Source organism: Microbacterium oleivorans (genome assembly GCF_001644225.1).
Taxonomy (GTDB): Bacteria; Actinomycetota; Actinomycetes; order Actinomycetales; family Microbacteriaceae; genus Microbacterium; species Microbacterium gawkjiense.
In genome coordinates, this window is the sequence record NZ_LSTV01000002.1 from 56,175 (window position 1) to 170,687 (window position 114,513).

Annotated in this window: 102 protein-coding genes and 1 tRNA gene (2 of these 103 running past the window's edge); 62 read left to right on the forward strand and 41 right to left on the reverse strand. The window is 71.6% G+C overall.

The window, feature by feature from the left end; translation table 11 throughout:
* A protein-coding gene (locus tag AYL44_RS06870; RefSeq protein WP_064002550.1) for a hypothetical protein crosses the window boundary here: on the forward strand, positions 1-758 show its 3' portion. The gene continues 946 nt to the left of window position 1, outside the view; the window shows 758 of its 1,704 coding nt (coding positions 947-1,704); the start codon falls outside the window, past its left edge; the stop codon is at positions 756-758.
* Position 759: 1 nt separating this feature from the next.
* Here AYL44_RS06870 and AYL44_RS06875 read toward each other — a convergent pair whose 3' ends face one another.
* From AYL44_RS06875 to AYL44_RS06890, 4 genes are all read right to left on the reverse strand, one after another.
* The gene (locus AYL44_RS06875) at positions 760-1,416 is read right to left on the reverse strand and encodes a hypothetical protein (protein WP_064002551.1); all 657 of its coding nucleotides are present in this window, start codon (positions 1,414-1,416) and stop codon (positions 760-762) included.
* Between the two features lie 2 nt (positions 1,417-1,418).
* Entirely contained in the window at positions 1,419-2,351 is a 933-nt protein-coding gene (locus AYL44_RS06880) for a carbohydrate ABC transporter permease (protein WP_064002552.1), read from the reverse strand.
* Complete coding sequence (locus tag AYL44_RS06885; protein ID WP_064002553.1) at positions 2,348-3,340, reverse strand: carbohydrate ABC transporter permease; 993 nt, start codon at positions 3,338-3,340, stop codon at positions 2,348-2,350. Before AYL44_RS06885 ends, AYL44_RS06880 begins: the two co-directional genes overlap by 4 nt.
* 71 nt (positions 3,341-3,411) lie before the next feature.
* Positions 3,412-4,701: an ABC transporter substrate-binding protein gene (locus tag AYL44_RS06890; protein WP_064002554.1), complete on the reverse strand. Its 1,290-nt coding sequence runs from the start codon at positions 4,699-4,701 to the stop codon at positions 3,412-3,414.
* Positions 4,702-4,980: 279 nt separating this feature from the next.
* Here AYL44_RS06890 and AYL44_RS06895 point away from each other — a divergent pair, with 279 nt between their 5' ends.
* From AYL44_RS06895 to AYL44_RS06920, 6 genes are all read left to right on the forward strand, one after another.
* Positions 4,981-5,646 (forward strand): YesL family protein, encoded by a 666-nt coding sequence (locus tag AYL44_RS06895; RefSeq protein WP_064002555.1) that lies wholly within the window; start codon positions 4,981-4,983, stop codon positions 5,644-5,646.
* Positions 5,647-5,707: 61 nt separating this feature from the next.
* A complete protein-coding gene (locus AYL44_RS06900; RefSeq protein WP_064002556.1) occupies positions 5,708-7,234 on the forward strand; it encodes an extracellular solute-binding protein in 1,527 nt (508 codons plus the stop codon).
* Between the two features lie 54 nt (positions 7,235-7,288).
* Positions 7,289-8,257: an ABC transporter permease gene (locus tag AYL44_RS06905; RefSeq protein WP_082886136.1), complete on the forward strand. Its 969-nt coding sequence runs from the start codon at positions 7,289-7,291 to the stop codon at positions 8,255-8,257.
* The gene (locus AYL44_RS06910) at positions 8,257-9,138 is read left to right on the forward strand and encodes a carbohydrate ABC transporter permease (RefSeq protein ID WP_064002557.1); all 882 of its coding nucleotides are present in this window, start codon (positions 8,257-8,259) and stop codon (positions 9,136-9,138) included. Before AYL44_RS06905 ends, AYL44_RS06910 begins: the two co-directional genes overlap by 1 nt.
* Entirely contained in the window at positions 9,135-9,779 is a 645-nt protein-coding gene (locus tag AYL44_RS06915) for a DUF1961 family protein (protein WP_064002558.1), read from the forward strand. The genes AYL44_RS06910 and AYL44_RS06915 overlap by 4 nt, the downstream gene beginning before the upstream one ends.
* Entirely contained in the window at positions 9,776-12,391 is a 2,616-nt protein-coding gene (locus AYL44_RS06920) for a hypothetical protein (protein ID WP_064002559.1), read from the forward strand. Before AYL44_RS06915 ends, AYL44_RS06920 begins: the two co-directional genes overlap by 4 nt.
* Here AYL44_RS06920 and AYL44_RS06925 read toward each other — a convergent pair.
* Entirely contained in the window at positions 12,388-13,281 is an 894-nt protein-coding gene (locus tag AYL44_RS06925; protein ID WP_064002560.1) for a hypothetical protein, read from the reverse strand. The genes AYL44_RS06920 and AYL44_RS06925 overlap by 4 nt on opposite strands.
* Positions 13,278-15,053 (reverse strand): ABC transporter ATP-binding protein, encoded by a 1,776-nt coding sequence (locus AYL44_RS06930; RefSeq protein ID WP_064002561.1) that lies wholly within the window; start codon positions 15,051-15,053, stop codon positions 13,278-13,280. Before AYL44_RS06930 ends, AYL44_RS06925 begins: the two co-directional genes overlap by 4 nt.
* Positions 15,054-15,213: 160 nt before the next feature.
* Here AYL44_RS06930 and AYL44_RS06935 point away from each other — a divergent pair, with 160 nt between their 5' ends.
* The 3 genes from AYL44_RS06935 to AYL44_RS06945 all read left to right on the forward strand — a co-directional run bounded on the left by AYL44_RS06935 (position 15,214) and on the right by AYL44_RS06945 (position 18,042).
* Positions 15,214-15,624, forward strand: a complete 411-nt coding sequence (locus tag AYL44_RS06935) for a fluoride efflux transporter FluC (protein ID WP_064002892.1) — start codon at positions 15,214-15,216, stop codon at positions 15,622-15,624.
* Positions 15,621-16,004 (forward strand): fluoride efflux transporter CrcB, encoded by a 384-nt coding sequence (crcB, locus tag AYL44_RS06940; RefSeq protein ID WP_064002562.1) that lies wholly within the window; start codon positions 15,621-15,623, stop codon positions 16,002-16,004. The genes AYL44_RS06935 and crcB overlap by 4 nt, the downstream gene beginning before the upstream one ends.
* Before the next feature lie 79 nt (positions 16,005-16,083).
* The gene (locus AYL44_RS06945) at positions 16,084-18,042 is read left to right on the forward strand and encodes a DUF6807 family protein (protein ID WP_064002563.1); all 1,959 of its coding nucleotides are present in this window, start codon (positions 16,084-16,086) and stop codon (positions 18,040-18,042) included.
* Positions 18,043-18,398: 356 nt separating this feature from the next.
* Here the strand turns inward: AYL44_RS06945 and AYL44_RS06950 are convergent, their stop codons facing one another.
* Both AYL44_RS06950 and AYL44_RS06955 read right to left on the reverse strand, forming a co-directional pair.
* On the reverse strand, positions 18,399-19,316 hold the full coding sequence (locus AYL44_RS06950; protein ID WP_064002564.1) for a carbohydrate ABC transporter permease: 918 nt from the start codon (positions 19,314-19,316) through the stop codon (positions 18,399-18,401).
* Positions 19,306-20,241, reverse strand: coding sequence for a carbohydrate ABC transporter permease (locus tag AYL44_RS06955; protein WP_064002565.1), 936 nt, complete (start codon positions 20,239-20,241; stop codon positions 19,306-19,308). The genes AYL44_RS06950 and AYL44_RS06955 overlap by 11 nt, the downstream gene beginning before the upstream one ends.
* A gap of 126 nt (positions 20,242-20,367) precedes the next feature.
* Between AYL44_RS06955 and AYL44_RS06960 the strand changes: the two genes are divergently transcribed.
* The 3 genes from AYL44_RS06960 (at position 20,368) to AYL44_RS06970 (ending at position 23,776) form a co-directional block, all read left to right on the forward strand.
* Positions 20,368-21,498, forward strand: a complete 1,131-nt coding sequence (locus AYL44_RS06960) for a hypothetical protein (RefSeq protein WP_064002566.1) — start codon at positions 20,368-20,370, stop codon at positions 21,496-21,498.
* A 250-nt stretch (positions 21,499-21,748) separates the two neighbouring features.
* Positions 21,749-23,032: an ABC transporter substrate-binding protein gene (locus tag AYL44_RS06965; protein WP_064002567.1), complete on the forward strand. Its 1,284-nt coding sequence runs from the start codon at positions 21,749-21,751 to the stop codon at positions 23,030-23,032.
* A 69-nt stretch (positions 23,033-23,101) separates the two neighbouring features.
* Positions 23,102-23,776, forward strand: coding sequence for a rhamnogalacturonan acetylesterase (locus tag AYL44_RS06970; protein WP_064002568.1), 675 nt, complete (start codon positions 23,102-23,104; stop codon positions 23,774-23,776).
* Here AYL44_RS06970 and AYL44_RS06975 read toward each other — a convergent pair.
* The 3 genes from AYL44_RS06975 to AYL44_RS06985 all read right to left on the reverse strand — a co-directional run bounded on the left by AYL44_RS06975 (position 23,766) and on the right by AYL44_RS06985 (position 27,465).
* Positions 23,766-24,587, reverse strand: a complete 822-nt coding sequence (locus AYL44_RS06975) for a hypothetical protein (RefSeq protein ID WP_064002569.1) — start codon at positions 24,585-24,587, stop codon at positions 23,766-23,768. The genes AYL44_RS06970 and AYL44_RS06975 overlap by 11 nt on opposite strands.
* Before the next feature lie 201 nt (positions 24,588-24,788).
* Positions 24,789-26,156: an HNH endonuclease signature motif containing protein gene (locus tag AYL44_RS06980; protein WP_064002570.1), complete on the reverse strand. Its 1,368-nt coding sequence runs from the start codon at positions 26,154-26,156 to the stop codon at positions 24,789-24,791.
* Positions 26,157-26,508: 352 nt separating this feature from the next.
* Positions 26,509-27,465 (reverse strand): M24 family metallopeptidase, encoded by a 957-nt coding sequence (locus AYL44_RS06985; RefSeq protein ID WP_064002893.1) that lies wholly within the window; start codon positions 27,463-27,465, stop codon positions 26,509-26,511.
* Between the two features lie 171 nt (positions 27,466-27,636).
* Between AYL44_RS06985 and AYL44_RS06990 the strand changes: the two genes are divergently transcribed.
* From AYL44_RS06990 to AYL44_RS07030, 9 genes are all read left to right on the forward strand, one after another.
* Positions 27,637-28,629, forward strand: a complete 993-nt coding sequence (locus AYL44_RS06990; protein ID WP_064002571.1) for a LacI family DNA-binding transcriptional regulator — start codon at positions 27,637-27,639, stop codon at positions 28,627-28,629.
* Between the two features lie 109 nt (positions 28,630-28,738).
* A complete protein-coding gene (locus tag AYL44_RS06995; protein WP_064002572.1) occupies positions 28,739-30,070 on the forward strand; it encodes a Gfo/Idh/MocA family protein in 1,332 nt (443 codons plus the stop codon).
* Positions 30,067-31,005, forward strand: a complete 939-nt coding sequence (locus tag AYL44_RS07000; RefSeq protein ID WP_064002573.1) for an NAD-dependent epimerase/dehydratase family protein — start codon at positions 30,067-30,069, stop codon at positions 31,003-31,005. The genes AYL44_RS06995 and AYL44_RS07000 overlap by 4 nt, the downstream gene beginning before the upstream one ends.
* On the forward strand, positions 31,002-31,901 hold the full coding sequence (locus tag AYL44_RS07005) for a 5-dehydro-4-deoxyglucarate dehydratase (protein ID WP_064002574.1): 900 nt from the start codon (positions 31,002-31,004) through the stop codon (positions 31,899-31,901). The genes AYL44_RS07000 and AYL44_RS07005 overlap by 4 nt, the downstream gene beginning before the upstream one ends.
* Positions 31,898-32,983: a mandelate racemase/muconate lactonizing enzyme family protein gene (locus AYL44_RS07010; RefSeq protein WP_064002575.1), complete on the forward strand. Its 1,086-nt coding sequence runs from the start codon at positions 31,898-31,900 to the stop codon at positions 32,981-32,983. The genes AYL44_RS07005 and AYL44_RS07010 overlap by 4 nt, the downstream gene beginning before the upstream one ends.
* Before the next feature lies 1 nt (position 32,984).
* Positions 32,985-34,433 (forward strand): aldehyde dehydrogenase (NADP(+)), encoded by a 1,449-nt coding sequence (locus AYL44_RS07015; protein ID WP_064002576.1) that lies wholly within the window; start codon positions 32,985-32,987, stop codon positions 34,431-34,433.
* A complete protein-coding gene (locus AYL44_RS07020) occupies positions 34,430-35,389 on the forward strand; it encodes a serine hydrolase domain-containing protein (protein WP_064002577.1) in 960 nt (319 codons plus the stop codon). The genes AYL44_RS07015 and AYL44_RS07020 overlap by 4 nt, the downstream gene beginning before the upstream one ends.
* 320 nt (positions 35,390-35,709) lie before the next feature.
* Positions 35,710-36,009 carry a hypothetical protein gene (locus AYL44_RS07025; RefSeq protein ID WP_197471608.1) on the forward strand — a complete coding sequence of 100 codons (300 nt, stop codon included), beginning with the start codon at positions 35,710-35,712 and terminating at the stop codon, positions 36,007-36,009.
* 36 nt (positions 36,010-36,045) lie between these two features.
* Positions 36,046-36,477 (forward strand): hypothetical protein, encoded by a 432-nt coding sequence (locus AYL44_RS07030; protein WP_064002579.1) that lies wholly within the window; start codon positions 36,046-36,048, stop codon positions 36,475-36,477.
* Positions 36,478-36,483: 6 nt separating this feature from the next.
* On the opposite strand, the gene AYL44_RS07035 is transcribed toward AYL44_RS07030, so the two are convergent.
* Positions 36,484-37,347: an AraC family transcriptional regulator gene (locus AYL44_RS07035; protein ID WP_064002580.1), complete on the reverse strand. Its 864-nt coding sequence runs from the start codon at positions 37,345-37,347 to the stop codon at positions 36,484-36,486.
* A gap of 93 nt (positions 37,348-37,440) precedes the next feature.
* Between AYL44_RS07035 and AYL44_RS07040 the strand changes: the two genes are divergently transcribed.
* Both AYL44_RS07040 and AYL44_RS07045 read left to right on the forward strand, forming a co-directional pair.
* A complete protein-coding gene (locus AYL44_RS07040; RefSeq protein WP_064002581.1) occupies positions 37,441-40,680 on the forward strand; it encodes a DUF5107 domain-containing protein in 3,240 nt (1,079 codons plus the stop codon).
* Positions 40,677-41,981, forward strand: coding sequence for a cellulase-like family protein (locus tag AYL44_RS07045; protein WP_064002582.1), 1,305 nt, complete (start codon positions 40,677-40,679; stop codon positions 41,979-41,981). Before AYL44_RS07040 ends, AYL44_RS07045 begins: the two co-directional genes overlap by 4 nt.
* A gap of 167 nt (positions 41,982-42,148) precedes the next feature.
* On the opposite strand, the gene AYL44_RS07050 is transcribed toward AYL44_RS07045, so the two are convergent.
* Both AYL44_RS07050 and AYL44_RS07055 read right to left on the reverse strand, forming a co-directional pair.
* The gene (locus tag AYL44_RS07050; protein WP_064002583.1) at positions 42,149-44,452 is read right to left on the reverse strand and encodes a rhamnogalacturonan lyase; all 2,304 of its coding nucleotides are present in this window, start codon (positions 44,450-44,452) and stop codon (positions 42,149-42,151) included.
* Positions 44,453-44,883: 431 nt separating this feature from the next.
* Positions 44,884-45,885, reverse strand: a complete 1,002-nt coding sequence (locus AYL44_RS07055) for a LacI family DNA-binding transcriptional regulator (protein WP_197471609.1) — start codon at positions 45,883-45,885, stop codon at positions 44,884-44,886.
* Between the two features lie 106 nt (positions 45,886-45,991).
* Between AYL44_RS07055 and AYL44_RS07060 the strand changes: the two genes are divergently transcribed.
* From AYL44_RS07060 to AYL44_RS07095, 8 genes are all read left to right on the forward strand, one after another.
* A complete protein-coding gene (locus AYL44_RS07060; protein ID WP_064002584.1) occupies positions 45,992-46,357 on the forward strand; it encodes an L-rhamnose mutarotase in 366 nt (121 codons plus the stop codon).
* The gene (gene rhaI / locus AYL44_RS07065) at positions 46,354-47,520 is read left to right on the forward strand and encodes an L-rhamnose isomerase (protein WP_064002585.1); all 1,167 of its coding nucleotides are present in this window, start codon (positions 46,354-46,356) and stop codon (positions 47,518-47,520) included. Before AYL44_RS07060 ends, rhaI begins: the two co-directional genes overlap by 4 nt.
* Before the next feature lie 7 nt (positions 47,521-47,527).
* Positions 47,528-48,385, forward strand: coding sequence for an alpha/beta hydrolase fold domain-containing protein (locus AYL44_RS07070; protein ID WP_064002586.1), 858 nt, complete (start codon positions 47,528-47,530; stop codon positions 48,383-48,385).
* Positions 48,382-49,803 (forward strand): rhamnulokinase, encoded by a 1,422-nt coding sequence (locus AYL44_RS07075; RefSeq protein ID WP_064002587.1) that lies wholly within the window; start codon positions 48,382-48,384, stop codon positions 49,801-49,803. The genes AYL44_RS07070 and AYL44_RS07075 overlap by 4 nt, the downstream gene beginning before the upstream one ends.
* Positions 49,804-49,842: 39 nt before the next feature.
* On the forward strand, positions 49,843-51,162 hold the full coding sequence (locus tag AYL44_RS07080; RefSeq protein ID WP_064002588.1) for an MATE family efflux transporter: 1,320 nt from the start codon (positions 49,843-49,845) through the stop codon (positions 51,160-51,162).
* A 28-nt stretch (positions 51,163-51,190) separates the two neighbouring features.
* Positions 51,191-52,615 (forward strand): AAA family ATPase, encoded by a 1,425-nt coding sequence (locus AYL44_RS07085; RefSeq protein ID WP_064002589.1) that lies wholly within the window; start codon positions 51,191-51,193, stop codon positions 52,613-52,615.
* The gene (locus AYL44_RS07090; protein WP_064002590.1) at positions 52,615-53,022 is read left to right on the forward strand and encodes a hypothetical protein; all 408 of its coding nucleotides are present in this window, start codon (positions 52,615-52,617) and stop codon (positions 53,020-53,022) included. The genes AYL44_RS07085 and AYL44_RS07090 overlap by 1 nt, the downstream gene beginning before the upstream one ends.
* Before the next feature lie 105 nt (positions 53,023-53,127).
* Positions 53,128-53,556, forward strand: coding sequence for a hypothetical protein (locus AYL44_RS07095; protein ID WP_064002591.1), 429 nt, complete (start codon positions 53,128-53,130; stop codon positions 53,554-53,556).
* Between the two features lie 3 nt (positions 53,557-53,559).
* Here the strand turns inward: AYL44_RS07095 and AYL44_RS07100 are convergent, their stop codons facing one another.
* The gene (locus tag AYL44_RS07100) at positions 53,560-54,198 is read right to left on the reverse strand and encodes a TrmH family RNA methyltransferase (RefSeq protein WP_064002592.1); all 639 of its coding nucleotides are present in this window, start codon (positions 54,196-54,198) and stop codon (positions 53,560-53,562) included.
* 218 nt (positions 54,199-54,416) lie between these two features.
* On the opposite strand from AYL44_RS07100, the gene AYL44_RS07105 reads away from it, so the two are divergent.
* Entirely contained in the window at positions 54,417-55,703 is a 1,287-nt protein-coding gene (locus AYL44_RS07105; protein ID WP_064002593.1) for an Nramp family divalent metal transporter, read from the forward strand.
* Positions 55,704-55,713: 10 nt separating this feature from the next.
* Positions 55,714-56,358: a metal-dependent transcriptional regulator gene (locus AYL44_RS07110; RefSeq protein ID WP_064002594.1), complete on the forward strand. Its 645-nt coding sequence runs from the start codon at positions 55,714-55,716 to the stop codon at positions 56,356-56,358.
* Positions 56,359-56,430: 72 nt separating this feature from the next.
* Here the strand turns inward: AYL44_RS07110 and AYL44_RS07115 are convergent, their stop codons facing one another.
* Complete coding sequence (locus tag AYL44_RS07115) at positions 56,431-57,384, reverse strand: SDR family NAD(P)-dependent oxidoreductase (RefSeq protein WP_064002595.1); 954 nt, start codon at positions 57,382-57,384, stop codon at positions 56,431-56,433.
* A gap of 186 nt (positions 57,385-57,570) precedes the next feature.
* Between AYL44_RS07115 and AYL44_RS14680 the strand changes: the two genes are divergently transcribed.
* Positions 57,571-57,717, forward strand: a complete 147-nt coding sequence (locus AYL44_RS14680; RefSeq protein ID WP_197471610.1) for a hypothetical protein — start codon at positions 57,571-57,573, stop codon at positions 57,715-57,717.
* Here AYL44_RS14680 and pyrE read toward each other — a convergent pair whose 3' ends face one another.
* Entirely contained in the window at positions 57,718-58,296 is a 579-nt protein-coding gene (gene pyrE / locus AYL44_RS07120) for an orotate phosphoribosyltransferase (RefSeq protein WP_064002596.1), read from the reverse strand. It abuts the gene before it with no gap.
* Between the two features lie 52 nt (positions 58,297-58,348).
* Between pyrE and AYL44_RS07125 the strand changes: the two genes are divergently transcribed.
* From AYL44_RS07125 to AYL44_RS07135, 3 genes are all read left to right on the forward strand, one after another.
* A complete protein-coding gene (locus AYL44_RS07125; RefSeq protein ID WP_064002597.1) occupies positions 58,349-59,188 on the forward strand; it encodes an exodeoxyribonuclease III in 840 nt (279 codons plus the stop codon).
* Between the two features lie 63 nt (positions 59,189-59,251).
* Entirely contained in the window at positions 59,252-60,511 is a 1,260-nt protein-coding gene (locus AYL44_RS07130; RefSeq protein ID WP_064002598.1) for a sensor histidine kinase, read from the forward strand.
* Entirely contained in the window at positions 60,508-61,179 is a 672-nt protein-coding gene (locus AYL44_RS07135; protein ID WP_064002599.1) for a response regulator, read from the forward strand. Before AYL44_RS07130 ends, AYL44_RS07135 begins: the two co-directional genes overlap by 4 nt.
* A gap of 64 nt (positions 61,180-61,243) precedes the next feature.
* Here AYL44_RS07135 and AYL44_RS07140 read toward each other — a convergent pair whose 3' ends face one another.
* Positions 61,244-61,813 carry an NADPH-dependent FMN reductase gene (locus AYL44_RS07140; RefSeq protein WP_064002600.1) on the reverse strand — a complete coding sequence of 190 codons (570 nt, stop codon included), beginning with the start codon at positions 61,811-61,813 and terminating at the stop codon, positions 61,244-61,246.
* Positions 61,814-62,026: 213 nt separating this feature from the next.
* On the opposite strand from AYL44_RS07140, the gene AYL44_RS07145 reads away from it, so the two are divergent.
* Together AYL44_RS07145 and AYL44_RS07150 are read left to right on the forward strand one after the other, a co-directional pair.
* Positions 62,027-62,911, forward strand: a complete 885-nt coding sequence (locus AYL44_RS07145) for an ABC transporter ATP-binding protein (protein WP_064002601.1) — start codon at positions 62,027-62,029, stop codon at positions 62,909-62,911.
* Positions 62,908-63,993, forward strand: coding sequence for an ABC transporter permease (locus AYL44_RS07150; RefSeq protein WP_064002602.1), 1,086 nt, complete (start codon positions 62,908-62,910; stop codon positions 63,991-63,993). The genes AYL44_RS07145 and AYL44_RS07150 overlap by 4 nt, the downstream gene beginning before the upstream one ends.
* Positions 63,994-64,050: 57 nt before the next feature.
* On the opposite strand, the gene AYL44_RS07155 is transcribed toward AYL44_RS07150, so the two are convergent.
* Both AYL44_RS07155 and AYL44_RS07160 read right to left on the reverse strand, forming a co-directional pair.
* A complete protein-coding gene (locus AYL44_RS07155; protein ID WP_064002603.1) occupies positions 64,051-65,472 on the reverse strand; it encodes a serine/threonine-protein kinase in 1,422 nt (473 codons plus the stop codon).
* Positions 65,473-65,555: 83 nt separating this feature from the next.
* Positions 65,556-67,355, reverse strand: a complete 1,800-nt coding sequence (locus AYL44_RS07160) for a glycoside hydrolase family 15 protein (RefSeq protein WP_064002604.1) — start codon at positions 67,353-67,355, stop codon at positions 65,556-65,558.
* 79 nt (positions 67,356-67,434) lie between these two features.
* Here AYL44_RS07160 and AYL44_RS07165 point away from each other — a divergent pair, with 79 nt between their 5' ends.
* From AYL44_RS07165 to AYL44_RS07190, 6 genes are all read left to right on the forward strand, one after another.
* The gene (locus AYL44_RS07165; protein ID WP_064002605.1) at positions 67,435-68,799 is read left to right on the forward strand and encodes a glucose-6-phosphate dehydrogenase; all 1,365 of its coding nucleotides are present in this window, start codon (positions 67,435-67,437) and stop codon (positions 68,797-68,799) included.
* 43 nt (positions 68,800-68,842) lie between these two features.
* The gene (locus AYL44_RS07170) at positions 68,843-69,415 is read left to right on the forward strand and encodes a nitroreductase family protein (RefSeq protein ID WP_064002606.1); all 573 of its coding nucleotides are present in this window, start codon (positions 68,843-68,845) and stop codon (positions 69,413-69,415) included.
* A gap of 61 nt (positions 69,416-69,476) precedes the next feature.
* Positions 69,477-70,160, forward strand: coding sequence for a hypothetical protein (locus AYL44_RS14540; RefSeq protein WP_064002607.1), 684 nt, complete (start codon positions 69,477-69,479; stop codon positions 70,158-70,160).
* 77 nt (positions 70,161-70,237) lie between these two features.
* The gene (locus tag AYL44_RS07180; protein WP_064002608.1) at positions 70,238-71,356 is read left to right on the forward strand and encodes a type III polyketide synthase; all 1,119 of its coding nucleotides are present in this window, start codon (positions 70,238-70,240) and stop codon (positions 71,354-71,356) included.
* The gene (locus tag AYL44_RS07185) at positions 71,353-72,045 is read left to right on the forward strand and encodes a methyltransferase domain-containing protein (RefSeq protein WP_064002609.1); all 693 of its coding nucleotides are present in this window, start codon (positions 71,353-71,355) and stop codon (positions 72,043-72,045) included. The genes AYL44_RS07180 and AYL44_RS07185 overlap by 4 nt, the downstream gene beginning before the upstream one ends.
* A complete protein-coding gene (locus AYL44_RS07190; RefSeq protein ID WP_064002610.1) occupies positions 72,038-73,159 on the forward strand; it encodes an FAD-dependent oxidoreductase in 1,122 nt (373 codons plus the stop codon). The genes AYL44_RS07185 and AYL44_RS07190 overlap by 8 nt, the downstream gene beginning before the upstream one ends.
* Positions 73,160-73,195: 36 nt before the next feature.
* On the opposite strand, the gene AYL44_RS07195 is transcribed toward AYL44_RS07190, so the two are convergent.
* A complete protein-coding gene (locus AYL44_RS07195) occupies positions 73,196-74,026 on the reverse strand; it encodes a UbiA family prenyltransferase (RefSeq protein WP_064002611.1) in 831 nt (276 codons plus the stop codon).
* Between the two features lie 176 nt (positions 74,027-74,202).
* Between AYL44_RS07195 and AYL44_RS07200 the strand changes: the two genes are divergently transcribed.
* Positions 74,203-75,582, forward strand: a complete 1,380-nt coding sequence (locus AYL44_RS07200) for an HNH endonuclease (RefSeq protein WP_064002895.1) — start codon at positions 74,203-74,205, stop codon at positions 75,580-75,582.
* A gap of 249 nt (positions 75,583-75,831) precedes the next feature.
* Here AYL44_RS07200 and AYL44_RS07205 read toward each other — a convergent pair whose 3' ends face one another.
* The 3 genes from AYL44_RS07205 to AYL44_RS07215 are packed head-to-tail and all read right to left on the reverse strand — an operon-like array spanning position 75,832 to position 79,614.
* Positions 75,832-76,365 carry a GNAT family N-acetyltransferase gene (locus AYL44_RS07205; RefSeq protein ID WP_064002612.1) on the reverse strand — a complete coding sequence of 178 codons (534 nt, stop codon included), beginning with the start codon at positions 76,363-76,365 and terminating at the stop codon, positions 75,832-75,834.
* On the reverse strand, positions 76,362-78,575 hold the full coding sequence (locus AYL44_RS07210; protein ID WP_082886161.1) for an AAA family ATPase: 2,214 nt from the start codon (positions 78,573-78,575) through the stop codon (positions 76,362-76,364). Before AYL44_RS07210 ends, AYL44_RS07205 begins: the two co-directional genes overlap by 4 nt.
* A 52-nt stretch (positions 78,576-78,627) precedes the next feature.
* Positions 78,628-79,614 (reverse strand): GlxA family transcriptional regulator, encoded by a 987-nt coding sequence (locus AYL44_RS07215; RefSeq protein ID WP_064002613.1) that lies wholly within the window; start codon positions 79,612-79,614, stop codon positions 78,628-78,630.
* A gap of 93 nt (positions 79,615-79,707) precedes the next feature.
* On the opposite strand from AYL44_RS07215, the gene AYL44_RS14840 reads away from it, so the two are divergent.
* Genes AYL44_RS14840 through AYL44_RS07225 form a run of 3 tightly spaced genes read left to right on the forward strand, consistent with a single transcriptional unit; the run spans position 79,708 to position 80,462 of the window.
* Positions 79,708-79,839: a hypothetical protein gene (locus AYL44_RS14840; RefSeq protein WP_269454689.1), complete on the forward strand. Its 132-nt coding sequence runs from the start codon at positions 79,708-79,710 to the stop codon at positions 79,837-79,839.
* Positions 79,840-79,866: 27 nt separating this feature from the next.
* Complete coding sequence (locus tag AYL44_RS07220) at positions 79,867-80,235, forward strand: hypothetical protein (protein ID WP_064002614.1); 369 nt, start codon at positions 79,867-79,869, stop codon at positions 80,233-80,235.
* Between the two features lie 20 nt (positions 80,236-80,255).
* Positions 80,256-80,462: a hypothetical protein gene (locus tag AYL44_RS07225; RefSeq protein WP_064002615.1), complete on the forward strand. Its 207-nt coding sequence runs from the start codon at positions 80,256-80,258 to the stop codon at positions 80,460-80,462.
* Here the strand turns inward: AYL44_RS07225 and AYL44_RS07230 are convergent, their stop codons facing one another.
* Positions 80,463-81,557: a glycosyltransferase gene (locus AYL44_RS07230; RefSeq protein ID WP_064002616.1), complete on the reverse strand. Its 1,095-nt coding sequence runs from the start codon at positions 81,555-81,557 to the stop codon at positions 80,463-80,465.
* Position 81,558: 1 nt separating this feature from the next.
* Positions 81,559-82,758 (reverse strand): glycosyltransferase, encoded by a 1,200-nt coding sequence (locus AYL44_RS07235; RefSeq protein ID WP_064002617.1) that lies wholly within the window; start codon positions 82,756-82,758, stop codon positions 81,559-81,561.
* Positions 82,759-82,939: 181 nt separating this feature from the next.
* Here AYL44_RS07235 and AYL44_RS07240 point away from each other — a divergent pair, with 181 nt between their 5' ends.
* Entirely contained in the window at positions 82,940-83,530 is a 591-nt protein-coding gene (locus AYL44_RS07240; RefSeq protein ID WP_064002618.1) for a hypothetical protein, read from the forward strand.
* A 43-nt stretch (positions 83,531-83,573) separates the two neighbouring features.
* Here the strand turns inward: AYL44_RS07240 and AYL44_RS07245 are convergent, their stop codons facing one another.
* The 5 genes from AYL44_RS07245 to dnaK all read right to left on the reverse strand — a co-directional run bounded on the left by AYL44_RS07245 (position 83,574) and on the right by dnaK (position 88,573).
* Complete coding sequence (locus AYL44_RS07245) at positions 83,574-84,500, reverse strand: hypothetical protein (RefSeq protein WP_064002619.1); 927 nt, start codon at positions 84,498-84,500, stop codon at positions 83,574-83,576.
* A 164-nt stretch (positions 84,501-84,664) separates the two neighbouring features.
* A complete protein-coding gene (locus AYL44_RS07250; protein ID WP_064002620.1) occupies positions 84,665-85,105 on the reverse strand; it encodes a heat shock protein transcriptional repressor HspR in 441 nt (146 codons plus the stop codon).
* A gap of 10 nt (positions 85,106-85,115) precedes the next feature.
* On the reverse strand, positions 85,116-86,096 hold the full coding sequence (locus AYL44_RS07255; RefSeq protein ID WP_064002621.1) for a DnaJ C-terminal domain-containing protein: 981 nt from the start codon (positions 86,094-86,096) through the stop codon (positions 85,116-85,118).
* A gap of 15 nt (positions 86,097-86,111) precedes the next feature.
* Positions 86,112-86,711, reverse strand: coding sequence for a nucleotide exchange factor GrpE (locus tag AYL44_RS07260; protein ID WP_064002622.1), 600 nt, complete (start codon positions 86,709-86,711; stop codon positions 86,112-86,114).
* A 2-nt stretch (positions 86,712-86,713) separates the two neighbouring features.
* A complete protein-coding gene (gene dnaK, locus AYL44_RS07265) occupies positions 86,714-88,573 on the reverse strand; it encodes a molecular chaperone DnaK (RefSeq protein WP_064002623.1) in 1,860 nt (619 codons plus the stop codon).
* 181 nt (positions 88,574-88,754) lie between these two features.
* Here dnaK and AYL44_RS07270 point away from each other — a divergent pair, with 181 nt between their 5' ends.
* Complete coding sequence (locus tag AYL44_RS07270) at positions 88,755-89,306, forward strand: GNAT family N-acetyltransferase (RefSeq protein ID WP_064002624.1); 552 nt, start codon at positions 88,755-88,757, stop codon at positions 89,304-89,306.
* Between the two features lie 45 nt (positions 89,307-89,351).
* A complete protein-coding gene (locus tag AYL44_RS07275) occupies positions 89,352-90,728 on the forward strand; it encodes an MFS transporter (RefSeq protein WP_064002625.1) in 1,377 nt (458 codons plus the stop codon).
* Positions 90,729-90,809: 81 nt separating this feature from the next.
* Here AYL44_RS07275 and AYL44_RS07280 read toward each other — a convergent pair whose 3' ends face one another.
* Positions 90,810-91,445, reverse strand: coding sequence for an NADPH-dependent F420 reductase (locus AYL44_RS07280; protein WP_064002626.1), 636 nt, complete (start codon positions 91,443-91,445; stop codon positions 90,810-90,812).
* A 59-nt stretch (positions 91,446-91,504) separates the two neighbouring features.
* Positions 91,505-93,853 carry a glycosyl hydrolase family 95 catalytic domain-containing protein gene (locus AYL44_RS07285; protein WP_064002627.1) on the reverse strand — a complete coding sequence of 783 codons (2,349 nt, stop codon included), beginning with the start codon at positions 93,851-93,853 and terminating at the stop codon, positions 91,505-91,507.
* Between the two features lie 200 nt (positions 93,854-94,053).
* On the opposite strand from AYL44_RS07285, the gene AYL44_RS07290 reads away from it, so the two are divergent.
* From AYL44_RS07290 to AYL44_RS07305, 4 genes are read left to right on the forward strand one after another with little or no spacing between them, the layout of a single operon-like run.
* Positions 94,054-95,211: an ROK family transcriptional regulator gene (locus tag AYL44_RS07290; RefSeq protein ID WP_064002628.1), complete on the forward strand. Its 1,158-nt coding sequence runs from the start codon at positions 94,054-94,056 to the stop codon at positions 95,209-95,211.
* On the forward strand, positions 95,204-96,148 hold the full coding sequence (locus tag AYL44_RS07295; protein ID WP_064002629.1) for a BadF/BadG/BcrA/BcrD ATPase family protein: 945 nt from the start codon (positions 95,204-95,206) through the stop codon (positions 96,146-96,148). Before AYL44_RS07290 ends, AYL44_RS07295 begins: the two co-directional genes overlap by 8 nt.
* Positions 96,145-96,903, forward strand: coding sequence for a glucosamine-6-phosphate deaminase (locus tag AYL44_RS07300; protein ID WP_064002630.1), 759 nt, complete (start codon positions 96,145-96,147; stop codon positions 96,901-96,903). The genes AYL44_RS07295 and AYL44_RS07300 overlap by 4 nt, the downstream gene beginning before the upstream one ends.
* On the forward strand, positions 96,900-99,842 hold the full coding sequence (locus AYL44_RS07305; RefSeq protein ID WP_064002631.1) for a glycoside hydrolase family 2 TIM barrel-domain containing protein: 2,943 nt from the start codon (positions 96,900-96,902) through the stop codon (positions 99,840-99,842). The genes AYL44_RS07300 and AYL44_RS07305 overlap by 4 nt, the downstream gene beginning before the upstream one ends.
* Positions 99,843-99,891: 49 nt before the next feature.
* Here AYL44_RS07305 and AYL44_RS07310 read toward each other — a convergent pair whose 3' ends face one another.
* Positions 99,892-101,610, reverse strand: a complete 1,719-nt coding sequence (locus AYL44_RS07310) for a BCCT family transporter (protein ID WP_419865919.1) — start codon at positions 101,608-101,610, stop codon at positions 99,892-99,894.
* Positions 101,611-101,680: 70 nt separating this feature from the next.
* A complete protein-coding gene (locus AYL44_RS14400; RefSeq protein WP_082886142.1) occupies positions 101,681-102,202 on the reverse strand; it encodes a MarR family winged helix-turn-helix transcriptional regulator in 522 nt (173 codons plus the stop codon).
* A 144-nt stretch (positions 102,203-102,346) separates the two neighbouring features.
* Between AYL44_RS14400 and AYL44_RS07320 the strand changes: the two genes are divergently transcribed.
* Complete coding sequence (locus tag AYL44_RS07320; protein WP_064002632.1) at positions 102,347-102,862, forward strand: hypothetical protein; 516 nt, start codon at positions 102,347-102,349, stop codon at positions 102,860-102,862.
* Positions 102,863-102,868: 6 nt separating this feature from the next.
* Here the strand turns inward: AYL44_RS07320 and dcd are convergent, their stop codons facing one another.
* Positions 102,869-103,474 carry a dCTP deaminase gene (gene dcd / locus AYL44_RS07325; RefSeq protein WP_064002633.1) on the reverse strand — a complete coding sequence of 202 codons (606 nt, stop codon included), beginning with the start codon at positions 103,472-103,474 and terminating at the stop codon, positions 102,869-102,871.
* A gap of 28 nt (positions 103,475-103,502) precedes the next feature.
* Entirely contained in the window at positions 103,503-105,524 is a 2,022-nt protein-coding gene (locus tag AYL44_RS07330) for a beta-galactosidase (protein ID WP_064002634.1), read from the reverse strand.
* Positions 105,525-105,585: 61 nt separating this feature from the next.
* Here AYL44_RS07330 and AYL44_RS07335 point away from each other — a divergent pair, with 61 nt between their 5' ends.
* Positions 105,586-106,194 carry a TetR/AcrR family transcriptional regulator gene (locus AYL44_RS07335; RefSeq protein WP_064002635.1) on the forward strand — a complete coding sequence of 203 codons (609 nt, stop codon included), beginning with the start codon at positions 105,586-105,588 and terminating at the stop codon, positions 106,192-106,194.
* Here the strand turns inward: AYL44_RS07335 and AYL44_RS07340 are convergent.
* Entirely contained in the window at positions 106,175-107,212 is a 1,038-nt protein-coding gene (locus AYL44_RS07340; RefSeq protein WP_064002636.1) for a zinc-dependent alcohol dehydrogenase family protein, read from the reverse strand. The genes AYL44_RS07335 and AYL44_RS07340 overlap by 20 nt on opposite strands.
* Before the next feature lie 53 nt (positions 107,213-107,265).
* Entirely contained in the window at positions 107,266-108,138 is an 873-nt protein-coding gene (locus AYL44_RS07345; protein ID WP_064002637.1) for a LysR substrate-binding domain-containing protein, read from the reverse strand.
* A gap of 69 nt (positions 108,139-108,207) precedes the next feature.
* On the opposite strand from AYL44_RS07345, the gene AYL44_RS07350 reads away from it, so the two are divergent.
* The 3 genes from AYL44_RS07350 to AYL44_RS07360 all read left to right on the forward strand — a co-directional run bounded on the left by AYL44_RS07350 (position 108,208) and on the right by AYL44_RS07360 (position 109,851).
* The gene (locus AYL44_RS07350) at positions 108,208-109,380 is read left to right on the forward strand and encodes an MFS transporter (protein ID WP_064002638.1); all 1,173 of its coding nucleotides are present in this window, start codon (positions 108,208-108,210) and stop codon (positions 109,378-109,380) included.
* 27 nt (positions 109,381-109,407) lie between these two features.
* Positions 109,408-109,704 carry a hypothetical protein gene (locus tag AYL44_RS07355; RefSeq protein WP_064002639.1) on the forward strand — a complete coding sequence of 99 codons (297 nt, stop codon included), beginning with the start codon at positions 109,408-109,410 and terminating at the stop codon, positions 109,702-109,704.
* Between the two features lie 73 nt (positions 109,705-109,777).
* Positions 109,778-109,851 (forward strand) — tRNA-Gly (locus AYL44_RS07360).
* 689 nt (positions 109,852-110,540) lie between these two features.
* On the opposite strand, the gene AYL44_RS07365 is transcribed toward AYL44_RS07360, so the two are convergent.
* A complete protein-coding gene (locus AYL44_RS07365) occupies positions 110,541-113,723 on the reverse strand; it encodes a type I restriction endonuclease subunit R (protein ID WP_064002640.1) in 3,183 nt (1,060 codons plus the stop codon).
* On the reverse strand, positions 113,720-114,513 hold the 3' portion of the coding sequence (locus tag AYL44_RS07370) for a hypothetical protein (RefSeq protein ID WP_064002641.1). 373 nt of this gene lie beyond the right edge of the window; only the last 794 of its 1,167 coding nucleotides appear in the window; its start codon lies beyond the right edge, outside the window; its stop codon occupies positions 113,720-113,722. The genes AYL44_RS07365 and AYL44_RS07370 overlap by 4 nt, the downstream gene beginning before the upstream one ends.

A 114,513-nucleotide genomic window follows, 5' to 3' on the forward strand; every position in this document is an offset into this window, starting at 1 on the left:
CGCCGGCCGACCGGGCCCGGAACGTCTGGCCGGTCTCAGGACTCGTCATCGACCGCACCCCCGATCGCGAATTGACCGTCTTCGGCGGGTCGGACTACGCGGTCGCGCGACGCATCCGCTCGGGGCTCGCGAGCAACCCGACGTTCCTCCGGATGTTCGCGGGCGATGCCGTGCTCGAGTCGGTGCGCCTGTCGCGGCACTTCTTCGGGCTCGGGCCGTTCCGCGCCGACCGCATGACGGTGGACGAGAACCGGATCGTGCTCGAGGAGCACCTCTCCCCCGCCTACTTCGGACCGATGGATGCCGCGCACCGCCGCCCGGGCGGCGACTACCGCGTCGTCGACGAGGGACGATTCTCGGCGGCGATGTCGTTCGACGAGCGGCCGCGCCACGAGGTGCCGCTGCGCACCCGGATCGAGCTCGTGCCGACCGAGGACGGTGTCGAACTGACGCTCGAGACGGACGGGCCGATCTGCGCCTGGAACCTCGAGTTCGCCTTCCGCGCGGGCGGCGCGTTCGAGGGCGTCACGGCCGCCGCCGACGGCACCGCCGTCCTCACGTCGGGGTCGGCCCGCTACCGCGTGGGCGCCGATGCGATCGCGGTCGGACCGGGCACCGGTTCAACCGCCGCGGCCGGGTACCTGCCCGGGGAGGACTACGACTACCTGGGCGGCACCGATGCGCTCGGCGGTCCGCGCCTCTACGTGACGGGCACGACGCCCGGCCGCGCGACGGTCACCCTCCGCCGCGTGCGCTGACTCAGCGGCGGCGGTGCGGGACCGCGACGACGGCGAGCACGGCGCAGCCGAGCGCGGCGGGGAGCAGCGGCGGCAGCATCCACGTCAGGATCACGACGAGCGCGACGGCCGCGACGTAGAAGGCCAGCGCGTGGACGTCGCCGCGGGTGATCGCCGGAACGTCACGCACCGCCTGACGCCATCCCGTCGATGGCTCCCATGCGCCCGCCGCGACGAGCAGCGCGACGGCGAGCGCGGCGAGACCCGTCCACCCGACCGCCTCGATCACGACGCCGCCCGGCAGCATCCCGGTGCGGGCGAGCAGGATGTCTACGCCCAGCACCGCCGCGATGACGAGCGCGACGAGCCCGACGACGGCGCCGCCTACCAGCCCCGCGCGGACGTCGCGCCAGAACAGTCCGAGCCGCGAGTCCTCGGCGGCGACGTACCGTCCGAGATGACGGATGCCGGCGGCCAGCGCCACCGGCAGTGTCACGACCAGCGCGCCGACGACCAGGACGAGGAGCCCGATGAGCAGGACCTCGCCGAACAGCGCGAACTTCGCTGCGGCGCCCGGGAACCTCGCCGGCGGACGCTCCTCGAGCACGGGACCGCTTCCCGACCGATCGGCGCGCACGGCGGCGCGCTCGGCGCGTCGGTCGGCACGGGTCCCGGACACGATCAGCCCTTGAGGCCCTGGGTCGCGACGCCGTCGACGAGGAACCGCTGGAACACCAGGAAGAAGAGCAGCACCGGGACGAGCGCGAGGAACGAAGCCGTGACCGTCGCGCCGAAATCGCTCGTCGAGGACTGGTCGTTGTAGAGGCGCAGCGCGATCGGGAGCGGGTAGTTCTCGGGGCTCGTGAGGTACAGGAGCGGACCCAGGAAGTCGTTCCACGACCAGATGAACGCGAAGATCGCGCACGTGATCAGCGCCGGCTTCACGAGCGGCAGGATGATCGCCCAGAAGATGCGGACGTGGCCGGCGCCGTCGATACGCGCCGCCTCGTCCATGTCGCGCGGCATCTGCCGCATGAACTGGACGAGCAGGAACACGAAGAACGCCTCGGTGGCGAGGAACTTCGGCAGGATCAGCGGCCAGAACGTGTCGACGAGGCCCAGGTTGTTGAACAGGATGTACTGCGGGATGATCACGACGTGGAACGGCAGCAGCAGCGTGCCGATCATCGCCGCGAACAGGATGCCGAGTCCCTTGAACTGGATGCGGGCGAACGCGTAGGCGGCCAGGGCGCTCGAAAGCACGGTGCCGACGACTGCCGAGACGGCGAGGACGAGCGAGTTCCAGAAGAACTGACTCAACGGCACCCCGGCGATCCCCTCGAAGACCTTCGCGTAGTTGTCGAGCGACGGTGAGTTCGGGATCAGTCCGGAGTTCTGCCCGAACTCGGAGTTCGGCTTGAGCGTCGAGACCGCGAGCCAGACGAGCGGGTAGAGCACGAGGGCGGTCAGCGCGATGAGGACGACCAGCCAGATGACGGTCTGCCAGGTCTTGCGCTTCACGCGGCGTCGCGGCGGGTTCGCGATGACCTGCTGCGCGGCGAAGACCGGGGTGGATGCCGCGCCCGAGGTCGTGGTGACGTTGGAGGTGCTCATCGGTTGTCTCCGGCGTAGTGCACCCAGGAGCGCTGGGTGCGGAAGAGGATGAAGGCGATGATCGCGACGACGACCAGGAGGACCCAGGCGATCGCGGCGGCGTACCCCATCTGGCCGTCGGCGAAGCCGCGCTTGTAGAGGTACAGCGTGATGAAGTTCGTCATGCCCGCGGGGCCACCCGAGCCGTTGGAGATGATGTACGCCGACGCGAACACCTGGAACGCGCCGATGAGCCCGAGCAGCAGGTTGAAGAAGATGACCGGCGACAGCATCGGCAGCGTGACCGCGCGGAACCGGTGCCAAGGCCCGGCGCCGTCCATCTCGGCGGCCTCGTAGAGCTCCTTGGGCACCTGCTTGAGGCCGGCGAGGAAGATGACCATCGTCGCGCCGAACTGCCAGATGGAGAGGATGATCATCGCGGGCAGGACGAGGCCGGGGTTGCCGATCCAGCCGCCGAGGTCGATGCCGAGGAACGACAGCGACGAGTCGACCGGACCGTCGGACCCGAACATCGCACGCCAGACGATGGCGACCGACACGGATCCGCCGATGAGGGACGGGGCGTAGAAAGCGGAGCGGAAGAAGCCGGAACCCTTGTCGCGGAAGTTCAGCAGCATCGCCACGAGGAGCGCGGCGATGAGGGTGATCGGGGTGCCCACGAGGACGTAGATCAGGGTGATCTGCGCCGACTGGATGAACTGCGGGTCGTTCGTGAAGAGTCGGACGTAGTTGTCGATGCCGATCCAGCGCGGCGGCTGGAAGATGTTGTACCGCGTGAACGACAGGTAGAGCGAGTACGCCATCGGGAGGATCGTCAGCCCGAAGAAGCCGATGAGCCACGGGACGAGGAACCCGTAGCCGGCGAGGGTCTCACGCCGGGCGCGGGCACGCTGGGTGGGACGGCTGAGGTTCTCGGGGCGGCGGCTGTTCGCGAGGGCGCGACGTCGCTTGTCTCCGGTGACGATGACCCTCGTCGCGGTGGTGCTCACGGGCTGCTCCAGGTGTCGGGACGGTCGGACGGCGTGGGTCCGGGTGCGGCAGCACCCGGACCCACCGTCGGTCACTGGTTGAGGACGACGTCCATCTCGGTGAAGAACTGGGAGACGGCCTCGTCGACGGTCATGGTGCCGAAGTTCAGCTCCACTCCGAGCTGGCGGAACTTCTCCTCGAGGGTGCCATAGCCGACGATCGGGACGGGAGGAGCGTCGCCGAGGCGGTCGGCGATGGATGCCTCGTAGTCCTTGACCTGCTGGCTCAGCGGGTCGAGCTCCGCGGCGGCCAGGGCCGTCTCGGAGGCGGGCAGGCCGCGATTCGTCCCGAAGATCTCGCCGGACTCCGGGGAGTTGACGAGGAAGTTCACGAGAGTGGCGGCGGCCTCCGGCTCGTCGGTGTTGGCGGCGATGGAGTGCAGCATCGAGGGCTTGAGGTACAGGTCCTTCGCCCCTTCCTCCGTCACGGGCGGGGCGACGAGCCCGAGCTCGGTGTACCCCTCGCCCAGGTTGCCGAGGTATCCGGCGCCGAAGTTGTCCCACGTGAGCTCGCTGGCGGTCTGCGCGGTGTCGAAGCCACCGAGCGGCGCCGCCTCTTCGACGGTCTGCTGCGGGATGCCGATGCCGTCACGGATGGACTGGCCCTCTTCCCAGAATGCCTTCAGACGCGCCTCGTCGAAGCCGGGCTCGCCGTCCTCCGTGAAGAGGTTGCCGCCTTCGGCGCGCAGCTGGAGCTCGAAGTTTTGGATGCGGCCGGTGTAGTCGCCGCCTCCCCAGTACTCGCCGCCGCCCGCGTCCGTGATGTCCTTCATCCACGCCGTGTAGTCCTCCCAGGACCCGCCGGCGAACTCGTCGACCCCGGCCTTCTCGAGCAGGACGGGGTTCGTGAACAGGCCCCACGCATTCGTGGAGGTCGCGATGCCGTAGGTGGTGTCGTTCACAACGCCGATGTCGAGGATGTTCTGCGGCAGCGGGTCGGTCTCGATGATGCCGCCGAGGTACGGGTCGAGGTCGAGCAGGAGCCCGTTCTCGGAGTACTGACGCAGGTACGAGTAGTCGAACTGCATGACGTCGGGCAGGTTCTTACCCGCAGCCTCGGTCTGGCGCTTCTCCCAGAACTCGGGGAAGGCGAGGAAGCTCGAGTTGACGGTGATGTTCGGGTACTTCTCGTTGAACGCGTCGATCGCCTTGTTGTAGAGGTCGGCGCGGACGTCGTTACCCCAGAAGGCGAGGTCGATCGTGACCTTCTCGTCGGGGTCGTAGGTGCCGGCCGGCTCCGGGGAACCGGCGCATCCGGCGAGGGCGATGGCCGAGCCCGTCGCGAGGGCGACGGCGGCGAGCGCGCGTTTGCTGATGAACATCTTTGTCCTCTCTCGAACGTCCGTGTTGCGAGTGCTGGTGGACGTCATGGTCCGTGATCGCGCGCTCCTGGTGCATCGGACCGGGTCCGCGGGAAAGCGCTTGCCTTGCACCTTAGCGGGAATTGAAACGTTTTTCAAGGGATGTCTGTGACCGGTCCCAGTGTACCTTGCGGGCCGCAGCGAGCACTATTGACACGTTTCATCGCCGCAGCTACGCTCCCCGGAAAGCGCCTTCCACTCGCGAGTGGTGTGCGCGACGGACGAGGAGGTCGATGAACGATGAGCGCGCAGTCGGGCGGTATGGGGTGGGCCCTGCGCATTCACGCCGCCTGCGATTGGGTGCTCTGGGCGCTCCGACTGAACCTGCTCTGGATCGTCTTCACGCTCGCCGGCGGTGTCCTCCTCGGGGCCGCCCCGGCGGCGGTCGCCTCCGCTCATGTCACCCGTCGTCGCCTGCGCGGCGAGCTCTTCCCCGTCTGGGGGGAGTTCGCCCGCACCTGGCGGCAGGAGTTCGTCCCCGCCAATCTCGTCGTCGGCCCGGCACTGGTGGTCTCGACGCTCCTCGCGATCCGCGCGACCTCGCTCGTCGTCAGCGGAGCGAGCGACCTCGCGTCGTTCGTCGTCATCGCGGCGGGCTGCTTCGCTGTCACCCTCACCGCGGTCCTCGTCCCGCTCTACGTGCACTACGACCTGGCCCCGCTCCGCTACCTGCTGACGGCATCGCGCTGGCTGCTGCGCAACCTCGCCCACGGTCTCATCCTGCTGGCAGTGGCCGTCCTCATCTGGGCTGTCAGCGCCGCCCTCCCCGGCCTCCTCCCGTTCGTCTCCGTCGGCGCCTGGCTGTCGGCGAGCACCGCTTTGTGCCTGGCCTTCTTCGCAGCGAACGACGAGGCGCTCGCTGAGCAGGGCGAGCGCGCCCCCGTCGCCGCGGGAACGGCCGCCTGACGCGGCATCCCACTTTCCCTCTTCACGACCGATCGACCCCACACCGAACGAAGGAGTTCCCATGCACAACCGCACGCGCCTCGCGGCGGCCGCGCTCGTGACCGCCGGCGCCGTCGCCCTCGCCGGCTGTTCCGGAGGAGGCGGAGGCGAGTCCGAGTCGCTCGACTCCCTCTCGATCATGGCCCCGTACCTCGTCACCAACGCCCCGAGCGACGACAACCCGATCCTCGACGAACTCGAGGACATCGCGGGCGTCGACCTCGACATCACGTGGGTGCCGAACTCGTCGTACGGCGACAAGACGAACATCACCCTCGCCGGCGACGACATCCCGCACGTGATGGTCATCCAGGGCAAGGATCCGGGCTTCGTGAAGAACGCACAGGCCGGCGCCTTCTGGGACCTGACCGACCACCTCGACGACTACCCGAACCTGAAGACGACCTTCCCCGAGGTGCAGGAGGCCTCGAGCATCAACGGCAAGGTCTACGGCATCTTCCGAGCCCGCGACGTCATGCGCGCGGCCGTCATCGTGCGCAAGGACTGGCTCGAGAAGCTGGGGCTCGATCTGCCGAAGACGACCGACGACCTGTACGAGGTCGCGAAGGCCTTCACCGAGAACGACCCCGACGGCAACGGACAGAAGGACACGTACGGCATCGTCATCCCGAAGTGGCCCGGCCCGATCGGCAGCAGCAGCCCCTACGACGTCATGGAGACCTGGTTCGGCGCCGGCAACCGCTGGACCGAGCGGGACGGCGAGCTCGTGCCGAGCTTCACGACCGACGAATGGCTGGACGCCGTCGACTACGAGAAGCGCCTCGTCGACGAGGGGCTCGTCAACGGCGACTACGCGACGTTCGACTCCGCCAACTGGAACGAGCCGTTCCTCAACGGCAAGGGCGGCATCATCATCGACGTCCACTCGCGCGCGGGTGTGCTGATGAGCCTGTTCAAGGAATCCGACCCCGAGAACTTCGAGAAGTACGTCGACGTCACCGGCAACCTCATCGGTCCCGACGGTGAACTGCACGCCCACCCGACGACCGGGTACAGCGGCTTCCTCGCGATCCCGAAGGCGAAGGTCCGCACCGAGGAGCAGCTGAAGACGGTGCTGGGCGTCCTCGACAAGCTCAACTCGTCCGAGGCCGGCCCTGTGCTGAACAACGGCATCGAAGGCGAGACGTACACCCTCGACGGCGAGCTCGCCGTCCCCGTCGACGACGCCCCGCAGGAACTGAAGGACGCCGTCCTCAGCTACTCGCAGCTCGGCACGAACGTGGCCGGCTTCCAGGGCTACCTGCCCAAGCAGGCATCCGACTACGAGCAGGAGATGTACGACAAGCGCAAGGCCATCGAGGAGGCGGACCTCGCGGCCGCCGAGTACGACCCGGCCGCACCGTACGTGTCCGAGACCTACGTGGCCCAGGGCGCCCAGCTCGACACGATCGTGTCGGATGCCCGCATCCAGTACATCGCCGGACAGATCGACCGCGCCGGCCTCACCGCCGCGATCGACCGCTGGCGTTCGAGCGGTGGCGACAAGGTCATCGCCGAGATCAACGAGTTGGCCTCGCAGGCCGACTGAGCCGAGTGGGGCGGATGCCGCATCCGCCCCACTCCCTCTCGAACAGGATCCGACATGGTTGTCCTCGATCGCTCGGTCGCCGCGACCGAAGCCCTGGTGGTCCCGCCGCGCAAGCGCCGCCGAGGTGTGCGTGTGCACTTCACGCAGTTCAAGTGGCTGTATCTGCTGCTGCTGCCCGGGATCGTCTACTTCGCCTTGTTCCGCTACGGGCCGATGTACGGCGCGATCATCGCATTCAAGGACTACGTGCCCTTCCTCGGCATCGCCGACAGCCAGTGGGTCGGCACGGCGCACTTCGAGGCGTTCTTCGCCAGCCCGGACTTCCCGCGGCTCCTCGCGAACACGCTGATCCTGGCGCTGCTGAGCCTGCTGATCGCCTTCCCGCTCACGATCATCGTGGCGATCCTGCTCAACGAGCTGCGGGTGACGCTGGTCAAGCGCAGCGTGCAGACCCTCATCTACATCCCGCACTTCCTGTCGTGGACCGTCGTCGCGTCGCTGACCTACTTGCTGTTCGCCCTCGATGTCGGGCCGCTGTTCCAGCTGATCAACAACGTCTTCGGCACGAACGTGGACTTCCTCACCGACCCGGCGTGGTTCCGGCCGATCATCGTGCTGCAGGACATCTGGAAGAACACCGGCTGGGGGACGATCATCTTCCTCGCCGCGCTCGCGAGCGTGGACCAGGAGCAGTACGAGGCCGCCATCATCGACGGCGCCGGCCGCTTCCAGCGGGTGTGGCACATAACGCTGCCCTCGATCATGCCGACGGTCGTCGTGATGCTCGTGCTGCAGATGGGACAGGTGCTCAACACCGGCTTCGAGCAGATCTACCTCATGACCAACTCGCTCAACCGCCAGGTGGCGGACGTGTTCGACACCTACGTCTACTTCATGGGCATCACGCAGGGCAGCTACAGCTACAGCACCGCGGTCGGGCTGTTCAAGGCCCTCGTCGGTGTCGTGCTGATCTTCGGCGCCAACTGGGTCGCGCGCCGCTTCAACCAGACGGGGATCTTCTGATGGCACGCGAGAAGTACCGCTTCAACACTCCCGCCGGGCGGGTGTTCGACGTCGTCAACGTCGTCTTGCTGAGCCTGCTCGGGATCGTCGCCCTGCTCCCGTTCGTGTACGTCACCGCGGGATCCTTCGCGACGGAGTCCGAGCTCGCGACGCGGTCGTTCTTCGTCTGGCCCGAGACGTTCAGCCTTCGCGCCTACGAATCGATCCTGACGAGTCCCGCGTTCCTGCGAGCCATGGTCACGACGATCCTGGTGACGGCGGTGGGCACCGTCATCCAGCTCCTCCTCACCGCCTCGATGGCGTACCCGCTGTCGAAGGCGAACCTGCCCGGACGCCGCGTGATGCTCTCGCTCATCGTCTTCACGATGGTGTTCTCGGGCGGCATGATCCCGACCTTCCTCATGGTGAAGGACCTGGGCCTGCTCGACACCTACTGGGCGCTGATCCTGCCGATGGCGATCAACCCGTTCAGCCTCATCATCATCAAGAACTTCTTCCAGCAGCTGCCGAACGAGCTGGAGGAGTCGGCGAAGATCGACGGCGCCAACGAGCTGCAGACGCTGTGGAGCGTCATCCTGCCGCTGTCGAAGCCCGTCCTCGCGACCTTCGCGTTGTTCTATGCCGTCGGCATCTGGAACGACTTCATGTCGCCGCTGCTCTACCTCAACGACAACTCGATGTGGACGCTGCAGATGTTCCTGCGACAGGTGACCGTCGCGACCGACCTCTCCATCGTCGAGGCCGACCCGAGCCAACTGCCGCCGGCGCAGGGCATCAAGTTCGCCGTCATCGTCGTGGCGACGCTGCCGATCCTGCTGTTCTACCCGTTCCTGCAGAAGCACTTCGCGAAGGGCATGCTCATCGGGTCGGTCAAGGGATGACGCTCCTCTACCGCAACCCCCTGTCGGACCCCGGCGACATCGCCGATTGGGTCGCGGAGGGGCCGGTCGCGGCGGCGACGTCGGACGGTGCACTGCAGCTCTCGTCAGCCGGGGGCGACGACGACCACTGGACGCTCTGGTGTCCCGAGGAGCTGCCCGACGGCATCCGGATCTCGTGGGACTTCTCGCCGCGGACCGAGCCCGGCCTCGCGATGCTCTTCTTCGGGGCGCGTGCGGCCACGGGCGGCGGGATCTTCGACGACGGCGTCGCCCGGCGCACCGGCGCGTACCCCGAGTACCACTCGGGCGACATCCGCACGCTGCACGTCTCGTACTTCCGCCGCCGGTGGGAGGACGAGCGGGCGTTCCACACCTGCAACCTGCGGAAGTCCCCGGGCTTCCACCTCGTCGCGCAGGGCGCGGATCCCCTGCCGCCGGTCGCCGACGCGGCCGGCCGCTTCTACCGGATCGCCGTCGAGAAGGACGGCGACCTCGTCTCGTTCGGCGTCGACGGCCTACCCCTGTTCACCTGGCGCGACGACGGGACGATCGGTTCCTTCGTCGGCGGCGGCCGCCTCGGCTTCCGTCAGATGGCGCCCCTCACCGCGTGCTACCGCGACCTGGAGGTCCACTCCCTATGACCGTCCCCCTCCGCTGGCTCGACGACACCCCGCCGGCACGACTGTCTGCCGGCGTCACGTGGGGCAGTCCGCTGCCGCGCGGCGCGACGTCGTCCCTCGATGCGCTGCGACTGCGGGGCGTCGACGGCGCTCCCGTGCCGGCCCAGTTCTGGCCGCTCGCGACGTGGCCGGACGGCTCCCTCAAGTGGGTGGGTGCGGCGATCGGGGCGACGGATGCCCCCGGCGAGTACGAGCTCCGGATGGATCCGGATGCCGCGGCCCCCGCATCCGAGCAGGCGATCACCGTGCAGGCGACCGAGGGTGCGCTCACCGTCGACTCCGGCGTCGTGCGCGTGCGGTTCGGTGACGCGGGCGGCGACACCCTCGTCCGATCGATCGAGCGCAACGGGGTCGTGGTCGGCGAGCACCTGCACTTGGTGAGCCTGCTGCAGGACGAGGTGAGCGAGGACGGCTCTACCGGTCCGCGCGCGCACTTCCGCTCGCAGGTCGACGCGGTCCACCTCGAACAGGACGGCCCGATCCGCGCGGTCGTGAAGATCGACGGGCATCACCGCAGCGACGACGGCACCCGCGAGTGGCTGCCGTTCACGGTCCGGTTCGTGCTCGCCGCGGGGAGCGACCGCCTCCGGATCGTGCACTCGTTCGTCTGGGACGGCGACGCCGCAGCCGACTTCCTCGCCGGGCTCGGTGTGCGGGCGACCGTGCCGCTGCGGACGGAGCCCCACGACCGGCACGTCCGGTTCGCGGGAGCGGACGGCGGCGTCTTCGCCGAGGCCGTCCGAGGCGTCACGGGACTGCGGCGCGACCCGGGGGCGGAGGTCCGGGCGGCACAGATCGCCGGCCGGGCGACCCCGCCCGTGTCGGAGTGGGCGCCCGAGGTCGCCTCGCGTCTGCACCTCGTGCCGACCTGGGCCGACGTCACCCTCACCCAGCTGAGCGCCGACGGGTTCGGCATCCGCAAGCGCACCGCGCCCGGCCACGCGTGGATCGATGCCGGCGCGGGGACGCGATCGGAGGGCTACGTCTCGCTGAGCGATCCGCAGGGTGGCATCGGCCTCGGGGTGCGCTCGTTCTGGCAGTCGCACCCCGGGCAGCTCGACATCCGCGACGCGACGACCGAGCGCGCGAGCGTGACGGTCTGGCTGCACTCCCCCGAGGCGCGGCCGATGGACATGCGGTTCTACCACGACGGTCTCGGGCAGGAGGACTACGCGAGTCAGCTCGACGCGCTCGAGATCACCTACGAGGACTACGAGCCGGGGTTCGGCGACGCCCACGGCATCGCGCGCACGCACGAGCTCGTGCTCGTCGCCTACGCCGCGACGCCGACCGCGGCGGAGTTGGCCGACGACGTCGCCCACCTGCAGCGGCCCCCGCTGCTGCAGCCGACGCCCGCGCACCTGGCGTCGGTGGGCGTCTTCGGCGACTGGGCCCCCGTGGACCGATCGACACCCGTACGCGCCGAGATCGAGGACAGCCTCGACTTCCTGCTCGAGTTCTATCTCGGACAGGTCGACCAGCGCAGCTGGTACGGGTTCTGGAACCACGGCGACGTCATGCACGCCTACGACAGCGACCGCCACACGTGGCGTTACGACGTGGGCGGTTACGCGTGGGACAACAGCGAACTCTCCCCCGACCTGTGGCTCTGGTATTCGTACCTGCGCACCGGCCGGGCCGACGTGTTCCGTTTCGCCGAGGCGATGACCCGGCACACCGGTGAGGTCGACGTCTACCACCGGGGCCGCTGGGCGGGGCTCGGCTCGCGTCACAACGTGCAGCACTGGGGGTGCAGCGCGAAGCAGCTGCGCATCAGCAGTCCGATCTATCGCCGCATCTTCCACTTCCTCACGGCGGACGAGCGTGTGGGAGATCTGCTCACCGAACTCCGCGACAGCGACGAGCGCTTCCTCGACACCGATCCGACCCGCAAGGTGCGACCGGATGCCGCGACCTACCGCCCCGACCGCGGTGCCCTCGCCGTCGGGCTCGGCACCGACTGGGGCGCGCTCGCGGCGACGTGGCTCGCCGATTGGGAGCGCACGGGCAACGAGCGCTCGCGCGACCGGCTGCTCGGCACGATGGCCGACATCGCCGCCCTTCCGCAGGGATTCCTGACGGGCGAGGCGCTCTACGACCTGGATGCCGGCCGGTTCGACACGACGCGGGACCGGGTGTCGGTGTCGCACCTCAGCGCGGTCTTCGGTCTCGTCGAGGTCTGCAGCGAGCTCATCTCGCTTGTGGAGGTGCCCGGCTTCGCCGAGGCGTGGGAACGGTACTGCCGGCTCTACCTCGCCTCACCCGATGAGCAGGCGGCGGCGGTGGGCGCGCCGCTCAGCGGCATCCACCTCGAACAGGCGCACAGCCGGCTCGCCGCCTACGCGGCCGCGCGCAGCGACGACGAGGACCTCGCCGCGCTCGCGTGGCGCGCCTTCGAGGGGATGGGCGAGTGGCTCGTGCACCGTCGGGACTTCGCCCTCACGCGGATCGACCCGCCGCGCGTGCTGCGGCCGGTCGACGAGGTCGCGACGGTGTCGACGAACGACGCCGCCCAGTACGGTCTCGCCGCGATCCAGAACCTCGCCCTGATCGGGGACCGCCTGCCGGGCTAGACGGCGGCGAGTATGCCGTCGCGCACGACGAGCTCGACCCGGAGGACGGCGCTGCGGCGATCGTCGGGAACTCCCGGGTGCGTGAAGAAGTAGAACCACACCCTGTCGCCTTCGCGCACCGGGGCGCCGTGGTGGCCGAGGCCCGATCCCGGCACCTCGCCGGCGCCGAGGATGACGGCATCCGCTCCGCCCTGCCGCTGCCACGAGACCGCGTCGGCCGAGCGGTACACCCCCATGCCGCGCCACTCGTCGACGATCATCCACCAGGAGCCGTCGAGCTCGAACGCCGTCGGGCCCTCGTGCGGGCGGCCGGCGATGGCCGTGCCCTCCGAGCGCCAGTCGGCGAGGTCGTCGGAGACCGCGACCTTGGTGACGGAATCGGCGGCCTCGTCCTTGTACCAGAGGCGCCACCGACCGTCGGGCGTCCGAGCGACGCCGGCATCGATGACCCGATCGCTGTCGAGATCGAGCGGGCCGATCCGGCGCCACCGCGCGAGGTCGGTGGAACGGTACTCGACGATGCGACGGGCGTGCCCCGGCCACCGGTCGGGCACCCCGTCGATCTCGGTGAGGTACATCCGCCAACCGACGCCGTCGTTCACGACCTCGGGGGCCCAGTGGGTGCGATCCGTGCTCGCGGGCGGGCCGGCGGCATCCACCTCCAACCCGAGGGCGGTCGGCTCGAGGGTTCCGGCGTACGACCAGCGGATGCCGTCGGTCGACCGTGCGACGCCGATGCGGCTGCCGTGCACCCAGGCGACGCCGGGACCCGGGTCGGGGTGCGTCGCACGGCGCTGGGTGTAGAACATCCACCAGTCACCCGGCGCCGCGATCACGACGAGCGGGTCGGTCGCGCCGTCGTAGACGGGGTCGCGGTAGACCTCGATCATGCGAGTCCCGCCTGGGTGAGGTGCAGCTGGGCGTACCGGCCGCCGCGCTCGAGGAGCTCGTCGTGCGAGCCGCGCTCGACGATCCGGCCCCGCTCGAACACCACGATGAGGTCGGCCAGTCGCACGGTCGAGAGACGGTGGGCGACGACCAGAGTCGTGCGCCCCCTCATGAGGCGACCGAGGGCATCCTTCACGAGTTCCTCGGACTCGGGGTCGAGGGCGCTCGTGGCCTCGTCGAGCAGCAGGATGCGCGGGTCGCGGATGAGCGCGCGGGCGATCGCGAGGCGCTGACGCTGGCCGCCCGACAGGCGGGCTCCCCGCTCGCCGACGACGGTGTCCCACCCGTGCGGCTGGTCCTGCACGAAGTCCCACGCGTTCGCGTCGCGGAGGGCGCGCTCGATGCGCTCGTCGCCGACATCGCCGAGCCCGTAGGCGACGTTCTCTCGGATCGTGCCCTCGAACAGGACGGACTCCTGCGGCACGACCGAGACGAACCGGCGCACTGTGCGCAGGTCGAGCTCCTGCATGTCGTTGCCGTCGACGAGGATGCGACCCGATGACGGCCGGAGGAAGCCGAGGATCAGGTTCAGCATCGTCGACTTGCCCGACCCCGACGATCCGACGAAGGCGACGGTCGCGCCGGCGGGGATGTCCAGGTCGACGGCGTGCACCGCGTCCTCGTGGGCGCCGGGGTAGCGGTGCGACACCCGCGCGAGGGTGAGGTCGCCGATCACCCCGTCGACCCGACGCTTGCCGGCGTTCTGCTCGAGGTCGGGCTCCTGCAGCACCTCGGCGATCGAGCGGACCGACTCGAGACCACGGGCGCCCACCGGGATCAGCATGAGCAGCTGCGTGAGCCCCTGCGTCAGCAGCGTGAAGTACGTCGACAGCAGGACGACCTCACCCGGGGTGATGGGCAGGATGCCGGTCAGCGAGAAGATCGCGGCGAGGACGAGGCATCCCACCCCGAGCACCTGCATCGCGACCCACGACACCGACGCGACGTGGCCGTTGAGCATGTCGAGGTGAAGTCCGGCTCGGCGGACGCCGTCGGCACCGGTCGCGACACGCGTCACGGCGGTCTGCTCGAGCCCGTGCGCACGGGTGACCGGGATGAGCGAGGCCATCTCGCCGACGCGCGCCGAGAGGGTCTCGACCTCGCGGCGGAAGACCGCGTTGCGGGTGTGGGAGCGCCGGCGCATGGCGTAGCGGATGCCGATGGCGATCGGCACGGCGAGCGCGTAGACCGGGAGGAACTGCGGGACGGCGATCGCGGTCATCGTGAGGGCACCGATCATGACCATGGTCGCCGACAGGAGCGGATGCGTGACCTGCTGCAGCATGAGCTCGACGTTCTCGACGTCGCGGACCACCTTGGTCTGGACGATCGAGGAGCTGATGCGCGTGTGGTAGCCGATCGAGAGGGTCTGCAGCCGTTCGGCGAGCGCGTTGCGGAGATCGGCGCCGGTGTCGCGGACGACGGTCATGAAGCTGCGCGTGTAGAGGATGTGGTTCGGGTAGTTCTGCAGGAGCAGGACGGCGGCCACGACGAACCACCAGATGACGTCGGAGACCTTGCCCCGCCCCGCGACGATGTCGATGACGGCGGCCGTGATGACCGGCAGGAACCACAGCGGGATCTCCTTCGCCGCGAACGCGAGGATGGCGACGACCATACGACCGGGACGCCGCGCGAGCAGACGCAGCACGGATCGCGCCGGCCGGGCTCCGTCGATGAGGCCGGTTAAGTCGGAAAGCGTTTTCCGCATCATGGGATCCATCGTAGGTGCGGGGGTCGCGGGCGGGAACCCCCTGGCACGGCCGCGGCCCGCGGCCGGGACTATCGTGGACGCGATGACCACGCCCGGCCCCGCGCCCGACCCGCACGGCGAACTCCCGATCGACGGCGACATCGCCGATGCCGCGCGGCCGGTGCATCTCGCGTGGCCGTCGATCCTGCTCGTGCTCATCGGCGGGACCGTCGGCACGGCCGCCCGCGAGGGACTGTCGCTCGCGATCCCCTCGGTCGGCGGCATCCCCGTCGCGATCCTCGCGATCAACATCGTCGGCGCACTCTTCCTCGGGGCACTCCTCGAGGCCCTGGCGCGACGCGGGCCCGATCTCGGTCGCCGCCGCGCGCTGCGCCTGCTGCTCGGCACGGGGTTCGCGGGCGGGTTCACGACGTACAGTGCGCTCGCCGTCGACAGCGGCCTGCTGCTGACCGATGGCGACCCGATCGCCGGCATCCTGTACGCGGTCGGCACCGTCGTCGTCGGCGCTCTCGCGACTGTCGCCGGCATCGCACTCGGCGCGGCCCAGCACCGCAGGGCGGCGACCCGATGACGCCGGGCCTGTTCCTCGCCCTCTCGCTCGCGGGGGGCGTCGGCGCCGCGCTGCGTCTCGTGATCGACGGCGCCGTGAAGGCGCGTGTGCGCACGGCGCTCCCCGTCGGCACGCTCCTCATCAACGTGGCGGGCTCGTTCGTGCTCGGCGTGGTGACCGAGCTCGCCCTCGGCGGTGTCCTCGACGATGCCTGGCGACTCGTGATCGGCACGGGCCTGTGCGGCGGGTTCACGACGTTCAGCACGGCGAGCTTCGAGACGGTGCGCCTCGTGCAGGAACGCCGGTACGCGCTCGGCGCGATAAACGCGGTCGGGATGCTGGTGCTCGCCGTCGGGGCGGGGCTTCTCGGCATCCTGCTGGGTCGCGTCCTGACCCCCTGAGCCGGGACGGATGTCGCCGCGGAACGACACGGGGAAAGCGCTTGCTGGCATACTCGAAGGAGCCGACGAAGGAGTCCCCGTGACCGTCCCCCGACGAACCCGCATCGTCCTCGCCGGAGCCCAGGGCTTCGGCACCGTCCACCTCGAGAACCTGCGCCGCCTCGGCGAGCGCGTCGAGCTCGTCGCCGTCGCCGACCCGACCCCCGTACCGCCCGAGAACCTGCCCGCCGGCACGCAGGCGTTCGCCTCGCTCGCCGACGCGCTCGACGCCGTCGACGACATCCACGTCGTGATCGTCGCGACGCCGCTGCACACCCACGCGGCGCTCGCGGGACTCGTCGTCTCGCGCGGCATCGACCTGTACCTCGAGAAGCCGCCGGTGCTCTCGTCGAGCGACTTCGCCGTGCTGGCCGAGGCGGCCGCCGCCTCGGGGTCGCGGATCCAGGTCGGGTTCCAGAGCCTCGGCTCGCTCGCGATCCCCGCCCTCATCGCCGACGAGTTCGGACTCGGACCCATCCAGGCGATCGGCGCGGTCGGGCTCTGGTGCCGCGACCAGGCCTACTGGGCGCGCAGCCGCTGGGCGGGCCGCCGCACCCTCGACGGCTTCCCCGTGCTCGACGGCGTCGTCGCCAACCCGCTCGCGCACGCCACCGCGACCGCCCTCGCCGTCGCGCAGTCGACCTCGGCGTCGGACGTCAACCAGGTCACCGCCGACCTCTACCGCGCCAACGACATCGAGGGCGACGACACCAGCGTCATCCGCCTGTCGACCGGCCGCGGCATCCGCGTCACTTCCGCCCTCACCCTCTGCGCCGAGCAGGACGAGGACCCGTACGTCCTCATCCGCGGCACCCGCGGATCCGCGAAGTTCTTCTACACCGAGGACGTCGTCGAGACCGCCGACCGTCGCGTCGAGTTCGGCCGCATCGACCTCGTCGAGAACCTGCTCGACCACCGCGACCACGGCACGCCGATGCTCGCTCCGCTGCACGAGACCGGCGCGTTCGTCCGGGTGATGGATGCCGTCGCCGACACCGACCCCGTCGCGATCGATGCGGCGCACGTCAGCTGGAACGAGAGCGGCCCCTCCCCGCGGATCGTGCTGGCCGGCGTCCGCGACGCGGTCGAGCGCGCCGTCGACGCCGAGGCGACCTTCGCGGAGCTGCACCTGCCGTGGGCGGCGCAGACCGAACCCGCCGTTCTGGCGGACCTCGCCGCGTCGGACGCGGCGCCGCATCCGGTCGCCGTCCTCGTCGACGGCGCCGACGTGACCCGCTCGTCGAGCCCGCGGCCCTACCTCCACCCCGTCCGCACCCCCGTGGGTGTCGTCGTGACCGACATGCACCCGGCCGACCACGACTGGCACCTGGGCATCAGCGTCACGCTGCAGGACGTCTCGGGCGTCAACTTCTGGGGCGGTCGCACCTACACCCCCGGACGCGACTACGTGTGGCGCGACGACCACGGGCGCATCGTCGCGACGCGCGTCGAAGGCGCGGCATCCGCTCTCGAGGCCGAGTTCGCGTGGATCGGTCGCGACGGCGCGCACATGGTGACCGAGTGCCGACGGATGACGGTGGCCGAGGCCGGGCCCGGTGCGACCACGATCGACCTGTCGTTCGAGCTCACCACGCGGGCGGGCACGCTGCACCTCGGCGGCCCGGGCAGCAACGGCCGCGTCGGCGGCGGCTACGGCGGGCTGTCGTGGCGCCTGCCGGCCGCGTCGGACGTCGACGTCCGCACGTCGGCGGCGCGCGGGGAGGAGGCGGTGCACGGCACGGTCGCCCCCTGGCTCGCCTGGTCCGCGCAGTTCGAGGGCGGCCCTGCGACGGTCGCGATGGCGCCGCTCGATGAGGACTCGGCCGCCGACCCGTGGTTCGTCCGCGTCGCCGGGTACCCCGGGATCGGCGCGGCGCTCGCCTGGGACCGCGCGGTCACGCTGGCCCCCGGCATCCCCGTGTCGCGCTCGTACCGCCTGCTCGTCGCCGACGGCCGCCTGTCGGACGACGAGGTCGTCGCCGCTTTGCGGCTCGGCTGACGCGCGGGCGGCGCGGGCGAAGCGGCGCGAAAGCGCGACGCGCTGCCGAAAGCGCCCCCGGAATGCGCGGCAACAACCGGCGCTCTCGGCACGGACGGGCGCTTTCGCGCGTCAAGAAGCGTGCGCTGCGGGGCGCCGTCCCGCCCCTCCGCTGCCCCGCGCCCTCGCGCGAAAGCCCCGCACCCCCGCGCGACAGCGCCACACGATGCCGAAAGCGCCCCCGAGTGCGCCGCAACAACCGGCGCTCTCGGCACGGACGCGCGCTCTCGCGTGCACGCGACGAGCGGATGCCGGCACGCAACGCCCGCGCGCACCGAAGGCGGCGACCCCGCGGCCGCCGCCTTCGCGCAGACGTCTTACTTGATGCCGGTCGTGGCGATGCCGCGGATGAGGAAGCGCTGCCCGAAGAGGAACGCCAGGAACACCGGCACGAGCGAGACCACCGACATCGCGAACATGCCGCCGAAGTTCGAGGCTCCCTGGGCCGACATGAACTGCCGGAGCGCCAGCGGCACCGTGAACAGATCGGGGTTGTTCAGGTAGATGAGGGCGCCGAAGAAGTCGTTCCATACCCAGACGAAGGTGAAGATCGCCGTCGTCGCGAGGGCGGGCGTCATCATCGGCAGCAGGATCTGCAGGAAGATGCGTGCGTGACCGGCGCCGTCGATGCGGGCGGCCTCATCGAGGTCGCGGGGGATGCCGCGGATGAACTGCACCATCAGGAAGATGAAGAACGCGTCGGTCGCCAGGGCCTTGGGCAGGATGAGCGGCCAGAACGTGTTCACCATGCCGAGCTGGCTGAACATGATGTACTGCGGCACGATCACGATGTGCACGGGCAGCATGATCGTGACGAGCATGATCGCGAACATCGTGCGCTTGAAGTGGAAGTTCAGCCGCGCGAAGGCGTACGCCGCCATCGAGCACGAGATCAGGTTGCCGACGATCGATCCGGCGACCACGACGATCGAGTTCCAGAGGTAGGTGCCGAACGAGGGCGACAGGGCGTTCCAGCCCTCGGTGTAGTTCGAGATCTCGAACGACAGCGGCCAGAGGCCCGGCAGACGGAAGATCTCGTCGTTGGGGCGCAGCGAGCTGACGACCATCCACAGCAGCGGGTAGAGCATCAGCGCGGACGTCGCGATCAGGAAGACGTGCCGGGCGACGACGCTCACCTTCGAGCGACCGCCGAGGGCGGCGGACTGCCGGCGACGGATGCGCTGCCGCTCCTGGGCGAAGCGCCGGTCGCGGGTCGTGATCAGTTCAGTCGTCATAGAACACCCACAGCTTGGAGAGAGCGAAGTTCACGGCCGTGAAGCCCGCGATGATGGCGACGAGCAGCCAGGCCATGGCCGAGGCGTAGCCCATGTCGAACGCCGTGAACCCCTTCTGGTAGAGGTACAGCGTGTAGAAGAGGGTCGAGTCCGACGGACCGCCGGAGCCGCCCGAGATGATGAAGGCCTGCGTGAAGGCCTGGAAGGCCCCGATCATCGACAGCACGAGGTTGAAGAAGACGATGGGGCTCAGCAGCGGCAGCGTGATGGAGAAGAACTGCCGCACGGGGCCGGCGCCGTCGACGGACGCCGCCTCGTAGTACATGACCGGGATCTGCCGGAGTCCCGCGAGGAAGATCACCATCGGGGCGCCGAAGCCCCAGACGCTCAGCAGGATGATGGTCGACAGGGCGGTGTCGGGGTTCGAGATCCAGCCCGGCCCCTCGATGCCGAAGACCGCGAGGAACTGGTTGACGATGCCGTCGACGCCGAAGATCTGCTTCCACAGGATCGCGACGGCCACCGACGAGCCGAGCAGCGACGGCAGGTAGAACATCGAGCGGTAGAACGCGAGTCCGCGCAGCCCCTTGTCGAGCAGCAGCGCGACGCCGAGGGCGGCGGCCATCGCGAGCGGGACGCCGACGAGCACGTAGACGAAGGTCACACCGAGGGATGCCGCAAGCCTCGGGTCCTGCGCCATGCGCACGTAATTGTCGAGCCCGATCCACTCGGGGGCGTTGAAGAGGTCGTACTTCGTGAACGACAGGTAGAGAGATGCCAGGATCGGCAGCACCGTCACGAGGATCAGACCGAGCAGCCACGGCGCCAGGAAGACGAGTGCCGCCTTCGTGTCCTTCGGTCGCTCGCGCGGCCCTCGTTTGCCGCCGCCGCGGCGCAGCTGGGACAGCTCGCTGATCGCGCTCATCCGGGTCCTCCTCGACACTTCCGACGGTCGTCTGCGACCGCCGTCATCACGCTCAGAAAGCGCTTTCTGTGACGATACACTATCGAGCGGAGCGCACAAGGCGATCCCCGAAGACGAGGAGCCGCGATGGCCGATCCCGCCCGTGACGACGAGCAGCCGCAGAGTCTCGGACCGATCGCCGGCTACGGCGACTGGCCCGCGTTCCTCGCCCGCGAAGACGTGCCGGCGGACGGCCCCGGGCTCCGTCCGGCCCTCGCCCGCGCGCTCGGGCTGCGGCGGGCGGCGGCGGGCGATCTGCGGGTCGAGCGCGAGTGGCGGACGGACGGCATCCACGGCCGCGAACTCACCTGGCAGCTGCCCTACGGTCCGCGCACACGGGCCTGGCTGCTGCGACCCGACGACGACGGCCGCCCCCTGCCCGGACTGCTGGGGCTGCACTGCCACGGCGGCGTGCGTTCGGTCGGCGCGGAGCAGCTGGTCGAGACCGACCGCGAGCCGCACCCCTCGGCATCCCATCTCCGCGACGCGGTCTACGGTGGCCGGGCCGTCGCGAACGACCTCGCCCGCGACGGCTTCGTCGTGCTGGCGCACGACACGTTCTCCTGGGGCAGTCGCGCATTCGACCTCTCGCATCCGACGCCGCGGCTGGCCGGGCTCATCGCCGCGCGCGAGGCGCTGTGGCGCGAGGAGGGCGTCGCCCCGACCGACGCCGAGCGGTTCGACGCGATCGCGTCGCTGCACGAGGATTCCCTCGCGAAGGCGGCCGGCATGCTCGGCACCTCGCTCACCGGGGCCGTCGCGACCGACGACCTGGCCGCGTTCGACGTGCTCGCCGGATCCGAGGGGGTGGATGCCGCGCGCCTCGGCACATTCGGACTCTCGGGCGGCGGCGGGCGCGCCGTGCTGCTGCGCGCCCTCGACGACCGCGTCCGCGCAACGGTCGTCACGTGCATGATGGCGACCTTCTCGTCGATCGTGCCGAGCGAGCTCGACACCCACTCGTGGCTGCTGAACAGCCCCGGCATCCGTGCCGCCGGCGACCTGCCCGAGATCGCGGCATCCGCTGCTCCGCGCGACCTGCTGGTGCAGTACGGCGAGCGAGATCCGCTGTTCCCGGTCGGGGGGATGCGGGATGCCGACCGGGCCCTCGCGGGGACGCCCGGCTACCGCGGCTCGTTCTTCGACGACGGTCACGTGTCGAGCGTCGCGATGCAGGACGAGGCGCGGGCGTTCTTCGCGGCGACGCTCGCGGTGTGACCCAAGCGAGACACAACGATCGTTGACAATCGCGACGCGACGGCGCTACGGTCCGTCAGTAAGCGTTTTCTCAGTGGTGAGAGAACAGCCGAGAAAACGTTTGATCCGCGAAGGAGCGGCATGACCTCGATCACCTTCGGCCCGACCCGACACGATCACCCGGCCACCGGTCGATCGACCCTCCGCTCCGCCCGGATCACCCCTGTCCTGCTGCGCGCCCTTCGCCGCCGCACCGTCTGAGAGGAACCCCATGAAGAACCGACGCCTCCTCGCCCTCGCCGCTGCCGGCGTGGCGCTGGCTGTCACACTGACCGGTTGCGGCGGTGGCTCCGGCGCCGGCAACGGCGACGAGAAGATCACCCTCCGCTTCGCGTGGTGGGGCAGCGACGAGCTGAACGCCATCAAGGACGAGCAGATCAAGCTGTTCGAGAAGGCGCACCCGAACATCACCGTCGAGGGTGAGCCGAGCGAGTACAACGGCTATTACGACAAGCTCGCCACGCAGGTCGCCGGCGGCGGCGCGCCCGACGCGCTGCAGATCACGTACGACGCGTTGCCGCTCTACGTGAGCAAGAACGCGATCGCCGACATCAGCGGCGATGTCGACCAGGAGAAGTTCCAGGCCGGTTCGCTCGACGCGGGCATCATCGACGGCAAGCTGTACGCACTGCCGACCGGTGTCGGTTCGCGCGGCATCATCGTCAACCCGGCCGTCTTCGAGGCCGCGGGCGTCGAGCTCCCCGACGACACGTCGTGGACGTGGGACGACTACATCGAGATCGCCGAGGAGATCTCCGACAAGGCCGGCGACGGCGTCTACGGGTCGTCCGCGATCTCGAACGACCAGTCACTCATGGCGTTCGCGCGTCAGAACGGCGAGGACCTCTACACGGCCGACGGCAAGTTCGGTGTGAGCGAGGCGACGGCGCAGAAGTTCTTCGAGTTCTCGAAGGACCTGCAGGACTCGGGCGGTTCGCCCGACGCGTCGACGGCTGCGGAGGACGCGTCGGCGTCGCTCGAGCAGAGCCTCATGGGTCAGGGCAAGATCGGCATGACGTTCGCGCCGCTGAACTTCATCGGCATCTACGCGGGCGCCTCGGGTCAGGAGCTGAAGATCCTCAACGTGCCCGGTGACAGCGCCGGCAAGGTGGGTCTCGTCATCCAGCCGACCGTCCAGTACGCGGTGTACTCGAAGTCGAAGCACCCGAAGGAAGCGGCCATGCTGATCGACTTCCTGCTGAACAGCGAGGAGGCGGGCCCGCTCAACAAGCTGACCCTCGGCATCCCCGCCGACCCGACGGTGCTCGAGGCGATCACGCCCGACCTGACCGACTCCGAGAAGGAGCAGGTGGCCTTCATCGACCGGCTGTCGCAGGCCGGCGGCACGCCGCAGAACCCGATCGCGCTGCCGACCTCGCAGCTCGGCCCGATCATCACGAAGCTGCTCGACGACGTCACGTTCGGCAAGACGACTCCGGCGGATGCCGCCAAGGAGCTCATCTCGCAGGTCGACACGGCGCTCGCCGCGAGCTGACAGACGGATGCGGCGGTCGGGATCTCCCGGCCGCCGCATCGCCATGTTCGGGAGCATCGGAGGATGCGGATGATCTATCACCTGGCCGGTGACTCGACGGTCGCGCCGATGACGGCCGGCGAGGAGCCGATGGCGGGCTGGGGCGAGTGCCTCGACGAGTTCGTCGGGGCGTCGGTGCGCAACCACGCGTTCGGCGGGGCGACGACCGAGTCGTTCCTGGCGAGCGGGACGTGGGCGCGGTTGCTCGCCGACGTGGCCGAGGGCGACGCGGTGGTGATCCAGTTCGGGCACAACGATCAGAAGCAGCCGGAGCTGCTCGCGTCTCGCGGCGGCTACACGGATCGGTTGCGGCGGCTGGTCGCGGAGGTGCGAGCGCGTGGGGCTCGGCCGGTGCTGTGCACGTCGTGCGAGCGGCGCTGGTTCGACGGGGACCGTGTGACGCCGACGCACGGCGACTACCCGAACGCGGTGCGCGACCTCGCAGCCGCCGAGGGCGTCGACCTGATCGACCTGACGGTGTTCACGACCTGGCTCTACGAGGATCTGGGGGATGCGGCATCCGCTCGGCTCCTGTCGCACTATGCGCCAGGCGAAACGACGGCGTGGCCGGACGGGCTCGTCGACGACACGCACTTCCGGATCGAGGGCGCGCGGCGCATCGCGCGGTTCGTCGCGCGGAGCCTGCGCGCCATCGAGCGGCGCGACGGGGATCAGCCGGCGAAGGGGTCGACGTTCACGGCGTGAGGGGGCGCTGCTTCTTGATCGGGACGGTGATGCGGTGGATCCGGTCGGCGTCATCGGGCGCGTCGTGGAGGTCTCTCGCGACGTGGACCGTCACGTCGGGGGCTCCGGCGAGGACCGCCGGCACGCCTCGGAGCGGCAGGTTCTCCGCGAGGTGCAGTTCGCGGAGGGTGGGCGTCTGCGCGAAGGCCGAGATGTCGATCGTCCCCTGGTGGATGTCCACGGTGGAGTTGTAGACCTGGACGGACGTCAGCTGGGCGCAGCGGGCGAGGTCGTCGAGGTCCCGCCACCGGAGGCTGTGGGTCATGAACGTGCCGAGGCTCGCCGGGGGTTGCTGCCATGCGAGCCGTGCGGTCTGCGACCTTCCGCGGAGCTTGAGGAATGTCAGCTGGTGGCAGCCGTCGCCGATGCGCACGTCCGGATCGGTGACTCTGCCCACGTGCAGCGTGACGACACCCGTCAGGTGGCGCCACCCGTCGGTCACGAAGGATGCCGCTTCACAGTCGATCCGGCGGAACCACCCGATCTCCTCGCCGGAAACCGGGGTCGCGCCGGGCGTCCAGACGCAGAGTTCGTCGACGGTCGCGCCCGCCATAGAGGCCAGGTCCGGCGTCTTGACCCGCTCGTGCAGGAAGACCGTTCTCAACGTCGGGATGTCAGTCACCCACTGCATGTCCGCGCCGGCGCGATCGAAGGAAGCGGTGTCGAGCCGTAGTGTCGTGATCCCAGAGCGACGGGCTTCTCGCACCTCCGCAGCGGTCGGCGAGCCGCCCGCGATGCGGGCTCCGGTGCGCGAATGGATGATGAGCGCCACGTCGACTCCGATCGGTAGGGCGGCGTGCCAGCCTGACTGCCTGCGTGCCCCATCATCGGGCATCGGAGGCGCCTCGAGTCGGATGCTGTCGCCCGCTACGGGTGCACGCGTCGGCGGCGCGTACATCTGGTGACGCGTCTCACAAGAGACCGGGCCCGCTCGCGCGGGGGATGCGGCCGCGCTCGTACCCATCGGCAGAGCTCAAAAGGGTGCGGGTTCCGCTGGCGCGGTCGGCGGTGGCGGTGGTGGTGCGGCAGGGGTGAAGGCGACGGCCGGTGTCGGTGCGTCTTCGCGGTAGGTCCTGCCGAGGGGTGAGGTCCATTCGAGGACTCCACCCTTGAGTTGTCGGACCCGCCATGCGGTGAACTGCTTCATCGAGTGGTGGCGTTGGCACAGATGAGCCAGGTTGGTGAGTTCGGTGCGTCCGCTGAGGGCGTGATCGTGGGTGTGATCGACCTCGCAGCGGATCGCCGCGACCCGGCATCCGGGGAACCTGCAGTGCTGGTCGCGGGCTTGCAGGAAACGCCGCATCCCCGACGGGACACGGTACGAGTCGGTTGCAACGGTGACCCCGGTGGTCGGGTCGTGGAACAGGCGTTCCCAGACGTGGGTGCCGCCCGCGAGCGTCCGGGCCGTGGCAGGGTCGATCGGGGAGCGGCCGGCGAGGTCACTCGGCCCGTCGTCCTCGCCGGAGAGCGTCGCGGCGGGGATGAGCACCTGCACACGCGCGCGTATTGCGCCCAGCGGCCCGGCGGTGGTGTCACGGGTGTCGTCCAGGGCCGGNNCGGTGGAGCGCTGATCTGTCGCGATCACGGTGACGGCATCGTCGTCGTTGCCCTCTTCGTCACCAGTGCGCGTCGCGACGGTGTCCCCGAACGCGACACCAGTACCGCCGCGCGAAGCGGCACGTTCATCGCGGGTGTCTATGATCGCGCGGGCCTGCTGCGTGAGCCGGTCGTGGATGCCTTCGGCGATCACCGTCGGGACGGTTGCGATCACGTCGCTCATCCCGTCTCGTCCCGGCACGATCCGCACGCATCGCCCAGCCGCAGCTTCCTCATGCCGCTCCGCGAACGAGCGGGGGTGCATGCGGTGGGCGAGGATCTCGAGCTCGCCTCGCACACGGTTCGGAGTATCACGCTCGCACCGTGAGATCGCGACCTGCTCGAACTCCGCCCACATCTCGGCTGGCAGACTCGTCCCGGTCTCGAGGATCGTGATCGCGTGGCCCCGCACGATCCGGCCTTGCTCCCATGCCTCGACCGTCGCGGGGAACCCTTCGATCAGGGTCCGCGCCTCGCCGATGCGGCGTTGCACGGTCCGGTCGGTGACCCGCATGACCCCGCCGACCTCCGCGGCGATCGACCGCAACGCCATGTCGTGGACCTGGACCCGCGCGTTGCGTTGCGCGGTCTGCGCTTCGGCCAGACGGCCGGCGGCGGCCAGTGCACGCAGCTCCTCGATCTGCGCAGCGGCGATCCGCCGGGCCGCAGAGTCGACGTCCGCGACGACCCCCGCCAAAGTCGCGAGATAGTCCTCGCCACCGGGGGTTTCCGCCGCATCCGTCATACCTGCACTCTGCCACTGGCCACCGACATCCACCCCGGCAAAACCGGCCCAGAACACACGTCATACACACCCAGAAAATGAGAGTTCTCTCATCCGGGGAGAGGGTCGGCGCGGGATCCAAGGGATTCTCGGGGCGAAGAGCGCGCTCCCCACAGCGCCGGAGTTACGGCATCCGCTCACGATCGCGCCGGATTCGGAGACCGTCACCGGACTCGGATCACACCCGCACCCGCGGTCCGAATCCGGCGCACATCTCCGAATCCGACGTCCCCGCCGCACCCGCACGCGCACACGCCCCCCCACGCACCCGCGCACCCCGCACCCCGCACACCCCCGCACGCCCGCCGCACACTCACCCGAACGCGCGCGCCACCGGCCGCCGCACCCCCGCGAACTCCACCGTCGGCCACTCCGGGTCCACTGTCAGCACCTCGACGCCGGCCTCGGTCACGAGCACGGTGTCCTCGACCTTCGCGCCGGGCGCGCTCGGGTTCCAGGCGAACGCGTGCCCGGGCACCACGGCATCCGTCGTCAGCGTCGTCGCGCGGGGGTCCCGGCCGGCGTACCCGGTCGGTCCGCCCTGGTGGTGCTTCGTCCACTCGTCCGCGTCGAACCCGGATGCCGCGTACCCGGCCGTCCCCGCCGCGAAGACCTCGTTCAGCCGCGCTCCCGGACGCGTCGCGGCGAAGAACGCCGCCTCGACCGCGAGGATCCGCTCGTCGTCGGCCCCCGCCTCGCCGACCCAGCGGGTCGCGTTCGCGATCAGGCCGTGCCGGCGTCCGCAGACCACGAGCATCGCCCGACGCCCGAGCACCCCGTCGGTGGGGAGCGGATGCCGGTGGGGTAGCCGCTCCTCGCCCGCGACGAGGATCACGAGCGGGTCGATTCCCCGCGCGACGAGACCCTCGGCGAGCGCAGCCGCGGCCGCACGCTCGGTCGACCCGGCGCCAAGACCGGCGGCGACCGCCGTCAGCACCTCCGCCGTCTCCCGCCCGAGCTCGCGGTAACGATCGGCCTCCGCGGGCAGCAGCGACGCCCGCGCCGCGCGCAACGCGGGGGCGACCTCCGCCTCGGTCAGCCCGGCACCCGCCGCCTCGAGCACCGGCTGATGCCACGGCACCCGCACCACCCGGTGGGCGTCCTCGGGCAGGAGCTCCTCGACGATCAGCCGGTCGGCCTCGTTCGCGCTCACGAACAGCGTGTCGCCCTCGTCGTCCACCCGCACCGCGAGCACGGGCGGACCGGCGAGCGACACGTGCGTCCGCGCACCCTCGAGGTACCAGGCGAGCGCTTCATGCGACGAGAGCACGAGCGGGCGACCACCGGCATCCCGTCGCACCGCCTCGACCCGCCCGCGTTTCGCGGCGCGGTCAGCAGCAGATCCGGACATCGTCGTCTCCCGTCATAAAACGTTTCCTCGCATAGTATGGCCACACCGACACGCGCGACGCGCACGCCGGTCAGGCGCGAAGGGGAGCCGATGGCAGGGGTCAAGCAGACGACGATCACCGACGTCGCCAAGCACGCCGGTGTCTCACTGGCGACCGTCTCGCGCGTCATGAACGGCAACGCGACCGTCGACCCGGCCCTCGCCGAACGCGTCCGCGCCTCGGCCACCGAGCTCGGCTACTCCGCCAACCCGCTCGCCCGCAGCCTCGTCCTCGGCAAGACGCAGACGATCTCGGTCGTCGTCCCCGACCTCTCGAACCCGACGTTCCAGGGCATGCTCCGCGGCCTCAGCCGCGCCGCCGTCGCCGACGGCTACCACGTGCTCGTCGCCGACTCGGACGAGCACGAGGAGCAGGAACGCCTGCTCGCCCTCGAGTCCCGCCGCCGGTCCGACGGCCTCGTGCTCTGCGCTCCGCGTATGTCGGATGCCGCCCTGGCCGAGGTCCTCGCCGAGGTCGCCCCCGTCGTGCTCGTCAACCGCGCGGGCGACGCCCCGAGCGTCGCCGCCGACTACCGCACCCCGCTCCGCGAGGTCATCGATCACCTCTACGGCCTGGGTCATCGCCGCATCGCCTACCTCGCCGGCGCCAAGCGCAGCGCGTCGAACGCCCAGCGCCTCGCCGCCCTCGACGACGCCCGGGCGACGCTCGACGGCTGCGAAATCGTCGAGATCCCTGCGGGCGTCGACTTCGCCGCGGGCGCCGATTCCCTGGACGCGGTCCTCGACTCCGGCGCGACCGCGGTGCTCGCGTTCAACGACCTGTCCGCGATGGGTCTGCTGAGCGCCGCCACCGAGCGCGGCCTGAGCGTGCCCGGCGACCTGTCGATCGCCGGCTTCGACGACATCCCGTTCGCGCGCTACACCTCCCCCGCCCTGACGACAGCCGCCGTCCCGACCGCCGAGCTCGGCGCGCTCGCGTGGCGCGCCCTCCGCGCGCTGCTGCAGGGCGAGTCACCCGAGGCGACCCACACCGTCGTGCCCGAGGTCATCCTCCGCGGCACGACCGCCGCGCCCGTGCGCTGAAACGATCGAAGATCGCTCCTCGCGGTCCCGGCGGGTTCCGTGCTACCGTCGAGAAAACGTTTCCTGAGCCGGTTTCCCGGCTCGGAGGAGTCCGGCACGAAGGAGAGCCATGACCACCCGGTACGCCCTCGTCGGCGCAGGCCACCGCGCACAGATGTACGTGGACGCCATCGCCGACGACTACCGCGACCGCGCCGAACTCGTCGCGATCTGCGAGCCGAACCCGACGCGCGCGCAGTTCTACGTCGACCGCCTCGTCGGCCACGGCCTCGCCGCCCCCACCACCTGGCAGCCCGACCAGCTCGAGGAGATGATCCGCGCCGAGCGCATCGAGCGGGTCATCGTCACCGCGCGCGACGACCTGCACGCCGAGCTGATCGTCCGATCGATGGATGCCGGGGCCGACGTCGTCGTCGAGAAGCCCCTCACGATCGACGCAGCGAGCGCCGCCGCCATCGAGGCGGCCGCCGAGCGCACCGGACGCTCCGTCGTCCTGACGTTCAACTACCGCTACGCCCCGCGCAACACGGCTCTCCGCCAGGTCATCGCCGAGGGACGCATCGGCCGCGTCACCTCGATCGACTTCTCCTGGATGCTCGACACCCAGCACGGCGCGGACTACTTCCGCCGCTGGCACCGCGAGAAGGAGCACTCCGGCGGCCTCCTCGTGCACAAGTCGAGCCACCACTTTGACCTCGTCAACTGGTGGATCGCGCAGCGCCCCCGCCGCGTGTTCGCGTCCGGCGCCCTCCGCTTCTACGGCGCCGAGAACGCCGCGGCCCGGGGCCTCGGCGACCGACCCGACCGCGGCACGCACGACGGCGAGCGCGACCCGTTCGAGCTCGACCTGCGCGGCGACGAGCGCCTGCGGGCGCTGTACCTCGACGCCGAGCAGCACGACGGCTACGTCCGCGACCGCGACGTGTTCGGCCCCGGCATCACGATCGAGGACAACCTCGCCCTCATCGTCGACTACTCCGAGGGCGCGACCCTGTCGTACTCGCTGAACGCCCACGCCCCCTGGGAGGGGTACCGCGTCGCGATCAACGGCACCGAGGGCCGCGCCGAGCTCGAGGTCGTCGAGCGGGGAGCCGTCCTCGTTGGCGACGGCCTGCACCCGGTCGTCGACCCGAGTGCGGTGCAGGATGCCGACCGCTCGAGCCTGCGTCCCATGGGCGAGCGCCTGCTGGTGCAGCGCCACTGGGAGGAGGCGGTGGAGGTCCCGATCGTCTCGGGTGAATCCGCCCACGGCGGCGGCGACGCCCTCCTGCTGGCCGACGTCTTCGCCGGGCCTGTCGACGACCCGCTGGGTCGCCCCGCGGACTGGACCGACGGCGTGCGCTCGATCGCGGTCGGCATCGCCGGCAACCGCTCGCTCGAGACCGGCCTGCCCGTGCAGGTCGCCGACCTCGGCGTCACGATCCTGCAGGACACCGAATGAGCCGCGTCGTCGTCACGGGCGGCTCGGGCCGGCTCGGCCGCAACCTCGTCGCCGGGCTCGCCGCCCGCGGGCACGAGGTCGTCTCGCTCGACCGCGCCCCCTCCGACGACCTGCGCATCGACGGGGTCGAGCAGATCTCGATCGACCTCCTCGACGCGGCGGCGACCCGTGACCTGCTCGCTCGCACGAAGGCGGACTCCCTCGTCCACCTCGCCGCGATCGCGGTGCCGTTCAGCGCTCCCGAAGACGTCATCATGCGCACGAACACCGGACTCGCCGTCTCGGTGCTGGGCGGCGCGGTCGAGGCGGGCATCGGACGCATCGTCGCGGCATCCAGCCCCACCGTCCTCGGCTACGGCAACCCGTCCGGCTGGCTGCCCGAGTCCCTGCCGCTCGACGAGACCTCGACCCCGCGGCCGTGGAACGCGTACGCGCTGTCGAAGCTCATGATCGAGCAGACCGTGTCGATGCTGCACCGGCGCACCGGCGACGACGTCCGCTACGCGACGTTCCGCCCCTGCTACGTCATCGCTCCCGAGGAGTGGGCGGGCGAACCGACCCAACAGGGACACACGGTGGCCGAGCGCATCGCCGACCCGGCGCTGTCGGCCCCGGCGCTGTTCAACTACGTCGACGCGCGCGACGTGGCGTCGTTCGCCGACCTCCTGCTGGCGGCGCTCCCCGACATCCCGAACGCCGAGGTGTTCTTCGTCGGCGCGGACGACGCCCTCGCCGACGCCCCGCTGGCCGACCTCCTGCCGCGGTTCGTCCCGGGCACCGAGGAGCTCGCTCGCACCCTGACGGGCACCTCGCCCGCCTTCTCCAACGCCAAGGCGGCGCGCGTGCTCGGGTGGCGCCCGCAGCACTCCTGGCGCGACGCCCTCACGATCCCGCTCCCGCACGCCGCCACCGATCGAAAGGACGTGCCGGTATGAACTTCGACGGCATCCTCTTCTTCCCCGTCACCCCCTTCGATTCGGCGGACCGCGTCGAGACCGACCTCCTGACCCAGCACGTCCGTGCCGGAGTGGATGCCGGTGCCGGCGGCGTCTTCCCCGCGTGCGGCACGGGCGAGTTCCACGCCCTGTCCGCGAGCGAGTCGGCGCTCGTGGTCCGCACCGCGGTCTCGGCGGTCGCCGGCCGCGTCCCCGTCGTCGCGGGAGCGGGCGGCCCGCTGGGCCACGCGGTCGAGGTCGCGCGCTCCGCCGCCGACGCCGGCGCCGACGCGCTGCTCGTCCTGCCGCCGTACCTGGTGGGCGCCCCGCAGCGCGGGCTCGTCGCCTACGTCGAGGCGATCGCCGCGGCATCCGATCTGCCCGTCATCGTCTATCACCGCGGCTCGGCGGCGTTCACGGCGGAGTCGATCCGCACCCTCGCCGCGAACCCGAAGGTCGTCGGCTTCAAGGACGGCATCGGCGACATCGGTGCGACGCAGCTGATCGTCCGTGCCGTGGCGGATGCCGGGCGTGAGGACTTCGCCTTCTTCAACGGTCTGCTGACCGCCGAACTGACCCAGGGTGCGTACCGCGGGATCGGCGTGCCGCTGTACTCGTCGGCGGCCTTCGCGATGATCCCCGACGTCGCGAACGCGTACTACCGCGCGTACGTCGACGGCGAGGAGGCGCGTCGCCTGGCGATCCTCGACGGCTTCTACGCGCCGCTCGTCGCCCTCCGTGACGAGACCCCGGGCTTCGGCGTTTCGCTCATCAAGGCCGGGCTGCGGCTCGAGGGCCTGCCGGTCGGCTCGGTCCGCGCGCCGCTCGTCGACCCGACGCCCGCGCAGGAGGCCCGCCTCGCCGAGATCCTCGCCGCGGGTCGCGCACTGCTGTGACCTCGATCGCCTCGTTCGACGCCCGGCTCATCCGGGTGCCGCTGACGCGCCCGTGGGCCGCGGACGTCACTTCGGTCGGCGTCATCGCGACCCACGTGGTGCGCTCGGACGGCGCCGAGGGGTGGGGCTTCTCCTGGACCCCGCAGATCGGCGCCGAGGCGGTGCTCGCGCTGCTGCAGCACGACATCCCCGCCTTCGCCGTCGGCCGCTCGGCCGACCCGGCGGAGATCTGGCCCGAGCTGTGGCGCCACCTGCACGAGGCGGGCGGCGGTGGGCTGACGACGATCGCGATCGCGGGGCTCGACCTCGCCCTGTGGGATGCCGCAGCCCGCGCCGCCGGAGCCCCGGTCTCGACCCTGATCGGTCGCCGCCGCGAGTCGGTGCGGTCCTACGGCAGCGGCATCAACCTGCACTACGAGCTCGACGACCTGCTCGCGCAGGCGCGGCGCTGGGTCGATGCCGGCTTCGGCGCCGTGAAGATGAAGGTCGGCAGCCCCGACCTCGCGCGCGACGTCGAGCGCGTCGCCGCCGTGCGCGACGTGATCGGACCCGATCGCGCGCTCATGGTCGACGCGAACCAGCGGTGGGACCTCGACCGGGCGACGACCGCCGTCGAGGCACTCGCGGCATCCGACATCGCCTGGATCGAAGAGCCGCTGCGCGCCGACGACCTCGCCGGGCACATCGAGCTCGCGAGGCGCCTGCGGGCCGGATCGGGTGTGCCGATCGCGCTCGGCGAGAACGTGCACACCCGCTACCGCTTCGACGACTTCGTGCGCTCGGGCGCGGCGCAGGTCGTGCAGCCGAACATCGTGCGGGTCGGCGGGATCACCCCGTTCCTCGAGATCGCCGGCGACGCCCACGCCGCCGGCGTCGACCTGCACCCCCACCTGCTGCCCGAACTGTCGGGCCAGATCGCCCTGACCCTGCCGCAGGAGGTCCTCGTCGAAGACATCGAGGATGCCGCGTTCGGCGCCCTCGGTGCGCTCGAGGGCCCCTCCCCCGTCGCGGTCGCCGACGGAACCCTGACCGAGGTGCCCCACGAGGGCCTCGGACTGCGCTTCACCCACCGGAAGGACTGAGATGACCACGTCTCCCGAAGAGCTCACCCACCTCACCGACGCCGCCGCGGCCGCCGCCCCGATCTGGCGCACCTCGTCCGCCGACGACCGCGCCCGCTGGCTGAGCGCGATCGCCGACGCGCTCGACGCGAACGCCGACGAGCTCGTCGCGATCGCCGACCGCGAGACCCGCCTCGGCGCCGTGCGCCTGCGCGGCGAGGTCGGCCGCACGACAGGCCAGCTGCGCCTGTTCGCCTCGGTCGTCCGCGAGGGTTCGTACCTCGAGCTGACGGTGGACGACGCGGATGCCGCGGCCACCCCGCCCCGCCCCGAGCTGCGCCGCCTGCTGGTCGGCGTCGGCCCGGTCGCCGTGTTCTCGGCATCCAACTTCCCGTTCGCGTTCTCGGTCTGCGGCGGCGACACGGCCTCGGCCCTCGCGGCCGGCAACCCCGTCATCGTGAAGGCGCACTCAGGCCACCCCGAGCTGTCGGAGCGCACCGCCGCGATCGCGATCGAGGCGCTCAGCGCCGCGGGCGCGCCGGACGGATCGCTCGCCCTGATCGAGGGCCGCGAGGCGGGGAACGCGCTCGTGCAGCACCCCGTCATCCAGGCGGCCGGCTTCACCGGGTCGCTCTCGGGCGGACGCGCACTGTTCGACCTGGCGAGCGGACGACCCGACCCGATCCCGTTCTACGGCGAGCTCGGCAGTGTGAACCCGGTCGTCGTCACGACCGGCGCGGCGGAAGCGCGCGGCGCGGCGCTCGCGTCGGGTCTCGTCGGCTCGTTCACCCTCGGCGCCGGCCAGTTCTGCACCAAGCCGGGTGTCGTCTTCATCCCCCGGGATGCCGGCATCGAGCAGCTCGTGGCCGACGCCGTCGCCGGCGCGGCGGGCGGGCCGCTGCTCACGGAGCGCATCACGACCGCGTTCCCCGACGGCATCCGCGACCTCGAGGCCGACCCGTCGGTCGAGGTGCTCGCCCACGGTGCCGAGACGCCCGACGGCGCGCGCCCCGTGGTGTTGACGACGGATGCCGCCGCCGTCGCCGAGCGTGCGGAGACGCTGCTCGCCGAGGTCTTCGGACCCGTGACCCTGCTCGTCCGCTACAACGACGAGGCCGAACTGCTGCGCGCGCTGCACGCGGTGCCGGGCAGCCTCACCGCGACGCTGCACAGCGAGGCGGGCGAGGACGTCGCCGAGGTGCTCGAGCTGCTGCAGCTGCGCGCCGGTCGGGTGCTCTTCGCGGGCTGGCCGACGGGCGTGGCGGTGACGTGGTCGCAGCAGCACGGCGGGCCGTGGCCCGCGACGACGTCGCTGCACACCTCGGTCGGAGCGACCGCGATCCGCCGGTTCCTGCGCCCGGTCGTGTTCCAGGACGCGCCCGAGGCGCTGCTCCCCGAGCCGCTGCGCGAGGCGTCGCTGGCGCGTCTGCCGCACCGCCGCAACGGCGTGCTGCGGGTGCCGTCCGCGTGAGCGCCGCGTTCGATCTCGTCCGCGGGCACGTCGAGGCGGGCCGACTGCCGTCCGCGGTGCTCGGCGTGGCGACCGCGGACGGGACGGTCGCGCTCGAGGGGTTCGGGGCCCCGGCATCCGCTCGGTACCCGCTCTTCTCGATCACCAAACCCCTGCTCGGGATCGCGGCGGCGCGGGCGATCGAGCGCGGGCTGCTGACGACCGAGACGCCGCTCCGGGCCGCGGTGCCGGAGTTCGGCTCGGGGCGCGACGACACCGTGCTGCTGCGGCATCTCGTGTCGCACACCGCCGGGATCGCCGAGCCGCCCCTCGACCCGGTGACGCCGTTGCGCGAAGAACTGATCACCCGCGGGCGTGATTTCGTCGCGGGCAGCGCCTCGCGCTACTCGTCGCTCGCGTTCGAGGGCATCGCGGCGCTCGTCGAGCACGCGACCGGGCAGGGGTGGGCGGATGCCGTCGGCCAATGGGCCGGCGAGATCGGCGCGGACGGGCTCAGCCTCGACCACGCGGGTGCCGTCGAGGTGGTCGACGCCGCGCGTTCGGGTGTCGACATGGCGCGGTTCGCCGCGATTCGGCATCCGGGCGCGGGCATGGTCGGCCGCGCCGAGGATCTGCTGCGGCTGGGCTCGGAGCTGCTGCGCATCGAGGGCGGGGCGACCGGCGGCATCCTGCAGCCGGCGACGCTGGCGATGATGCGCCGCCCGTTGACGGGCGACATCCCGCGGCTCGAGCCGTACATCGCGGAGCGCGGGCAGGACTGGGGGTTCACGTGGAACCTCCGCTCGCGCGCGCCCGGCCTCATCGACCAGGACGTCTACGGCCACGGCGGCTGGGCCGGCACCGAGTTCTGGGTGCACCCGAGTGCGGGGATCGCGTGGGTGCTGCTCACGAACGCCGTCTCGCGCCCCGGCGTCGACCTCGACGCGATCGACAACGCGGTGGTCGCGGGGCGCTGACGGGCGCGGGGGCGTGTGCGCGGGCGTGGAACGCGCGGGCGGGGCGACGCGTGAGTGGGGTGTGCGTGCGTGCGGGTTCGCGAGAGCGCGCTCTCGTGCCCAAAGCGCACGCAAAAGCCAGTCACGAGCAGGCGCTCTCGGCACGCACGCGCGCTTTCACGGGCCGCGCCGCCCGGCATCCTGTCCACATCATGTGATCTCGCCGAGACCACACGATATGAACGGTTCACGACCTCGGCTTTTGTTGCGAGCACATGATCTGGGCGGTCGGGGGTGCGAGCGCCTCGACGCGAGCCACGTCGGGTGGCACGATCGGCTCCATGGAGTCGCTCATCCTTCAGCGCATGCGGATCGACCGCACGCGGACGTGGGGGCGCGTCCTGCTCATCGGCGGGGCACTCTGGCTCGTCCTCTCCGGGCTGCTCATCGCCGCCGACCCTTCCGACATCTCGGGCTTCGCGTTCCTGGGGCTCACGATCGGATGGATCGTCGTGGGCTTTGGGCAGCTCGCGAAGCACCGCGCAGCCGTCGCGGCCTTCGAGACAGAGCACGGGGCGGATGCCGGCACGCAGCAGCCCGTCCGGATGCCGAGTCGCGCACGCGGCCGGTCGGAGAGCTGACGACGTCGGTGCGGATCGCCCCGATAACCTGAGGCGGTGCCTGCCCGTTCTCTGCTCTCGGCATCCGCCTCGGTCGGACTCGCTCTCGTCCTCGTCGGCTGCACGGGCGGACGGGGCGTGACGGTCCCGGCCGGGGGCGACGACCTCGACGCCTGTCCGGTCACCACAATCGCGATCGAGGACCTCGCCGCCGTCGGTAAACCCGGTTGCGATCTCGTCGGGTCCACGATCGCGATCGACGGCGACCTGACCCTCACGGTCGGCTCCGTCGGCTCGACCACCACCGTCTCCTCCGACGGGGACGAGACCAGCGCCGTCCTCGCCAACTGGGGCGTCCCGGGAATCGGTGTGTACACGACGCGCGACGGACGGCTCGACCGGGTGTGGTCGACGAGCCCTGCGGCTGAACAGCTGCAGCATGAGCAGGCGGATGTGGACGGGGTCACCGCCAGCGCCACGAAGGGCTGACCCCGCTCACCCCTTGCGCTGCTCGCGATACGCCGTCGGCGCGACGCCGTGGGTGAGGCGGAACCGCCGCGAGAAGTAGAACGGGTCGTCGACACCGACGCGCCGCCCCACCTCGGCCACCGGCAGATCCGTCGTGTCCAGCAGATGGCGGGCGCGCGCCATCTTCAGTGCGAGGTGGTGCGCGATCACGCCCCCGCCGGTCGCGTCGCGGAAGAGGGCGGCGAGGTGCGAGGGCGAGACGCCGACCATCGCGGCGAGTTCCCCGACGTGGACGTTCCCGTCGACACGCTCCTCGAGGTAGCGCAGGGCGCGCTCGAGCGGGGTGCCGTGCTCGGGCAGCAGCCGGTCGACGGCCAGCTGCGTGAACAGACGCCACGCCATCCCGGATGCCGCGATCAGCCGCGCCGGCGTCGTGTCGCGCGCCAGCGACGTCGAGATCTCGTCCAGCAGCGCCGTGACCCGCTCCACACCACGGAGCGACAGCGTCACCCTCTCCGGCGTCACCCCGGCCGCCTCCAGCAGTTCGCCGACGTCCGTCCCGCGGACGTGACACCACCAGATCGTCCAGGGATCGTCCCTGTCGGCGCCGTAGGAATGGGGGATGCCGCCGGGCAGCACAATCGCGGTTGCGGTGCCCACCCGCATCCGCTGACCATCGGTCTCGACCCAGCCCGATCCCGCGACGCAGACGATCACGATCGTCTCGGCGGCCCCGGCGGGCCGGTGCCGCCCGTGCTCGGACGCCCGGGGGAAGTAGCCCGCATCGGTCACGACGATGCGCCGGGTGACGGGGCGCGACAGGGCGGCCTCGACGAGGGGACGGGGCACGACGCTGAGTCGCTGATGCTCGAAACCGTCCGCGCGCTCCATGCCCCCATCATGGCGCAGGTGATCATCGGATCATCCATGTCCGTGCCGTGATCGGCCATGGCCCGCCGCGCGACCGGGACGTAGATTCGCACCGTGAACGACGACGCCGCCGCGACCAGCCGCATCCACCTCCCCGACGCCCCCGCCGACCAGCGGGCGCTGCTCAAGGCCGGCGGCGTAGCGTGCTGGGCCGAGGACGTCGTCATCGACACGTACGAGCCGGGCGACCCCGACCCCTACCCGGCCTTCCTCGACCGGCGCGTGTACCAGGGCTCGAGCGGGCGGCTCTATCCGCTGCCGATGATCGAGTCGATCTCGCACGAGAAGCAGCCCCGCGCGTGGCGGGCGATCCACCTCGAGAACGCGTACGTGAGACTCATGCTGCTGCCCGAGCTCGGCGGCCGCATCCACATCGGCTACGACAAGGTCGCCGGCTACGACTTCTTCTACCGCAACAACGTCATCAAGCCCGCGCTCGTCGGTCTCGCCGGCCCGTGGATCTCGGGCGGCGTCGAGTTCAACTGGCCGCAGCACCACCGGCCGGCGACGTTCCTGCCCGTCGACAGCCGCATCGAGCGCGAGGACGACGGCGCCGCGGTCGTCTGGCACAGCGACCTCGACCCGCTCCAGCGGATGCGGGGCGTCCACGGCGTGCGGCTGCGCCCGGGGTCGTCGCTCGTCGAGCTCGACGTGCGCCTGCACAACCGCACCGACGTGCCGCAGACGTTCCTGTGGTGGGCGAACGTCGCCGCCCGGTCGCACGAGCGGTACCAGTCGTTCTTCCCCGACGACGTCCGCTACGTCGCCGACCACGCCCGCCGCGCGATCACCGCGTTCCCCCGCGCCGACCGGCCGTACTACGGCGTCGACTACCCCGCCCTCGCCGCCGAGCGCGCGGACGCCGACCGGATCGACGTCTACAGCAACATCCCGGTGCCGACCTCGTACATGATCACCGACACCGAGGACGGCTTCTTCGGCGGCTACGACCACACCGCCGACGCGGGCTTCGTCCACTGGGCCGACCCCGCGATCTCGCCCGGCAAGAAGCAGTGGACGTGGGGCGACGGCCCCATCGGGCGCGCGTGGGACGACCAGCTCACCGACACCGACGGCCCGTACGTCGAGCTCATGGCCGGCGTCTACACCGACAACCAGCCCGACTTCGCGTGGCTCCTACCCGGCGAGACGAAGACGTTCTCGCAGCACTGGTTCCCCATCCACGCCATCGGTCCGGTACGACAGGCGACGACGGATGCCGCGGTCTCGGTCACGAGCGAGGGTGGCCGCTCGCGCGTCGGCGTCCTCGCCACGCGCGCGCACGGAGCGGCTCGCGTCGAGGTCGAGATCGAGGGCGGCGACAGCGAGAGCGTCGACGTGTCGATCGGGCCCGACGCGCCCGGGCTCGTCGAGGTCGCCGGCACCGCCCGGGCGGTGTCGGTGGTCGCAGGGGACGATGAGCTCGTGCGCTGGGTCCGCCGTGACACCGACGCCGGTGAGCCGTGGGCCGCCACGGCGCCGGAGCCGCCCGAGGCCATCACGGGCACCGACGAGCTGCTGCTCACGGCGACGCATCTGCTGCAGTACCGGCATCCGACCCGGTCTCCCCTCCCCTACCTGCGCGAGGCGCTGCGCCGCGATCCCGGCGACGCGCGCGCCCGCACGATGCTCGGTGCGTGGCACCTGGCGCGGGCCGAGTACGAGGCGGCGCGCGAGCACCTCGAGGCGGCCGTCGCGCGCGAGACCCGTCGCAACCTCAACCCGCGCGACGGCGAGGCGCATTACCTGCTCGGGCTCGCGCTCGAGCGCCTCGGCGAGCGTGCCGAGGCCGACCGGCGCTTCGCGCGCGCGGCGTGGAACGCGGCGTGGGCGGCTCCGGCATCCCTCGCCCGCGCCCGACTGGCGCTCGCTGGGGGACGACCGGCGGACGCACTGCGCCTCGCGGATGCCGCCGTAGGGATCCCCGAGGCTCGTCGCCTGCGCGTGCTCGCGCTGCGCCGGCTCGGACGGGCGGACGAGGCGACGGCGCTGCTGCAGGCCCTCGTCGCCGCCGACCCGCTCGACCCGCTCACCGTCCTCCTCGCCGGCGGCGAGGCCCCCGCCGATCCGCGTGCGGCGCTCGACGCGGGCGCCGAGTTCGCGCGCTCGGGCGAGTTCGATGCCGCACTCGCGGCGACCGCGACCGCTGTCGGCGGCGTCGCGGGCTTCGGCCGTCTCGAGCCGGTCCGCCGCGTCGTCCGTGCCGCATGGGCGGATGCCGCGGGCCTCACGGACCTCGCCGCCGCCGAGCGCGCGGCGGCTGACGCCCTCGGTCTCGGCGGTGCCTTCCCCGCCGGCCTCGACGAGCACGATGCCCTCGTCGCTGGCGCCGCCGCCGGCTCGACCGCCGCCGCGGGGATGCTCGGCGCCTGGTTGCTCGACGCCGGGCGGGACGCGGACGCCCGGGCGACGCTCCTGCGGGGGCGGGAGCTCGGCAGCGAAGACCCCGTCGTCCTCCGGAACCTCGCCCTCGCGACCGTCCGCACCGGCGGCAGCCCCGACGACGCCGTCGCCCTGTACGAGGACGCGCTCGCCCGTCGCGCCGATCCCCGACTCGTGCTCGAGCGCGACCTGCTCGCGCAGCTGACGGGAACGGATGCCGCCACCCGCCTCGCGCTGCTCGAACGCCATCCCGCCGCGCTCGACGCCCGCGACGACCTCGCCGTCGCTCGCATCGGCCTGCTGCTGGACGCGGGACGGCTCGACGACGCGTGGCGGATCCTCACGACACGGACCTTCCGCCCCTTCGAGGGCGGCGAGGGTGTCGTGATCGCCGCGTACGACCGCGCCGCGTGCCTGCTCGCGCGCCGGGCCTGCGACGAGGGACGAGCGGATGCCGCCGTCGCGCTGCTGACCGAAGGGATCGACGCTCCGGCGAACCTGGGCGAGGGGCGGCATCCCGCCGTCCCGCAGGCGGAGCGCTTCGTCGCGCTCGGCGACGCGTACCGGCTCGCGGGGGACGAGGCGGCCGCCCGGTCGGCGTGGGAGCGGGCGCGCGCGACGACACCGCTCGCCGTCGCACCGCGGCCCGCCGATGAGGCGACGTTCTGGATCGGGATCGCGCACGCACGCCTCGGCGACGGGGCTGCCGCGGAGGCGGTGTGGGCGGCGCTCGACGCGCGGGCCGCGCAGCTCGAAGCAACGCCCGACGAGGTCGACTACTTCGCGACGTCGCTGCCGGAACTGCTCGTGTTCGATCTCGACACCGCCGAACGCCGGCGTCGGCTCGCCGACCGGCTGCGTGCGCTCGCCGCCGACGGTCGCGCGCTCTCACCCGTGAGGATGGACGCATGACCGAGCGCTACCTGGGTTCCGGGACACTGCCCGACGGTCCGTACGCACGCACCGGTCCGATCCCCCCGCATCTGCCCGACCGGCTCGCGATCACCCTGTGGGACTTCTCCTGGTACACCCGCGCCGGCGAGGGCGACGTGTACGCCGACCTGGATGCCGCCTGCGCCGAGGCCGCTGCGCTCGGCTACAACGCGATCCGCATCTGCGCCGCTCCCCTGCTGCTGTTCGGCGACCTCGGGGTGGACGACCTCGCACATCACCTCGAGATCGAGGGCCTCGGACCCGCGGCATCCGGCGGATACTACGGTCAGCGCACCCGCTGGTACGACACCCCCGGCGGCTACGCGCTCGACCTGTACGCGCACCTCGAGGCCTTGTTCGTCGCGGCGCGGCGGCACGGGCTCGTGCTGATCCTCGCGAGCTGGGAGTACCAGCAGTCGCCCGCGTTCGCGGCATCCCCCCGCTGGTTCGAGGCGATCGACGCCGTGCCGCTCGACCACCGGTACGCCGTGCTCGGCGCCGCCTGGGATCGGATGCTCGCGTGGATCGACGAGCGCGGGTTCCGCGACCTCATCGCCCTCGTCGAACTGCACAACGAGGTCGACTTCTCGATCCTCCCGGCGCCGGCCGACGGCGGGGCGGCCGAGGTCGTGCGGCTGCGGGCGCGGCATCCCGACCTGCTCGTCACGGCTGGGTACGGCAAACCGCCCCACCTCGCGATGCACCGGGTGCCCGACGGGCTAGGAGCGGCGCAGTTCCACGTGTACAGCTACGGCGTGCTCGATGCCTTGCAGAGCCGCGTCGACATCCGTTCGGAGGGCAGCGACGACTTCCCGAACGCCGAACTGCGCGCCCTGCTGCGCGCCGACGCCCCGACGCCCGCGGAGTACGGTCGCCCCGCCGAGTGGAAGCTGCGCGCCACGGTCGTCACCGACCAGATGGTCTACGGCTACGACTGGGTGGATGCCGCCGCCTGGGACGCGTGGCTCGACGCCGAGTACCCGCGCTACGCCGAGGTGATGCACCGCGAGATCGAGTCCCGCGTCATCGCGATCGCCGAATGGGCGCGCTGGCAGGGCGTGCCCGCGGTGATCGGCGAGGGCTGGGTCGGCTACACGCCGCTGCACGGCGGGTTCGAGGAATCGGCGACCGGTCGCGAGCTGGCGGAACACGGCATCCGCACCGCCCTGGACCGCGGCGTGTGGGGCGTCGTCCTCTGCTCGAACGCCGCCCCGCACCACCCGATGTGGCAGCTGCGCGACTGGCAGCGCGCGATGACCGCGCTCGTGCGCTCGCGCTGACGGGTCGCTCGCGCGAGAGCGCCACTTCGTGCCGAGCGCGCCGGCTGCTGCGTGGTAGCAAGGGTCGCTCTCGGCACGAACGCGCGCTGTCGCGCCCGATCTCGCGCCCGAGCGCATACGAAGAAGGGGCGGATGCCACCGGCATCCGCCCCTTCTCACGTCACCGATCAGCGCAGCGGCACCTTCGCGAACGACATGTCGGACGCGAGGTAGAAGTCCGTGTACGCGGGCTGGTTGTACGTCGTCTGCTGACGCGCGATCTCGGCCCGGTACTGCGGGTCGTGCATGAGCGTGTAGAGCTTGTGCTCCGTCGGCTCGGTCGAGACGTAGATGCGCAGTGCCGACGAGTCCGCCGTGCGCACGAGCAGTTCCTCGCGCCAGTCCCCCAGCACGTCGGCCACGAGCGACGGGTTGCCCTTCGTGCCGTTGTTGGTGAGGGTCCCGGATGCCGTGAGCATCGTCCCGCGCGTCCAGTCGTCGATCGTGGGGGTCACGGATTGCGCGCCGTTCACGATCTGCGTCGTCAGGTCGCCGGCCCAGCGGATCGACATGTTCGTGCCGGGGTTCGTGGACTGCAGGACGTCGCCGTCGGCGGAGAGGAGACCCGAGGCATCCGTCCCCGCGGGCATGCTCGACCAGGCCTCGACACCCGGGACGTCGGGGCGGACGTCGCCGACCATGCCGCGGCCGGTGTCGCGACCGGAGTAGGCGCCGAAGAGCACCTCGCCGGTCGCGGCATCCCGCATCGCCGTCCCGTACGGGGCGTACGCGCCACCCTCGTGCACGGTGAAGATCTCCTTGCCGGGGCGGTTCGGGTCGAAGTCGCCGACGTGCATCGCGTCACCGTGGCCGAGACGCACGTTCTCGCCGGGCGTCGCGCTGCCCGCGGGCATCGTGTCGAACGAGGAGTACAGCAGCCCGCCGTCGTCGTCGAGGGTCGCGGAGCCGTAGACGATTTCCTGCTTGCCGTCGCCGTCGACGTCGGCGGCGCTCAGGCTGTGGAAGCCCTGCGTAGTCAGCGTGCCGTACTCGGGGTCGGTGCCGTCGCGGCCGTGCGGCCCGTCGTTGAACGGGTTCGTCATCGGCACGTGACCGCTGTCGACGAACCAGCGCTTCACGAGGTGCTTGCCGTTCCAGTCGTACGTCGCGACGGTCGAGCGCGTGTAGTAGCCGCGGGCGAACACCGCGGACGGACGCTTCCCGTCGAGGTACGCGACGCCAGAGAGGAAGCGGTCGACGCGGTTGCCGGGCTCGATGCGCGACATCGCGTAGTCGCCCCACAGGAGGCCGTCGTCACCGCGACCCGGCTCGTAGCGGACCGTCTCGAGCTCCTTGCCGGTCTTGCCCTCGAACACCGTGAGGTACTCGGGACCGTCGACGATGAAGCCCTCGAAGTTCCGCAGCACGTTGCGCGCGGAGCGCGACGGCGCGTAGACGTCGATGAAGTAATCGACGAGTTCCTCCGCGTCGGCGCGCGACAGCGGGTAGTCGTGCGTCGGCTCGGTGCCGAAGGCCTCTTCGAGCGTGGCGGGCCACTGACCCGAGACGACCTCGGGCCGCTCCGACCATCCCTGGAAGACGTCGGCGAGATGGGAGGCGTAGTCCTCGGCGCTCAGCCGGTAGTCGTCGGAGTGCGAGTAGCCGGCCTTGCGGTCGGCCTTCGGCATCGTGACGAACTCGGCCTTCTTGGCCTTGCCCTTCTTGTACTCCGTGCTCTTCGTACCCGGCGCCGTCTTCATCATGATCTCGGCCTTGCCGTCACCGTCGAAGTCGTAGACCAGGAACTGCGTGTAGTGCGCACCGGCGCGGATGTTCACACCGAGGTCGATGCGGTTCAGCAGCGTGCCGTCGAGCTCGTACGTGTCGATGTAGACGGGCCCGGTATAGCCGACCTGCGAGACGTCCTTCGAGTTCGAGGGGTCCCACTTGACGACGTACTCGTACGCACCGTCGCCGTCCACGTCGCCGACCGACACGTCGTTCGCGGAGTAGGTGTATGCCTCGCCGGCCGGCGTGACGCCGTCGGCGGGCTTCGTGAGGGGGATGTCGAGGAACGGCGACCCCTGCACCGCGACCTTCTCGGACGGCTTGCCCTCGCGCTTCCCCTGCAGCGGCGAGACCGTGTAGCGCGAGCGATCGGTGCCGTCCGGGTCGACGTAGGTGGTCGAGTCGGTGACCGTCGCGATGCGCTTGCCGTCGCGCTTCACGACGAAGTCGGTGCCGGTGAGGCCGGTCGCAGAGGCGCCGGTTGCCTCGTTCTTGAAGAGGCGCCACGTGAGGTGGATGCCGCCTTCGCCCGGCAGCGCGACGAGGCCGCGGTCGAGCTTCTCGAGCTGCGGCGAGGCGCCGGGATTCGGCTTGCCGGGACCGTGTCCCGGGTGGGCGATCGCGGCCTGCGCCGGGACCAGGAGGGCCGCGGCGGCGAGCGCGGCGACGACGGTCGTGCGGACGGGTCTTCTCATGCTGTTCATCCTTGAACTCTCGACGGAATGCGCTTTCCCCCGTGCGCACCCCGAGCCTAGGCGCGGTGTTGAATCGTGTCAACGGATGCCGGTGATCGCCCCGAGAGCCGCGCGGCACGAACCGCGGATATCCGAGCGGAACGCGGCCGAGGCAGCGCCGCACGCCGCCGGCTGCGCCAAAACCCCGCGATTGGTGCGGCGCGACGCCTCACCGACGTCCGGATCACGCAGGCGCGAGCGCTCCGGCACCTCGCCCCTCTCGGCATCCCGCCCACAGCCCTGCGGCACGAACCGCGGAGATTCGCAGGGAAACTCGCTCGGATTCCGCCCGACACGCCGCGGACAGCGTCGATCTCCGCGGACAGTGCCGCGCGCCGAAGCTCAGCCCCGCCGCCCGACCCGCCGCAGGCTCGCCGACGACGACAGTGCCCCGCCGCACCTCACCCCCCGGTGGAGGCCCGGACGACGAGCTCGGGGCGGAAGCGGATGCGCTGCGGCGCGGCATCCGGGTCCTCCAGGGCGGCGAACAGCGCGTCGACGGCGGCGGCGCCGATCTCGCGCGCGGGCTGGCGGATGGAGCTGAGCGGCACGACCGTGGACTGGGCGAAGTCGATGTCGTCGTAGCCGATGAGGGCGAGGTCCTCGGGCACGCGGAGCGATCCGAGGATGCCGGCCCCCTGCAGCACCCCGACGGCCACCAGGTCGTTGGCGCAGAACACGCCGTCGGGCCGGTCGGCCGCGGCGCGGTGGGCGAGCTGCTCGCCGACGAGCCGCCCCGCGAGCACCGTGAGCTCGTCGGTCGAGGCGACCTCGAGCGTGGCCTCCGGCACCTCGGCGAGCGCGCGCCGGGCACCGTCGAGGCGGTCCGCCACCTGGCGGACGGATGCCGGGCCCCCGGCGAAGAGGATGCGGCGGCGCCCCTGCTGCAACAGGTGCTGCACGGCCAGGTAGCCGCCTTCGACGTCGTCGACGGCCACCGAGGGCAGGTCGCCGTCGGCCTCGGCGTCGAGGAGCACGACGGGCACCCCGGCGGTCTCGAGCATCGCGGCGCGCGTCTCGTCGAGCGCGATCGGGGTCAGCAGCACGCCGTTGACGCGCTGCTCGCGGAACAGGTCCAGGTACGTGTTCTCGCGGGCGGCATCCTGTCCGCTGCTGCCGAAGAGGACGATCACCCCGTGCTCGGCGGCGCGTTCCTCGGCGCCACGGGCGACCTCGGCGAAGAACGGGTTGGCCGAGTCCAGCACGACCAGTCCGATCGTGCGACTACGGCCGGCGCGCAGCTGCCGGGCGGCGTCGTTGCGGACGAAACCGAGCTCCGAGATCGCGGCGTGCACGCGTTCGACGGTCGCCGGGGCGACCTTCGCCGGACGGTTGAGGACGTTCGACACGGTCCCCACCGAGACGCCCGCGGTGCGAGCGACGTCCTTCACACTGACTGCCACGTGACCTGCCTTGACGGATGCTTCGGACCCACGTTACTGTTCTGATTCTTGAATCGTTTCATAGAACGCTTCCCCGATCAACGACCCGCGCTCACGAAGGAGTGACATGCACCGCGTCGCCTTCCAGCTGCAGATCGACCCCGCACTGGTCGACGAGTACGTCGCCCGCCACACCCCGGTCTGGCCCGAGATGCTCGCCGAGATCGCCGCCGCGGGTCGTCGCAACTACTCGCTCTTCCTCGGCGACGGCGGTCGCCTGTTCGGCTACTACGAGGTCGACGACGACACGGCCGCGCAGGCCTACCTCGCCGCCTCGCCCGTCGCCGCGCGGTGGGAGGCGGAGATGAGCCGCTTCTTCGTCGGCCTCGAGGGCCGCCCCGACCAGGCGGCGACCCCGCTCGTCGAAGTCTTCAACCTGCACGACCAGTTGGCGGCCGCCGCCGACGCCCCCTCAGAAAGCGACCCGTCATGACCACGCTCTCCCCCGAGATCCTCACCCAGCTCGAAGGCCAGGGCATCGAGCTGCCCAGCTGGGCGTTCGGCAACTCCGGCACGCGGTTCCGCGTGTTCGCGACGGCGGGCACCCCGCGCGACCCGTTCGAGAAGATCGCGGATGCCGCCGAGGTCAACCGCTTCACCGCGCTCGCTCCGAGCGTCGCACTGCACATCCCGTGGGACAAGGTCGACGACTACGCGGCGCTCCGCCGTCACGCGGAGGACCTCGGGGTGCAGCTGGGCACGATCAACTCGAACACGTTCCAGGACGAGGACTACAAGTTCGGCGCCCTCACCCACCACGACGAGGCCATCCGCCGCAAGGCGATCGACCACCACCTCGAGTGCATCGACATCATGCACCAGACGGGGTCGCGCGACCTCAAGATCTGGCTCGCCGAGGGCTCGAACTACCCCGGCCAGAACGACATGCGCGGCCGGCAGGACCGCCTGCAGGACTCGCTCCAGCAGATCTACTCCCGCCTGAGCGAGAAGCAGCGCCTCGTGCTCGAGTACAAGTTCTTCGAGCCGTCGTTCTACCACACCGACGTCCCCGACTGGGGTACGTCGTACGCGCAGGTGGCCGCCCTCGGCGACCGCGCGATGGTCTGCCTCGACACCGGCCACCACGCCCCCGGCACGAACATCGAGTTCATCGTCATGCAGCTCCTGCGTCTCGGGAAGCTCGGCTCGTTCGACTTCAACTCGCGCTTCTACGCCGACGACGACCTCATCGTGGGCGCCGCCGACCCGTTCCAGCTGTTCCGCATCCTCGTCGAGGTCGTGCGCGGCGGGGGGCTGAACAACCCGGACGTCGCGTTCATGCTCGACCAGTGCCACAACATCGAGGACAAGATCCCCGGCCAGATCCGCTCGGTGCTGAATGTCCAGGAGATGACGGCCCGCGCCCTCCTCGTCGACCGCGCCGCGCTCGACGCCGCGCAGCAGGCCAACGACGTCCTCGGGGCCAACGGCATCCTCATGGACGCGTTCTACACCGACGTCCGTCCGGCGCTGGCCGAGTGGCGAGCCTCGCGCGGACTTCCCGCCGACCCGATGGCCGCGTACGCGGCATCCGGTCACCTGCAGAAGATCGCCGCCGAGCGCGTCGGCGGCACGCAGGCCGGCTGGGGTGCATGATCGACCGATGAGCAACACCCCCACCCCCTACGGCGCCGCCGGCGGCCTCGTCCGCGTCTATCCCGCGCGTGTGATCGAGCGCCCCACGCCCGGACTCGTCTGGCTGCACGGCGGCGGGTTCGCCGCCGGCGACATCGACATGCCCGAGGCCGATCACGTCGCACGGACGTTGGCGGATGCCGGGACCACGGTCCTCTCGGTCGACTACCGCCTCGCGCCGCTGCCGGACGGGTGGGAGCCGCCCGCGGTCGAGCCCGGGCGCGATCGCGCCGGGTTCCCCGCCGCATCCGACGACACGCTCGCGGTGTGGGACTGGCTGCACACCGAGGCCGCGACGCTCGGGGTGGATCCGGCACGCCTCGCGATCGGTGGGGCGAGCGCCGGAGCCAACATCGCGGCCGGCGCCGTGCTGCGCCTCATCGCGAACGACCGCGCGCTGCCGGCGCTCGTGCTGCTGGCCTATCCGACGCTGCTCGCCGAGCAGCCCGACCCCGACGAGGCGCTGCGGGCCGCACTCGACGCGCAGCCCGAGGCGGACCGGTTCGGCCGCGACGCCGTGCTCGGCATGTACGAGAACTACCTCGGCGGATCGGTCGTGGGCGCTCCGCTGGCCGCGATCCCGGGCCTCGCGACGGCCGACGAGCTCGCCGAGTTCCCGCCGACGCTCATCGTCGCGGGCGACGTGGACGAACTGCGGGTCTCGAGCGAGCACTTCGCGCGCACCCTGGCCGCCGCCGGCCGCGAAGTCGAGCACGTCATCGAGCCGGGCACCGACCACGGGCACCTGAACCGTCCGGACGAGGGGGATGCCGCATCCCTCACCCTCGCTCGTTTCGCCGCACGGCTCGCGGCGCTGTCCTCGTGAGCGGCGCACCGGGGACGGTCGCGGCCGTCGACCTGGGCGCCACGAGCGGACGGGTGATCGTCGGCCGGGTCGGGGCGGACACCCTCGAGACGACCACCGTCGCGCGCTTCGCGAACGAGCCGGTACGCCTGCCCGACGGCCTGCACTGGAACCTGCTCGGCCTCTACGGATCGGTCCTCGACGGACTGCGCGAGGCCCTGCGCGGCGACGCGAACGTCGCGAGCATCGGCGTGGACTCGTGGGCCGTCGACTACGGCCTCGTCGCGAGATCGCGCCTGCTGGGCGAACCCTTCCACTACCGCGACGAGCGCACCGCGCGCGGCGTCGAGGCGGTGCACGGAACGCACCCGCACGAGGTGCTGTTCTCCCGCAACGGGCTGCAGTTCCTGCCGTTCAACACGCTGTACCAGCTCGCCGCCGAGGACCGCGACCTGCTCGCGCTCACCGACCACGCGCTCCTCATCCCCGACCTGATCGGGTTCTGGCTCACCGGGCAGGCGCGCACCGAGCGCACGAACGCGTCGACGACGGGACTGCTCCGCGCCGACACGGGCGAGTGGGATGCCGACCTGATCGCCGCGCTCGGCCTGTCGCCGCGCCTGCTCGCACCGCTGGTCTCGCCCGGTGAGGCGATCGGCGACCTGTCGACGGAGGTCGCCGCCACCCTCGGCGCGCAGGCCACGGTGACGGCCGTCGGGTCGCACGACACGGCATCCGCCGTCGTCGCCGTGCCCCTGGCGTCGCGGGACGCCGCCTACATCTCCTGCGGCACGTGGGGACTTGTCGGTGTCGAGGTCGAGCGCCCCGTGCTGACGGCGGCGGCCCGCGAGGCGAGGTTCACGAACGAGGGCGGTGTGGACGGCCGCATCCGTCTGCTGCGCAACGTCATGGGGCTCTGGATCCTCAGCGAGACCGTGCGCGGTTGGCAGCGTGAGGGCGAGGCCGTCGAGCTCGGCGACCTGCTGGAGGCCGCTGCGGCGGTGCGGCAGCCCGTCGCCGTCTTCGACGTCGACGATCCGCGCTTCCTCCCGCCGGGCGACATGCCCGCGCGCATCGCCGCGTGGTGCGCCGAGCACGGCGTGGCCGCGCCGCGGAGTCGCGCCGAGATCGCCCGCAGCATCGTCGAGTCGCTCGCGCAGGCGTTCGCCGACGTGGCGCACGAGGCGGGCCGCGTCGGCGGAGTCGACGTCCGCGTCATCCACGTCGTCGGCGGCGGCGCGCTGAACGAGCTGCTGTGCCAGCGGACCGCCGATCGCGCGGGCGTGCCGGTGCTCGCCGGCCCCGTCGAGGCGACCGCGCTCGGCAACATCCTCGTGCAGGCGCGCGCGGCGGGCCTCGTGTCCGGCTCGCTCGAGGCGCTCCGCGACCTCGTCGCCCGCACGCACCTGCCGCGCCGGTACGAGCCGCGCACCGGCTGAGGGCGGGCCGCGTCGCCGCCCACCCCTAGGCTGAAATCCATGGCCGCGCAGACCCTGAACCGGGAGATCCTGCGCCTGGCCGTCCCCGCGCTGGGGGCGCTCGTGGCCGAGCCGATGTTCCTCATCGTGGATGCCGCCCTGATCGGACACCTCGGTGTCGTCCCGCTCGCCGGGCTCGGGATCGCGAGCGCCGTGCTGCAGACGATCGTCGGACTGATGATCTTCCTGGCCTACTCGACGACGCCCGCCGTCGCGAGGCGCTTCGGTGCGGGCGACAGTCGCAGCGCCGTCAGCGTCGGGATCGACGGGCTGTGGCTCGCCCTCGGGTTGGGGGCGCTGCTCGCCCTCGCCGGCTCGCTCGCGACACCGTGGCTCGTCGACCTCTTCGGGCCGTCGCGCGACGTCGCCGAGCAGGCGGTGACCTACCTCGCGCTGTCGATGTGGGGCCTGCCCGCCATGCTCATCGTCTTCGCCGCGACGGGACTGCTCCGCGGCATGCAGGACACGGTCACCCCGCTGTGGATCGCGGGGCTCGGCTTCGGCGCCAACGCACTTCTGAACTGGCTGTTCATCTACGGGTTCGGGTGGGGTATCGCGGGGTCGGCCGCCGGCACGGTCGCGGCGCAGTGGGGCATGGTCGCCGCGTACGCCGTGGTCATCGGACGCCTCGCGCGGCGGCACTCGGCATCCGTCCTCCCTCAGCGTGAGGGCGTGCGCGGGTCGGCGCGGTCGGGCGGGTGGCTGTTCCTGCGGACGGTCTCGCTGCGCGCGGCGCTGCTCGCGACCGTCGGCGTCGCGACGGGTCTCGGCATCGACGAGCTGGCCGGATGGCAGGTCGCGTTCACGATCTTCTCGACGGCGGCCTTCGCCCTCGACGCGCTCGCGATCGCGGCGCAGGCGCTGATCGGCCGCGGGCTGGGCGCGCAGGACGAACCGTTCGTGCGCCGTGTGCTCGGCCGCACGGTCGCGTGGGGCGCCTGGTTCGGGGTCATCGTCGGCGCACTGATCGCGGGTCTGTCGGGGGTCATCGGTCTCGCGTTCACCGGCGATCCGGAGCTCGCCGCCCTCATCCAGCCGGCGCTCCTGGTCCTCGCCCTCGCGCAGCCGATCTGCGGCGTGGTCTTCGTGCTCGACGGCGTGCTCATGGGAGCCGGTGACGCGAAGTACCTCGCGATCGCCGGCGGCCTGAACCTCGTGCCGTACCTGCCGGTGCTGGTGATCCTGATCGCCGTGCACCCGACCGGATCGGGCGGGCTCGCGTGGCTCGCGGTCTGCTTCTTCGGCGTCTACATGCTCGCGCGCCTCGTGACGCTGGGCTGGCGGGTGCGGCGGGCCGAATGGCTGACCGTCGCGGTGTGACGTCACCGCCGTCCCCTAGAGTGCGGGCATGGACCCGCGCGACGACGACTTCCTGAAGGACCTGCACCGCCTGGTGCAGCGGTTGAACCGGATGCCGGAGGCCGAGGACGCCCCACTGACCCCGCTCGGTGAGCGGGTAGCCGACCACCTCGGCGCCGACCCGACGGGGCTCCCGATGGTGTCGGAGTCGGTTCCGCCGCACCGGCTCGTCGACCTCGACCTCGCCCTCGACGCGCTCGCCGGCGACGACGCGGAGGTGCTCGGCCTGCGCGGCGGGCGGCACCTTCGCCACGAGGAGTTCGCGGGCCTGCTCGCCTCGCCCTACGCCCGCATCCAGCCGGGACCGGTCGAGTACGTGTCGGTCCCGACCGGGCCCGACACGAGCCGGCAGACCAAGTCGACGGCGCTCCGCCTCTTCCGTGTCGACGGGATGCCGGTGGCCGCCCTGCAGCGCGCGGCCGACCCGCAGACGGGTCGCGAGACCGCGACGCTCGACGTCGTGGCGGCGTCGCCCGAGGTCGCGTCGGGCCTGCTCGCGGAGGTGCGCCGACTGATGGCCGAGCTCAGTGTCGTCCGCGGCAACGTCGTAAGCTTCGCGCGCGGCGAGTTCGGGCACCACGGCATCGGCAAGATGACGTTCCTCGAGCGACCGACCGTGACCGCCGATCAGGTGATCCTGCCCGACGGGCTGCTCGACCGCATCCGTGCGCACGTCGTCGACATCGGCGGCAGGGCAGGCGACCTGCGTGCGCGGGGGCAGCACCTCAAGCGCGGCGTGCTGCTGTACGGCCCTCCCGGCACGGGCAAGACGCTGACCATCCGCCACCTCATCCACGAGACGCCGGGCACGACGGTCGTGCTGCTGCAGGGCGCGGCGCTCGGACTGATCGGCGAGGCGGCGGCGCTCGCCCGGGCGATGAGCCCCGCGCTCGTCGTGCTCGAGGACGTCGACCTCGTCGCCGCCGACCGCGGCGACTTCGGTCTGCAGCCGCTGCTGTTCGAGGTGCTCGACGCGCTCGACGGCCTCGACGGCGACGCCGATGTCGCATTCGTCCTCACCACGAACCGGGCCGAGATCCTCGAGCCGGCGCTGGCCGCCCGCCCCGGCCGCGTGGACCTCGCGCTCGAGATCCCGCTGCCCGACCTGCCGGCGCGGCAGCAGTTGTTCCAGGTCTACGGCGGCGGCCTGCCGCTGTCGGCCGAGGCCCTCGCGACGGCCGCCGAGCGCGCCGAGGGGGTCACGGCATCCTTCGTCAAGGAGGTCATCCGCCGGGCGGTGCTGCGCGCCGTCAGCGACGACCGCGACGTGACCGACGACGACCTCGCCGTGGCGCTCGACGCGATGCTCGAGGACACCCGCGGCATCTCGCGCGTGCTGTTCGGCGGCGACGCGGCGGCCGATGCGCAGGCCACCGGCGGGCACGGGTCGGCGGAGTTCGGGATGTTCGGCTGATGCGCCGGCGGGGGTCGGTGCTCGCGGCGACCATCGTGGCCGTCGCCCTCGCCGGCTGCAGCGGCGGCGTCCTGGCCGGGGGCACGGCGCACGGCGCGTGCGAGGCGCCGACTCTGACGGTGTCACCCGAGACGGCGGCTCCCGGCGAGACCGTCGACCTCACCGGCGCCGGATGGACCGTCTGCAACGACACTCCGAACGACCCCTCGGGGGAGGCGGCCTGGCGGGAGGTGACCGTCGAGTTGCGCCAGGACGGCGCATCCCGTGTGCTCGGCACCGCGCCGATCGAGGACGGCCGCCTCGACACGGAGGTCACCGTCCCCGCCGACGCACGACCCGGGTTCGCCCTGCTGGTCGTCGGCCGAACCGACGCCACCTACACCGTCGGCCTCACGATCGAGGACTGACCGCCGCGGGAGCCTCAGGCGGTGTGGACGACGGCGACACCCGCCCACTACGGTGGCGGGACGCCCGCACCTTCGGCTGCGGCGACCGATCGGGGGACCGGACAGATGACCACGGCGCACCGCACGACGACGCTCGGAACGATCCTGGTGGTGGTCTCGGGGGTCGGCGTGCTCGTCGCCGCCGGCGCCCTCGCGACCTTTCTCGTTACCCCCGACAGCACCACGACCGAGCTCGCGATCGTCGTCGGCGGCGCCGGGACGGCGACGGTCGCCGGCATCGCGGGGGTGTGCCTGCACCGCATCCGCGTCGTCGTCTCCCTCCTCGCGACGCTCGGCTACCTGCTCGCGGGCGCCATCCTCACCGTCGGCGCGGCGGCCATCCTGCACGACGCGGCGCAGGGCGGCTTCGCGAACATCGGCGCCGCCATGCTCCTGCTGGTCGGCGCGGTGATCGCGCTCCCGGCGCTCGCCCTGACGCTCGCGCTGGCGTTCTTCGTCGTGCGCGACGGGCGCCGCAGGGCGGTCACCGCCTGAGCGTCACGCGTACCGGCGGCACCACTCGTACATGACGACCGCCGCGGCGGCCGAGGCGTTGATCGACCGGGTCGACCCGTACTGGGTGATCTCGACGACTCCGGATGCCGCGGCGAGCGCCTCGGGCGACAGCCCCGGTCCCTCCTGCCCGAAGAGCAGGACGCAGCGCTCGGGCAGGTCCGAGCGGTCGACCGGCACCGAGCCGTCGACGTTGTCGATCGCGAGGATCGGGAGCCCGGCGGCATCCGCCCACGCGGCGAAGGCCGCGACGTCCTCGTGATGGCGGACGTGCTGGTACCGGTCGGTCACCATGGCCCCGCGACGGTTCCAGCGCCGCTTGCCGATGATGTGCACCTCGGCCGCCCCGAACGCGTTGGCGCTGCGCACGATCGAGCCGATGTTCATGTCGTGCTGCCAGTTCTCGATCGCGACGTGGAACGGATGCCGCTTCTCGTCGAGGTCCGCCACGATCGCCGCCATCGTCCAGTAGCGGTAGCGGTCGATCACGTTGCGGCGGTCGCCGTCCGCGAGCAGGTCGCGGTCGTACCGCGGGTCGTCGGGCCAGGCGTCCGGGCCGCCCGGCCACGGGCCGACGCCGACGGGGAGCTGCGGTTCCGCGTCGGGATCAATCTGCTCGGGCACCGATCCAGGCTAGCCGCGCGCGGCGCAGTGCGCCCCGTGCACCCGTTCGTCGCCGAATCACCAGCCGCGTGCCGAATCACCATCGGAATGCGCGCATTCGAATGGTGACTCGGCAGCCGAGTGGTGATTCGGCCCAGGGGGCGACGCCGCACGCGCGCCGTGCCACGCGCGCAACAGCACGAGCACCGCATCGCACCCGATGCGTTAGATTTTTCGGTATGCCGAAAACCGACCTCGCCCCGAGGCCCGTGCCCGCGCGCACCGGCCGACGCGCGGCGTGGCTGCTGGGACCTGCACTGGTCGCCGGGGTCGCCTACCTCGACCCGGGCAACGTCGCGAGCAACATGACCGCGGGCGCCCGCTACGGCTACCTGCTCGTCTGGGTCGTCGTGCTCGGCAACGTCATGGCGTGGCTCATCCAGTACCTGTCGGCGAAACTCGGCATCGTCACCGGGCAGAGCCTGCCCGAGGTGCTCGGCAGCCGCATCCGCAGCAACACCGCGCGTCGCGCCTACTGGCTGCAGGCCGAACTGGTCGCGATGGCCACCGACGTCGCGGAGATCATCGGCGGCGCCGTCGCGCTGTGGCTGCTGTTCGGCGTCCCCCTGCTGTGGGGCGGGCTCATCACCGGCGCGGTCTCGATCGCGCTCCTGCTGATCCAGTCGCGTCGCGGGGCGCGCAGCTTCGAGTTCGTCATCATCGGGCTCATGGCGATCATCGCCCTCGGCTTCACCTACGGCGTCTTCATCGGCCCACCCGAGTCCGCCGGCGTCGCCCGGGGCCTCCTCCCCCGGTTCGACGGCACCGACTCGGTGCTGCTGGCGGCATCCATCCTCGGGGCGACGATCATGCCGCACGCGATCTACGCGCACAGCTCGCTCGCCCGCGACCGCTTCCGTCCCGCCGAGGACCGCAAGAGGACGGATGCCGCGGCCGCCGACGCCGCGATCGACACCCGCCGCATCCTCCGCGCCACCCGGTGGGACGTGACGATCGCGCTCGCGATCGCCGGCACCGTGAACCTCTGCATCCTGCTGCTGGCCGCGGCGAACCTCGCCGGGGTCCCCGGCACCGACAGCCTCGAGGGCGCGTACGCGGCGCTGCAAGACGGCATCGGACCGGTCGTCGCGACGCTGTTCGCGGTCGGCCTGCTCGCGAGCGGACTGGCCAGCAGCGCGGTCGGCGCCTACGCCGGGGCGGAGATCATGCACGGGCTCCTCCGCGTCCGCATCCCGCTCCTCGCCCGCCGCCTCGTGACGCTCGTCCCCGCGCTCGCGATCCTCGCCCTCGGCGTCGACCCGACGTTCGCGCTGATCCTCAGCCAGGTGATCCTGAGCTTCGGCATCCCGTTCGCCCTCATCCCCCTCGTCGCGCTCACCGCGAAGCGCGACGTGCTCGGCGGCTACCGCAACCGAGTGTGGACGACGGCCGCGGGCATCCTGGCCTCGGTGTTCCTCGTGACGCTCAACGCCCTGCTGCTCTGGCTGACCCTCTTCGGCGGATAATCTGGGGTCCGTGCCCGCCTCCGTGTCCACGGTCGACGATTACCTCAAGACGATCTACCACCACACCGAGTGGCAGACCGATCCCGTCACCCCGTCGGTGCTCGCCGCCGAACTCGGACTCGCGCCGTCGTCGGTCACCGAGATGGTCAAGAAGCTCGCCGCGCAGGGCCTCGTGGCGCACCGCCCGTACGGACCGATCTCGCTGACGGATGCCGGGACCTCCCGCGCGACCGCGGTGATCCGCCGTCACCGCCTCATCGAGACGTGGCTCGTGCGCGAGTTCGGCTACGCATGGGACGAGGTGCACGACGAGGCCGAGGTGCTCGAGCACACGATCAGCGACCGCCTGCTCGCGGGCATCGACGCGCGGCTCGGCCACCCGCGGTTCGACCCGCACGGCGACGCGATCCCGGGGCCCGACGGCAGTGTCGAGCGCGAGCCGTTCGTCCTGCTCGCCGAGGCGACGATCGGGCACACCGGCCGCGTGCTGCGCGTGTCGGACCGCGACCCCGCGCTGCTGCGCTCGCTCGAAGAGATCGGCATCGACGTCGGCCACACCCTGACGGCGACGGGGCGGGGCGCCGTGCAGATCGACGGCGGTCCGACGATCGAGTTGCCGCCGGCCGCCGCGCAGGCGGTGTGGCTGACCGCCTGAGTCAGCGCGCGCTCTTGCCGGGAGCACCGCACGTCCGCACGACCGCCGGTGCTGCTGTCGCACCGCGCGGGATCAGCGCAGGCGCAGCCGCCGGCCCTTCAGGTACGGCCATTCGGTGCGTGTCGCGTGCTCGGCGTAGTGCCACATGCGGGCGCCGACGTCGGGGTCGATCGCGATCCGCGGCGCGCGCTCGAGCACCGGCGCGCCGGTGTACGTCCGCGCGGGACCCCAATACTGGCCGCCCTCGGCGTCGGGGTCGACGAGCGCGCGCACCGGCGCCCACGCTCCGCGCTCCTTCGACTGCGCGACGGCGGCCTGCAGACCGCCGAGCAGGCGTTTGCGCCGCGACGGCGCGCTGACGCCGGGGATCCGTCGCGTCCGCCCGCCGAGCGAGTAGCCGGGATGCGCGACGAGGCTCTGGACGGGGACGGATGCCGCGCGCAGCCGCCGGTCCGCTTCGAACCCGAGCGCCGCGGTGGCGACCTTCGACTGCACGTACGCCCGCCACGGCGTGTAGTCGTCGACGAGTTCGGGGTCGATCGGGTCCCACGGGAAGAGCTTGGTCGCGATCGAGCCGAGCCAGACCATGCGGCCGCGGGCTGCGGCGAGCGCGGGCAGCACGGCACCGGCGAGCGCGTAGTGGCCGAGCGCGTTCGTGGCGATGACGAGCTCGTGCCCGTCTCGGGTCACCTCGCGCTCCTCCGGCGGGTGGACGATACCCGCGTTGAAGAGGGCGCCGTGCAGTCCGACGCGTCCGCGGACGGTTGCGGCGGCGGCGCGGACCGAGCCCAGGTTGCTCGTGTCGAGCGCGAGGGTCTCGAGGTCGGCATCCGGCACCTGATCGAGGATCGCCGCCCGCGCGCGCGACAGCCGCGAGGGGTTCCGAGCCGTCATGACGACGTGGGCACCGGCTGCGGCGAGCTGCAGACAGCTGAAGAATCCGACACCCGTATTCGAGCCGGTGACGAGGTAACGACGACCGCTCAGATCGGGGAGATCGTCCGGGTCCCAGTCATCGCGTGCCACATGCTCGACCCTACGCTCGGCACCTATGCGTGGCATCCTCTTGCGCTCGGCGTTCCGACGGCGTGCCGAATCACCAGCCGCGTGCCGAGTCACCAGCCGATTGCGGGCATTTCCGTGGTGATTCGGCACCTCGGTGGTGATTCGGAGCCGGAGCTCACCCGCCGCGGCGCGTGCGAGAGTGGACGCATGAACGAGCTCGAGCAGAACCTGCTGTACAGCGTCGTCGGACTGTCGCTGCTGACCTCGCTCGTGCTCATCGTCGTCCGCGGGTTCCGACGGCGCGGCGACGACCGCCGCGGTCGCAAGCCGTGGGACGACCTCGAACCCAAGTGATTACTGCGGCTGCAGGCCCAGATCGTCGAGGTCGATCGCGGCGAGCCAGGTGAGACCCGCCGCCTCGACGGCGGCCTGCGCACCCGTCTTGCGGTCGACGATCACGGCCACCGCGACGGGCTCGGCGCCCTCGCGGCGCAGCGCCTCGACGGCCTTGAGCGCCGACTGACCGGTGGTCGAGGTGTCCTCGACCACGACGACGCGCTTGCCCGCGACATCCGCTCCTTCGACCTGACGACCGCGGCCGTGGTCCTTGGGCTCCTTGCGGACGACGAACGCGTCGAGCGGCGCGTCGGTGCGCGCGGACTCGTGCATGACGGCGTTCGCGATGGGGTCGGCGCCGAGGGTCAGCCCGCCGACCGCGACGATGCCGTCGACGTCGCGGAGGAGGTCGAGCATGATGCGCCCGATGGCCGGCGCTGCGCGGTGGTCGAGCGTGAGCTTTCGCATGTCGACGTAGTAGGTCGCCTTCTTGCCGCTCGACAGGGTGAAGTCGCCGTGGAACACGGCCTCCTCCTGGATGAGCGAGATGAGGCTCTGGCGGTCGGCTTCGAGTGCGGGCGTGGAGGCGACGGTCACGGCTCCGAGTCTACGACCGGCGGCGTCGGACGCCCGATCTAGGCTGGGAACCATGCGGCTTGCCACCTGGAACGTCAACTCCATTCGCGCGCGCGTCGTGCGCACCGTCGAGTTCGCCGTGCGCGAGAACATCGACGTGCTCGCGATGCAGGAGATCAAGTGCAAGCCCGAGCAGTTCCCCTACGAGGCGTTCGAAGAGGCGGGCTACCACGTCGAAGCGCACGGCCTGAACCAGTGGAACGGTGTCGCGATCGCGAGTCGTGAGCCGATCACCGAGGTCGAGTACGCTTTCCCCGACATGCCGGGGTTCCTGAAGGGCCACGAGGGTCCGGATGCCCCGCAGGAGGCCCGCGCGCTCGGCGCGACGATCGACGGCGTCAAGGTGTGGAGCCTCTACGTCCCCAACGGCCGCGGTCTCGACGACCCGCACTTCGCGTACAAACTGCACTGGCTCGAGGCGCTCCGCGCCTACACCCAGTCGACGCTCGCCGCGCAGCCCGATCTGCCGCTGGCGCTCGTCGGCGACTTCAACATCGCCCCGACCGATGCCGACAACGGCGACCCGACGGTCGTCGAGGGCGTGACGACGCACGTCTCCCCCGAGGAACGCGCCGCCTTTCAGTCCCTGCTCGACGCCGGCCTCACCGACACGGTCCGCCCGCTCGTCCCGACCGGCTACACCTACTGGGACTACAAGCAGCTGCGCTTCCCCCGCAACGAGGGCCTGCGCATCGACTTCATCCTCGGTTCGGCGGCCTTCGCCGACGGTGTCGTCGGGGCATCCATCCACCGCGACGAGCGCAAGGGCGAGATCCCCAGCGACCACGTCCCGGTGGTCGTCGACCTGGACCTCGACGGCGAGGACGACGACGACCGTCCGATGATCTTCTGACGCCGAAGGCTCTCCCCCGCAGGACGGATGCCGCGCCGCATCCGCCCCTCTAGCGTGGAAGGTATGTCCGACTCGACGCTCCGCCGCGCCGTCACCCCCGCGGAACGGCGTCACGACGCCTGGCTCGCCGCCGGGATGCTGGTCGCCGGCCTGATCAGCACCGCCCTCGGCACGGTCTCGAACATCTACGGCGGCAACGGCCCGGCTCTGCACTGGGGGCTGCTCTACGCCGCGGCGATCACGGTCCCCCTCGCCCTGCGACGCCGGTTCCCCGGCACGGTGCTGGTCGTCGTGTCTGCGGCCTTCTTCGTGGGCATGTCGGCGGGCATCCCCGAGGTGTACGTCGGCAACGTCTCGCTGTTCATCGCGATGTACACGGTGGGCGCCTGGGTCGCCGACCGGCGCCGTGCGGCGCTCGTGCGCATCCTGCTGATCGTCGCGATGTTCGTGTGGCTGCTCATCACGATGTTCCAGTCGGCGGCATCCGACGACGGACTCTCGCAGCAGGGGCCGTTCTCGCCCTTCGCGGCGTTCGCGCTGATCCAGTTCCTCGTCAACGTGGCCTTCTTCGGCGGTGCCTACCTGTTCGGCGAGCGCGCCTACACGGGTGCCATGGAGCGCGCGGCGCTCGAGCAGCGCACCGCCGAGCTCGAACGCGAGCGCGAACGGACTGCGGCACAGGCCGTCGCCCTCGACCGCGTGCGCATCGCGCGCGAGCTGCACGACGTCGTCGCCCACCACGTCTCGGCGATGGGGGTGCAGGCGGGTGCCGCGCGGACGGTGTTCGAGCAGAACCCGGATGCCGCGCGCACCGCGCTCACCGGCATCGAGTCCTCTGCGCGCGAGGCGCTGACCGAACTGCGCCAGCTGCTCGAGACGCTGCGCACGCCCGACACCGACGCATCCGACACCGATGCGCTCGGCGGGTCGACGCTGCGCCTCGACGCCCTGCCGGCGCTCGTCGCCCACGCGAACGAGAACGGCCTGCCGACGACGCTGTCCGTCGTCGGCGACGCAGTGCCGACGTCCGACCTCGTGCAGGTGAACCTGTACCGGATCGCGCAGGAGGCGCTGACGAACGCCCGCCGTCACGGCGGCCCCGGCGCGACGGCCGACGTGCGCCTGCGCTACGCCGACGACGCCGTCGAACTCGAGGTCTCGAACACCGGACGCGCGCCGATCTCCGGACGCGCGGGCCTCGGCCTGGTCGGGATGCGCGAGCGCGCCGTTTCCTCCGGAGGAACGCTCGAGGCGCGCGCCCGCGACCGGGGCGGCTTCCTCGTGCGGGCGCGCATGCCGCTGACGCAGGCGGTGCCGGCATGATCCGCGTGCTGCTGGTCGACGACCACGCCGTCATGCGCACCGGGTTCCGCATGATCCTCGAGGCCGCGGGCGACATCGAGGTCGTCGGCGAGGCGGGCGACGGCCGCGCCGCCGTCGCGGCCGCGCGCGAGCTGCGCCCCGACGTGATCTGCATGGACGTGCAGATGCCCGACATGGACGGCCTCGAGGCGACGCGGCGGATCGTGGCGGATGCCGAGGTCGCGGCATCCGTCGTCATCGTGACGACCTTCGACCGCGACGACTACCTGTTCCAGGCGCTGTCGGCGGGGGCGAGCGGGTTCCTGCTCAAGAACGCCGGCCCCGAGGAGCTCACGAACGCCGTGCGCGTCGCGCACTCGGGTGATGCGCTGCTCGCGCCGTCGGTCACGCGCCGGGTGATCGAGCGGTTCGCGCAGGCGGAGTCGGCACCGGCGGCATCCCTCCCCCGGACGACGGATGCCGCGCCCACCCTGCCGGTGGAGCTCACCGAACGCGAGGCCGAGGTGCTGCGCCTGCTCGCGCGTGCGATGAGCAACGGCGAGATCGCCCAGGAGCTCTACATCGGCGAGGCGACGGTCAAGACGCACGTGTCGAACGTGCTGCAGAAGCTCGGCGCCCGCGACCGCGTCGCCGCGGTGGTCTGGGCCTACCGGCACGGCCTGGCCTGACCCGCCCCGCACGCGGAACGGCCCCGCCCGAGTCGGGGCGGGGCCGTTCCAGCCGTGACGCGGGTCAGACGCCCGCGGGGACCTCGGCGTAGCGGTCGATCAGGTCGCCGAACGCCTCGAGGTAGCCGGTCAGGAAGCCGGCGGTCTCGTCGTTGGTGACCTCGCCGTCCTCGCCGAACAGGCCGGGCGTGCTCTGCACGTAGCCTTCGGGCTGGCCGAGCGTGGGGGCGTTGAAGTGGCTGAGGATCGCCTTCAGGTGCTGCTGCGCGGCGGCGGTGCCGATGCCGCTGCCCGAGGTGCCGATGACGGCGGTGGGCTTGAGGTTGAACGCGTTCTGGCCGTAGGGGCGGGCGGCCCAGTCGAGCGCGTTCTTCAGCACGCCCGGGATCGAGCGGCTGTACTCGGGGGTCACGATGATGACGCCATTGACGTCCGCGATCGCCTGCTTGAAGTCGACGGCGACCTGCGGGAAGTCCGCGTCGTGGTCGACCGAGTAGAACGGCAGGTCCTTGATCGGGATCTCGACCAACGTGGTGCCCTCGGGGGCGAGGCGCTCGAGCGCCTTGGCGAGGCGGCGGTTGATCGACGTCGACGAGATGCTGCCGACGATGTAGCCGATGGTGCGGTTCGTCATGGGTCCTCCAAAAGAGTCGAAACGGATGCCGTTCGGCACCGTGGAGTCCAACGGGAGCCCCGGCATCCCTATTCCTGTGAATGCAATAAGACGTCACGCTCCCCCTCGCGGCGGGGATCCCGGATCACCCGCCGGGGGGAGGCCCCCGGCATCCGATCTTCCTAACGTGGGACACGTGCCACCGCCGGTGGCCCAGGATCACAGGAGGAACGGATGCTGCAGCTACGCGGGATCACCAAGAGCTACGGCTCGCGGCGGGTGCTCGACGACGTCGCGTTCGATGTCGCCCCCGGCCGCCTGACCGGGTTCGTCGGCGGCAACGGCGCCGGCAAGACCACCACGATGCGGATCATGCTCGGCGTGCTGGGCCGCGACAGCGGCGAGGTCACACTGAACGGCGCGCCCGTCACGACCGCCGACCGCCGCCGCTTCGGGTACATGCCCGAGGAGCGCGGCCTGTACCCGAAGATGAAGGTGCTCGAGCACATCGTCTACCTCGCCCGCCTGCACGGGTTCTCGAAGGCGGATGCCACGACCCGCGCGACGGCGCTCCTGCAGGAGCTCGGGCTCGGGGAGCGCCTGGACGACAACGTCGAGACGCTCTCGCTCGGCAACCAGCAGCGCGCCCAGATCGCGGCGGCGCTCGTGCACGACCCCGAGGTGCTCATCCTCGACGAGCCGTTCTCGGGCCTCGACCCGCTCGCGGTCGACGTCGTCGCCGAGGTGCTGCAGACCCGCGCCGCGCAGGGCGTCTCGGTGCTCTTCTCGTCGCACCAGCTCGACGTCGTCGAGCGCCTGTGCGACGACCTCGTCATCATCGCCGGCGGCACCATCCGCGCGGCCGGCACCCGCGACGGCCTGCGCGCCGAGCACGCCTCGCGGCGCTTCGAGCTCGTCTCGGCCACCGACGCCGGCTGGCTGCGTGACGAGCCGGGCGTCGAGGTCGTCGACTTCGACGGCGGATACGCGGTGTTCGAGGCCGACTCGGACGAGACCGTCCAGCGCGTCCTGCAGCGCGCCGTCACCCACGGCGCCGTGACGAGCTTCGCCCCCCGCCACCCCACCCTCGCCCAGATTTTCACGGAGGTCATCCAGTGAACACGTCACCGTCCTTCGGCCAGAGCGTCTGGCTCGTCACCGAGCGCGAGATCGGCTCGAAGCTACGCTCGAAGTCGTTCATCATCTCGACCGTCGTCATGTTCGTGATCGTGCTGGCTGCGGTCCTCTGGGCCGGCTTCACGGCGCAGAGCGACAACCGCACGCCGATCGCGGTCACCTCCGAGACCGCCTCGGTCCTCTCCGACCCCGACGCCTTCGACGTGACGGATGCCGCGACCGCCGACGAGGCACGCGAACTCGTCCGCGACGGCGAGGTCGACGCCGCCGTCATCCCGGGCGGCGCCGAGCCCCTCGGCTACACCGTCGTGTTCGACGAGCAGGTCTCCACCGGCCTGCTGCAGCAGCTGAGCATCGCGCCCGAGGTCGAGATCCTCGAACCCGCGAGCACCGACGGCTTCCTGCGCTACATCATCGCGATCGCGTTCGGCGGCGTCTTCTTCGCCGCGGCGCTCACCTTCGGCACGACCATCGCGACGAGCGTCGTCGAGGAGAAGCAGACCCGCGTGGTCGAGCTGCTCATCTCGGCGATCCCGACCCGCGCCCTCCTGGCCGGCAAGGTGCTCGGCAACACGGTGCTCGCGATGGGGCAGATCGTCGGCATCGCCGCGGTCGCGATCATCGGCCTGACGGTGACCGGTCAGGACTTCCTCATCGCGGGTCTCGGCGGTCCGATCGCGTGGTTCGCGGTGTTCTTCCTCTTCGGGTTCGTCCTGCTGGCCGCGCTGTTCGCCGCGGCGGGTGCGATGGTCTCGCGACAGGAGGACATCGGACCGACGATCACGCCGCTCACCTACATCGTGATGGCGCCGTACTTCCTCGTCATCTTCTTCAACGACAACCCCGTCGTGCTGACGATCATGTCGTACGTGCCGTTCTCGGCCCCGGTGGGGATGCCGGTGCGCATCTTCGTCGGCGAGGCGCAGTGGTGGGAGCCCCTGCTCGCGCTGGCCGTCATGCTCGCCGCGTGCATCGGGGCGATCCTCCTCGGCGCGAAGATCTACGAGAACTCGCTCCTGCGCATGGGGGCGCGCGTCAAGCTGCGCGAGGCCCTGTCGCGCTGATCCTGCCGCACCGCGGCATCCGCTGAACCGCTCCGTCCGCACCCGCGGCGGGGCGGTTCAGCCGCGTCCGGGGCCGCCCTTGCCGGGCTTGTCCTTGCCGGGTTTGTCGGGCTTGTCCTGCTTGTCGGGCTTGCCGCCGCCCTTGTCGTCGGCGGGGGTGTCGTCGGCAGGGGCGTCATCGGTGCCCGAGTCGTCGACCGTCGAGACCGTGGGCGTCGGGGTGGCGGTCGGCGTCACCTCCGCCGTCCGGGCGGGCGTCGGCTCGGTCTGCGCGGGGTCGGTCGTCCAGGACTGCTGTCCGCCGAAGAGCGACGCCGCCCAGATGCTGGCCCCGGCGAGCAGGGCGACGACCGCGACGGCGAGCCCGATGACGAGCGGACGGCGGGAACGACGACGCGGCTCCTCCTCGCTGGATGCCGGAGCCGGCGCCGACCCGAAGGCCACCGTCGCCGCCGTCGGGTAGCGGCGCGTCGGGGCATCGCCCGCCGTGCGGGTGGCCGCCGGCTCGAGCACGGTCGGGGCGTCGTCGTCGCGAGGCTCCGCCTGCGTCGCCGGCGCGTCGGCGGGGGTCGTCGCCGCGATCGGGATGCCGGCGGCCACCGCCGCGCGCACCGGCGGCAGCGGGGGCGCACCGTCGACCGGCGCGGTGCGCAGCCGCTCGGCAGCCTCGACGACCGTGAGCGCGGTCGGACGCTCCTCGGGGCGGGTGGCGGTCATGCGCGACAGCAGCGACGTCCAGGCGGGGCCGAGCGCGTCGGGGATCGTCGGCGGCGTGGTGAGGCGGGCCAGGGCGGCGCCGACCCCGTCGGTGTGCGGGTACGCGCGCTCGCCGGTGAGGGCTTCGAGCAGCACCAGGCCGAGCGCGTACACGTCGGCGGGCGGAGCCGCGTCGCCGCCCTGCACCTGCTCGGGGGCGAGATAGGCGGCCGTCCCGATGATCGTGCCGGGCGTCGTCAGCCGGGCGCTGTCGAGGAGCAGGGCGATGCCGAAGTCGGTGAGCTTCGCGCGGGGCCGCCCGCCCGGCAGGTGCGGCGGGGCGAGCAGCACGTTCGACGGCTTCATGTCGCGGTGCACGACCCCCGACGCGTGCACGACGTGGAGGGCTTCGCCGAGCTCCGCGGCGAGCGCGGCGACCTCGGCCGGGGGCAGCGGCCCCTCGGCGATCCGGGAGCTGAGGGTCGGCCCGTCGACGAACTCCATCACGAGGTATTCGGGCGATCCGGTCAGGTGCGCGTCGAAGAGGGTCACGAGCGACGGGTGGTTGAGCGAGGCGAGGAGGGTCACCTCGCTCCGGGCGCGCTCGGGCGCTCCGGCGACCCCCTCGACGCCGGGGCGCAGCACCTTGACGGCGACCGTCCGCCCGAGCGCGGTGTCGTCCGCGCGGAAGACCCGCGCCATGCCGCCCTGACCGACCTGCGCGATCAGCCGGTAACGATCCGCCAGAGTGTCGCCGACGAGCGGCTCGGGTACGTCCGTCATCGTCTCCTCCTCCGCCCGGGTCAGCGGTCCCGTCTACGACGCTACCCCCGGCATCCGCTCACTGCAGGCTCTTGACGGAGCGGCTACGTCCGGTGCGCCGCGCGGCCGACGTGGCCGGCGAGCGCGTCGGCCGCGCCGACGAGGGCGAGATGCGAGAGCGCCTGCGGGGTGTTGCCGATGTGGTGTCCGGTGGCGGGGTCGTACTCCTCCGAGAGCAGCCCCACGTCGTTGGCGACGGCGCAGAGGCGGTCCATGAGGCGCGTCGCGTCGTCGATGCGGCCGGTCGCCGCGTACTGCTCGACGAGCCAGAACGAGCAGGCGAGGAAGGGATGCTCGTCGCCGGGCAGTCCGTCGGTGCCGGCGGCGGTCCGGTACCGCATCACGAAGCCGTCCCGCAGGAGGTCGCGCTCGATGCGGGCGACGGTGGCGAGCATCCGCGGGTCGTCGGCCGCGCAGAACCCGACGAGCGGCAGGAGCAGCAGCGAGGCGTCGACCTCGTCGGTGGTGTCGTGCTGCGTGAAGTGGCCGCCCGCGGCATCCACTCCGGTCTCATCGATCTCGGCGCGCACGCGGTCCCGCAGTCGCTCCCACAGGTCGGCGTCGCCGTCGAGTCCTTGCTCGCGCACCGCGCGGACGCCGCGGTCGAGCGCGGCCCACACCATGGCGCGCGAGTGGGTGAAGTGGTGCAGGTCGCCGCGCATCTCCCAGATGCCGTGGTCGGGACGGTCGACCCACTCCACGACCTGGGCGAGCAGCGCGCGCTGCAGCGACCAGGACGACGGCGTCTCGGCGACGCCCGCCAGCCGCGCCGCCTCGAGGGCGACGAGCACCTCGCCGATCACGTCGCCCTGGTACTGGTCGACCGCGCCGTTGCCGATCCGCACCGGCGCCGAGCCCCGGTACCCCGGCAGGCTCGTCAGCTCGCGCTCGGGCAAGTCGCGCTCACCGCCGAGGCCGTACATGATCTGCACGTCGGCCGGGTCGCCGGCGACCGCCCGCAGCAACCATCCGCGCCAGCGCTCGGCCGCGCCCGTGTAGCCGTGGGCGAGGTAGGCCTCGAGCGTGAGCGCGGCGTCGCGCAGCCATACGAAGCGGTAGTCCCAGTTGCGCGACCCGCCCGGGTCCTCGGGGAGGGACGTCGTCGCGGCCGCGACGATCCCGCCGGTGTCGGGATGCGTGAGAGCGCGCAGCACGAGCATCGAGCGCATCACGTGGTCGGCCCAGCGTCCGTGGCCCTCGATGCGGGACGCCCACTCGGTCCACCACCGGCGGGTCGCGTCGAGCGCGGCGTCGACGTCGCACGCGACCGGATGCGGGTGGTACGACCGGTCCCACGCGAGCACCGAGTCGACCGTCGTCCCCGGCCGGGCCGTGAACGATCCGCGGTGGGTCGTTCCGTCGGGGCGCAGCCGCGGACCACGGACCACGACGGCGTCGGGCCCCGCGATCGCGAGCAGCACGGCCGCCGCGTCGTCGTCGCCGATCTGCCGCACCCACGGCAGCGCCCGCGCGTAGTCGAACCGCAGGCGCAACTCGCTCTCGAAGGCGACCGTCCCCTCGACGCCGACCACCCGCCGTACGACGACGTCCTCGTCGATCGGCAGGAACTCGATGACGTCGGCGACGCCGGTGGACGTCGTCCAGCGCGTGACGAGCACGAACGTGTCGCCGTCGTAGCGCCGCGCGGCGGTGGCCTCGGGATCGGCGGGCCGCAAGCTCCACCGGCCGTGCTCCTCGTCGCCGAGCAGCGCACCGAAGATCGACGCCGCGTCGTAGCGGGGGAGGCAGAGCCAGTCGATGCTGCCGGCATCCGACACCAGGGCCGCCGTCCGACAGTTGCTGAGCAGGGTGTAGGACTCGATCGGGGCAGGCATCGTCGCCATTGTCGCCCTCGCGCACGGTCGGGGCAAGAGACGGCCCCCGACTCCGGTTCGCGCGCACCGCGGGGCTAGGGTGACGCGCATGACGGCCGACACGACCCTGCTCATCCTCGGCGCCTCCGGCGACCTCACCTCGCGCCTGCTCCTGCCCGCGCTCGGGCAGCTGCTCGCGCGCGAGCCCGACCGCAGCGTGCGCCTCGCGGGGGCCGGCGTCGACGAGTGGACCGACGACGCCTGGCGCGACACGGTCCGGAAGGCGTTCGCGACGACCGATGCGGAGTCGGCCTTCGACCGGCTCTCGGACACGACCTACACGCAGGCCGACATCACCGACCCGGGTCAGCTGCAGAAGCTGCTGGATGCCGCCGAGGGTCGCCCCGCGCTCTACTTCGCCGTACCGCCCGCCGTCGCCGCGAAGGCGGGCGAGGCGCTGCGGTCGGTCACGATCCCCGACGGCACGATCCTCGCGCTCGAGAAGCCCTTCGGATCGGATGCCGCCAGCGCCGAACGCCTCAACGCGACCCTCGCCGATCTCGTCCCCGAGAGCCAGGTCTTCCGCGTCGACCACTTCCTCGGCCGCTCGACGGTCCTCAACCTGCTCGGGGTGCGCTTCGCGAACCGGCTCATCGAACCGGCGTGGTCGGCCGACCACATCGCGTCTATCCTCGTGCAGTTCGACGAGCCGCTGGGCCTCGAAGGCCGTGCGGGCTACTACGACAAGGCCGGCGCGCTGACCGACATGATCCAGAGCCACCTGCTGCAGGTGATGGCGTTCGTGACGATGGAGCCCCCGGCATCCCTCGACGAGCGCGACCTCCGCGACGCGACGGGCGCGGCACTCCGCGCGACGGCCGTCTGGGGCGACGACCCCGTCGCCTCGTCGCGACGGGCGCGGTACACGGCGGGCACCGTGGACGGGCGCGAGTTCCCGTCGTACGTCGACGAGCCGGGCGTCGACCCGGCGCGCGGCACCGAGACCCTCGCCGAGATGACCGTCGAGGTGCGCAACGCCCGCTGGCAGGGCGTGCCGATCACGCTGCGCTCGGGCAAGGGCCTGGGGCACGCCGAGGCGAAGGTCGAGGTGCGCTTCCACCCGGTGCGGCACCTGCCGCGCGGCTTCACGGGCGACCCCGGCCCCACCGTCCTCAGCTTCTCGCTGGGGCCCGACTCGATCTCGCTCGGACTGAACGTCAACGGCGAGGCCGACCCGCTCGAGCTCGAGCGCGCGACCCTCGAGGCCCACCTGGGCGAGGGGTCGCTGAAGGCGTACGCCGAGGTCCTCTCGGGCATCCTCGACGGCGACGCCATGCTCTCGGTGCGCGGGGACGCCGCCGTCGACTGCTGGCACATCGTGCAGCCGGTCATCGACGCGTGGCGGGACGGCCGCGTGCCGATGGACGAATACGCCGCAGGCACGGCGGGCCCGGCCGACTGGCCGACGTCCTGACGCATCGACCCCGCACCCAGGGAGGCGGTGATGGAATGGACGGATGCCGAACCGCACCGCCACGACCGACGCCCCCCTCCTCGACGTGCTCAGCGAGCGCTGGAGCACCCGCATCTTCGATGCGTCCGCCCCGATCGACGAGCAGGCCCTGCGGTCCGCCCTCGAGGCGGCGCGCTGGTCGCCGTCGGCGTCGAACACGCAGCCGTGGCGGTTCATCGTCGCGCGGCGGGGGTCGGCATCCCACACCGCCGTCGTCGACAGCCTGATGGGCTTCAACCGCTCGTGGGCGGCCGACGCGGCCGCGCTCGTCGTGTTCGTCGCGACGACCGAGCAGGACGGCAAGGCGCTGCGCTGGGCCACGTACGACGTCGGGCAGGCCGCGGCGCACTTCACCGTGCAGGCGCACGCGAACGACCTCGGGACGCACCAGATGGGCGGCTTCCACGCCGACCGGATCGCCGAATCGTTCGGCCTCACCGACACGCAGCGTGCCCTGACCGTCATGGCCGTCGGACCGGTGGGCGACCTCGACGCGGCATCCGAGGAACTGCAGGCGCGCGAGAACGCCCCGCGGGAGCGGCGTCCGGTCGCCGACTCGCTGCTCGTCGACGACTGATCCGGCGCGGCGAATGCCGATTCGGCCCGCATCCCGTCGATTAGTTGGTTGAGTGATCCCGATGGACGACGACGAGGCCGCCGAGCTCGCCCGACTGCGCGAGCGCGCCTACGGGCGCACCCCCGACATCGCAGGGGATGCCGCCGCCCTGGCGCGCCTGCGGGAGCTCGAGGCCCGCGCCGCGCGGCGGGATGTGCCCGCGGGCGATGACGCCGCGGCTCCGGAAGAGGTCGCGCCCGTCGCGCCCGCCGAGCCCGCCGCGGAGGCGCCGCCGCGGGAGCGACCCCGCCGGCGTGCGCCGCGCTGGCTCGTCGCGGCCGGCGCCGTCGTCGCCGCGGCCGTGCTCGTGACGGCGACGGTCGCGATCACACGGGCGGTCCCCGAAGACACACCGCGCTACCCCGGCGCGGAACGCGTCGCGACCCTCGCCGTCATCGACGGCGGCAGCGCGCCCGAGGACTCGTCGGCCGGGCGGCGGTACAGCGACTTCCGCGGCTACTCGGTGTTCGCGTTCACGGCCAGCAACGTCGACCGTCCCGACGTCGAGTGCCTCAGTGTCGTGAGCCCCGCCGAGGCCGCCGACGACAGCCTGTCGGTGTGCGGCTCGGCGCCGTTCCCGGTCGCGGTGACGGCGGTCGTCAGCGAGCAGAGTCCCGACGCGGCCCGCGCCGCGTACCCGCTCGGCACCGCCCTCAACTTCACCCTCACGGGGGCGGGCGTGGAGGTGTGGGTCGGCAGCAGGTGAGCCTTCGCCGGTTCACACACGACCGGGTCATGGTCAACCCGCAGCCTCGACCGATCGCGCGCCGGTTACGGTGAGGCATGACCACCCGCATCCTGTCCATCGGCACCGCCGTGCCCGAGGCCCGTCTCCGACAGGAGCAGGTGCGGGATCTGTTCGCGGGGCAGCCGGGTGCCGACCGGCTCACGCGGCGGCTCATCGGCGCCGCGTTCGACGCCTCGGCGATCGAGACCCGGCACACCGTGCTCGACGACCTGGCCGCCGCGGCCGCGGCCTCCGCACCCGCCGGTGACGAGCGGATGCCGACGGTCACCGACACCGGTTCGTTGCTCGCCCCCTCCACCGGCGCCCGCAACGACGCCTACATCCGGCTCGCTCCCCCGCTGTTCGCCGAGGCGGCGCGGAAGGCTCTCGCCGCGGCATCCGTCACAGCGTCCGAGGTCACCCACGTCGTCACGGTCTCGTGCACGGGCATGTTCGCGCCCGGTCCCGACTACCGCCTCGTGCGCGACCTCGAGCTGCCGACCACGGTCGCCCGCGCGCACCTCGGGTTCATGGGATGCGCGGCGGCGGTGCCGGCGCTGCGAACGGCGGCGCAGACGTGCACGGCCGACCCCGACGCCGTCGTCCTCGTCGTCTGCGCCGAACTGTGCTCGTTGCACGTGCGGACGCCGGCCGACCACGACGAGATCGTCGCGGCGTCCGTGTTCGCCGACGGGGCGGCCGCGGCCGTCGTGAGCGCCGACCCGTCGCGCGCGACCGGGGCGTCGTTCGAGCTCGACCGCTTCGCGACGGTGCTCACCGACGAGGGCGAGAAGGACATGGCCTGGACGATCGGCGACACCGGCTTCGAGATGGTGCTGTCGGCCGAGGTGCCGCGCATCATCGGGCGCGAGATCCGCGGCGCGGTCGAGACGTTCCTCGGCGACGACGGCGTCGACACGTGGGCGGTGCATCCCGGCGGGCGCAGCGTGCTCGACCGGGTCGAAGCGGGGCTCGAGCTGCCCGCCGACGCCCTGGCCGTGTCGCGCGACGTGCTGCGCGACTACGGCAACATGTCGAGCGCGACGATCCTCTTCATCCTCGGCGCGCTCCTGGCCTCGGGGCTCGCCGACGGCGAGCGCGTGGCGACGCTCGCCTTCGGGCCCGGGCTCACCCTCGAGGCCGCGCGGCTGACGTTCCGGACGGGGGCCGCGTGAACCTCGCCGTGCGGGACACCGCCCTTCGCGAGCTGATGGACGATCCGGACTGCGATCCGGTGATGCTGGCCGAGACGCTGCGGCGGTTCGACCTCGTGAATCGCGCGATCGGCGGGTGGGGCCGGGTCTGGCGGCGCGGCATCCGTCCCCGGCTGCTGCGGCTGGGTCGTCCGGCGCGGGTGCTCGACGTGGGCAGCGGCGGCGGCGACGTGCTCGCGCGCCTCGCGGCCTGGGCCGAGCGCGACGGGCTCGACGTGCAGTGGCTCGGGATCGACCCCGACCCGCGGGCCCTCGAGGTGGCGCGGCAGCGCGGGAGCGCGCGGGTGTCGTTCGCCGCGACGGATGCCGCGGGTCTCCGCGCGAGCGGAGAGCGGTTCGACCTGGTGCTGTCGAACCACGTGCTGCACCATCTGAGCGAGGCGGAGCTCGCCGGCTTCGCCGCCGACACGCGCGCGCTCGCGACGGGGACGGTGCTGCACGCCGACATCGAGCGCGGCGCACTGGCGTATGCGCTTTACGGCATAGGCATCACGGCGCTGGAGCGGGGGACGTTCCTGCGGACCGACGGACTGCGCTCGATCCGGCGGAGCTATCGCGCGGACGAGCTCGCCGCGGCGCTCGGGGCGCCGTGGCGCGTCGCGTCGCCGGCGCCGTTCCGGCTGCTCGCGGTGGCGGACGGCGATGGCTGAGGTCCTCGTCGTCGGGGCGGGTCCCGTCGGCACGCTGCTGGCGGCCGAGCTGACGCGGTTCGGCGTCGAGGTCGCGATCGTCGAGCGGCGCGAGGCGGCGGGCGGCGGTTCGCGCGCCATCGGGGTGCACGCTCCTGTCCTCGCGGCGCTGGAGGCCGGCGGGGCGACCGAGCGCCTGTTGAGCAGCGCCGTGCGGGTGCGCCGAGGCGAGGCGCGCAGCGACGGACGCGCGATCGGGGTGGTCGACTTCGGGAGCCTGGATGTGCGGCATCCGTACGTCGCGACCCTGCCCCAGGCCGAGACCGAACGCGCGCTGCGGGGCGACGGACCCGAGCCGGAGCGGGGCGCGACGGTGATGCGAGTCGTGCCCGACGGCGCGCGGGTGCGGGTCGAGACCGACCGCGGAGACCGGGCCGAGCCGATCGTGGTGATCGCGGGCGGGGTCGGTTCGCGCGACCTCGTCTACCGTCCAGGAGCGCTGCGGCGGACTGCATACGCCGATCGGTATCTGATGACGGATGCCGCCGTGCCGCCCCGCGCCGACGCCGAGACCGCCGTGGTGCATCTGGCGCCTGGCGGCGTGCTCGAGTCGTTCCCGCTGCCCGGCGGGCGGCGTCGCTTCGTCGCGTGGGACGCCGGCGGGAGCGCCGCGTCGCGGGCGGACCGGCTGCGCCGGGCGATGCGCGAGCGGGGCGAGGCGGAGGCTGCCGAGGCGGTGGCCGAGGCGACGGAGTTCGGCGTGCGGCGGGTGCTCGCGCCCGCGATGCGTCGCGACCGCGTGTTCGTGATCGGCGACGCGGCGCACGAGGTCAGTCCGATCGGCGGCCAGGGTATGAACCTGGGACTGCTGGATGCCGCGACCCTCGCTCCCGTGCTCGCGGCGTGGATCCGGTCGGGGGCAGCCCCCGAGGCCGACCTCGCGGAGTGGGAGCGTGACCGCGTGCGCTCCGCGCGGGTCGCCGGCCGCCTCGCCGCGGTCAACATGGCGCTCGGCCGACCCGTCTCGGGCGCGGTGCACGCGCTGCGCTCGCGGGTGCTGGGTTCGGTGCTCGCCGCGACCGGCGCGCTCGTCCCGCACGCCTACGCGATGGGCCTCGACCGCGCGAGCCGCTGAGGCGCCGGGCCGCAGCGCGGTTCCGGGGACGCGGGGTCAGGACAGGCTCGAGCCCACCACGAGTTGCACGGCGAGGACCAGCGCGGCGGCCATCACGAGCCGGAATCCTGTGCGGTCCGGGCCGCGGCGCCGCATCCGGAGCAGCACCGCACCCGCGATGATCGCGACGACGACGGCGAACGGGAGCATCGCGGCCGCCGGTGCGCCCTCGGCGAGGCTGCCCACGAGCACCGCGGCCGCGGCGAGGACGATGCCGGCGACGGCGAGGACGACGGATGCCGCGGCTCCGAGCCGATGCGGCAGTCCGCGCACCCCGGTGCGGCGGTCGTCGTCCAGGTCGGGGAGGACGTTCGTCAGATGCACGGCGGCCCCGAGTACCGCTCCCGCGAAGGTCGCCCAGAGCGCGGCGGGCTGCGGCTCGGGTGCCGAGAGGGTGGCGAGCGACGGGAAGAGGCCGAAGCTCACGAGGAACGGCGCGAGCGACGCAGGTGTCGCCTTGAGCCCGGCGTTGTAGCTCCACGCCGAGACGAGCGCGACGACGTGGGCGAGCAGCATCCCCCAGCCGAGGACGGCGGAGAGCACGATCGCGACACCCAGCGAGGCGAACGCCGCGATCCACGCGGTGCGCACGCGGGTGTCGCCGCGGACGAGCGGCTTGTCGGAGCGGCCAACTGTGGCGTCGCGGAACAGGTCGATCGCGTCGTTCGACAGGCCGACCGACACCTGTCCCGCGAACACCGCGACGACGAGGATGACGAGGCGCCACGGCTCGAGCCCGGCGGCCAGGCCGAGGGCCAGCGAGAGCGCGGTCACCACGAGCGACGGCCCGGGGTGGGTGGCGCCCCACAGGGCCCGCGCGGTTCGCATGCTCGATCCTTTCACGCCGGGTCTGTGCGGCGGACCTCCGGCAGTGGAGCGCGATTCCCCGTGCCTTGGAGATCGCGTCGGGAATGAGAGAACTCTCATCCCCGGGGTGTGCACAACGTGTGTTCTGGGCCGATTTCACCGGGGTGGATGTCGGTGGTCAGTGGCAGAGTGCAGGTATGACGGATGCGGCGGAAACCCCCGGTGGCGAGGACTATCTCGCTGCCCTGGCAGGGGTCGTTGCGGACGTCGGGGATCTCGAGCGTCGGATGGCCGGCGTGCAGATCGAGCAACTGCGTGTCCTCGCTGCGGCGGGGCGGTTGGCCGAAGCGCAGACCGCGCAACGCAACGCGCGTGTGCAGGTCCACGACATGGCGTTGCGGTCGATCGCGGCGGAGGTCGGCGGTGTGATGCGGGTGACTGACCGGACCGTCCAACGGCGGATCGGTGAAGCGCGGACTCTGGTCGAAGGGTTCCCAGCGACTGTTGAGGCGTGGGAGCAGGGGCGGATTGTCCGGGGCCATGCGATCGCGATCGTCGAGACCGGGACGACCCTGCCGGCGGAGATGTGGGCGGAGTTCGAACGGGTCGCGATCTCACGGTGCGAGCGTGATACTCCGAACCGGGTGCGCGGCGAGTTGGAGATCCTCGCCCATCGGATGCATCCTCGTTCTTTCGCGGAGCGGCATGAGGAAGCTGCCGCTGGGCGGTGCGTGCGGATCGTGCCCGGACGAGACGGGATGAGCGACGTGATCGCAACCGTCTCGACGGTGGTTGCCGAAGGGATTCACGATCGGCTCACGCAGCAGGCCAGGGCGATCATCGACACCCGCGACGAACGCGCCGCTGCGCGCGGCGGTGCTGGTGTCGCGTTCGGGGAAGCCGCCACGACGGGCAAGACGGACGGCGGCACTGACGGCGATCGCGACGATGCCGTCACCGTGATCGCGACAGATCAGCGCTCCACCGNNCCGGCCCTGGACGACACCCGTGACACCACCGCCGGGCCGCTGGGTGCGATCCGCGCGCGTGTGCAGGTGCTCGTCCCCGCAGCGACCCTCACCGGAGAAGACGACGGGCCCTGCGACCTCACCGGGCGGTCCCCCATCGACCCCGCGACGGCGCGGACGCCCGCCGGCGGCACCCATATCTGGGAGCGGGTGTTCCACGACCCCACCACCGGGGTCACCGTCGCGACCGACTCGTACCGCGTCCCGGCCGCGATGCGACGGTTCCTGCAAGCCCGCGACCAGCACTGCCGGTTCCCCGGATGCCGCGTCGCTGCCATCCGCTGCGAAGTCGACCACACCCACGACCACGCCCTCGGCGGCAGAACCGAACTCACCAACCTCGCCCATCTCTGCCAACGGCACCATTCGATGAAGCAGTTCACCGCCTGGAGGGTCCGACAACTGAAGGTTGGAGTCCTCGAATGGACCTCACCCCTCGGCAGGACCTATCGCGAAGACGCACCCACCCCGGCCGTCGCGTTCACCCCTGCCGTATCACCGCCACCGTCACCGCCGACGACCGCACCAGCGGAACCCGCACCCTTCTAGAGGGAGAGGGGGCCCCGCGCGCACCGCGGCCAGGGCGCCCTGCGCATACCGCGGCGCACGCACCCCCAGAAGGGTCGGACGCACGCCTGGCCGCTCGCCCCCGCCTGCGTCGAGCGCAGATGACGCACCGCGCACAGGTTGCGCATCGGAGCGCCCTCGCCCGTCAGCCGCCGCCCTGAACCCTCAGCCCGCCGCGCCTTCAGCCCGCCACCGCCCTCAGCCGACCGCCGCCACAGCCCGCGACCCGTCTCAGCCCTCGAGGATCCGCTGGAACAGCAAATGATCCTGCCAGCGCCCCGCGATCTTCAGGTACCCCGGCGCGACGCCGATCTCGGTGAACCCGCACCGCCGCAGCACCGCCTGCGACGCCGCATTGTGCAGCAGCGTGCCGGCCTGCACCCGATGCAGGCCCCACTCCTCCGCCGCGGCTCGCACCACGGCATCCACCGCCGCGGTCATGACGCCACGACCCGCGTACTCGCCGTCGATCCAGTACCCGAGGTTGGCGCTCTGGAACGCGCCGCGGACGATGCCCGACAGGTTCACCCGACCGACGACGCGCTCCCCCGCCACCAGCACGAACGGCGCGGCGACCCCGGCATCGCGGTCTCGCAGCACCGCCTCGAGCTCGGCCCGCTGGCCCGCCTCGGTGAAGAACGACTCCGCCCGTACCGGCTCCCACGGCGCGAGGCGCTCGCGGTTCCGGCGGTACGCGTCGGCGAGGGCCGCGGCATCCGTCACCGCCGGCTCCCGCAGCGTCACGCCGGCACCGAGCGAGGTCATCCGTCGAGCAGCTCCGCCTCGATCACATCGTCCTCGCCCGGTTCGGCCGGCGCCGGACCGCTGCTCGTGAGCACGAGCTGCGACCCGTCGACCGCGACGTCCACGCGCACCACGTCACCGTCGTGCACACCGCCCGACAGCAGCGCCATCGCGAGCCGGTCCTGGATCTCCGACTGGATCAATCGCCGCAGCGGCCGCGCACCGAACAGCGGGTCGTACCCGCGTTCGGCGAGCCACGCGCGTGCATCCGGCGTCACGGCGAGAGTCAGCCGGCGATCGCGCAGCCGCCGCTGCAGCGCGTCCACCGCCAGCTCCACGATCTGCGCGAGATCGGACTCGCTCAGCGGCGAGAACATCACGACGTCGTCGAGTCGGTTCAGGAACTCGGGACGGAACACCTGCCGCACCATCGTCATCACCTGCTCGCGCTTCGTCTCGTCCGTCAGCGTCGGATCGATGAGCACCGGCGACCCGATGTTGCTCGTCAGCACGAGGATCGTGTTGGTGAAGTCCACCGTGCGGCCCTGCCCGTCGGTCAACCGACCGTCGTCGAGCACCTGCAGCAGCACGTCGAACACCTCGGGGTGCGCCTTTTCGACCTCGTCGAGCAGCACCACCGAGTAGGGCCGGCGCCGCACCGCCTCGGTCAGCTGACCGCCCTGCTCGTACCCGACGTACCCGGGAGGGGCACCGACGAGCCGCGCGACGGCGTGCTTCTCGCCGTACTCGCTCATGTCGATGCGGACCATCGCGCGCTCGTCGTCGAACAGGAACTCCGCGAGCGCCTTCGCGAGCTCGGTCTTGCCGACACCCGTCGGCCCCAGGAACAGGAACGACCCGGTCGGCCGGTTCGGGTCGCTGATCCCGGCGCGGGAGCGACGCACGGCATCCGACACCGTCTTCACGGCCGCCTTCTGCCCGATCAGCCGCTTGCCGAGCTCGGACTCCAGGTGCACCAGTCGAGCGCTCTCGCTCTGCAGCAGTTTTCCGACCGGGATGCCGGTCCACGCCGCGATGACCTCCGCGATGTCCTCTTCGGTCACCCGGTCGCCCACCATCCGCTCGGCTCCGTCACCGACGGCACCCTCAGCCAACTCCGCCTCGGTGAGCTTGCGCTCGAGCGCGGGGATCTCGGCGTAGAGCAGCCGCGACGCCCGCTCGAGATCGCCCTCCCGCTGTGCGCGCTCGGCCTCGACACGGAGCGCGTCCAGCCGCGTCTTGTAATCGCCGACGGCGTTCAGCGACGCGCGCTCGCGCTCCCACCGCGCCTGCAGGTCGTCGAGCTCCTGCTGCACCTTCACGAGCTGGTCGCGGAGCGCCGCGAGGCGCTCCTTCGAGGCGTCGTCCTTCTCCTTCTTCAGCGCGAGCTCCTCGAGCTTCAGCCGGTCGGCGTGCCGGCGCAGCTCGTCGATCTCCAGCGGCGCCGAGTCGATCTCCATGCGCAGCCGCGACGCGGCCTCGTCGATGAGGTCGATCGCCTTGTCGGGCAGCTGCCGCGCCGGGATGTACCGGTTCGACAGCGCCGCGGCGGCCACCAGCGCACCGTCCGAGATCGCGACCTTGTGGTGCGCCTCGTACCGCTCCTTGAGCCCGCGGAGGATCGCGATCGTGTCCTCGACGCTCGGCTCGCCGACGTAGACCTGCTGGAAGCGGCGCTCCAGCGCGGCATCCTTCTCGATGAACTCGCGGTACTCGTCGAGCGTCGTCGCCCCGATCAGCCGCAGCTCTCCGCGGGCGAGCATGGGCTTGAGCATGTTGGATGCCGCGACCGACCCCTCGCCGCCGCCGGCACCCATCAGCGTGTGCAGCTCGTCGATGAAGGTGATGACCCGTCCCTCGGACTCGGTGATCTCCTTCAGGACGCTCTTCAGCCGCTCCTCGAACTGGCCGCGGTACATCGCGCCGGCGACCAGTGCGGAGATGTCGAGCGCGATGAGCTCCTTGCCCTTCAGCGACTCGGCGACGTCGCCCGCGACGATGCGCTGCGCAAGCCCTTCGACGACGGCGGTCTTGCCGACGCCGGGCTCGCCGATGAGCACGGGGTTGTTCTTCGTGCGGCGCGTGAGCACCTGGCTGACCCGTCGGATCTCGCCGTCGCGACCGATGACGGGGTCGAGCTTGCCCTGCCGGGCGCGATCGGTGAGGTTGATGCCGAACTGCTCGAGGGCGCTGCCCTGATCGCCCTGCCCGGGGGCGGCTTGTGCGTTCATCATCTGCTCCTGAAGGGTCGGTCCAAACTTGAGCCTGAGTGACTCAAGTTTATCACGACGCCATCTCGCCGGCACCGACGAGATCGTCCGCGCAGGCGAACCGCGCGCGGTACGCCGTCGGCGTCGTGCCGAGCACCCGCGAGAAGTTCTGCCGCAGCACCGCCGCCGAGCCGAACCCGCACTCGTAGGCGATCGCGTCCAGCCCCAGGTCGGTCTGCTCGAGCAGCCGCTGCGCGTGCAGGATCCGCTGCCGCCCCAGCCACGCCGCCGGAGTCGTGCCGTAGTCGGCCTTGAAGCGGCGCGCGAACGTCCGCGGCGACATGTGCGCTTTGGCTGCCAGCTGGTCGACCGACAGGTCCCGGCGCAGGTTCTCCAGCATCCAGTCCGTCACGGGCGTGAGCGACAGCGACGTCGACACCGGCAGGGGTGTCGCGATGAACTGCGCCTGCCCGCCGTCGCGCTGCGGCGGCACGACCATCCGCCGCGCGATCGTGTTCGCCGCCTCGGCGCCGAGCTCGATCCGCAGCAGGTGCAGGCACGCGTCGAGCCCGGCCGCCGTCCCCGCGCTCGTGATGATGCGGTCCGACTGCACGTAGAGGACGTTCGGGTCGACCTCGATGTCGGGGTACATGCTGGCCATCGTCTCGGCGTACCGCCAGTGCGTCGTGGCGCGCCGCCCCGACAGGACGCCGGCGGCCGCGACCGCGAACGACCCGCTGCACACCGTCAGCACCCACGCCCCGCGGTCGACCGCGCGCCGGATGACGTCGAGCACGCGCTCGTCGACGTTCCCCCAGGCCTCGCGCGGGATCGGGGTGACGACGACGACGTCCGCCTCGTCGGCGAAGGCCAGGTCGTCGCCGACGTTGATCGAGAACGCCAGGTTGCTCGGCACGGCGCCGGGATCGGGCGTCACGATCCGGAAGTCGAAGTTCGGGATGCCGTCGTCGCTGCGGTCGAGCCCGAAGGCCTCGCACGCGAGTCCGAACTCGAACGGGGCGAACCCGGACTGGACGATGCAGGCGACGGTGCGGATCATGGGCGACCTCCGGTCACGCGTTGGCAGGATTCCTGCGGGTAGTGGCCTCACGGCCACTCGTGGCAGGATGCCGCTAAGCATAGCGTTCCTGCCATGACCGCCGCACTCCTCCTCATCCTGTTGTCCCTCGTCGTCGCCGCCGCCGTCATCGGCTCGATCCGCCTCGTCGTCACCGACGGCTACCGCCGGCAGCCGACCTGCCCGCGCGCTCCCCGCCTCCCCTAGACTCGGGGCCTCGCGAGAGGAACCCCCATGAGCACCGCCGTCCCCCCGCCGTACCCGCCGTCCTACGGCGCGCGACCGCCCGCCCGCGGTCGCGGCCTAGCCGTCGCCGCCGTGATCGTCGGCGCTGTGCCGATCCTGCTCGGCGGACTGTGGCCCGCGATCTCGATCTCGCTCTTCACCTCGTCGAACTACACCCTCGCCGGCGTCGTCAACGCCGCCTTCGCGCTGTTCACCTGCCTCATCTCGGCCGTCGCGATCGTCCTCGGCATCATCGCTGCGCGACGGGATGCCGCGGATTGCCTCCTGGGCGGCATCGCGATCGGCCTGGGGGCGGCGCAGCTCGTCGGCACCGTGCTGAGCTTCGCGTCGTCCAGCATCGCGTCCGCCCTGTACTGACCCGCTGCTACGTTCGGGGCATGGAGATCGGATTCGCCGCCGCTGTCGCCGCCGTCATCGCCACGAGCCTATTCGTGGCGGCGCGTCGCTCACGACGCGACCGCGCTGTCGTCGACGCCGAGGGACCGGGCGCGGCCGCGCGGCGTCAGGCCGAGTCCGAGGCCCGCCTCGCGAAGGGCACCGCGGTCTACGTCGACGGCCGCCACAACGCCGGTGGCCCCGTGTGATCAGCGCCTGACGAGGTCCCGCGCCGCCGACAGCAGGATCTCCGCCGACCGCTTCCAGTCGAACGCGCGGATGTGGGCGGTCCCCGCGGCGACGAGCTGCTCGCGCACGCCGGGCTCGTCGAGCGAGCGCACGGCGCGCACCACGGCTTCGGGGTCGAGCGGGTCGACGTACAGCGCGCCGTCGCCGGCGACCTCGCGGAAGATCTCCATGTCGGTCACGACGGCGGGCACCCCGAGCTCCAGCGCCTCGGCCACCGGCAGCCCGTACCCCTCGTCGAGGCTCGTCGTGACGAGGGCGGCGTCGTCGGCGAGGAGCGCCGCGTAGGCGGCATCCGTCACCCCGTCGTGGAACACGACCGAGGCTCCGCCGGCGAGGGCGGTCAGTTCGGCGCGACGTTCCGAGGTGATGCGCGAGAGCAGGTGCAGCGTGTGCTCGGGCAGCTGCCGCATCGCCGTCACGAGCGTCTCGACGTTCTTGTACGGCATGAACGACCCCATGTAGACGAGGTTCCGCACCGGACCCGCGCCCACGGTCGTCCCCTCGGGCAGGAGCGCGGCGAGACGCTGCGGGGCGTTCGGGATCACGACGACCGGCCGCTTCGTCAGCCGCACGCGGGCGAACTGGCGCGCGCTCGTCTCGCTCACCGTTGCGACGAGGTCGGCCGCGTCGAGCGTCCAGCGCTGCGGCCAGTACGACAGGTGGAACAGCCGCCAACCCAGCCGCACGTACCAGGGCAGCGCCCGCGGGGGCGTGCGGTGCCGGTAGTAGATCGTGTCGTGGAGCGTCAGGATCAGGCGGAACCGCCGTCCCGCGGACCCGATCGTCTGCATCGGCGAGAACAGCACGTCCGGTCGATGGCGGTTCAGCAGCAGCGCGGCGAACGGTTCCTTGGCCGACGTCGGCGAGTGGATCGTGAGGGTGATCGCACCCTTCGGCAGGAACGCCCGCTGCCGCTCGTCGTGGATGAGGAAGGTGACCTCGGTGCGATGGGCGGATGCGGCATCCGCCACCGCCTGCGCGAGCTCGGCCGAGTAGCGACTGATGCCGTCGTGGAAGTCCGTGCGGATGTAGCGCGCGTCGAAGAACAGACGCATGTCAGGCGTCGAGGGGTTCGCCGCGGTACAGCTTCTCGAACGTGTCGAGGGTGCGCTCGATGTCGTGGATGGCGACACCGTCGAGCGACGCCTGCTGCATGCGCGCGTACTCGGCCTGGTCTGCGGTGAGGACGGTGCGGATCTTCTCGGCGAGCTCGTCGACGTTGCCGGGCTCGAAGAGGTAGCCGTTCTCGCCGTCGTGGACGAGGTGCGGCAGCGCGACGGCGTTCGCGGCGATGACGGGCAGGCCCGAGGCCATGGCTTCCATCGTGGCGATGGACTGCAGCTCGGCGACCGAGGCGATGACGAAGACGTCCGCCCGCGTGTAGGCGGCCCGCAGCTCCTCCTCCGAGACCCGGCCGCGGAACGTGACCCGGTCCTCCAGCCCGAGGCGCTGGGTGACCTGTCCGAGGTTCTTGCGCTGGTCGCCGCCCCCGACGATCTCGAACTCGATGTCGAGGTCGGGCAGCTTCGCGATCGCCTCGAGAGTGACCTCGACGTGCTTCTCGGTCGTGAGGCGTCCGACGAACAGGACGCGCTGGCGCTTCTCACGCGGCGCGAGGTCCGGTGTGTAGTTGCTCTGGCGGATGCCGCAGCTGATCGGGATGACACCCTGGATGTCGATCGTGCTCTCGAGGAACTCCGCGGCCTTGCGCGTGGGGGTCGTGACCGCGCGCGACATCTTGAAGGTGCGCTCCGCGTCGGCCCACGCGATCTTGAGGAAGATGTCGTAGAGGAACTTCGGCAGCAGCGTGAAGTCGAGGATGTTGTCGGCCATGATGTGGTTCGTCGCCACGACCGGGATGCCGCGCTGGCTCGCGATGCGTGTCAGCGCACGACCGATGACGATGTGCGACTGGCTGTGCACGACGTCGACGTCCACCGTGTCGAGGATCTGCCGCGCGTAGTGCTTGCCCATCCACGGCAGCACGAAACGCAGCCAGTCGTGGGGCCGGTACCGCCAGCCGGGCAGGCGGTGGACGGTGAGCTTCTGCCCCTCGATCTCCTCGGTGAACACGCCGTGGTTGCGGTGCCCGACGCTCGGCGTCGCGACGTGCACGTGGTGGCCGCGCTCGGCGAGCCCGGCGGCGAGGCGTTCGGTGAAGCGTGCGCCGCCGTTCACGTCGGGCGCGAACGTGTCGGCCGCGATCACGATGGTGAGGGGTCCGCGTTCAGAAGCGGGATGGTCCGGGGGCGTCATGGTCACGGGGTACGGGCCAATCTGTGCGTCGGTGGCGGGAGTGGCGGGTCCCACCGGTGGGGCGCAGGGATGCGGGGGCGCCGGGCCTCGATTCTAGCCGGGGGCCGGGGACTCCTCCGCTGGGAGCCCGGCGCGCCCCGCGTTCAGAAGCGCTCGATGAGCCTCACCTACGCTTGTCGGCATGACGCGAATCTCTGCCCAGGCGGACCCCGCGCGATGGGTCCCGATCACGGGATCCTTCGGGTTCCGTGGACGACGCGCCCGCAAGAAGGCGATCGGGATGCTGCTCGCCCAGGCGAACGCCGCGTTCGGCCGCGAGCAGCCCGGTAGCAAGGTGGCGGCGTGGGCGATGAGCCAGGCGATCCCCGCCCTCATGCGCCGCGCCGACGGGCGGCTGCTCGCGTGGGTGTGGAGGGACGATCCCGAGCTGCTCGTCGCGATGGCCCAGGTGCAGGAGCTCACGCCCCAGCTGCGCACGATGCGGGCGAGCATGCCGATCGAGTACGACGACACCGTCACGTTCACCGGCTCGCCCCTGGGTGTCGGCGAGAAGCTCGAGATGCCGCTGCCGCCGAACCCGCGTCAGACCCCGTTCGCGTCGTACACGTGGGACACCGGCACCCACCTGGTCACGCTCACCGCGGTCATCTCCGACCGGGAGCGGTTCGGCACCGTCATCCCCGCCGTCGACGCCCTCGCCCGCTCGCTGCGACTGGTCGACGACCTGACCGTCGGCGAGGCCCCCGGCACCCTCCGCATCGACCCCGCCTGACCCCCCGGCATCCCGCGCCCCGTCGCTGAGACGTCGCAGATGGTCACTTTCGCCGGCGCGCAGCGACCATCTGCGACGCCTCGGGGCACCATCCCCGCTCGAGGAGGGCGGCGCGGGTGCGCTCGAGTGCCCACCGGCGGGCGGCGCCGCGATGCGAGCGGTTCACCCGGATGACCCGCCACCCCGCCGCGGCGAGGTCGTCCAACCGATCCACGTCGCGCGCGTACTGACGGTCGTCGAGGCGATGCTGCTGCCCGTCGTATTCGAGCAGCACCTTCGTCGGCGAGTGGACCAGATCGCCGTAGGCGAGGAACCGACCGCGCGCATCCCGGATCTCGGCGTTCACCTCGAACGGCGGAAGCCCGGCCTCCCGCGCGTCCAGTCGAAGGAGCGTCTCCGCGACGGAATCGGTGCACGGCTCCGCGAGCTCGAGCGCACGTCGCAATCGACGCACGCCGCGCGACCCGTTCCGCTCGGCGACCGCGGCCTCCAGCGCATCGACGGTGAGCACAGGGTGGTGGCGACGGAGCAGCGCATCCGCCGCGACGACGAGCTCACGGTCGCTGAGAAGGGATGCCGCCTGGCACCACGCGACCGCGGGCTCGACCACCGGCATCCCGTCCATCAGCCGGAGGCGGGCCGCCTGGGAACGGTGCCCGCGCACTCCCGCCCCGCGAGCCCGAACGATCGGCGGGAGCGCGGTCACATCGAGGGCGGACCCGAGTGGATCGGGAGCCCACCCTCCCGCGAGGACGAGCGCCGTCGCGTGCGAGAAGTGCTCCCCGGCCCGCAGCTTGGGCAGATAGCCGAGGGCGAGCGCCCTGACGTCGTGAGCCTCTTCACGGGAACGGACACCGTAGAACGGCGCTGCAAGGGACGGATGCCGCAACCGACGGCGCGTGACGCCGGCGTCGAGAGCGTGCGCGACGAGGAAGCGGTCGGGGAGACCCGGGGGAAGGACACTCGGCATCCGCCAACGATCCCGCCGCGATCACCGTCCCCACCCACCCTTCACCCTCTTGTGGACATCCGCCCGCCCGTCGGACCCCCTGAAGAAGCCTCGAGACGTCGCAGATGGTCGCTTCAGACGCCGTCGGGCGACCATCTGCGACCCCTCGGCGACCGCCGAAAGCGTCAGTCGTCGGAGGGGGACGGATGCGGGCGCCACAGCACGACGTCGGTCGCGCGGCGCACGCGGGTTCCCTGGCGGAGCGTGACGACCGAGCCGGTCGCGCCGGCGGCGAACACGCGGGCACCGCGGCGGGCGGCGACCTCGTCGCGCAGGCGCGCCTGCAGTCCCGAGACCTCGCGGCGCAGCATCCGCACCTCGTTCTCGAGTTCGATGATGCGCGAGATCGCCGGCAGGCTCACGCCGTCGGCCGACATCTGGGCCACCTCGCGCAGCTGCGCGACGTGCCGCAGGGAGTACCGGCGCGACCCGCCACGGGTGCGCGCCGGTACCACGAGTCCCAGCCGGTCGTACTGGCGGAGGGTCTGCGGGTGCATGCCGGCGAGCTCGGCCGCGACCGCGATCGCCAGGATCGGGGCCTCTTCGTCGACCTGCTCGTTCGCCATGCCTCTCACCTCACTCGCGCGCCTTGGCCATCAGATCGGCGCGGGGGTTCTCCTTGGGTTCCAGCTCGTGGAAGCGTTCCAGCGCCTCGCGCGCCGGTCCGTCAAGGTGCGTCGGGACTGCGACCTGCACCTCGGCGAGCAGGTCGCCGGTGCCCTTCGCGGTCTGCACGCCCCGCCCCTTGACGCGCAGCACGCGCCCCGACGGGGTGCCGGGGGCCACGCGCAGCTTGACGACGTCGCCGCCGAGCGTGGGCACCTCGATCGTGGCGCCGAGGGCCGCTTCGGTGAACGTCACGGGGACGTGGATGCGGAGGTTCAGCCCTTCGCGCGTGAAGACGGGATGCGGGCGCACGCCCACCGTCAGCACGATGTCGCCCGCCTCGCCGCCGTCCGGAGAGGGACGGCCGCGCCCGCGCAGCTTGATCTTCTGCCCGTCCGAGACCCCCGCGGGGATCTTGACCTTGATCGGCCTGCCGTCCTCGCCCTGCAGGGTGATCGTGTCGCCCTTCACGGCCGTGGTGAAGTCGAGGGTCGTGCGGGCGGTGACGTCGGCGCCGCGCTGGGGACCGCCGAAGCCGCGGAACCCGCCGCTCGGCTGCCCGAAGCGGCCCGAGCCGAAGCGGCCCCCGCCCTGCTGCCCGAACATCGCGAACAGGTCGTCGAAGTCGGCCTGCTGGCCGCCTCCTCCGGTCGAGAACCTGCTGAACACGTCCTCGAACCCGCCGCCGCTCGCGCCGGGTTGGAAGCGCGCTCCCGAACCCATGGCGCGCAGCTGGTCGTACTCGGCGCGCTGCTCCTTGTCGCTGAGCACCGAGTACGCCTCGCTGATCTCCTTGAACTTCGCCTCGGCCGCGGCATCCCCCGCGTTCGAGTCGGGGTGGTAGGTGCGCGCCAGCTTGCGGTACGTCTTCTTCAACTCGGCATCCGAGACGTCCTTCGACACACCGAGGACCTTGTAGAAGTCCTTGTCGAACCAGTCCTGACTGGCCATTGCCCCTCCCTTCCCTTACTCGACCGGGACGGCGACGACGACCTTGGCAGGACGCAGCTCGAGGTCGCCCAGGCGGTAGCCCACCTCGACCACTTCGAGGATCGTCGCCTCGGTCGTGCCCGGGGTCGGCGCCTGGAAGATCGCCTCGTGCTGCTGCGGGTCGAACGCCTCGCCGGCTTCGCCGTACCGCTCGACACCCAGTCGGGCGACGACCGTGCGGATCTTGTCGGCGATCGCGGCGAGGGGAGTCCCCTCCTCGAGGTCGCCGTGCTTCTCGGCGCGGTCGAGGTCGTCGAGGACCGGCAGCATCCCCTTCGCGACCGAACCCTTGGCGCGCGCGATCTCCACCTCGCGCTGCTCCTCGGTGCGGCGGCGGTAGTTGGCGTACTCGGCCTGGACGCGCTTGAGGTCGAGGACGAGGTCGTGCTCCTCGGCGGGAGCATCGGCGACCGCGGCCTCGTCGGACTGGGCGGCGCCGAGGATGTCGTCGACCGTCAGCTCCTCGGGCTGCGTGTCGGGACCGTCGGCGGCGCCCTCCGGGGCCGCCTGGTCGGCAGCCCCGGAGTCCACGACCTCGTCGCCGTCGTCCGGCTTGTCGAAGTCCTTGTCCGCCATGCTTACTTCTTCTCGTCCTCGTCGTCGACGACCTCGGCGTCGACGACATCCTCATCGGATGCCGCCTGCTCACCGGCCGGCGCGTCGGTCGGGGCCTGTGCGGCCTCGGCCTGGCTAGCGGCGTAGATCGCCTCGCCGATCTTCGTCTGCGACGAGTTCAGCTTGTCGTAGGCGTCCTTGACGGTGTCGTCGTTGTCGCCCGCGAGCGCCGTCTTGAGCGCGTCGACGTCGGCCTGGACCTCGGTCTTGACGTCCTCGGGCAGCTTGTCGGCGTTCTCGTTCAGGAGCTTCTCGATCGAGTACGAGAGGGTCTCGGCCTGGTTGCGGACCTCGGCGGCCTCACGGCGCTTCTTGTCCTCGGCCGCGTGCTCCTCGGCCTCGCGCACCATGCGCTCGATGTCGTCCTTCGGCAGCGACGAGCCGCCGGTGATCGTCATCGACTGCTCCTTGCCCGTGCCCTTGTCCTTGGCGGACACGTGCACGATGCCGTTCGCGTCGATGTCGAAGGTGACCTCGATCTGCGGGATGCCGCGGGGCGCCGGTGCGATGCCGGTGAGCTCGAACGTGCCGAGCGGCTTGTTGTCGCGGGTGAAGTCGCGCTCGCCCTGGAAGACCTGGATGGCGACCGACGGCTGGTTGTCGTCGGCGGTCGTGAAGGTCTCGCTGCGCTTGGTCGGGATGGCCGTGTTGCGCTCGATGAGCTTGGTCATGATGCCGCCCTTGGTCTCGATGCCGAGGCTCAGGGGTGTGACGTCGATGAGCAGCACGTCCTTGCGCTCACCCTTGAGGACGCCGGCCTGCAGGGCGGCGCCGACGGCGACGACCTCGTCCGGGTTGACGCCCTTGTTGGGCTCCTTGCCGGCTTCCTTCTTGACGAGCTCGCTCACGGCGGGCATACGCGTCGACCCACCGACGAGCACGACGTGGTCGATGTCGGCGACCTTGATGCCGGCTTCGCGGATGACGTCCTCGAAGGGCTTCTTGGTGCGGTCGAGCAGGTCCTTCGTGAGGTCCTCGAACTTCGCGCGGCTCAGGGTCTCGGACAGCGACACGGGGCCCGAGTCGGTCAGCGAGAGGTAGGGCAGGTTGATCGAGGTCGACTGCGAGCTGGAGAGCTCCTTCTTCGCCTGCTCCGCGGCCTCCTTGAGACGCTGCAGGGCGATCTTGTCGCTCGAGACGTCGACGCCGCTGGTGTCCTTGAACTGCTTGATCAGGTAGTCGACGATGCGCTGGTCCCAGTCGTCACCACCGAGGCGGTTGTCACCGGCGGTGGCGCGCACCTGGATGGTCGAGAAGTCGTCGTCCTTGCCCACCTCGAGGAGGGAGACGTCGAAGGTTCCACCACCGAGGTCGAAGACGAGGATGAGCTCGTCCTCCTTGCCCTTGTCGAGACCGTAGGCGAGCGCGGCGGCGGTGGGCTCGTTGATGATGCGGAGCACGTTGAGGCCCGCGATCTCACCGGCCTCCTTGGTGGCCTGACGCTCGGCGTCGTTGAAGTAGGCGGGGACGGTGATGACGGCATCCGTCACCGTGTCACCCAGGTACTGCTCGGCGTCGCGCTTGAGCTTCTGCAGGATGCGGGCCGAGATCTCCTGCGGCGTGTAGTTCTTGCCGTCGATCGCCTGCGTCTTCCAGTCGGTGCCCATGTGGCGCTTGACGGAGGTCAGGGTGCGGTCGACGTTCGTGACGGCCTGGCGCTTGGCGGTCTCACCGACGAGCACCTCGCCATCCTTCGTGAATGCGACGACCGAGGGGGTCGTGCGCAGGCCCTCGGCGTTGGCGATGACCTTCGGCTCGCCACCCTCGAGGACGCTGACGACCGAGTTGGTCGTTCCGAGGTCGATTCCCACTGCACGTGCCATGTGATGTCTCCTTCGTGTGGCGTTTGCGTAGATCTGAAGTCTTTCCGCGGCTCCGGCCACAACCTGAGCCGCGATGACTCAAGGCTACTCCGGCGCCGTCGACGTGTCAAAGCAACTTGAGTCCACTCATATCAAGTTTGCAGACTCGGTCGCCCCTCCCTTGCCGTCGTAGCGTGGACGGATGCCGATCCGCTTCACCCCCCTCGACCCGACCGGTGCCGACCGCGACGCGCTCATCGCGTTCATGAGCTCGCAGTCATTCCCGTTCCACGTGCGGACGCATCCCACCGCGACGCAGATCTCGCAGGCGATCGACGACGGCGCGTACGCGGACGAGGATCACGCGTCCTTCTGGATCGACTCCGACGAGCACGGTCGCCTGGGTTTCTTCCGCCTCGAGGACCTCAGCGACGACGCTCCCCTGTTCGATCTGCGCCTCGACACCGCCCACCGCGGTCGCGGGCTCGCCGCCGAAGTCCTCCACGCCGCGACCGACCACGTGTTCACCACCATGCCCGAGGTCAACAGGTTCGAAGGGCAGACGCGGGAGGACAACGTGGCGATGCGCCGCGTGTTCGTCCGCTGCGGCTGGGTGCAGGAGGCTTACTACCGCGAGGGTTGGCCCGTCGACGACGGGCGACTGCTGGCATCCGTCGCGTACAGCATCCTTCGGCGCGATTGGCGCGACGGCACCGTCACGCCGGTGGTCTGGGATGCCCCCCTCGGCGGGTGAGTCCACGTCACCGGGAAGTACCGAACGCGCGGTAGTGTGCGCCTCATGACGCGTTCCACCGGCGGGGCGCCCGAGATCCCCGCCACCCGAGCCCCTTCCCGACCCGGCGTGCTGGCGTGGGCCCTGTGGGACTGGGGATCGGCCGCCTTCAACGCCGTCGTCACGACCTTCGTCTTCAGCACCTTCCTCGCGAGCTCCCTGTTCGTGAATCCCGCGATCGTCTCGGCCGCGGACGGCGACGCGACGGATCCGGCTCTCGTCCGCGCGCTCGCCGGCAACGCGAGCGTCGTTGCCACCGCGCTCATGATCGCGGGCATCCTCATCGCCGTCCTGGCTCCGGTGCTGGGGCAGCGGTCCGACGGGTCGGGACGCCGCAAGCTCTGGCTCGGGATCAACACTCTTGTGGTCGTCCTCGCGATGGCCGCGATGGTGTTCGTCGAGGGCGCGCCGGGCTACCTCATCCTCGGCGCCACCCTGCTGGCCGTCGGCAACGTCTTCTTCGAGTTCGCCGGCGTCAACTACAACGCGATGCTGGTGCAGGTCTCGAGCCGCGAGAACATGGGCCGGGTCTCCGGCTTCGGCTGGGGCATGGGGTACGTCGGCGGCATCGTCCTCCTCGTCATCCTCCTCGTGGGCTTCATCGGTCTCGTCAACAGCCCCGGCCCGCTGGGCGTCACCACCGACGGCGGACTCCACATCCGCCTCGCCGTCCTCGCCTCGGCCGTCTGGTTCGGCATCTTCGCGATCCCCGTCCTGCTGCGCGTCCCCGAGATCCCTGCCCGTGAGCGCGCGAACCGCGTGGGCTTCTTCAGGTCCTACCGGGTCCTGTGGGCGACCCTCACGAAGCTGTGGCATCGCGATCGCCAGGTCCTGGCGTTCCTGCTCGCCAGCGCCGTCTTCCGCGACGGGCTCGCTGGCGTCTTCACCTTCGGCGCGATCATCGCCGCGCAGGTGTTCGGCTTCACGTCATCGGGCGTCTTGTACTTCGCCGTCGCCGCGAACGTCGTCGCCGGGATCTCGACGATCGTCGCGGGCCGATTCGACGACCGGTTCGGGTCGAAGAACGTCATCGTCGCCTCCCTCGTCGCGCTGATCGCGACGGGCACCGCCGTGCTCTTCATCGGGACGGCGCAGGTCGGCTTCTGGATCGCCGGGCTGATCCTGTGCGCCTTCGTCGGACCGATCCAATCCGCGTCGCGCACCTTCCTCGCGCGCATCACCCCCGAGGGGCGCGAGGGCGAGATCTTCGGCCTCTACGCGACGACGGGACGCGCGGTGTCGTTCCTCGCACCCGGTCTGTTCGCACTCTTCGTCGGCCTCTCCGGCGACACCCGCCTCGGCATCCTCGGCATCGTCCTCGTCCTGGCGGCCGGCCTGCTGCTGATGATCCCGGTCAAAGCCCGCCAGACCGAGATCTCCTGACACACCACGAGCCGACGCGTTCGGCATCCATCCACCGGGGAGGAGTGCCGTTCGCGTCGGCTCGCGAGCGGATGCCGGGGCTCAGCGCTCGGCGCGGGCGAGGTTCTCGCGCAGCTCGTCGGCGTTCTGCCGGATGACGTAGGCCGGCTGGTCGCGCTCGACGCGCCAGCTCTCGTCGAGGCCGCCGACGTTGACGGTGTCGAAGCCGAAGTCGTCGTAGAGCTTGGTGATGAAGGTCACGCCGTCCTGCGAGTCGCTCGCGGTCGCGAGGGCGCGGCGGTTCGGCGATCCCGCGGGGGCGCCGTCGGTCGTGATGTCGGCGGCGGGGATGTGGTTGAAGCCCTTGACGACGGTCGACTGCGGCAGGCGGTCCTGCAGCATGCGCGAGGTCGTGGTCTTCTTCTCCTCGAGCTCGGCGATGCGGCCGTCGCGCTCCCAGTAGTAGTTGTTGGTGTCGACGACGATCTTGCCGGCGAGCTCGGCGACGGGCAGGTCGTCGATGGCCTTCAGCGGCACGGTCACGACGACCCATTCGCCGAAGGCCGCGGCATCCGCTGCGGTCATGGCCTGCGCGTTCTCACCGAGCTCGGCGACGAGGTCCGTGAGGGTCTCGGGGCCCCGCGAATTGGCGATCGCGACCTGGTGACCCTGAGCGACCAGCACGCGAGCGATGGCCGAGCCGATGTGTCCTGCACCGATGATTCCTACGTGTGTCATGTCTCGAAGGAACGCGTCCGGCCCGTGCGCATTCCCGCACGGCGACCGAAGGATGCCGATCAGTTCCCGATGAGGACGCTCCACGTCGAGCCGATCACGGCCTCGATTGAGTGGTCGCCGTGGCGGAACACGTGCGCCCCCTCGGCGGTGGTCACGCGGGCCCGCGCCCGCGCCGAGGTGACGGCACCGGCGGCATCCCACGCGAGGTCGACCTCGATGCCGGGGCGGGCGACGAGGCCGCGCACGGATCCGGCGCCGAGCGCGGTCGGGAGGGCGGGCAGCAGAGCGATCCCGTCGCCGTGCGACTGCAGCAGGCACTCTGCGAGACCCGCCGTGTAACCGAGGTTGCCATCGATCTGGAACGGCGGGTGCGCGGCGAGCAGGTTGTCGTACAGGCCGCCCGACTGGTCGCCGCGGTCGACGGACATGTCGCGGAAGACGAGCGCGAGGAGCGCGGCGACGCGCTCGGGCTGGGCGAGGCGGGCGCGGAGGGCGATCTTCCACGCGAGCGACCAGCCGGTGGACTCGTCCTCGCGCATGTCGAGGAAGCGGGATGCTGCGGCGGCGAGGTCCTCGGTCAGCGGCTCGGTGCCGGGGTAGACGAACACGAGCGGCGACAGGTGGCGGTGGTGCGGGTCGACGGCCTCGCGGCCGCCGGGCCATTCGGCGATCGTCCCGTCGACGACCGGGATCCCGGGCAGTTGGGCACGGGCCTCGACCGCCTGGGCGACGAGCGGGTCGTCCTCCTGCCCGACGAGGTGCGCGGCGCGGACGAACGCGTCGAGGTGCGCGCGCAGCAGCACGACGTCGAGGGTCGCCGACTCCGAGACGGCCGCCGAGGCGCCGCTCGCCGTGCGGAAGACGTTCTCGGGCGAGGTCGACACCGCGGTGCCGCGCACACCGTCGTCCGACACGGTCGTCCAGGCGAGGGCGAAGGCCGTCGCCCCGCGCAGCAGCCGGAACGCCTGCAGCCGCTCGGCGCGGTCGGTGACCCCGAACGCCTCGCGCTCGGCGAGGTGCAGGCAGAGCCAGAGCCCCGCCATCGGCCAGAACGCCCATGCGGCGTCGTGCTCCCCGTCGCCGACGGGCTGGGTGTACCCCCAGGCATCCGTGTTGTGGTGAGCGACCCAACCCGGGGCGTCGTAGAGCCGCCGCGCGGTCTCGGCGCCGCTGTCGGCGAGCGCGTCGAGCAGTCCCAGCAGGGGCTCCTCGGTCTCGCTGAGGTTCGTCGTGTGCGCGGCCCAGTAGTTCATCTCGACGTTGATGTTCGTCGTGTAGTTCGAGCTCCACTCGGGGCGCACGTCCTGGTTCCAGATGCCCTGCAGGGTCGCCGGCAGCCCGCCGGGCCGCGACGAGCAGAGCAGCAGGTAGCGGCCGTAGTGGAACAGGAGCGCGGCCATGCCGGGGTCGCGCGCCACGTCGACGGAGCCGCCGTCGCCGAGCGCGCGCAGGCGCTCCGCGGTGTCGAGCTCGGCCGACTCCGGCGCCGCCGCGAGGGTCAGCTCGGCCCGGTCGTAGAGGCGGGCGTGGTCGCGCAGCTGCGCCGTGCGCACCTCGTCGAGACCGGCCGACACGGCGGCGTTCACGAGCTCGGTCGCGCGCCGCGCGGCGGCACGCTCGGTGCCCTCCGGCATCCGCCCCATCCCGGTGAAGGTCGTCGCAGTCGCGAGGACGACGGTCACGCGGGTGGCGCGCAGGACGCGGCCGCCGCGCACGAGGGTGCCGTCGGTGAGGATGCGGGCGTGCAGCGCGCCGCGCACCGCGGCGGCGCCCTCCTCGTAGACGACGGGCTCGTCCACCTCGTCGTGCGGGGGCGTCACGTCGGACGGCACCTGCACGAGCAGGGTCGTCGCCGCGTCGTTCTCGACCCGGCCGAGCTCGCGCAGCGGCGTCTCGATCTCGACGCGCACGTCGATCGGGTCGTCGCTCTCGAGCTCGTGGACGAGCACGCGGTGGGGCGCGCTGATCCACGTGCGGTGGTGCACGCGGTTGCCGTCGAGTCCGCCGCGGGCGGTGTGGGTCGCGGTGCGCAGGTCGAGTTCGCGGCGGTAGTCGGTGAGCTCGGCGGCATCCGCCCCGTCGATCCGCAGTCGCAGGTCGGCGAACGGGAGGAAGGACTGCGCGTGACGGTGCTGCAGGCGGCGCACGAGCAGGTCGGCGTCGTCCTCGCGCCCGTCGGCGACGGCCTCGCGGGCGGCGGCGAGCGCGTCGCGGGCCTCGTCCGCCGTCACGAGGGGGGCGGCGAGCTCGCTGGCGGGGCTCCCCGACCAGACGGTCTCATCGTTGAGGCGCAGGAGTGCGTCGGCGACGCCGCCGAAGCACATGGCCCCGAGGGCTCCGTTGCCCAGCGGGAGGGCCTCGTTCCAGGTCTCGGCGGTACGGCGGTACCACAGCACGTGCTCGGTCATGGGGTTTCCTCTCGGCCGGTGACGGCCGGATGCCGCAGCGGGGGGGATGCGGGGCCGCGACGGGCAACGGGCCTCGCGCGCGGGACGCGCGTCCGCGAGGACACCGTTCCGACGATAGACGGTGCCGCGTGCGACCTTGCGCCCCCGGCATCCGTCTGCTTTTATCTCAGAGTAAGACGAAAAGGTCCGGAAGGGAATCCGTGAACGGCGTGCGGGCAGCGGGGAACAGGGGCACGGCGACCAACGCCGACGTCACCCGCATCAACCGCACCGCGATCCTCGACGCGCTCCGCACCGCCGGACCCCTGGGTCGCGCCGAGCTCGTCGCGGCCACGGGGCTCGCCTCGGCCACGGTCCACCGCCTGTGCGCGCGCATGGTCGAGGAGGGCCTGCTCGGCGTCGAACGCGACACCGGCGGCGTCGGCCGCCCCACCCACCGCTACCGCCACCTCGGCGAGGCCCGCACGGTCGTCGCCGTCGACGTCACCTCGGCGATCGCCCGCGGCGCCCTCATCGACCTGGACGGCGAGACCCGTCACACCGAGACCCAGCAGCTGCAGGATGCCGACGGCCACCTGACGGCGTCGTCGCGCCTCGAGGGGGTCGGCGTCCTCGCCAACCGCCTCATCCGCGTCGCGGCCGAGATCGGCAGCCCGGCGCAGGGGATCGGCCTGTCGGTGCCCGGTGTCGTCGACGCGGGCGGCGCGGTGAGCGACTCGGTCGAGCTCGGCTGGAACGGCGTCGCCGTCCGCGACGCGCTGCAGACCCGCACGGGGCTGCCCGTCGTCGTCGAGAACGACGCGAACGCCGTGACGATCGGCGAGTGGACGCACGGCGCGGGTCAGGGCACGGGAGATCTCGCGGCGCTCGTGTTCGGCATCGGCGTGGGCGCCGGGATCGTCTCGGGCGACCGCCTCGTGCGCGGCGCGGGCGCCGCCGCGGGCGAGATCGGCTACCTCATCACCGACCCGCAGGCGTTCTCGCAGCCGCGTCCGACCGGCGGCGACCTCGAGACGCGGGTGCTCGCCCTCGGCGGGGCCGGCGGAGCCGAGGCATCCACCATGGCCGTCCTCGACGACGAGAGCGCGTCGGGCGGTGCGGACGCCGAGCGTCTGCTCGACCACATCGCGATGTCGGTCGCCGCCCTGTCGGTCATCCTCGACTGCCGCGTCGTCATCCTCGCCGGCCGCCTGCCGCGGCGCACCGACCTGCTCGTCGGCGGCGTCACCCGGCGCCTCGAGGGCCGCATCCCCCGCCCGCCCGCCGTCGTCGTCGGCGCACTGGGCGAGGACGCCGCCCTCGTCGGCATCGGACAGCTGATCATCGACCACGTGAAGGGGGCGGTCTACCTTGCCTGACCTCACCGAGACCACCGGGCCCGTCGTCGGCGTCGACGTCGGCGGCACGAAGACCCAGCTGCGCGCGCTCGTCGACGGGACGGTCCTCGACCGCGTCGTCCCGAGCGAGGTGTGGCGCGAGGGCGCGATCTTCGACCACGCGGCGAACTTCGACCGGCTCGCCCGGCTCGTCCTCGACACCGTCGGCACCGCGCCCGAGGTGACGATCGTCGGCGCGCACGGCATCGACAGCACCCGCCAGCGACTGCAGGCGACCGCGCTGCTGGCCGAGCGGATGCCGGGCCACGTCGAGGTGGTGAACGATGCGGTACTCCTCGCCCCGGCGATGGGGCTCGAGGCCGCCGTCTGCGTCATCGCGGGCACCGGCTCGGTGATCGTCGGTTTCGACGGCGAGGGCGAACCGGTGACCGCCGACGGCTACGGCTGGCTGATCGCCGACGACGCGAGCGCGCCCGGGATCGCCCGTCGCGCCGCCGTCGCACTGCTGCGCGCCGTCGACCGCGACGGTGCGGCGGCGATGGCCGACCCGCTCGCCGCGCGCTTCCTCGACGCGTTCGGCGCCGTCGACTACGTCGACCTGGCGCTGCGGTTCCAGGCCGAGGCGAGCGAGGCGGCGTGGGGCGGTTTCGCCCCGCAGGTCTTCGCGGCGGATGCCGACGGCTCGCCGCTCGCGCACGAGGTCGTCGCAGCCTCGGCCGCCCACCTCGCCGACGCCGTCGTCGCCGTCCGCCGCCGCGGCGCGCGGGGCGCCGACGTCATCGCCGCGGGCGGCGTCATGACCGCCCAGCCCGTGCTCGCCGACCTCCTGCGGACCGAACTGCAGCGGCGTGACGGTGCGCTCCGACTCCACGTGCTCGACGAACCCCCCGTCGTCGGCGCCCTCGCCCTCGCGGTCGCCCGCCGCGATTCGCTCTCCCCCCGAAAGGTGCTCTCGTGAGGATCCTGCTCTCCCCCGATGCCGCCGGCGCCGGCGAGATCGCCGCGGCGGTCGTCGCCGCCTCGGTCGCCGACCTCGCCTCCCCCGTCCTCGGTGTCGCGACGGGGTCCAGCCCGCAACCGCTCTACCGGGCGCTCACCGCGCGGGTGGCGGACGGCCTCGACCTGTCGCGCGCGGCCGCCTTCGCCCTCGACGAGTACGTCGGCCTGCCCGTCGACCACCCCGAGAGCTACCACTCCGTCATCGCCCGCGAGGTCACCGGACCGCTCGGGCTCGACCCCGCGCGCGTCCACGTCCCCGAGGGCGCGGCGACCGACCCGGCCGAGGCCGCGGCACGCTACGAGGCCGCGATCGCGGGGGCCGGTGGCGTCGACCTGCAGATCCTCGGCATCGGCGCCAACGGTCACATCGGCTTCAACGAGCCCGGCTCCGCCCCCGACTCCCGCACCCGCGTCGTCGAACTCGCGCCGCGGACGGTCGCCGACAACAGCCGCTTCTTCGACGGCGACGCCGGTCTCGTCCCCACGCACGCGCTCACGCAGGGCATCGGCACCATCCTCGACGCCCGCGAGATCGTCCTGATCGCGTGGGGCGAGTCGAAGGCCGAGGCCGTCGCCCGCGCCGTCGAAGGACCGCAGACGACCGACCTGCCGGCATCCTTCCTGCAGCGCCACGACCGCGTGACGCTCGTCCTCGACGCCGCCGCCGCGTCGCGGCTGAGCCCTGCGTCGCTGCCCGCGGAGGCCGCGCGATGACCGCCTTCGACGTCGCCCGGATCGGTCCCGGCGACGGATCCGTCGCCCCGCGCACCCGCCTGCGAAGCGACGCCCCCACCCAGTCGCTCGACGGCGCCTGGCGATTCCGCCTCTCGCCCTCGCCGGCGCTCGCGCCGCAGGACGAGTGGGCGCGTGGCGAGACCGAGGGCTGGGACGAGATCACCGTGCCCGCGCACTGGAACATGAGCGGCTTCGGCACCCCGGCGTACTCGAACGTGCAGTTCCCGTTCCCGATCGACCCGCCCTACCCGCCCGACGAGAACCCGGTCGGCGACTACGTGCGTCGCATCGACGTCGACGACGCGATCCGACGGGTGACGGATGCCGGGGGCCGCGCGCTCCTGCGCTTCGACGGCATCGAGTCCGCCGCCGACGTGTTCGTCAACGGAACGCGCCTCGGCTCGACCCGCGGCAGCCGCCTGACGCACGAGTTCGACGTCACCGACGTGCTCACCGGCACCGGCGACGTCGTCGCGGTGCGTGTCGCGCAGTTCTCGGACGGCACCTACCTCGAGAACCAGGACATGTGGTGGCTGCCGGGCATCTTCCGGAGCGTCACCCTGCTCGCCCGCCCCGTCGGCGGCATCGACGACGCCGTCCTCACGGGCGACTTCGATCACGAGTCCGGGCACGGCACGGTCGAGGTGACGACCTCCGCGGCCGCCGTGCTCGAGGTGCCCGAGCTCGGGATCCGTGCCGACGTGCCCGCCGGTCGGAGCGCCGTCGACGCGGGCGTCGTGGCGCCGTGGTCGGCCGAGACGCCGCGCCTCTACGACGCGACCCTCGCCACGGCATCCGAGACCGTGTCGGTGCGTCTCGGCTTCCGTCGCGTGCGCGCGGACGGCGGCGTGCTCACCCTCAACGGCCGGCCGATCATGCTGCGCGGCGTGAACCGTCACGAGCACGACCCCGAGCGCGGACGCGTGCACACCACCGAGCTCGCCCGCCGCGACCTCGTGCTGATGAAGCAGCACAACATCAACGCCGTGCGCACGTCGCACTACCCGCCGCATCCGGAGTTCCTCGACCTGACCGACGAGCTGGGCCTCTACGTCATCGACGAATGCGACCTCGAGACCCACGAGTACGAGTACGTCTCGTGGCGCGGCAACCCGAGCGACGACCCGGCGTGGGAGGCATCCTTCGTCGACCGTATCCGCCGCACCGTCACGCGCGACCGCACCCACCCCAGCGTCATCATGTGGTCGCTCGGCAACGAGTCAGGCGCGGGCTGCAACATCCGCGCGATGGCACGATGGGTGCGCGAGAACGACGACACCCGCCTCATCCACTACGAGGGCGACCGCTCGAGCCGCGACACCGACGTGTACTCGCGCATGTACGCCTCGCACGACGAGGTCCGCGAGATCGGCGAGGAGGCCGACGCGATCCCGCCGGCCGACATCCGCGCCGCCGAGCTGCGGCGCCGGTCGCTGCCGTTCGTGCACTGCGAGTTCGGCCACGCCATGGGCAACAGCCCCGGCGGCGTGAAGGAGTACTGGGAGCTCTACGAGCGCTTCCCGCGCCTCGCGGGCGGCTTCATCTGGGAGTGGGTCGAGCACGCGATCGCGATCGAGGACGAGAGCGGCCGCCGCGCGTTCCGCTACGGCGGCGACTTCGGCGAATCGGTCCACGACCACAACTTCGTCATCGACGGCCTGATCAGCGCCGACCGCGAACCCCGTCCGGGGCTCGTCGACTACGCCGCGATCATCGCGCCCGTCGTGATCGGGGTGGATGCCGACCGTCGCGGCATCCTGCTGCAGAACCGCTACGACCACGTCGACACGGACCACCTCACCTTCCGGTGGCGTCGCGAGGTCGACGGCGAGGTCGTGGCGCAGGGCGAGCTGGCGGTCCCCGCCGTCGGCCCCCGGCAGCGCGAGCGGATCGGCCTGCCGGCCGAGGCCCGCGCGACCGGCGAGCCGCGCGTCGCGGACGTGCTGACCGTCGACGCCGCACTGCGCGACGCGACCGACTGGGCCGCGGCCGGCCACGTCGTCGCGACCGGTCAGCAGGTGCGCACCGGTGTGCCGCTCGTGGGCGCCGGCACGGCTCCCCACGCCGACGGGTTCGACCGGCGCGGACGCCCGCTGCGGCTCGGTTCGCTCGACGTCGTCGAGGGTCCCGGCATCGGCATCTGGCGCGCGCCGACCGACAACGACCTGTTCCCCGGCTGGGACGAGCCCACCCTGCCCCCGATGGCGGAGCGCTGGGCGCTGGCCCGGATCGACCGGATGCAGACCCGTGTCCGCAGAATCGAGGCGGACGCCGCGGCCCTCGTCGTCGACACCCGCGTCGGCGCCCCGTCGTTCGACAGCGGCGTCGATGCGCTGTGGCGCTGGTCACGCGTGCCCGAGGGGATGCTGCTCGAGCTCGACCTGCGCAGCATCGGGTCGTGGGACAACTCGTGGATCGAGAAGGCACCGTTCTCGTGGACCGTCGACTGGGCACGGCTGGGCATCGACGTCACCCTCGCCGGCGCACCGCTCGGCATGGACTTCGCCGGTCTCGGCCCGGGACCCAGCTACCCCGACACCGACTCGGGTGTGCACTTCGGGTGGTTCCAGGCGGCGGCCGACGAACTCGTCACCCCTCACGTCCGACCGCAGGAGAGCGGCTCGCGGCGAGGGGTGCGCACCGCCGTCATCCGCACGACCGAGGGCGGCGTGCGCGTGAGCGTGGTCGGCGGCGAGGCGCTCGACGCGGGTGTGGCGCTCACGGTGTCGCCGTGGGACCGCACGACCCTCAGCAGCACGTCGCACGCATCGCTGCTGCCCGAGCCGACCGCGACGCACGTCTCGATCGACATCGCGCAGTCGGGCGTCGGCACCGCGACGTGCGGCCCGGGCGTGCTGCCCCGGTACCGCCTGCCGGCGCGCGACGCGTCGTTCGCGCTCCTGTTCGAGACCGTCTGAGTCCGGGGGCGGGGCGGTTCAGTCGCCCCGCCCCCGGCCCCACGGGAGTTCAGTCGTCGTGAGCGCGCCGCGCGGGGATCGCCCGGCGCACGAACGCAGGCAGGCTGATCCCCCGCTCGTTGGGCTCCTCGACCTCGAGGCCGTAGTGGTCGCCGATGTCGGCGACGAACCGTCGACGCTCGGCGCGCGCATACGCCGCCCGCTCGCGCTGGAAGGCGAGCACCGTCGACCAGCACATCAGCAGCATCACGACCGAGAACGGCAGGGCGATGAGGATCGCTGCGGTCTGCAGCGCCTGTAGACCACCTGCGAGAAGCAGCGCGCTCGCAAGCACTGCGGTCAGCGCGACGAAGAACACCCGCACCCAGCGCTTCGGTTCCGGGTTGCCCCCGGAGGCGATCATGCCCATGACGAGGGCTCCCGAGTCGGCGGAGGTCACGAAGAAGACCGCGATGAGGACGATCGCGCCGATGGTGAGAACCGCGCCGCCGGGGAGATACGAGAACAGCTGGAACAACGCCCCCTGGAGATCAACCTTGCCGTCGGCGCCGAGCATCGAGCCGGGATCGGTCGTCTCCTTCAGAATCGCCGAGCCGCCGAGGACGGCGAACCAGATGACGCCTACGAGCGTCGGCACGAGCAACACACCGGCGACGAACTGGCGCACCGTGCGTCCCTTGCTGACGCGCGCGATGAAGATGCCGACGAACGGCGCCCACGAGATCCACCAGCCCCAATAGAACGAGGTCCACGACGCCTGCCACTCTTCACCGGCCGTGCCCTGGAACGCACTCACGGTGAACGAGAGGCCGACGAAGTTCTGGATGTAGGCGCCGATCGACTGCACCCATTCGCGCAGCAGATACTCCGTGCTGCCGGCGAAGAGCAGGAAGACGAGGAGAACCCCCGCGAGGATCAGGTTGAGGCTCGACAGCCACTTCATACCCTTCGTGACCCCCGAGATCACGGACATGAGCACGAAGAGGGAGATGACGAAGATGAGGATGATCTCGGTGAACTCGTTGAGCTCCGGCATCCCCGCTGCAGAGAGCCCCGAGCCGATCTGGGTGACCCCCAGGCCGAGCGAGGTCGCGACGCCGAAGAGCGTCCCGACGAGTGCGACGGCGTCGATGACGTTGCCGGCCGCTCCATGGACCCGCTTTCCGAGCAGGGGCTCGAGCGCCCATCGGATCGAGATCGGACGCTTGCGGCGATGGATCGCGTACGCGAGCGCAACGCCGACCACGACGTACATCGCCCAGGCCTGCACGCCCCAGTGGAGGTAGGTCTGCGTCAGTGCGCTGCTCGCGAGCTGGGCGGAGGTGCCCTCCACTCCGGGGCGCGGGTCGACGAAGTGACTGAGCGGCTCGCTCACACCGTAGAAGACCAGCCCGATCCCCATACCCGCAGCGAACAGCAGTGAGAACCATGCCCCGGTGGAGAATTCGGGCTCGTCGTCGTCGCGACCGAGCTTGATGTCTCCGAAGCGGCTGAAACCGATGAAGACGGCGAACGCCACGAAGAAGGCCGCGATGAGGACGTAGTACCAGTTGAAGGCGTTGACGATCGTCGTCTGCACCCCGCCGAAGAACGCCTCCGCCTGCTCGGGGAGGATGATCGCGAACAGGCTGAACCCGAGGATCAGGACTGCGGCGGGCCAGAACACCCACGGCGCGATGGCGCGTGTGAAGGCGGCGGGGCTCGTGCCACTGCCCACCTTGTCGGGGACGATCGCGGCGTCGGAATCGGATCTCTGCTCGGTGCTCACCTCTCCAGGGTGTCAGAACGCCCTGATCCACTCACCTTCTTGCGCCGGCGCCGGTGTCCGGGTTAGCGGGTCAGTCGCGGGGCCAGGACGCGGCGAGCTTGCCGAGCAGGCGCACGAGCTCGGCGCGCTCGTCATCGGTGAAGTCGGCGAGCGCGCGGGTGAGCCGCTCGCGCCGCTCGCCACGGAAGTCCCCCGCGCGGCGACGGCCCTCGGGGGTCAGCGCGATACGGGTGCGGCGCGCGTCGTCGGGGTCGGCCTCACGGGCCGCGAGCCCCATCTCGACCGCCTGCTGCACGAGGCGCGAGGCGCGCGGCTGGTCGACGCCGATCGCGTCGGCGATCTCACTGACCGACAGCGGGTGCTCGGCGTGGACGAGGGCGTCCAGAAGACGGATTCGGGCAGGCGCGCCCGCCAGCCGCATCCCCGGACCGAAACCCGGGCCACCCGGACCGCCGCGCATCCAGGGCGTGCCGCCGTCGTGCGGCCCGTGCGCGTGAGGACCGCCGCCGTGATGGCGGTGCGGACCGCCGCGGGGGCGCATCTGCGCGAAGGCCGCCAGCAGGGCGTCGAGATCGCCGGTCGGATCGGTCACCCCTCGACGATACCGCCCGACGGTCGATTCATGTCACTTGACATGAGTCACGATTGCATGTCACACTGCATGTACTTGCACAATGACATGCAATGGTCATCGCGGAGAGCCCGCCGGTGACACGACGTCTCGGAAGGACACCCCATGAACACCCCGCATGACAACCACACCCTGCCCCTCGGCTTCCGCCTCAAGCTCGTCCACCGTCTGCTCTCCCGCGAGGTGCGCCGACAGCTGGACGAGGCCGGACCCGAGGCATCCGCTCGTCGCGACGAGATCGTCGCCGACGTGCAGAACCTGATCACCGCCGCCGTCCCCCAGGACGACCTCGACGCGATGATCCGCTCGCTCGACGCGATCGCCCGCGAACTCGGCTGGGACGAGTCCCAGCCGATGCCGTCCCGCCCCGGACGGGAGCACCGCGGTCCGCGCGGCCCGTTCGGCCGACGCTTCGGTCGCGGCTTCGGCCCCGGCTACGGCGGCCGGTTCCCGCACCCCGGGTTCGCCCACGGCGAGCCCGGCCGGTTCGGACACCACGAGCGGCACGGACACCACGGTCACGGCTGCGGCGGGCGCGCCGGCTTCGCGCAGCATCCGGCGGTCGCCGAGGCGTACGAGCGCGGCTTCAGCCGTGGCTACGCGCAGGCGCAGCAGGACTGAGCGCGCTCAATTCCCCTTCGCACCCGCGTCGGTCGTGCCGACGTCGGTGCGGTGGAAGTTCTGGAACGAGCGGGATGCCGTCGGCCCCCGCTGCCCCTGGTACCGGTTCTTGTAGGAGCCGGTGCCGTAGGGGTTCTCGGCGGGCGAGGTCAGGCGGAAGAAGCAGAACTGCCCGATCTTCATGCCCGGCCACAGCTTGATCGGCAGGGTCGCGACGTTCGCGAGCTCGAGCGTCACGTGACCCGAGAAACCGGGGTCGATGAACCCCGCCGTCGAGTGGGTGATCAGCCCGAGGCGACCGAGCGAGCTCTTGCCCTCGAGGCGCGCGGCGACGTCGTCGGGCAGCGTGATCTGCTCGAACGTCGCGCCGAGGGCGAATTCGCCCGGGTGCAGGATGAACGGCTCGTCGGGGGCGACCTCGATCAGCCGGGTCAGCTCGGGCTGGTCCTCGGCCGGGTCGATGAACGGGTATTTGTGGTTGTCGAACAGCCGGAAGTACCGGTCGAGCCGCACGTCGACGCTCGAGGGCTGGACCATCGCCGGGTCCCACGGGTCGAGGCCGATGCGGCCCCCGTCGATCTCGAGTCGGATGTCGCGGTCGCTGAGCAGCACGCGGCCAGCCTACTGGCCGCCCGGCGCGTCACCGCCCGACGCGGACGACCACCACACCCCGCGGCGGCACGAGGACACCGGATGCCGAGGCGCGGCCGACGAGCACGTCGCCGTGCACCGGCGCCACGACCTCGTCGTCGGTGCGGTTCGAGAGGAAGACGTACCGCGCCTCGGCGTCGCCGCGCTCGATGACGTCGAGCCGGCCGTCGGCCGACCGCGGGTCGCCCGAGAGCGCGGCCAGCCCGAGCCCCGCCAGCACGCCGCGCACACCGTCCCGGCCGATGTCGGCCGAGATGTAGGTCGCCGACCCACCCGCGCGCAGCCGCCGGCGGGTCACCGCGGGCGCACCCGCCAGGTCACCCTCGGCGTAGGTATCGAGCACCTCGACGTCGTCGCCGACGTGCACGATCCGCTCGGTCCAGGCGCTCGCCGCTGCACCCGAGGCGAGCGCGACGCGCTCGCCGGGCAGCAGCGGCACGAACTCCTCGACCGCCACGCCGAGCAGCTCGCGCAGTGCGCCGGGGTACCCCCCGAGCCAGACGCGGTCGTTCTGGTCGACGATGCCCGAGAAGTACGTTGTGACGAGGTGGCCACCGGCATCCGAGAACGACGTCAGACGGGAACGCAGCCCATCGGGGACGACGTGCAGCATCGGGGCGATGAGCACCTCGTAGCCGTCGAATGACGCGCCGATCGGGATCACATCGGCGCGCACCCCGAGGTCGAGCAGCGCGCGGTACCAGGCGAGCGCCTCGGCGTCGTACGCGAGCGCATCGGTCGGGTGGGCGTCGCGCCCGCTGACCCACCACGACTCGTAGTCGAAGACGATCGCGACGCGCGCGGTCTCACGCCGCGAGCCGTGTACGGGCGCGAGGTCGCGCAGCGCCCCGCCGAGGGCCACGACGTCGCGGAACACCCGGCTGTGCTCGCCCGCGTGCGGCACCATGCCGGAGTGGTACCGCTCGCCGCCGGCGCGCGACTGCCGCCACTGGAAGTAGCAGACCGCGTCGGCGCCGTGCCCGACGTGGGTCAGCGCATCGCGCATCAGCTCGCCGGGCCGCTTCGGCGGGTTCACCTCGCGCCAGTTCACGGCGCTCGTCGCGTGCTCCATGAGGAACCACGGCAGCCCGCCGGCGATGTTGCCGGTGAGGTTCGCCCAGAACGACAGGTCGTCGCGGCCGAGTTCGCCCGGTCGCAGGTAGTGGTCGTTCGAGACGAAGTCGACGTCGGGCACCCACGAGGGGTAGTCGATGTCGCGGACGTTCTGCGCGACCATGAAGTTCGTCGTCCGCGGGATGCCGGGGGTCACCTCGGCGAGCACCGTGGCCTCGGCCCGCAGGTGGTCGCGGACGGCATCCGACGAGAACCGCTCGAAGTCGAGCTGCTGTCCGGGATTGCGGATCGTGGGCGCGGAGCGCGGCGGCAGGATCTCGTCCCACTCCTCGTAGTGCTGCGACCAGAAGGCCGTGCCCCACGCGTCGTTGAGCGCCTCGATCGTGCCGTAGCGCGCTTCGAGCCAGACGCGGAACGCGCGGGCGGCGTCATCGGAGTAGTCGTAGAGGTTGTGGCATCCCAGCTCATTCGAGATGTGCCACGCGACGACGGCGGGGTGATCGCCGTAGCGCTCGGCGAGCGCGCGCACGAGACGCAGGGCGTACTCGCGGAAGACCGGCGACGTCGGCCGCCAGTGCTGGCGGGCGCCGGGCCAGAGGATTGTCCCGTCCACGGTCTGCGGAAGGATCTCGGGATGCCGGCGCGCCATCCACGAGGGCGGTGAGGCCGTCGCCGTCGCGAGGTCGACGTCGATGCCGTTCGCGTGCAGCAGGTCGATAATCTCGTCGAGCCACGCGAAGTCGTACTCGCCGGGGCGCGGTTCGAGAAGGCCCCACGAGAAGATCCCGAGCGAGACGATGTTGACCCCCGCCTCGCGCATGAGCCGCACGTCGTCATCCCACACCTCGCGCGGCCACTGCTCCGGGTTGTAGTCGGCGCCGTAGCGCATCGTCCCGGGCTGCTGCGAGCCGTCCTTCACCCAGCGGTAGTTCTGCACGCGACCACGCTAGTCCCAAAAACGTGCATCTGCACGGTTTCAGTCGATCTACACTGCCGTCATGACCGAAGCGCCCGCCCGGGGCCCCTACGCGAAGTCCGCCGCGCGGCGCAGCGAGATCATCGCGAGCGCGACGGCCGTCTTCGGCACGCACGGCTACCGCGGCGGGTCGCTGCGCCAGATCGCGAAGCAGCTCGACCTCAGCCTCACGACGGTCATGCATCACTTTCCGACGAAGGTGTCGCTGCTGGCCGCGGTCCTGTCGCAGGAGGATGCCGCCGACACCGACTTCTCCGAGCGCGCCGCGCGCGACGGCTTCATCCCGACCGTGCTCACGATCGTCGAGCGCAACCTCGGTCGGCGCGAACTCGTGCGGATGTTCACGGTCGTGCAGGCCGAGGCCACGCACGCCGACCACGAGGCGCACGCGTGGCTGCGCGCACGGTACGCCGACGTCATCCCCGAGTACGCCGCGGCGATCGACTACGACCGATCGCTCGGGCGGGTGACCGCCACGACGGATGCCGCGATGCTCGCCGACCTCGTCATCGGGATGTGGGAGGGCATCCAGGTGCGCTGGCTGGCCGACGGCACCGATCCCGTCGCCGCGATGCGGGTCGCGCTCGATGCGCTGCTCCTGCCGGCGCCGGTCAGCGCCGCGGGTCGATGATCGTCATCCCCGCGGGCGCCGCGGTATCCATGGCGGGCAGCAGCTGAGCTGCCTCGTCGAGCGACACCGTCCGCTCGATGAGGTCCTGCGGGCGGAGCGTGCCGCGGGCGATGAGCTGCAGCATCCCGGGGTAATCCTCGGCGGCCATGCCGTGACTGCCGAGCAGATCGAGCTCCCACGCGATGGCCCGGGCCATGGGCACCGCGGAAAGACCGGATGCCGAGGGCAGCAGCCCGACCTGCACGTGCCGGCCACGGCGGCGCAGGCTGAGGACGGCGTCGGCGCAGGTCTGCTCGCTGCCGACCGCGTCGACCGACACGTGCGCGCCGCCTCCGGTCACCTCGTGGACCGCGGCGGGGATGTCGGAGCCGTCGGCGCGGACGACGTGCTCCGCGCCCAGACCGCGCGCGACGTCGAGGGATGCGGCGGAGCGGTCGACGGCGACGACCCGCGCGCCGAGCGCCGTCGCGATCATGACGGCGCTGAGACCGACCCCCCCGGCGCCGACGACGACGACCCACTCCCCCGCACGCAGGCGGGCACGCGCGGTGAGGGCGCGGTAGGCGGTGGCGAAGCGGCATCCGAGTGCGGCAGCGGACTCGAGCGAGATCCCCTCGGGCACGGCGACGAGGTTGCGGTCGGCGGCGTGGATCGCGACGCGCTCGGCGAACGAGCCCCAGTGGGTGAAGCCGGGCTGCTCCTGGTTCGGGCACACCTGGGCGTCGCCGGCGAGGCACCATTCGCACCGGCCGCATCCGCAGACGAAGGGGACTGTCACGCGGTCGCCGACGTTCCACCGGTCGACGCCGGGCCCGACGGACGCGACCACGCCCGCGAGCTCATGCCCGGGAACGTGGGGCAGGGCGATGTCGTCGTGCCCGACCCACGCGTGCCAGTCGCTGCGGCACAGCCCCGTGGCGTGCACCTCGACGACCGCGCCGCCGTCGGGGGCGACCGGGTCGGGCACCTCGGTGACGGTGAGGGGACCGGCGATCCGGTCCATGATCATCGCGCGCACTGCAGCCTCCGTCGCATCCGTTGTCCTCGATTCTGCCGCGCCGGGAGGGCGGCTCAGACGCGGGCGACGTCGATGAGCACCTGCAGCACGTCGTCGACGGCGGGCGATCGGGTGCCGGGGTGGAAGACGGCGCCCATGTCGCGCACCGCGCGGGAATCGTCGATGGGCCGCTGCACGCAGCCGTCGAGCGGATGCGGCACCTCGGGCCCGACGGCGATGCCGAGGCCCGCCGCGACGAGGCCGTGGAGGGTGCGCAGGTCGTCGCCCTCGAAGGCGATGCGCAGTTCGGTGTCCTCGGCGGCGACGAGCTGCTCGAGGGTGCGGCGCAGGCCGTAGCCCGGTTTGAGGGTCACGTGGGTCTCGGCGACGACGTCGGCGAGCGTGACCCGGCGGGTGGTCGCGAGGCGGTGCCCGGCGGGCACCACGGCGACGAGCGGCTCGTCGTACAGGTGGACGGATGCCTCGCCCGCCGCGGCGGCCCCCGAGACGATCGCGAGGTCGGTGCGCCCCGAGGCGAGCGCGGCCAGGCACGCGTCGCGCGCGCCCTGCCAGAGGCGGACCTGGATGTCGGGGCGGTCCTCGCGGAGGCGCCGGACGAGGCGGGGCACCAGGTTCTCGCCGAGCGAGTTCTGGAAGGCGAGCGAGACGGTCGCGCGCGCCTCGTCGAGCGAGTCGATGGCGTCCTGCGCGGCGCGGAGGGCGACGCGGACGCCGGGCAGCATCCGCTTCGCCGCGGGGGTGAGACGGATGCCGCGACCCTCGGGCGCCACGAGCGCGACGCCCAGCTGCGCCTCGAGCTGCCGGAGCGCGCGGCTCACGCTCGGCTGCGGGACGCCGAGGGCCTGCGCCGCACGGGTGACGTGCTCGTCGCGGCCGAGCGCGTCGAGGAGGGGCAGGTGCGACAGCAGCGCGGCGAGGCGACTCATGCGCCGATGGTATCCCTCGCCGACAACCGGTATTGGATCCGGATGAGAAGTATGCCTACCGTGGGGTGGGTGACGACTCTCGACATCCCGACCGTGACCGCCGCTCCGCGTCGGCTCGGTGCGGCGATGTGGACGACGGGGATCGCGACCTTCGGCGTGCTGTACGCCCCGCAGGGGCTACTGACCGGCATCGCCGAGACCTACGGCCTGACCGCCGCCGACGCCTCGTGGGTCGTGTCGTCGGCCACGCTCGGCCTCGCCCTCGCGATCCTGCCGTGGGCGCTGGCCGCCGACCGCTTCGGACGCCGACGGATGCTGCAGGTCGCAGCGGTGGCCGCCGCGGTCATCGCGGTCGCGTCGCCCCTGCTGCCGGGGTTCGCCGGGCTGCTCGCGGGGCGGTTCCTACTCGGGGCGGCGCTCGGCGGCATCCCGGCCCTGGCGGTCGCCTACCTGCACGAGGCGGCCGGTCCGCATCGCGCCGGGGTCGCCGCTAGCGCCTACGTGGCGGCGACGAGCGTCGGCGGGCTGGCGGGCCGGCTGGTCGCCGCGCCGGTGGGCGAGCTCGTCGGGTGGCGCGTGTCGCTCGAGCTGATGGGGGTGCTGGCGGCGGCACTCACGGTGCTGTTCGCCGTGCTGCTGCCGGCGACCGCGCCGCACGGCGTCGTGCCGTTGCGCAGCAGTCTGCGGACGCTCGGACGCCAGGCGATCAACGTGCGGGCGCTGCCGCTGTACGCGATCGGGGCGATGGTCGTGGGCGCGATGGTCGCCGTGTTCAACGCGATCGGCTTCCGACTCGAGGCGGCGCCGTACTTCCTGAGCGCGACGGCGGTGTCGCTGGTGTTCCTGACGTACCTGTCGGGCACCGTGACCTCGCGCCTGTCGGGCGCGCTCGTCCACCGATGGGGAACGCGGATGCCGCTGGTCGCCGGCGGGGCCCTGATGACCGTCGGCGCCGCCCTGACGATCGCGTCAGGCGTGGCGGTGATCGTCGCCGGCATCCTCCTCATCACGGCGGGGATGTTCCTCGCGCACGCGACCGCCAACGCGGCCACCGCTCGCGCGGGCGGGTCGGGGCGGCAGCACGCCGTCGCGCTGTACAGCGTCGCGTACTACGTGGGCTCGAGCGTCATCGGCACGGTGGGCGCTGCCGCGTGGACGGCAGGTGGGTGGCTCGCCCTGGCGGGCCTCGTCGCGGGGCTCGGCGTGCTCGTCGTGGTGTGCTCGCTCGCCGTGCGTGACTGATGTCGCACCCGCCGATAGGGTGCGGGCATGGACAGCTACGGACAGTACGCAGGGCTCGGCGCCGGTTTCGTGATCCTCATGATCGTGCTCTACCTGGGCTTCATCGCCCTCATGATCTGGGTGGGCTACCTCATCCAGCGGACGGCGGTGAAGAACGGGATGCTGCGCGCGATGCAGGAGAGCGGCATGGTCTTCGCGCCGCGCCCCGGGCCGCCCTACCCCGGCGGCGGGTACCCGGGGGGCCAGCCGCCGCACCCCGGGCAGCCGCCGCACCCCGGACAGCCGCCGCAGGGCCCGGGACAGCCGCCCGCCGCCACGGACTGACCGGCACTCCCGGTCTGCGTTCGGTCGAACGGCTCCCGGTCTTGCTAGGCTTGCCGGGTGCCTCCGGGCGCACGGGGCTGTAGTTCAATGGCAGAACTTCTGCTTCCCAAGCAGACAGCGCGGGTTCGATTCCCGTCAGCCCCTCCACGGGTTGTTCGCGGAAGTCCGTGACTTTGTTCGCTTAAGTAATCGAACGACTTCATCCCGACCACCTCGGTTTTTAGCACGGTCCGCGCTCTGCGGCTTGCTCCCCCGACCTCTCGACAAGGTCGCCCGAGATGGTTACCAGTGGCAGGGTGCATCCGTCGATGCGTGACCGACTCATCACCGGATAGCGTCGCTTTCACGCACCGTGGCCCGTAACGGGGCGGGCAGCTCAACCACTACGCGCTCCATCGAAGACCGCAGAACGTCTGCCAGCCACGCGACCGGCGAACACCTTCGCGTGCGCAACGCCACCGCACGATCCGGGGCAGAGTTAGGAACCGGTAATTCGGGGGTCCATGGTCGCTGCGGCAGCCATGAAGACGCGCATCCGATCCGAAGATCCCGTCGAGCGACGCCTCGCCTACTGGCTTGGCCGGCAACTGCGGCGGATGCGGCAGGGCAAGCTCTCTCGAGCGCAGGTGGAGCGGCTCGCATCACTCTTGGCGGTGCCGTCGAGGTTGAAGTAGAGCCGGCGAAAGGCGACGAGTCCGCCCTACCGACCTGCTAGCGGGGTGTTAGCGGCCTGCTCGCGACCTCACGTGCGCGGATCGACCTCAGAAACCTCGGGCGCGCCGCACGCCTCTACAGGGCCGCGTGGAGCCTTGCCCCGCGTGCTGTTCTGGTCTGCCTCACTTCGTCCGGTCATCTGCATACCGCGGCGCCATCGACTCCATCTGATCCATGACGAGCTTGATCGCCTCGGGCTGCTTGTCGGGCGGGTACTTGTACTTAACGAGCAGCCGCTTGATCGACGAGCGCAGTTTGGCGCGCACGTCGTCACGCACAGTCCAGTCGGTGCGGACGTCGCGGCGCATCACCGAGACGAGCTCTCGGGCGATCTGCGCCAGCACGTCCTCCCCCTGCACGTCGACCGCCGACTCGTTGGTCGCGACCGCGTCGTAGAAAGCGAGCTCGTCGCTCGACAGCGGCGGGGAGAACTGAGTGCCGCGGGATGCCTCGGCGGCGACCTCCTTCGCCAGCTCCACCAGCGCCGCGATCACCTCAGCGGAGGTCAGCTGCTGGTTCGTGTACCGGTTCATGATCTCCGCGATCCGCTCCGAGAACGCCCGCTGACGAACCAGGTTGCCGCGGGTCGCGCTCGCGCCTGCGTCGGTGAGCGACTTGCGGAGCGCCTCGATCGCGAGGTGCGCGTTCGGTGCCGCCTGGGCCTTGGCGAGGAACTCGGGCCCGAGGTTGTCGAGGGCGAGTCGCGGGAGCCCGGCTGCGTCGTAGATGTCGAGGACGTCGCCCGGGGCGATGGAGTCGGCGACGAGAGATCCGAGCAGACGCGAGATCTCTTCGGGGACGGGTTCGTCACGCGACTGCCGTTCGGCGGCGTCGAACTTCGCCATCCACACACGGACCTCTTCGTAGAACGCGATCTCGTCGTGCAGCTCCGCCAGTCCGTCTCGGCCCGACGCGAGGGCCCACGCCCGCGCGAGGCGTCCGGTGGCGGCGCGGTACCGCGCCGAGAGCCGATCGTTCCCGAGGTCCGGATCGTTCAGCGGGTTCGCCGCGTCGCGCAGGAAGTTGGTGGCGGTGGTTGCCGCCGTCCGCCAGGCGCGGGAGCCGCCGCGCGCGACGATCTCCCGCCAGTCGCAGCCGGCGAGCATGTCGCGGATCTGGGCGACGAGCTCGGCGGCGATCGCGACCGCTTCGTCGACGTCTCGTCCGACGGGCTTGTTCTCGCGGTCCGAGGTCGTGTACTCGGCGAGGGCGTTCGCGAGATTGTCGGCAAGCGGCGCGTACGCGACGAGAAGGCCGTCCTCCTTGCCGCGGAACGTGCGGTTGACGCGCGCGAGGGTCTGCATCAGCAGCGCACCTTTGAGCGGCCGGTCGAGGTAAAGCGTGTGCAGCGGCGGGGCGTCGAAGCCCGTCAGCATCATGTCCTTGACGATGACAAGTTCGAGCTCGTCGTCGGCATCCTTCAGCCGGGCCTTGATCGCCTTGTTCTCCGAGTCCCGGCGCACGTGATCGCTCACGGGTGGCTGATCGGATGCCGACCCCGAGTAGACGACCTTGATCTTGCCGGCATCCAGCGCGTCGGAGTGCCAGTCGGGCCGCAGCCGGACGATCTCGGCATACAGCCGCGCGCAGATCTCGCGCGTGCCGCCGACGATGAGCGCCTTGCCGGGAGATTCGAGAAACGGCTTCATCCGCTCTCGCCGCTCCTCCCAGTGCTGAACGAGATCGGCCGCGAGTGTCTCGATGCGCTCCGGCGCCCCGTAGACGGCGTTGACGACGGCGACGGATGCCTCGAGCCGCGCACGCTCCGTGTCGTCGAGTCCGATCGTGTACTCGTCGGCAGCGCGGTCGATGTCCTCCTCGCTCGAGCCGTCGGCGAACGACACCTTGATCAGCCGCGGCTCGAAGTAGACGGGCACGGTCGCACCGTCGTCGACCGCCCGGGTGAGGTCGTAGACGTCGATGTACTCGCCGAAGACGTCGCGCGTGTTGCGCTCGGCGAACGAGATCGGCGTCCCGGTGAAGGCGATGAGCGTCGCGTTCGGGAGGGCATCGCGCAGGTGGCGGGCGTACCCGTCAAGGTCGTCGTAGTGGCTGCGGTGCGCCTCGTCGACGACGACGATCACGTTGCGGCGGTCGGTGAGGAGCGGATGCTGCGTTCCCGACGCCTTCTCGGTCTCGGTGAGCCCGAACTTCTGCAGCGTCGTGAAGTAGATGCCGCCGGTCACCCGATTGCGCAGCTCGTCGCGCAGCTGTGCGCGCTCGCGCACCTGGACGGGCTTCTCGGCGAGCAGCAGGCTCTGGTCGAAGGTCTGGAATAGCTGCCCGTCGAGTTCAGTGCGGTCGGTGACGACGATGACGGTGGGGTTCTTGAGCTTCGGATGCCGCGACACGAGATTCGTGTACAGCTCCATCTCCATCGACTTGCCCGACCCCTGCGTGTGCCAGACCACCCCGGCCTTGCCGTTGGTCTCGACCGCCTGCACCGTTGAGCCGACCGCCTTCGTCACGGCGAAGTACTGGTGCGGCTTCGCGATGCGCTTGGTGAGCCCGTCGGCGTTCTCATCGAACGCGGTGAAGTTACGCACGAGCTGCAGGAACCGCTCCTGGTTGAACAGCCCGTTGAGCGCGTCGTCGATCGGCTCGACGGACACCCCGTCCTCGATCCGCGGCTGCGCGAGCGGGTTGCCGTCGTCGTCCACGTTCCACGGCGCGAAGTGGTTCAACGGCGTGAACGGAGTGCCGTACTTCGCATCGATGCCATCGGTCGCGAGCGTGAGCACGCAGAACCGGAACACCATCGGGAACTCGCGCAGATACGTCTGCAACTGCGCATGCGCCGGGGCGACGCCGGTGGATGCCGAGCCGGCACGCTTCAGCTCGACGATGACGAGCGGCATCCCGTTGACGAGCAGCACGATGTCGAAGCGACGGTGCAGGTCACCACGCCGGAGCGTCAGCTGGTTGACGGCGAGCCAGTCGTTGTCCGACGGGTCGTTGCCGAGCAGTCGGAGCCGCGGGTTCTGTTCGATGCCGTCGAGGTCGATATAGCTCAGCGGATATCCGCTGACGAGGTATTGGTGGATGCGGTGGTTCTCGGTGAGCCCATCCTGCGACTTCGGCGCCGCGATCTCCGCGACCGCCTGCTGCAGATACTCGCCGGGGATGCCCGGGTTAAGCCTGCGAAGTGCCTCGAGCAGGCGCGGTCGGATCAGCAATTCATCCCACGCGTCGCGCTCGCCTGTGCCGGGCGCGACTTGATCGCCGTGGAGCGGGCGCCAGCCGAGAGGCTCGGCGAGCGTCTCGAGCGCGTCGTTCTCCCAGTCGGCCTCGGACAGAGGCGTCATGCCGGCTCGTCCGCCTCGGCGACATCGTGACCGTCGTCGCTATGGGGTTCGCCCGAAGGCTGCTTCTTCTTGTCGCGCTTGAACAGACCGGCGACAGCGTTCGCGGTGCCGGATGCCGCGTTGCCCACCGCGCGCACGGAACCGACCGCCGCACCGCCCACCGCCTTCGCCGTTCCACTGGCAGCACCACCAACCGCGTTGGCCGCGTCCTTCACCGCAGTGACAGCGCGCGGAGCGTCGGGAATCCCGTCACCGTCGATGTCGACGCTCCGGAACATCTCCGTCGCGTCGACCATGCGCTCCCAGACGTTCTCGCCGAACTCCTTCGCGGACTCGGAAGCAGCGCGCATCGCGATCACCGCCTTGGACGGATCCGGGATGCCGTCTCCGTCTTCATCGACGAGCTCCAGCCACCCGGGCCACTCCTCGGCGGGCGCCGAGAAGCCGGTCCGGCATGACTTCACGACGCTGCTGCCGAAGTAGAAGCTCGTGGCGGCGCCGGCTGCGGCGCCGATCACGGGGATCGCCTTGGAGCTGATCTTCACGGTACCCATGACGGCGCCCTTCGCGATCGCCTCCCGAGCAAGCACGATGGTGACGGGGACGAGTGCCGAGTCAGGAAGCTGCTGCGACAGCAGGTCACCCCACTTCGGAGCGGCATTCGATGCGACAAGCCCCGCCGCCCCACGCGCTCCGGCGATGGACGCGCCCGCAGGAAGCGCGGCGAGCACCATCGACGTGACCTGATTCTTCTTCTTCTCACCGAGGAGCGCGCCGAGCACGATCGCCT

Excerpts from the sequence above, each read along its gene's own strand:
- AYL44_RS07260 (WP_064002622.1), bottom strand. The coding sequence starts at position 86,711 with ATGGCGGACAAGGACTTCGACAAGCCGGACGACGGCGACGAGGTCGTG.
- AYL44_RS07195 (WP_064002611.1), bottom strand. The coding sequence starts at position 74,026 with ATGCGAACCGCGCGGGCCCTGTGGGGCGCCACCCACCCCGGGCCGTCG.
- AYL44_RS07305 (WP_064002631.1), top strand. The coding sequence starts at position 96,900 with ATGACCGCCTTCGACGTCGCCCGGATCGGTCCCGGCGACGGATCCGTC.
- AYL44_RS06955 (WP_064002565.1), bottom strand. The coding sequence starts at position 20,241 with ATGAGCGCGATCAGCGAGCTGTCCCAGCTGCGCCGCGGCGGCGGCAAA.
- AYL44_RS07015 (WP_064002576.1), top strand. The coding sequence starts at position 32,985 with ATGACCACGTCTCCCGAAGAGCTCACCCACCTCACCGACGCCGCCGCG.
- AYL44_RS06965 (WP_064002567.1), top strand. The coding sequence starts at position 21,749 with ATGAAGAACCGACGCCTCCTCGCCCTCGCCGCTGCCGGCGTGGCGCTG.
- AYL44_RS07215 (WP_064002613.1), bottom strand. The coding sequence starts at position 79,614 with ATGATCCGCACCGTCGCCTGCATCGTCCAGTCCGGGTTCGCCCCGTTC.
- AYL44_RS07335 (WP_064002635.1), top strand. The coding sequence starts at position 105,586 with ATGACCGAAGCGCCCGCCCGGGGCCCCTACGCGAAGTCCGCCGCGCGG.
- AYL44_RS07245 (WP_064002619.1), bottom strand. The coding sequence starts at position 84,500 with ATGCCGAGTGTCCTTCCCCCGGGTCTCCCCGACCGCTTCCTCGTCGCG.
- AYL44_RS07355 (WP_064002639.1), top strand. The coding sequence starts at position 109,408 with ATGGACAGCTACGGACAGTACGCAGGGCTCGGCGCCGGTTTCGTGATC.
- AYL44_RS07090 (WP_064002590.1), top strand. The coding sequence starts at position 52,615 with ATGCGCCGGCGGGGGTCGGTGCTCGCGGCGACCATCGTGGCCGTCGCC.
- AYL44_RS07135 (WP_064002599.1), top strand. The coding sequence starts at position 60,508 with ATGATCCGCGTGCTGCTGGTCGACGACCACGCCGTCATGCGCACCGGG.
- AYL44_RS07165 (WP_064002605.1), top strand. The coding sequence starts at position 67,435 with ATGACGGCCGACACGACCCTGCTCATCCTCGGCGCCTCCGGCGACCTC.
- AYL44_RS07125 (WP_064002597.1), top strand. The coding sequence starts at position 58,349 with ATGCGGCTTGCCACCTGGAACGTCAACTCCATTCGCGCGCGCGTCGTG.
- AYL44_RS07070 (WP_064002586.1), top strand. The coding sequence starts at position 47,528 with ATGAGCAACACCCCCACCCCCTACGGCGCCGCCGGCGGCCTCGTCCGC.
- AYL44_RS07205 (WP_064002612.1), bottom strand. The coding sequence starts at position 76,365 with ATGACCTCGCTCGGTGCCGGCGTGACGCTGCGGGAGCCGGCGGTGACG.
- AYL44_RS07060 (WP_064002584.1), top strand. The coding sequence starts at position 45,992 with ATGCACCGCGTCGCCTTCCAGCTGCAGATCGACCCCGCACTGGTCGAC.
- AYL44_RS07320 (WP_064002632.1), top strand. The coding sequence starts at position 102,347 with ATGAACACCCCGCATGACAACCACACCCTGCCCCTCGGCTTCCGCCTC.
- AYL44_RS07050 (WP_064002583.1), bottom strand. The coding sequence starts at position 44,452 with ATGAACAGCATGAGAAGACCCGTCCGCACGACCGTCGTCGCCGCGCTC.
- AYL44_RS07000 (WP_064002573.1), top strand. The coding sequence starts at position 30,067 with ATGAGCCGCGTCGTCGTCACGGGCGGCTCGGGCCGGCTCGGCCGCAAC.
- AYL44_RS06950 (WP_064002564.1), bottom strand. The coding sequence starts at position 19,316 with ATGACGACTGAACTGATCACGACCCGCGACCGGCGCTTCGCCCAGGAG.
- AYL44_RS07345 (WP_064002637.1), bottom strand. The coding sequence starts at position 108,138 with ATGAGTCGCCTCGCCGCGCTGCTGTCGCACCTGCCCCTCCTCGACGCG.
- AYL44_RS07155 (WP_064002603.1), bottom strand. The coding sequence starts at position 65,472 with ATGACGGACGTACCCGAGCCGCTCGTCGGCGACACTCTGGCGGATCGT.
- AYL44_RS06925 (WP_064002560.1), bottom strand. The coding sequence starts at position 13,281 with ATGATCGAGGTCTACCGCGACCCCGTCTACGACGGCGCGACCGACCCG.
- AYL44_RS06890 (WP_064002554.1), bottom strand. The coding sequence starts at position 4,701 with ATGTTCATCAGCAAACGCGCGCTCGCCGCCGTCGCCCTCGCGACGGGC.
- AYL44_RS06930 (WP_064002561.1), bottom strand. The coding sequence starts at position 15,053 with ATGATGCGGAAAACGCTTTCCGACTTAACCGGCCTCATCGACGGAGCC.
- AYL44_RS07180 (WP_064002608.1), top strand. The coding sequence starts at position 70,238 with ATGACCACCCGCATCCTGTCCATCGGCACCGCCGTGCCCGAGGCCCGT.
- AYL44_RS07275 (WP_064002625.1), top strand. The coding sequence starts at position 89,352 with ATGACGCGTTCCACCGGCGGGGCGCCCGAGATCCCCGCCACCCGAGCC.
- AYL44_RS07080 (WP_064002588.1), top strand. The coding sequence starts at position 49,843 with ATGGCCGCGCAGACCCTGAACCGGGAGATCCTGCGCCTGGCCGTCCCC.
- AYL44_RS07285 (WP_064002627.1), bottom strand. The coding sequence starts at position 93,853 with ATGACCGAGCACGTGCTGTGGTACCGCCGTACCGCCGAGACCTGGAAC.
- AYL44_RS07235 (WP_064002617.1), bottom strand. The coding sequence starts at position 82,758 with ATGACGCCCCCGGACCATCCCGCTTCTGAACGCGGACCCCTCACCATC.
- AYL44_RS06960 (WP_064002566.1), top strand. The coding sequence starts at position 20,368 with ATGGCCGATCCCGCCCGTGACGACGAGCAGCCGCAGAGTCTCGGACCG.
- AYL44_RS07280 (WP_064002626.1), bottom strand. The coding sequence starts at position 91,445 with ATGACACACGTAGGAATCATCGGTGCAGGACACATCGGCTCGGCCATC.
- AYL44_RS14680 (WP_197471610.1), top strand. The coding sequence starts at position 57,571 with ATGAACGAGCTCGAGCAGAACCTGCTGTACAGCGTCGTCGGACTGTCG.
- AYL44_RS07250 (WP_064002620.1), bottom strand. The coding sequence starts at position 85,105 with ATGGCGAACGAGCAGGTCGACGAAGAGGCCCCGATCCTGGCGATCGCG.
- AYL44_RS07160 (WP_064002604.1), bottom strand. The coding sequence starts at position 67,355 with ATGGCGACGATGCCTGCCCCGATCGAGTCCTACACCCTGCTCAGCAAC.
- AYL44_RS07170 (WP_064002606.1), top strand. The coding sequence starts at position 68,843 with ATGCCGAACCGCACCGCCACGACCGACGCCCCCCTCCTCGACGTGCTC.
- AYL44_RS07130 (WP_064002598.1), top strand. The coding sequence starts at position 59,252 with ATGTCCGACTCGACGCTCCGCCGCGCCGTCACCCCCGCGGAACGGCGT.
- AYL44_RS07085 (WP_064002589.1), top strand. The coding sequence starts at position 51,191 with ATGGACCCGCGCGACGACGACTTCCTGAAGGACCTGCACCGCCTGGTG.
- AYL44_RS06910 (WP_064002557.1), top strand. The coding sequence starts at position 8,257 with ATGGCACGCGAGAAGTACCGCTTCAACACTCCCGCCGGGCGGGTGTTC.
- AYL44_RS14540 (WP_064002607.1), top strand. The coding sequence starts at position 69,477 with ATGGACGACGACGAGGCCGCCGAGCTCGCCCGACTGCGCGAGCGCGCC.
- AYL44_RS07220 (WP_064002614.1), top strand. The coding sequence starts at position 79,867 with ATGAGCACCGCCGTCCCCCCGCCGTACCCGCCGTCCTACGGCGCGCGA.
- AYL44_RS07025 (WP_197471608.1), top strand. The coding sequence starts at position 35,710 with ATGGAGTCGCTCATCCTTCAGCGCATGCGGATCGACCGCACGCGGACG.
- AYL44_RS07005 (WP_064002574.1), top strand. The coding sequence starts at position 31,002 with ATGAACTTCGACGGCATCCTCTTCTTCCCCGTCACCCCCTTCGATTCG.
- AYL44_RS07105 (WP_064002593.1), top strand. The coding sequence starts at position 54,417 with ATGCCGAAAACCGACCTCGCCCCGAGGCCCGTGCCCGCGCGCACCGGC.
- AYL44_RS07365 (WP_064002640.1), bottom strand. The coding sequence starts at position 113,723 with ATGACGCCTCTGTCCGAGGCCGACTGGGAGAACGACGCGCTCGAGACG.
- AYL44_RS07240 (WP_064002618.1), top strand. The coding sequence starts at position 82,940 with ATGACGCGAATCTCTGCCCAGGCGGACCCCGCGCGATGGGTCCCGATC.
- AYL44_RS06895 (WP_064002555.1), top strand. The coding sequence starts at position 4,981 with ATGAGCGCGCAGTCGGGCGGTATGGGGTGGGCCCTGCGCATTCACGCC.
- AYL44_RS06990 (WP_064002571.1), top strand. The coding sequence starts at position 27,637 with ATGGCAGGGGTCAAGCAGACGACGATCACCGACGTCGCCAAGCACGCC.
- AYL44_RS07230 (WP_064002616.1), bottom strand. The coding sequence starts at position 81,557 with ATGCGTCTGTTCTTCGACGCGCGCTACATCCGCACGGACTTCCACGAC.
- AYL44_RS07145 (WP_064002601.1), top strand. The coding sequence starts at position 62,027 with ATGCTGCAGCTACGCGGGATCACCAAGAGCTACGGCTCGCGGCGGGTG.
- AYL44_RS06900 (WP_064002556.1), top strand. The coding sequence starts at position 5,708 with ATGCACAACCGCACGCGCCTCGCGGCGGCCGCGCTCGTGACCGCCGGC.
- crcB (WP_064002562.1), top strand. The coding sequence starts at position 15,621 with ATGACGCCGGGCCTGTTCCTCGCCCTCTCGCTCGCGGGGGGCGTCGGC.
- AYL44_RS07095 (WP_064002591.1), top strand. The coding sequence starts at position 53,128 with ATGACCACGGCGCACCGCACGACGACGCTCGGAACGATCCTGGTGGTG.
- AYL44_RS07210 (WP_082886161.1), bottom strand. The coding sequence starts at position 78,575 with ATGAACGCACAAGCCGCCCCCGGGCAGGGCGATCAGGGCAGCGCCCTC.
- AYL44_RS06920 (WP_064002559.1), top strand. The coding sequence starts at position 9,776 with ATGACCGTCCCCCTCCGCTGGCTCGACGACACCCCGCCGGCACGACTG.
- AYL44_RS07190 (WP_064002610.1), top strand. The coding sequence starts at position 72,038 with ATGGCTGAGGTCCTCGTCGTCGGGGCGGGTCCCGTCGGCACGCTGCTG.
- AYL44_RS06970 (WP_064002568.1), top strand. The coding sequence starts at position 23,102 with ATGATCTATCACCTGGCCGGTGACTCGACGGTCGCGCCGATGACGGCC.
- AYL44_RS07035 (WP_064002580.1), bottom strand. The coding sequence starts at position 37,347 with ATGGAGCGCGCGGACGGTTTCGAGCATCAGCGACTCAGCGTCGTGCCC.
- AYL44_RS06905 (WP_082886136.1), top strand. The coding sequence starts at position 7,289 with ATGGTTGTCCTCGATCGCTCGGTCGCCGCGACCGAAGCCCTGGTGGTC.
- AYL44_RS06995 (WP_064002572.1), top strand. The coding sequence starts at position 28,739 with ATGACCACCCGGTACGCCCTCGTCGGCGCAGGCCACCGCGCACAGATG.
- AYL44_RS06915 (WP_064002558.1), top strand. The coding sequence starts at position 9,135 with ATGACGCTCCTCTACCGCAACCCCCTGTCGGACCCCGGCGACATCGCC.
- AYL44_RS07140 (WP_064002600.1), bottom strand. The coding sequence starts at position 61,813 with ATGACGAACCGCACCATCGGCTACATCGTCGGCAGCATCTCGTCGACG.
- dnaK (WP_064002623.1), bottom strand. The coding sequence starts at position 88,573 with ATGGCACGTGCAGTGGGAATCGACCTCGGAACGACCAACTCGGTCGTC.
- AYL44_RS06880 (WP_064002552.1), bottom strand. The coding sequence starts at position 2,351 with ATGAGCACCTCCAACGTCACCACGACCTCGGGCGCGGCATCCACCCCG.
- AYL44_RS07045 (WP_064002582.1), top strand. The coding sequence starts at position 40,677 with ATGACCGAGCGCTACCTGGGTTCCGGGACACTGCCCGACGGTCCGTAC.
- AYL44_RS14840 (WP_269454689.1), top strand. The coding sequence starts at position 79,708 with ATGACCGCCGCACTCCTCCTCATCCTGTTGTCCCTCGTCGTCGCCGCC.
- rhaI (WP_064002585.1), top strand. The coding sequence starts at position 46,354 with ATGACCACGCTCTCCCCCGAGATCCTCACCCAGCTCGAAGGCCAGGGC.
- AYL44_RS07225 (WP_064002615.1), top strand. The coding sequence starts at position 80,256 with ATGGAGATCGGATTCGCCGCCGCTGTCGCCGCCGTCATCGCCACGAGC.
- AYL44_RS07255 (WP_064002621.1), bottom strand. The coding sequence starts at position 86,096 with ATGGCCAGTCAGGACTGGTTCGACAAGGACTTCTACAAGGTCCTCGGT.
- AYL44_RS07270 (WP_064002624.1), top strand. The coding sequence starts at position 88,755 with ATGCCGATCCGCTTCACCCCCCTCGACCCGACCGGTGCCGACCGCGAC.